The following is an 82412-nucleotide window of genomic DNA, read 5'->3' on the forward strand; positions in this document are numbered from 1 at the left end:
CTGCCGTAACCATTGCCGCCGAACGGCGACTGGTTGTAGCCGCCGATGGATGGCTGACCGAATCCGCCTTGGAAGCCTCCCTGAAATCCGCCCTGGCCGAACCCGCCTTGACCGAAGCCGCCTTGAGAGACGCCGTTCTGACCGAAGCCGCCCTCTTGGACGCCGACGTTGCTCGGCTGCGGATTGAACACCGACGACGGCGCCACTTGCCCGCTGGCGTTCGTCAAAATGCCGACGACTTCGGAGACGTCTGCATAACGCAACCGAATCATCTTTGTGACTTGCACGTTCGAACTCGGCGCCGGTGTCGGGCGCGAGTACGATGACTGCGGACTGCCGAACTGCGGCTGCTGGCCCGGCGCCGGCGGCACGTCGACCACGTAGACGCCGCCGGGCGATGTGGAGATCAGCGGATGCACGGGCGACGTGAGCGCGAACGTGATGGTCAACGTGGTGCCGAATTGCTGCAGTGCGACCGTCTGCACGTTCCCTACATTCACCGACTCGAGCGTGGGCACGTTTGGCGACGCGCTGGCGCCCGTTATCTGTAATATGTAGTTCGTGGTGGCCGCCACCGTGCTCGGACGCATGGCGACCTGGCCGTTGAACTGCAAGAGCACCCGCGTGTGCCCGTTCGGCAGTTGCTGCGATTGGATTCCGACCAGCACCGGTGCCGCGGCGAGCGCAGGACCGGCCAAGGCGACGATCAGCACGCTCAACGCGGTGATGATCGATCGCACGCTATTCATGGGTTTGGCTTCGCGGTTGAGAGGCCCGTGCCTGCCCTACGCGCATCGTCGGATGAATGGACGCTGAACAAGCGTAGCAAGCCAATCATCACGATGTTGGCCACCATGCTAGAGCCGCCATATGAGACGAAGGGCAGCGTGATACCGGTGAGCGGCACGAGGCCTACGACACCGCCTACGATAACAAATACCTGAATTCCCAGGATTGCCGCGAATCCCGTCGCTAGCAATCCTGTGAATCGGTCGTCTGCGAAAAACGCGATGCGTAGACCGCGCATGACGAGCGAGAGATATAGCGCTAGGAGCGCGAATCCGCCAAGCAAGCCGAATTCCTCAGCCCAGGCCGCGTATACATAATCGGTGGCCGCGTCCGGAATGAAACCGGGCTGCCCCAAATGATAACCTGTTCCAAGCAGTCCGCCTGCAGCCAACGAAAAGAACCCTTGCTCGGGTTGGTAACCACGTCCGAGCGGATCGCTCCATGGATCGAGCCATCCTTCAACGCGCGCGCCGACATACGAGTAGTGCGCGGCGACGAACCACGCGCCGGCCGCGAAGATCATCGCGAACAGGAAAACGAGATCTGCGCGCCGCGACGCCGCGTAGAGCATGATGAGAAAAATGCCGAGGAAGAGCGCCGCCATCCCCACGTCGCGCTGAAACGCAAGACTGACGATCGAGATGCCCCAACCGAGCACGAGCGGGCCGAGCAGCCGCGCATTCTCTCTGAGATGGGTGAGCGGCGTGGCTGCGATCGCAAGGCCGTTCTCGGCGAGATACGCCGCCATGAAGAACACCATGAACAGCTTCGCGATTTCGACTGGCTGCGCGTTGAACCGTCCGATGCTGAACCACAATCGGGCCCCGTTGACCTCATGGCCGAAAAACCGCAGCAAGACGAACAGCAACAGCGACGCCGCCACCCACGGATAGACGACGGCCGCGAGGCGGCGATAGCGCGCGAAGAGCGGACGGCAGACCAGCACGACCGCGATTCCCAGCAACATCCATTGCGCTTGATGGCCCGCAAGGTCCGCGTCGAGACGCGCGACGACGAGCAATCCGACGCAGCACAACGCCGCCACCAACGGCAGCAGGGCCGGATCGCCGTCCGGTTCAGTCATGCCCCAAATCAAGAAGCCCGCACCGACGAGCGGGATGGGCCACCAAGCGATCGGGCCGTCAAGCGGGAGCAAAACGATGAGAGCAATGGCGCATCCGGCCACCACCACGAAGAGCGGCGCGTCGCTTCGCCTGAACCGAAGTGAGTTTATCGCAGCGAGTGCTCGCGCCACTGATTGACGATGGAATACGCTTCGTCGACGGAGCTCACCGGCAGACCAGCGCCGATCTCGCTGCGTGCCGACGCGCTCAACGTTGAAGCTTGAATGCCGAGATGGCCGCGCTCGACATGGAGCGGCACGCCAAGCACCGATATCGGAAGCCCGCCGTACAGCGTGACCGAGCCGCCTTGATCGACGCCGAGGTAGAGGTGGCTGTCGGATTCGCGCACGGCGACGGCGGCGAGCGTGGCCACCCAAAATAGGCCGAACGCGAGGAACAGCGCGGCGATTTGCATGCGCGAATTGCGCCGCAATCCGACTTTATCTTTTTGCGTGCCGTGCTCGGTGGCGTCGCGCACGAACACGACGGTGGCGTTGTCGGAACTCCCAAGCGCGCGCGCACCGCCGACGATGCGCTCGGCGATCAAATTCGGCCGGTCGTTAGCGCTCACGTAGGTGTGGAGATCGTTTCGCGCGACGCCCCGGCAAGCACCGTCGGTGCAGAGCAGCAAGGCGTCGTGTGGGAAGAGCGTGTAGTGCGTTATTTTTGGCGGCGTGTTCACGGCCGGCTCGAGGCCGAGCGCGCGCGTGAGAAGCGGCGGCGCAATGCTGAGACGATCCGCCCCCTGACCCGTTCCGCTGGGGACAAAGTCGGTGACGATCGATTCGTCAGTGGTGAGCTGCACGAGTTCGCCGCGCCGCATGAGGTAGGCGCGCGAATCTCCGATGTGGGCGACGAACGCTTCGTCGCTGACGATCAACACGAGGCTGCAGGTGCACCCCGAGCCGACATAATCGTCGCTGCCTCCGCTTATGCGAAGCAGGCGATCGTTGGCGTCGGCGAACGCGCCGACGAGAAGCTCGCGCAAGTCGTTGCGAGTGAGGCTGCGCGACGGAACCGTCGCTCGGCGCAGCTCGCGCCTAACATGATCTCGTACGGAGTCGATGACGACCGTGGCCGCGGACATGCCCTGTGGACGTCCGAATCCGTCGGCAACCGCGAGTAACGTGACGTTCTTGTGCAGCTGTTCCGCGCACCAAGCATCATCGTTTAACCGCTGGGCTGTACCGACGTCGGTGGTCACCGCGACTTCCATCCGAGCCGACGACCTTTCGAAAAGGCTAGTGATGCGCGCGCCCCGATCGCGCGATTCCTTGGAACACAATTTGGTTGGTTCCGAGGCCAATCCTGTCGCCGCGCCGGAGCGCAGTAGGTGTTTCGATTCGTTCGCCGTTGACGAAGGTCCCATTTGTGGACGCCAGGTCTTCGATGCTGGCGATGGTGCCATCGCAATGCAGGCGTGCATGCCACTTGCTTACGGCAGCGTCGTCGAAGGGAACAACGCAATCACGAGCTCGACCCAACAGTGCGCCGTTCTCAACATCGACCCGCTGCACGGGTTGACCTGGTCTGCGGACTTCGATGCGGGCGACGAGGCGACCGACGCTTTCTTCAGGATCGCGAGGCGTCCGGCGGCGATGCCGGCCGTCTCCAAACGCCCACAGCGCGACAGCCGCGATCGCCACCGTCACAGCGAGCGACACCCAACGGATGACCAGCGGATCGGTCATGCCGGCCGACGTTCAAGCCGGGCGTAGAAAAATCCGTCGGCGCCGTCAATGCCCGGAACGATCTGCAGATACGGCCCTCGCATCCGAATTTCAGAGCCGGTTCCTTCCGGGGATTCCCGAGCGAGGGTGATCGGGACTGCTTGCCACTCCCGGTTCGAAACGAGAAACGCGTCGACCGTCTCTTCATCTTCTTTCTCATGCGTCGAGCACGTCGCGTAGACCAGCGTGCCTCCTGGTTTCACCTTGGCCGCCGTGCTTGCGAGGATCGCTCGCTGAACAGGCGAGAATCTTGCCGGATCATCCGGCCGCTTTCGCCAGCGAGCATCGGCGCGCCGCCCGAGCACACCCAACCCGGAGCACGGCGCATCCACGAGCGCACGGTCGGCGCCGTCGGGCACCGAATCAGGCAATGCCGTGCGAGCGTCCGCGCGCACCACGGTGTTGCTGGATTGGCGCGCGCCGTCTCGGCGCAAGACGGCAAGCTTCGAATCGTCATCGTCCACCGACACCACGCGTCCGCGGCCGCCGAGGCGTCCGTTGATCATGCCCGTCTTGACGCCCCTTCCTGCGCAGATATCGAGGATCGTTTCGCCCGGCTGCGGGTCGAGAAGGTGCACCGCCAACTGACTCTCTTCGCTCTGGACCGTATATGCGCGAGCGGCGTCGGTGAGGGAATCGACGATCGCGGTTTCCGGCACGCCGTATTGGCCGGGTTTCGCGCCGGGCGGCGGGCTCTGACCCGCGCTCATCCGCACCGCGCGCCGCGGCGCACCGTTGAGTCCTTCGGCGGCACGCAGCGCGTCGTCGAATCCGAAGCGGGCGATGAAGTGAGCGGCGATCCAATCGGGAAGCGATGCGTAGATGCCGAGCGCGCTCGCGGGATCGTCAGCGGATGGCCGCGGCGGCTTGAGCCGCTCGATCGCGATCTTTCGCAACGCAGCATTGGCGAGCCCGGCCGTACCCGCGTGGCCGTGCGATCTCGCGAGCTTCACGCTCTCGTCCACCGCGCCGTGCGCGGGCACGCGGTCGAGATACAGCAATTGATACGCGCCGAGCAGCAGAACCCAGCGCAGCGGCGGGTCCAGGCTTTCGAGCGGCCGGCGAAGCGCGGTCTGCACCGACCACGCGAGTGCACGCTGCATCTTGAGGGTGCCGTAAGCGAGTTCGGTGGCGAACGCGGCGTCGCGCGGAGCGAGCTTTGCGACTTTTAGTTCGGCGTCGAGGTCGCCGGTTGAATCGCCGCCCCGCAAGAGCGAACGCAATGCGGCGTCACGTGCGGTCACACGCGAAGCCCGCGCGCGAACTCTCGGCCGCTCATCTGGCGTTTGCCTTCGGGAATGACGGTTGTCAACCGCAGCGCGCCGTCTACCGTGGCGACGATCGGCTCACCGTCCGCGGTCATGCTCAAAGTGCCGGGCGGTCCTGTGGGCGGGCGGCTTTCGGAACATGCGGCAAGGATTTTCAGCCGCCTCCCTTCGTGCGAGATCCACGCGCCTGGTTTGGGAGAAAACGCCCGCACGCGATCGGCGAGCTCTTGCGACCGCTCCGTGAATCGAAGCTCGAGGTCCGGCTTTGAGATCGGCCGCGTGTACGTCGCTTGTGATTCATCTTGCGGCATGCGCACAAGTTCGCCGCGATGAAGTAGATCGAGTGCGGCGAGCAGCGCTCGCGCGCCGATCTCCGACAGACGGTCGTGCAGCGCCCCGTAATTCTCGTCGGGCTCGATGTCCGTCGCGGCTTGCAGCGCGATGTCGCCGGCGTCCATGCGCGCCGCCATCCACATGATCGTGACCGCGGTGGTCGCGTCGCCTGCGAGCAATGCCGCCTGGATCGGCGTCGCACCCCGGTACTTCGGCAGCGCGCTTGGATGCACGTTGAGCGCCGGCATCGCTGGATTCGTGACGAGCGCGGCGGGAAGGATCTTCCCGTACGACGCGCACACGAGCGCGTCTGCCTGAAGTGCGATCACGCGTCTCACGAAGTCACCGTCCAGTTTCACCGGCGTTTCAACCGCGAGCCCGATTTCGCACGCTGCATCTTTGACCGGCGATGGCGACATGGACAATCCGCGACCCGATGGTTTGTCGGGTTGCGTGACCGCAAGGACGACGTCGTGCTCATCTGCGAGTGCGCGCAGAATCGGCACGCCAAAGGCCGACGTGCCGAAGAAAATGACGCGAAGTGCCTTTGCCACTTTAGGCCTGTAGTTCGTGACTGGCCTCGGCCTCCGCCTGAATTTCGACTGGAACGGCCTCGCGGATGTCGGTGGCTTTGTCGATGATCAAGATCCCGTCGAGGTGATCGACTTCGTGCTGAAAACATCGGGCGAGCATGCCCTCAGTCTCGAGACGCATTTTCTTGCCGTGACGATCGAGGCCGGTCACCGTGCATTTCTCCGCTCGCGTGACGTCGCCGATCTTTCCCGGTATGGATAAGCAGCCTTCGGTGGCCACGGATTCGCCTTCGAAATCGGAAAGCACGGGGTTGATGATCGCGAACGGCCCCTCGTCTTCGCCGACATGGACGACGATGATGCGTTTGGCGATGCCGACTTGCGGTGCGGCAAGACCGATTCCGGGCGCCTCGTACATGGTTTCGAACATGTCATCGATCAGTTGCTGGGTGAGCGGCATCTTCAATTCGAGCTCGCTGACCTTCTTCGACACTTTGCGAAGGATCGGATCGGGCTCGATGACGATGCGGCGTTTGTAGGCCATTGCTCTCCGTTGTGCCGGGATTACAGTATATACTGCGACAAATCGTGGTCTTTGACGATGTCCGCGAGACGCTCCTCCACGTATGCGCGGTCGACGACCACATCGCCGGCGCGCTCGGGCGCCTCGAACGATACGCCTTCCAGCACCCGCTCCAACATCGTGTGGAGGCGGCGCGCGCCGATGTTCTCGGTGCGCTCGTTGACGAGCGTCGCGAGTTCGGCGATGGCGTCGATGCCGTCATCCGGAAATGACAGCGTCACGCCGTCGGTGGCCAAGAGCTGGCGGTATTGCTCGATCAGCGCGTTCTTGGGCTGCGTGAGAATGGTTTTGAAGTCGTCCTTGGTGAGGCTGTCCAACTCGACGCGGATTGGGAAACGACCCTGCAGTTCTGGGATGAGGTCGCTCGGCTTACTGACGTGAAACGCCCCGGCTCCGATGAACAACACGTGATCCGTCTTCACCGGACCGTGTTTGGTGATGACGGTCGATCCCTCCACTATAGGAAGTATATCGCGCTGGACGCCCTCCCGGGAGACGTCGGGTCCTCGCGAACCATCGCCGCCACCAGCGATCTTGTCCATCTCGTCTACGAAGATGATGCCGTTCTCTTCCGCGCGCCGCACGGCTTCTCGCTTGAGCACCTCGGTATCGACGAGTTTCGCCGCTTCTTCTTGGGTGAAAACGCGGCGCGCGTCGGCGACGGTGACCCGCCGCTTGGTCCGCTTCTTCGGCAAGATCGATCCGAGAATATCGCCCATGTTGCTTCCCATCTCGTCCATCTGCGCGCCGCCGAACGCACCGACGATCTGAGGCGTTTCTTCCGTTTCGATTTCAATCATCCGGACGTCGTAAAATCCCGAACGAAGTTCGTCTTTGGTCTGGCGGCGTTTAGCTTCGATGTCCTCCGAGCGCGGCGGGGCCGGCGCGTCCGCGGCCGCGCTCTGCTGCGGGCCGCCGAGCATAGCGTACAGACCCGTCAAGGGATTAGCCGCGGCGGAATGTGCCTTCGTGGAGGGCTCGAGGATGTCCACAAGACGCTCGAGCGCTAGTTCTTCTGCTGCATCGCCGGTTTCAGCGATGCGTTCGGCTCGCACCATGCGGATGGCGGCCTCGACCAGATCGCGGACCATCGATTCCACATCGCGCCCGACGTAGCCGACCTCTGTATACTTCGTAGCCTCGACTTTTACGAACGGTGCACTGACGAGCACCGCAAGCCGGCGCGCGATCTCGGTCTTGCCGACGCCGGTGGGACCGATCATCAATATGTTCTTCGGAATGACTTCGTCGCGCATCTCGCCCTGCAGGCGTTCGCGGCGGTACCGGTTGCGCAACGCGACTGCCACTGCGCGCTTGGCTTGAGCCTGGCCCACGATGTAACGGTCGAGTTCGGCGACAATGCGCGCTGGTGTGAGGTCTTGCGGATGCATGTCTATTACTGCGCGAGAGGCATGACGACTTCCGTCCGGTACTCGTGCGGACCGGCGACTTCCGTCGGATCGTTCAGATAGATCTCCCAATTCGGCCCGGCTTGGCGCTTGCCGTTCTTGGCGGCCCAATCGGCGAGCGCCGCGCCAGCGTCGGGCAAGCGTTCGTACGGTCCGATGTGCACGGTCGAAGCTACCGGCCCCGCAGGGAGTTCTCCGGCGATGACTCGCTCGCTGCCATCCGCCGCGTTTGCGATTGGCATCCCGGCTTCGAGGTCGATATTCGCACCGTCGATCTTATGATACCGCGTATATGGCATGCCGGCCGGCTGGATGCCGTGCTCGCGCAGATGGCCGCCGACGGCCGAGAGAAATTCGCCGATCGATTGCGCGATTTGTGGAATGGTCGTCGCGCCGCGAACAAAGAGCGTAGGTTGTGCGGCGACAGTCTTCGTTGCGATTTCGTAGGCCATGGCCCAGCTATTCTGGGCGTCGGTTGCCTCACCCCGCCACGTGGGGGCTGTACTAGGGCAAGCCTCGCATGCCCAGTTCTGCAGGAGGGTGAGCAACGCTCACCCATGGGCAAGCGATGATTGCCCTCCTACATAATCGGAATTGGGTTTACTCTTGGTCCGAGCCCGGCATGTCGACGCGCCACATCTTGGCCGGGTCGGTCTCGAACGGATAGATGTGAACCATCCAGTTGAACAATACCGGTTGGAACCGTCCGTTCGCGGCGTCGCACGCGGTCAGCGTGTTGATCGATCCGAGCAATCCGAATTGCGCGCCCGCGCCCAGATATTGCGATTTGCTTGTTCCGGGCGGTCCCCAGCAGATATTGACGTGCTGATGCCAACGCGCGATGCTCAGCGGTAAGCGCGCGTCGAGTTGATCCGGCGTTGCCGATCTCGGCGCGGTGTACATCGCGCCCATGAGCTTGTATCCGTCGCCGTCCTTTTCGTAGAGAAGCGATGTCGGGCGGGTAGCGTCGAAACCGCGCTCGGCCGCCATGGCGTTGCTTCTGTTCGTGAAATGGTAGCGAGGCTGTTTGACCTTCGCCAAGAATTGCACGTAGCCGTCGGCTTCGGCGACGCGGTAGTCCTGGTACTTGGCAAGCGTCGTGCGAAGTGTGGCCACCACCGCGTTTGCGCGCGCCTGATCGCCGGACTGCATAGGCCGCGTCGGCGACAGTTTCATATGCGGTCCCATCGACATGTCGGATGATTCGGCGGCCGTTTGCGGCATCGTCATCGAACCGCTCATCGCGACCTGATGCTTCGACATATCGCACGAATCGCCGCAGCTGACGGGCGTGACTGCCGCATGCGAAGACGCCTTGACGGCCCCGAACAGGCACAGCGCGGCAGCGAGCACCGCGATGGAGACGACGACTCGTTTCATGACTTTCTCCGTTTCCTACCTTATCTTTATATTATACGGCCTTAAGTGCGCGCGCAATGAAAGGCCGATGACAATCGGATGAGAGGGATGAGAACTCTCTGAAGAAGATTTCTTGCCAATCGGCAGAATACGACGCCCGTCCGACACTAGAGGAGGGCGCTCATTGAACGTTGCCGTGCCGAAGGAATCCGCCCCTGGGGAATGTCGCGTAGCGGTGACCCCGGATATAGCGGGCCGGCTTGTGAAGTCCGGGCTGCAGGTCAGCGTCGAATCGGGAGCCGGCGCCGCGGCCGGTTTTCTAGATGACGCCTACCGGAATGAGGGCGCGACCATCGCTCCCGATGCGGCCACGCTATATGGCGGCGGCGATTTTGTCTTAAAGGTGCAGCGACCCAACGCTTCAGAGATCGCAGGTCTTCGCAAAGGCAGCGCGCTCATCGCGTTTCTTCAGCCGCTGATGTATCCAGCCGACGCATCCGCGCTGGCAAAACAGGGCGTGACTTCGTTCAGCATGGATGCCATACCGAGAATCAGCCGCGCACAGAGCATGGACGCGCTCTCGTCGCAATCCACCGTCGCCGGATATAAGTCGGTGCTTTTGGCGGCCAACGCACTGCCGAAGTTTTTCCCGATGCTCATGACCGCGGCAGGCATGATCCGGCCCGCGCGCGTGCTCGTGCTCGGCGCCGGCGTCGCCGGCCTTCAAGCAATCGCGACCGCACACCGGCTTGGAGCAGTCGTCACCGGATTCGATCTGCGCGCGGCCACGAAAGAACAAGTTGAAAGCCTAGGCGCATCTTTCATCTCGCCGCCGATCACCGGGGAAGGATCCGGCGGATACGCGCGCGAGCTTACGGCTGACGAACAAGCCGCCAATCGCGAAGCGTTAGGAAAGGCCGTTGCGGACTCGGACGTCGTCATCACCACAGCGCTCGTGCCAGGGCGCAAGGCGCCGCTCCTCATCACCGACGCGATGGTGAAAGCCATGCGCCCGGGTTCGGTGGTGGTGGATCTCGCCGCTGAGGCTGGCGGAAATTGCGAATGCACCAAGCCCGGTGAGAATATCGACGCGCACGATGTCCACATCCTCGGGCCGTTCAACGTACCATCGTCCATGCCGCAGCACGCAAGCCAGCTCTATGCGAAAAACGTCAATGCGCTCTTCACGCATCTGGTGAAGGACGGCGCGCTCAATGTGGACATGAGCGATGAAATCACAAAAGGCGTGTGCATCACACGCGACGGCGCGATCGTGAACGAGGCCGTGGCAAAACTCGCGACCGGAGGAGCGGCATGACCGAAACGCTACTGTTCGAACTCACCGTTCTCGTTCTCGCGGTCTTCGTCGGCTTCGAGGTCATCTCGAAAGTGCCGTCGATGCTGCACACGCCGCTCATGTCGGCCACGAACGCTGTTCACGGCATCGTCGTCGTCGGTGCGATGCTGGTGGCCGGCGCCGCAATCGGAGGGACGACAGGCACCGTCATCGGCGCGGCCGCGATGGTGCTGGCGGCTATTAACGTGGTGGGCGGATTCACCGTCACCGGCCGGATGCTGCAGATGTTCAAAGCGAAACCGGGGCCGAAGCAATGAGCGCGCTGGACACGTCGCTCGCGCTGGCTTACCTCGTCACCGGCATTCTCTTCATCATTGGTCTGAAGTTCTTAAGCTCGCCTGCCAATGCAAAGCGCGGCAACACGCTTGCCGCGATCGGCATGGTCATCGCGGTGGCGGCCACCTGCCTCGATCAGCATATCGTCACGTGGCCCATCCTCATCGCCGGCGGCGTTGTCGGCGCGGCCATCGGCTACTTCACGGCGCGCGCGGTCAAGATGACGGCCATGCCGCAGATGGTCGCGCTGTTCAACGGCGCGGGCGGCGGGGCGGCGGCGCTCGTCGCCGGCGGCGAGTTCCTCAAGTTATCAGAGTACGGAAGCGCATCGGCCGCCGACATGGTGCCGGTCGTGCTGAGCCTCATCATCGGCTCCATCTCGTTCGCTGGCAGCCTGATCGCGTTTGCAAAACTACAAGAACTGATGCCGGGACGCCCCATTACCTATCCGGGGCAGCAGATCGTCAACGCGCTCATCGCGCTGTCGGTGGTCGGTCTTGCGGTTTGGCTCTCGATGGGCAACCTCGATCCGGCGTTCTTCATCGGATTGGTGGTCGCGGCCGCGCTGCTCGGCATACTCGTGGTGCTGCCCATCGGCGGCGCCGACATGCCGGTCGTCATCTCGTTGCTCAACTCGTTCACCGGCGTTGCCGTCGCCATCACCGGCTTCGTTCTGTCGAACACCGTCCTGATCATCAGCGGTACCCTGGTCGGCGCATCCGGAACGCTGCTCACCATGCTCATGGCCAAAGCCATGAACCGCTCCATCGGGAACGTACTTTTCGGCGCGTTCGGCAGCGTTGCAGCGGTCGACGCAGGAGCGCCTGGCACCGCGGCAAGCGCGTCCAACGTCCGGTCCGCGTCGGTCGAAGACGTCGCCACCCTTCTCGCGTATGCGCGGAGCGTCATCATCGTGCCGGGCTACGGAATGGCGGTTGCGCAGGCGCAGCACGCCGTGCGCGAACTCTCGGCCAACCTTGAAAAGCGCGGCGTGGACGTGAAGTTCGCCATCCATCCGGTCGCGGGGCGCATGCCCGGCCACATGAATGTTTTGCTCGCCGAGGCGAACGTGCCGTACTCGCAGTTGCACGAGATGGATGAGATCAATCCGCAGTTCGAACACGCCGACGTCGCGCTGATCATCGGCGCCAACGACGTCACCAATCCGGCGGCGCGCAACGTGACGACGAGCCCAATCTATGGCATGCCGATCCTCGACGTCGACAAGGCGCAAAACATCGTGGTTCTCAAGCGGTCCATGAACCCCGGCTTCGCGGGCATCGACAATCCGCTGTACGAGAATCCGAAGTGCATGATGCTGTTCGGCGATGCGAAGGCCACCGTGAGCGCGCTAGCGGCGGCGGTGCCGACCGCGTAGCCCGATGTAGGAGCCGACCTTTATGGTCGGCTCTGCTTGCCCTAGTACGGATACCCGTCTACGAGACTATCACGCTCGGGCGCGGATTCACGATTCAAACCACGCGCCGCGCGAATCTTCGCCGGCCTTCTTCAAACCGAGCTTTTTTGCAAGCGCGATCGATGCGGCGTTAGCTGGTTCGATCGTGGCGCGAATCGTTCGTGCGGCGTAATGTTCTTTGATGTGACTGACGACTGCGCGACACGCTTCCACCGCGTAGCCATGTCGCTGGTGCTCCGGGAACACCAGATACGCAAGGTCGGCGCGTCCGTCAGCGTGCACGGTCGCCTGGAACCATCCTACATAGTCGGCGCCGCGCAGTTTTGCGACCCAATTCAGCCACGCTTGGGCCCCGTCAGGCGATCTGCGCGGCTCCCATCGCCGGTACTGCTCTTCGAGAATGTCGACCGATTTGGGCGGCTCCGAGTCGAGAAATTCGTACAACGTCGCATCGCGCAAGCGGGGAAATAATTCCGGCGCGTGCGCCGGGACCAGCGGTTCGAGATCGAGCCGCTCGGTTTGAAGCGCGATCAATCCGCTACAGTGTCTCGACCGAGATGTCGGAGTTCGTGTAGATGCAGATGCGCGCTGCGATCTCAAGCGCCTCCCGAGCGATCTGTTCCGCAGAGAGCGCGCTATTGCGCACGAGGGCCTGTGCGGCCGCTTGCGCATACGGTCCACCGCTGCCGATAGCCGCGACGTCGTCGTCCGGCTCGACCACATCGCCCGTACCCGACAAGACGTACAAGTGCGCTGTGTCGCCGACGATGAGCAATGCCTCGAGCCGGCGCAAGAATCGGTCGGTGCGCCAATCCTTCGCGAGTTCAACCGCCGCGCGTGAGACGTTGCCGTGGAATTCGGAGAGCTTGGCCTCGAACTTCTCGAGGAGCGTGATGCCGTCGGCCGCCGATCCGGCAAACCCGGCGAGCACCTTGCCGTCGCCAAGGCGGCGGATCTTGCGCGCCTTATGCTTCATGATGGTGTTGCCGAACGTGACCTGACCGTCGCCGGCGATCGCAAGCTTGCCATCGCGTCTGACGGCGCATATCGTTGTTGATCGATTCATGCGGTGCACATTACGGGGCAAGCGTTGCTTGCCCTAGTACAAACGGAGAAAAAAACGGGGCAAGCGATGCTTGCCCTAGTACGGGCTTGCCCTCCTACACAGGTACGGCGGCGAGGCGTTCGGCGGCGAGCGCGGCAGCCATCGCGTCGATGATGGTCAGCGCGCGCTCCGCCATCGCATGACGGCGTGCGCGCTTGTCGCGCACTGGCGTGTCCAGCGCCGCGACGTATGCGAACGTCACGTTCTGCGGCTGAAAGTCGTGCGAGGTGCCGTCGGACAGATACGCCAGCAACGCGCCGTGCGCGGTTTCCGGCGGCGGCGCGAACGTTTCCGCCGATCCGCGCAGCCGCCTTACCGCGTTCACCGCGGCCATGATACCTGTGGCCCCCGCTTCGACGTAGCCTTCGCAACCACTCACTTGCCCTGCCAAGAAGAGATTCGGCGCGCGCCGCAGCGACAGATCGGGCGCGAGCACACGCGGCGCGTCGACAAATGTGTTGCGGTGCATCACGCCAAGGCGCATCCACTCCGCCTGCGCCAACCCCGGCAACTTCCCGAACGCCGCCTTTTGCGCCGGCCACGAGAGCCGGGTTTGAAATCCCACGAGGTTGTATGCGGTGCCGGCAGCGTTCTCGCGGCGCAATTGCACCACGGCATACGGGCGCCGGCCGGTGCGAGGATCGATCAGGCCGACGGGCTTGAGCGGACCGAACCGCAAGGTGTCTTCACCGCGGCGCGCCATCTCTTCGACCGGAAGGCACGCTTCGAAGAACGGCACTTTGCCCGACGCGGCGTCGGTCTCGAATCCGTGCGGCTCGTGCTTCTCCGCAGCGACGAGATCGTTCACGAGCGTGACGTATTGATCGCGGTCGAGCGGGATGTTGAGATAGTCGGCGCCGCCCCCTTTATCGTAGCGGGAAGCTTCATAGACTTGGGTCATGTCGATGGTATCGGCCGCGACGATCGGCGACGCGGCGTCATAGTAGTGCAACTGTTCCGCGCCGCATACATCGGCCAACGATTTTGCAAGCGCCTCGGACGCGAGCGGTCCGCACGCCACGAGCGTCAACTCGTCAGGATCGAGCGACGTCACCTCTTCGCGTCGAACCTCGATGCGCGATTGACCGGCAATCCGCGCTTCCACGTGCGCGGAGAATGCGTCGCGGTCCACGGCCAGCGCGCCGCCCGCCGGCACGGCCGACGCGCGAGCCGCTTCGACGACAAGCGAGCCGAACCGAGACATCTCTTCTTTTAGTAGTCCGACGGCATTCTCGACGGCCGATGCTCGAAGGCTGTTGGAGCAGACGAGTTCGGCAAGCGCCGCCGTCTTGTGCGCGCCGGTCTGTTTGACCGGCCGCATCTCGTACAGCGTCACGGGCACACCGAGCGCCGCTGCCTGCCATGCGGCTTCGCTGCCGGCAAGTCCGCCGCCGACGATCTTGAGGCGGCGCACCGCCTAGGCCGACTGCTGTTCCGGCGGCTCGGTCCAACCCGTCTCGTGATCGGCGGCGGCGCTGCATACCACGCGGCTGCCTTTGCGATTGGTCTTGCGCACCAGCACCGCATTGCATTGCGCGCACGCCGATTCCGGAATGGGCGGGTCCCATAAGACGAAGTCGCACTTCGCCGGCGTGTTGAAATTCTCACAGCCGAAGAATAGTTTACCACTCTTGCGGCCGCGCTTTTCGACGATGCGGCCACCGTCGCGAGGACAACGCGCGCCCGTGTCCTTTATGATCTGTTTGGTGGTCTGGCAATCGGGATAGCCCGAACACCCTAAGAACTTGCCGAACCGGCTCATCTTGTATTTCATCGGGCGCCCGCACGTCGGACAGATCTCGTCGGTGAACTCTTCCTCAAGTTCGACGCGCTCGGCTTCCTCAGCCTTGACCAATTGCGCGGCGAACGGTTGCCAGAACTCTTTTAGCACCTCCACCCAATCCACGTGCGCGTCCTCAACTCGGTCGAGCTTGGCTTCCATCTCCGATGTGAACGTCTCGTTGACGATCAGCGGGAACCACTTCTGGATGAAATCGACAACGGTGTAACCGATCTCTTCGGGGTGAAAGCGCCGTTCGTGCAAGCGCGCATAGCCGCGGGCTTGTATCGTTTCGACGATCGTGGCGTACGTGCTCGGCCGGCCGATGCCTTTCTCTTCAAGCGTTTTGACGAGGCTGGCTTCCGTGAAGCGCGGCGGCGGCTGGGTCTCGTGCTCGACCGGCTCGACCTCGCGCAGGTCGAGGGTGCGTCCTTCTTCGACCGCCGGCAGATGCTTGCGGCGATCGTCGTCTTCTTCCGCATCCTCATCGCGCGATTCTTCGTACAGTTTCGTGTAGCCCGCGAACTTGAGCACGCTGCCGCTTGCCCGCAATTGGCAACCGTCTGCTTCGATTTCGATCGTGGTCTGGTCGTAGACAGCGGGCGACATCTGGCTCGCGACGAACCGCTCCCAGATCATGCGATAGACCTTGAGTTGCGGAGCATCGAGAAACGGTTTTAGCGCATCGGGCGTGCGGCGGACGTCGGTCGGGCGGATGGCTTCGTGCGCATCCTGTGCGTCCTCGGACACTTTGTATTGCTTGCCGCTGTGAAAGGCGTCGCCGTAGGCGCCGATGATGAATTCGCGCGCCATGGCCTGCGCATCGTCGGAAAGGCGCGTTGAGTCGGTGCGCATGTACGTGATGAGGCCGGTCGTGCCTTCTTCGCCGATGTCGACCCCTTCGTACAGGCCTTGGGCGATCTGCATGGCCTTTCGCACGCGCATCTTCAGCCGGCGTGACGCTTCTTGCTGCATCGTGCTCGTGGTGAACGGCGCGCGCGGAAAATCGCGGCGCTCGGCCTGCTTGACCGAAGCAACCTTGAATGCGGCGGTGCGTAAGCGCGCCTGTAAAACTTTCGCGCCCGCTTCGTCGGTGACGTATGTGCTCTTGCCGCCGACAGCCGCGGCTGCATCGCCGACCAGCCCCGTTCGCGCGCCATCGACGGAGACGAGTTCGGCAGGCAAGATGTGCTCCGCGTTGTGATGGCCGTGCGGCCAGAGCTTGACGCCGATGGTCCAGTACTTGTGACGGGTGAACGCGTCGATCTCGCGCTCGCGCTCGACGATCATCTTCATCGCGACCGACTGCACGCGCCCCGCCGAAAGTCCGCCGCGGATCTTCACCCACAGCAATGGCGATATCTTATATCCCACGAGACGATCGAGGATGCGCCTCGCCTGCTGCGCGTCCACGCGATCCTTATCGATGGCGCGCGGATGCTTGAGCGCCTTTTCGACTTCCTTTTTGGTGATCTCGTGGAGTTCGATGCGCAACGGATCGGGCAGCTTGAGCAGCTCCGCGAGGTGCCAAGCGATGGCTTCGCCCTCTCGATCCGGGTCGGGAGCCAAATAGACGTGCGATGCCTTCTTAACCGCCGACCGCAGCTCTTTGATGACGGGGCCCTTGCCCTTGATCGTGATGTAGGACGGCGCAAAGCTGTTGTCCACGTCGACTCCGAGCCGGCTCTTGGGGAGATCGCGCACGTGGCCAACTGATGGAAGCACTTGGTAGCGTGAGCCCAAAAACTTCTTGAGCGTTCTTGCTTTAGCGGGCGATTCCACGATGATGAGTGATTTGGTCAATGAGGCCTTTCCGGGAGGGCCGCAATGGGACAACTGCGGCCGCCGTTCAAACGCCCCCTACTATACACTAGGCCGTCAAGGGTGTCAAAAGCGGGACAAATGGACGAGGGCGGGGCGGACGCAGCTCCGGCTCGGCTTACCTGAGCGAAAGCGCCGCGTTCACAAGCGCCGGAACGTCGATAAGGTCCAGGCTGGACAGCTTTACGTTCACGCCTGAAGCCGCCCAAGTCAGGTGCCCTTCTTGCCGGAAGTACGGTCCGGTGCGCGTGTACGTGGCCGGGAACCCGTTCACGAAAAGCGCGTCCGGACCGAACGATTGCACCGAAGGCCCGTTGTCGGCTTGCGCGGACTCTTCGATGTTCAGCGTCTCCTCGCTCATCCTGTAGACGAGCCGCAAATCGGTGGGGTTTCCTTGCGCGTCTTTGGCCAGCACAGTGACTTGCTGCAGTTTCGCCGAGTCCGGCATGACGTAGATATGGAAGGCCGCGGCGTTCTGCAACGCGGCGAGCTGGGTGTCGGGCGACCCCGACGCGAGAAGTGCGGCTGCAATGAGGGCGAAAATCATAGCGTCCCTACGCGACCGGCGCGATGCGCGCCAACGTGGTTGGCCGAATCTGCGGCTGATCGCCCTTGAGCTCTTCGACTTTGTGGCAAGCCACCCAATGGCCGCCGTAATCGGTGAACTGCGGGATTTCGGTGACGCAGCGGTCGAACGCGATCGGGCATCGCGTGTGGAAGCGGCAACCGCTCGGCGGATTGACCGGCGAGGGGATATCGCCTTCCAGAATGATGCGCTCGCGCCGCGCCTCGATGCGCGGATCCGGAATGGGAATCGCCGAGAGTAGCGATTGCGTGTACGGATGAAGCGGCCGCTCGTACAGTTCGTCGCGATCGGCAAGCTCCATGAGCTTGCCCACATACATGACGGCGACACGATCGGAGATGTGGCGCACCACCGAAAGGTCGTGCGCTATGAACAAGTAGGTGAGCCCGAGGCGATCCTGCAGATCTTGGAGCAGGTTCACGACTTGCGCTTGGATCGATACGTCGAGCGCGGACACCGGTTCGTCGGCCACGATGAACTTCGGGTTGACCGCAAGCGCCCTGGCGACGCCGATGCGCTGGCGTTGTCCGCCGGAAAATTCGTGCGGGTAACGGTTGGCGTGATACGGTGCGAGGCCCACCGTGCGCAGCAATTCGTTCACGCGATTGTCGACATCTTTGCCAAACGCGAGCTTGTGGATCTGGAGTGGTTCGGCGACGATGTCACCCACGGTCATCCGCGGATTGAGGCTTGCGTACGGATCTTGAAAGATGATCTGCATCTCGCGGCGCAATTCGCGCATGGCCGAGCGCTTGAGCGATGTGACGTCGATGCTGCCGCCTTCGAAGTAGACTTGGCCTTTGGTGGGCTCGACCAGCCGCAAGATGCATCGTCCGACGGTGGTCTTGCCGGAGCCGGACTCGCCTACCAGGCCAAGCGTCTCGCCGCGTTTGATGTCGAACGTGACGCCGTCCACCGCTTTGACGTCCGCGACGTGGCGCGAGAACACGCCCGCCATGATGGGGAAATATTTCTCGAGGCCGCGCACGGCGACGAGCGTGTCGGGCGACACGCCGACTGCGGTCGGGGCGACGATGGTTTCAGGCGCCATGACTTGCAGTCCGTTCGCGCGCGACCGCGGCTGCGGCCTCCGTGGTGGCGCGCAATTCGCGGAGGTCGACGTTCTTGTCGTCTTCATACAAGACGCAACGCGCGAGGTGGCCGTCGCCGAAATCGATGACCGGCGGCGGCTTGGTTGCGCAATCGGGCCTTGCGTACCGGCAACGAGCGGCGAACGCGCAGCCAGGCGGGAGCCGGAGCAAATTCGGCGGTTGGCCATCGATGGGGACGAGCCGCGTGCGCTCTTTCTCGTTCAACCGCGGCAGCGACTCAAGCAGCCCCCAAGTATATGGATGCTTCGGGTCTTGGAATATCTGGTCGGCCGTGCCGTACTCGACCATATTGCCGCCATACATGACGAGCACTTTTTCGCAGACTTCGGCGACGACGCCGAGGTCGTGCGTGATGAGGATGATCGCGGAGTTCAGGCGTTGTTGCAAGCCGCGCATCAAGTCGAGGATCTGCGCCTGGATGGTGACGTCGAGGGCGGTGGTGGGCTCGTCGGCGATGAGCAGTTCCGGATCGCACGAAAGCGCCATCGCGATCATCACGCGCTGGCGCATGCCGCCGGAGAACTGGTGTGGATAGTCGTTGACGCGATCGGCGGCCTCGGGGATGCGGACGAGTTTGAGCATGTCGATGGCATGCTTCATGGCCTCGCGATTGCTCTTCTTCTGGTGAACCACGATGGTCTCGGCGATTTGATCGCCTACCGTGAGCACCGGATTGAGGCTCGTCATCGGATCTTGGAAGATCATCGAGATCTTGTTGCCGCGGATGGCGCGCATCTGCGGTTCGCTGAATTTCAAAAGATCCTGGCCGTTGAATTCGATGACGCCGCTTTCAATGCGTCCCGGCGGCATGGCGATCAACCGCATGATCGCCAAGGACGACACGCTCTTGCCGGAGCCGGATTCGCCCACGATGCCGAGCGTTTTCCCGGCGTCCACCGAAAATGACAAACCATTGACCGCCCGGACAATGCCGTCGTCCGTCCGGAACGTCACTTCTAGATTTTGTACCGATAATAATGCCATCAGACTAGGACGATGCTCCTAAGAACGGACAGGTCGCGCTCGAGCGCGACCCTGCGCACCAATTTTTCACGCGGCACGCGCGTATTTCCTATCCACCGCGGCCTCGCGTCTTCGGATCGAGCGCGTCGCGGAGACCTTCGCCGACGAAGTTGAACGCCACGACGGTCAACACGATGAGCAAGCCCGGGATGACGATGAGCCACGGAGCGGCGAGGGTTTCCGGATCCAGCGCCTTCTGAAGACTGTTGCCCCAACTCGGAGTGGGAATCTGCACGCCCAGCCCGAGGTAAGAGAGACCCGCTTCGGTCAGGATATTGTCGCCGATCGCGAGCGTGGCCGCAACGATGACCGGCGCGAGCGCGTTGGGCAGCAGATGACGCCATATGATGCGGCCGTCCTCGGCGCCCATAGCGCGAGCGGCCGCGACGAATTCGCGTTCGCGCAAGCTGAGGATCTGCCCGCGCACTAAACGTGAGACTCCCATCCACGAGAGCATGCCGATCACGAGCATGATGATGACGATGCTGAAGTTGTTCGTGACGGCTTCCACGGTTAAGATGAGGAAAAATGTGGGGAACGAAAGCATCATGTCGACGAAGCGCATCATCGACGCGTCGACCCAGCCGCCGTAAAACGCCGAGATCGCGCCGTAGATCGTGCCGAATGTGATCGCCACCAGCATTGCGGAGAACCCGACTTCGAGCGAGACGCGAGCGCCGAACAACATGCGGGTGAAGTAGTCGCGGCCGTCCACATCGGTGCCGAAGAGATGGAGCCACGAGGGCTGTTGCGGAGTGCCCACTATGGTCATGTCCAAAGCGTTCGGATCGTAGCTGCTCAGGTGGTTGGCAAACACTGCGCACACGACGATGAGGCTAACCATCGCAAGGCCGACCAACGCCAACTTATTGCGAGCAAAACGACGCCATACGTCTGCGGTCATAGAGACGTGAGGCGGCATCTCCTGGTCGAGCGCTTCGAGCGAGCGAACCGGTTGCGTCGTCGCCATCGATCAGTCGTACCGGATGCGTGGATCGGCGGCTGCGTAGCCGATATCCGCGAGCAGATTGCCGAGCACGACGAGCGACGCCGAGAACAGCGTGATCCCCATGACCGTCGGATAATCGCGCTCGAAGATCGCGTTGAGGCCGAGATATCCCATGCCCGGTATCGAGAAGACGATCTCGGTGAAATACGCGCCGGTCAACAGCGCGGGCAGATAAAGCCCCACAAGCGTGATCACCGGCAACAATGCATTGCGCAGCGCGTGCTTATAGATGACCGTTCTTGGCGATAGCCCTTTCGCAGCCGCGGTCCGGATGTAATCTTCATCGAGCACGTCCAGCATCGAGGCGCGCTGGTAGCGCATCCATGAAGCGAGGCTCACGAACGTAAGCGTGGCGACGGGCAACACGAGATGGTGTATGCGATCGGCGAGATTGAAGCCGCTGGAGTCGATCTCGCTTAGACCCGATGATGGGAACCAGTGCAGCCGCACGGCGAATATCTCAAGGAGCACAATGCCCAACCAAAACGTGGGCATGCCGTAGCCGATGAACGAGATCGCCGTCGTGAGATAATCCATGAACGAGTTCTTGTGCGTCGCCGCATAGATCGCCGCCGGAATCGCGATCAAGAGCGTGCACACGAACGAGAGGCTGATGAGCTGCAGCGTGGTGGGGAGTTTTTCCAAGATCTTGGTCATCACGGGCCGGCCGTCGATGAACGAAAAGCCGAGGCTTTGATTGAACACGAGATTATGCAGCCAGTAGAAATACTGCACGAACCAAGGTTTGTCCAGACCGAGCTGCTGCTTGATGAGCGCGACATCCACCGGCGACATCGGCCGCGCTGAGTGCAGAAAAATGGAGCCTGTGCCGCCCGGCGCCAGCGCCATTATCGCGTACGAAATAATCGAGATTCCGAGCATCAGCGGAATCAGGCCGAGAAGGCGCCGGCCGAGGTAGTTGCTCACGACGCTGCTGCTACTGGGCCACCCACCACTTCGGAAGACTTAGCATCGTGTACTGGAATCCAGGCCCCGCTTGCGCCGGATCGACGCCCTTGATGCGCGCATTCACCACGTTGCGATAGTATGGCGAGATCGACCACAGATACGGAACATCCTCGATCGCAAGATCCTGTACCTTGAAGTAGATGTCGCGCCGCTTGTTTTGGTTTGGCTCGATCTTTGCCGCGTCGAGCAGAGCATCCATCTTCGGGTTGCAGTAATGGGCGTAGTTGAGGCCGCCCGGCGGGAAGAACTTGCATCCCAAGATCTGAGACGGCTCCGGATCGGTGCTCAAACTTTCACCGCCCACGCCGACTTGGAACTTTCCTGACGCTTCATTTTGATAGAAGACGTTGACCTCGGATTGCTTCGCAGTAGCGTTGATGCCGACCGACTTCAGATTGGCCTGGACGAACTCGAAATCTTTGGCGCCGACGGCGTTGCCGGAGATGATGTCGACGGTGAGCGCGAGCTCCGTACCGTTCTTACTACGGTAGCCGTCCGGGCCCATCTTCCATCCGGCCGCGTCCAGAATCTGGCGGGCTTTTACCGGGTCGTACGGATACGCGGTTCTCGCGGCGGGGCTTACCGCCCACTGCGCAAGCGAGAACGGGCTGAACACCGGGATGTCTTCGTTATGGAAGAGCTTTTCGGCCTCGGTCTTGCGATCCCAAGCGTACATCATGGCCTTGCGCACGTTTATGTCGCCCATTATCGGATCGGTGAGGTTCGGTATCCACCAATCGAAGTTGTTGGAGAACGTGTGGATGTGCGTGAACCGGTTATCATCTTTCAGGGAGAGCCACTGCACGGAAGTGAGCTGATACGGCATGTCCACTTCGCCGTTTTGCAGCGCGATCAGCTGCGCCTGTTCGTCTTGATACTCCTTGATGTACACTTCGTCGATGTACGGACGCCCATGCCACCACGTCTTGTTGCTTTCGAGCGTCATGTGGTCGTCGGATTTCCATTCGGAGACGATGTACGGACCCGAGCCCACGAACGACTTCGAGATGTCCAGATGGCGCATGGATGCGTGCGACATCTTCCCGTATATGTGCACCGGGAGCGGCGCGTGGGGCACGCTTGCGAGGACATTTGCCAAAAACGCGGCGTCCGGCGCCTTCAACGTATAGACAACGGTCCACTTGTCAGGCGCTGTGAGGCTTGCGATCTCATCGTAGTCGGATTTGTATGGCGCTTGGGTTGCGGGATCCGACTCCAATTGATATTCGTACATGACGTCGGCGCTTGTGAGCGGCTGGCCGTCGCTCCACGTGGCGTTGTGGCGCAGGTGAAACGTGTAGGTCTTGCCGTCGTTCGAAAGCTCGTATTTTTCAGCAAGCCACGGCACGACTTCCATCTGAGGATTCACGTTGACCAAGGTATCGTAGGCCAAAACGAGATCGTTTTGCGATCCTTCCACGTTTGCGTAGATGGAAAGCAGCGTATCGGCCGCCGCGTCCGACCCGATCTTCAGCGTGCCGCCATAGTGCGGCGTGCCGGCCGCGGCGCCGCCGCTCGATTCGGGCGCGACGGCGGTGGACGTGTTTGTGCCGCCCGAACACCCTGCAAGAAGACATGCGCTCACCATTAGCGCGGTGAAGTGCGGAAGATGGCGCATGGCGTCCCCCGTAAAGTCTAAAGCTATCTGGTGATAAAGAAGAATGCGATGGCGAGTATGACAAATGCCCCGGCGAACGTGTTGGTGACGCGGCCGAGCTGTTGTTCGAGCCCGAGTCTGCCGTGATACGCCGATTCCATGCGCCCACCGATGCTGCCCGACAGTCCTTCGGTTTTCGTGGTCTGTGTGGACATGAGACCTATCAACCCGACAGCCGCGACGATGAACAGCGACTGCACGAGCCAAAGGACCAGCGGATGCTGCATGCCCCACGTCTGCGGCGGGCCGAACAGGTTTGCCGGCGTCGCAAACGGCGCCGGGGTGGCGATGAGTGGCTTAGCTGTGGCGACGGCGGCCGCGGCAAGCGCGAAAAGTAAGGAGAACAAGGGCAATCGACTCCGTGACTGACGGTCGGCTTGGTGTATGTGCGAACGGCCGATTTGATTCGGGCGAATCGCCCCGAAACCCTACGCCAGAGCGGTCTCCAGCCGGCGGAGAAAGCCGATGATATGGTCTTGGAATTGCAGCAAACGCTCGCCGACCGTTATCAGATGGTCGGAGCCCTCGAGCACTTCTATATGCGAATCCGTCGAACCGACGTGATCGCGGATAAAGACGGCGTTTCCGAACGGGGCGGTGGGATCGCCCTTCGAATGGATGATCAAGAGCGGCGCGCGAACCTGTTCGAGTTCATTTTTCACCGTCTGCAGCACTTCGAGCACTGCCGGTGCGGCGTTGAACGGCACGGTCTTGTAGCCGACGACGTTGCCCTGCCATGCCGCGAAATTCGCCGGCACGTGCATGTCGGGCATCCACTGACTGAGCATCGGGAGAGCGCCCGCAACGAGAGGATCCAAGAACACCGGCGTTGATAGGCAGACGATGCCGCTGACATCGTGTTTTGTGTTGAGATGCAAGCTCAGCAGGCCACCCAACGAGAGTCCGGCCAGATAGACGCGCGAAAACCGGCTGCGCGCCTCGGCAAACGAACTCTCCGCCATCTCGAAGTAGTCAGCGGCGGTCGTCCGCGCGAGATCTGAAGCGGTGGTCGCGTGGCCGGGCAAAACAGGACCGAGCGAGGGGAAGCCGTTCTCGTAGAGCATCTTGCCGAGATTGCGCACTTCGTACGGGCTACCAGTGAAGCCGTGCAACAACAGCACGCCCGGTCCACCGGCGTCGCCGAATGAAAATGGTTCGCCGCCTGCGAGGTATTTCACGAATGCAGGGCGCTCACGATGCCCGCGCCAATGGATGATTGATGCGAGAGCCAACGTCCGCGCACGAAGGCGCTACTTCGCCGTCCAACATCCTGCTCATTCGAGAGCATCGTGCGGCGATGGAATTTGCGAAAGCGCTTTCCACCATTTTCAATCCGTTCTTGTCCGCGACCGCGCTGTTCGTCATCGTTGCGCACGCCTTCTCGCGATCCACGGTGGAGTTCTGGAAGCTGTCCGCAGAAGGCCTCTTCTTCTTCACCATCGCCCCGCTCGCGTGCTTGCTCTACCTCTACGTCACCGGTCGCATCTCCGACTTCGACATGTCCGACAGGCCGGAGCGCGAGCGCGTGTTCGCCACGTTCGTCGTCATCTATTTCGTGGCGGCGATGACGCTGACCATCAATCACGCGCCGGTCCAATTCATCGCGATCACGTGGGGATACTGGGGCACCGCCGTGTTGACCATGATCATCACGCGCTGGTGGAAGATCAGCACGCACGCATTTGGGATCGCGGGTCCATTCGCCGTGATGTTCTTGCTTTTCCAATGGCAACCGCTGCCGTACGCCATCGTCGTGCCGCTCGTCTGCTGGGCGCGGGTCTACCTTCGCAGCCATACGCTTGCCCAAGTCATCACCGGCGCCGCCGTCGCGGTGCTTTCTACGGTGATTTTCTTCAAACTGTTTCATCTAGCCTGAGCGCCACGTGTTTCAGGAAATCGATGCGGATGCCGCTGAGACTTTGTGCGTGGGCGGCGAATTCGTCCTTGTCGCCGCTCACCTCGAACGATATCGTTCCCGGACTTGCGTCGAGTCCGATTATCATCTGAGCGACCGCCGACGCGCACGCCGCTCCCGGGTCGACGAGTGCGACTCGCTCGCCCAAGGCGGACATAAACCAGGCTAACAGGTGCGGAAAATGCGTGCAACCGAGGATGACGGTATCGCAGGCCGCTCTGACGATAGGACCCGAGACCGAGGCGACCGCGTCGCGCGCGCGCGCGCTGGCCCAGCCGCCCGATTCGACGATGGGCACGAGCGATGGGGCGGCGACCGACGTCACCTGCGCATCGGATCGAAACTTCAGAATCTCGCGCTCGAAGATTCCGCTTTTCACCGTGCCGTGCGTTGCGACGACGCCGATGCTGCCGTTCGACGAGGCTTCGACCGCCGCAGCAGCGCCGTAGCCGACCACGCCGACGATTGGCACGGGTGATGCCGGCCAGCCTTCGGCGTCGAATGCAGCGCACGTCGTACCGGATGCGACGATGATCACCGATGGGTCGTGCACGAGCAACCGGTCGACGCAAGCACTACCAAGGCGTGCGACGTCGGCCAATTCCCGTCCGCCGTACGGCACGTGCGCGGTGTCAGCGAAGTAGACGATATCGGTGTCGGACGTCAGCGCGCGAAGCGCCGAAAGCACGGTAAGCCCGCCGAGCCCGGAATCCAGCATTGCGACTCGGCGACGCGGGGAACCCATGCAATCGTCCTGTCAGGGTGAAGGGCCGGGTGTTGGCGGTGACGCCTTTGGGCCCCCTGTGAAATCCATTATACCTTTGACTATTCCTGCCGCGATGCGGTCGAGGAACGCGGGTTGCTGCAGCATCGCACCGTCGTGCGAGTTGCTCAAGTACGCCGTTTCGACGAGCACCGCCGGCATCTGCGTATGCTTGATCACATAGAAGTCTTCTCGTTTGACGCCCGCGTCTAGGATGCCGTCAGCCGTCACGGTCTCATTCTCAACCGCCTGCGCGAAGAGTTTATCCGCGGGCCTCCAGTAGTATGTGGTTGTTCCGTTTGGCGCAGTAGATACCGACGAGTTGATATGAATGCTGACGAAAGCGGTGGCGCCCGCCGCATTCGCGACGTCGCAGCGGGCTTGCAGTTCTTGGCGGTCGATGCCGTTGGGATCGCCGACTTCGTAGTCGCCGTCGCGCGTCATGACGACTCGCCAGCCTAGCGCCTTCAATCGGCTTTGCACGATCTTGGAAATCGTAAGGGTGAGATTTTTTTCGGTCAACCCGAGATCTGGATTGAGCGCGCCTGGATCGTTGCCGCCGTGGCCGGGATCGATGACGATCAAGTCTCCGTGAGTTGGCGCGGCGGGCTGCGGTGTCATGGAAGTCCCCGGAGACGGTTGAACCGCGACGGCGGCCGTGAGAAAACCGGTTCCGGCCATCGCTGCGTCGGGCGGCGGAGGCGCCGTCTCGATCTCGATACCGAGCTGATTCGTCGTGCCGGCGATCTGGCCCACGCGGATGTCTGTGCTGCGCGAGGGCGTTATCGATACGCGCACGACTTTATCCGGTGTGATAAAGTGTTGACTGACTTTCACCGAGTTGATGAAGTCGAGCTTCGAATCTATATCTTGTGCGGGGCCGACGAGGACTGCGTGATCGATGTCGAGCCAAAAGCGGTTGTCGGGATCGCCCAGCCGGTGCCATTCGAAGCTCACCGGACCGTCGAAGGTCAATGTTATGCGAGTTCCGGTGGGCACCTGAGCGACCGAGACGTCGGTGATTTTTTGATCGACGAATGGCCCGGCTGAAACCGATGGCGATGGTTCCGGCATCGGCTGCGCGGTGGCGACCGCGGCGCCTGACGACGTGTCCACAGGTTCCGGCAACGCGACCGGAGACGTCAGCGGTGACGGAGATATCGTTGACAACGGTTGAGCATGATCGGCTGCTGGTATCGTCGTCGCCGTCACGCCGATATTGCCCACCATCGTCACGGCGTTGGGCGTGGCGGCCGGCGCGTTCGTGCGCAACGCCGCCTCGCCTCGCGCAACGACCAGGTCCATGCTCACGCTATCAGCGGAGCGATGCGCGGCGAACTTCGCTTTGCCGTCGAACGCGAGCGATAAAGTGGTCGTCGGGTAGCCGGGCGGTCCGCTTTCTGAAATCGTGGCGCCTAAGACAACCGCATCGTGTACGCCGAGGTTACGCGAAAGATCGGTGCCAAAGCCTGGGAACGACAATGTAAGCGTGCGTGCCGCTGTTTGCGCCGCGTACGCGCTCCTCCAGGCGATATGCGCCGAGCCTTGGACGTGAACGATGGTGCGCGCGCCGTCGCGATGGGCGGTCACAGACTGGATCTGTGGCACGAACACATAGCCGCCGTGGAAACCGCGCACGCCGAGGCCAAGCGCTCGCGCGAGCGGCAGCAACGGCAAAAACAGATCGCCGTTGCTCGTGAACGGTGCGAACGGAATTGCGGTCGCCGAGCCGTTGACGGACACTGCGTTGCTGCCGACCGTGAAGGTGATCAGTTGGCCGTCTGCGCGCGTGATCGCGACAAATCGCGTGCCCGGCTGCCAGGCCATGCGCGCAGATACCGCGTCGAGCATGGCGCGCAGACCGGAGTCGTGCGGGGTGACGACCGGATCGCCAAACGCAATGCTCAAGTGATCGAACGCGATCTGGCGGCCGGCGACCCACACTTGCGCCTGGCTTGCGCTCACCGTCGCAGCCGTCGCCGGCGCTGCCAACATCGCAAGTACGAGCGCGATCTGTAGTAGGGCAGTGCGAATTAGGGCAGTGCGAATTAGGGCAGTGCGAATTAGGGCAGTCTGTACTAGGGCAAGCATCGCTTGCCCCGTCGTTCTTTGTACTAGGGCAAGCATCGCTTGCCCCTTCGTTTGTAGGAGGGCAAGCATCGCTTGCCCACGCCACTGAGTTGCCCTCACTGAGCAAATGTCTCCCGCGTGAGTGGCTCGTCAAGCTCCAGATGCCCGCCGGGCAGCGCCGCCTCGATGTGACCGTTTAAGCTGACTTGCACCGCGTTAACGCCCGGCAATTCGGTGAGCGTGTACGTCAGCGACTTGAAAAGGCCGGCCTCATCGCCCGCGCCGCCGGCGTAATGCTTGGCGATCGTCCCCGTCAGATCAACATCAATCGTGGCCTCGTGCTGAATCGCGACGGCCCGGGTATCCGCCGGAAAAACGAGCAGTGCGGTTGTGGGCTCAGGCGGTCCGGATATCAGCTGCGAGACGACATACTGCGCGAGCGCTGTGCCGGCGAGACCGCTCGCGGCTGTATAGTGCATCGCGACGAGCGAGTCGCTGCCTGCCTTACAATAGTATACTGTTATCTGGTGTTGCGCCGGCTGCGACTGGCCGCTGCCGGTCGATTGCCCCCGGTGACCGCAACCTGAGAGCATGGAAAGCGCGGTGCATATCGCCATCGCGCGCAATAGACGACCCGACATCATGTCGATGAGATGACCCTCCTTGCCAAACAAACGTTTGTTTTCGCGTTGGCATTTCAAGTCCTGTCCCGGACTAGGGTGGCATGCGATGAAGCGCAGACCAATCCGCGGTGCACTTTCGAGTTTCTATCGTGCGGCGGAATTTCAACGGCCGCGCGCCCGTCCACTCCGCGCGAGCATCAGACTTTTGCCAAGATATGATGGCTAGACTTGCCCTCCGCGCGACCTCGCTTCGCGTAATTCTGGTTCGATCGGCCACTCCGAAAACGCGAAATAGCACACGACGAAAAGATTCGCCAGCGGAATCAGCATGAGCAGACTTCCTGCTCCCGGGAATCCCGCTTTTTCCGCGATCCTCCAATTAATGACAAGACTCAAGATGAGCAGCACGATGCAAAATACTATCCAGAACAATCCGAATGCGGCGAAGGCGCCGGCCATTGCGCGTGCTTGCGCATCGTCACTGGCATTGGCGAACATCAGGACAGGTAGTGGGCTTGAAAACATGCCGTACCTCTTTCGGGAGATTCTGCCGGAAATACCGTCTTCTTGCTTATCGGCGCATTACTTCAGAAGCTTTGACACCCGCCAAGTAATGGTTTAAACCGCGTTGAAGGTGATGCGCATGCGGAAGATCATCGAGTCCACCTTAGTATCGCTCGACGGCGTCATTGAAGACCCGGCGATCTGGGCCGGGGATTACTTAGACGACGCTTTCCAAAAGGGTGCTCTGGAGCGGCTGATAGATACCGACGCGATGTTGATGGGGCGACGGACTTACCAGCTGCTCGCTAGGGATTGGGCCGCTCAAAGCGGCGATTTTGCCGACAGGATCAACGGAATCCGAAAATATGTCTTCTCGTCGACGATGGGAAAAGCAGATTGGAATAATTCGATCATCATAAAGAGCGACGCGGTGGATGAGGTGCGCAAGCTCAAGCAGCAGGCCGGGCCAGACCTCGCCGTATATGGCCATGGTCGTTTCGCACAGGCGCTACTGGAATGCGGCTTGCTCGACGAAATGCGGCTGTCGGTCTTTCCGCTCATTGTGGGCAACGGACAGTTGCTCTTCTGCGAAGGCAAAAGGACACCGCTTCAGTTGATTGACGCGCAGAGCTTACCGACCGGTGTCGTCGTCGTGCGCTATAAGCCCGAAACAAATTAAGCAATGGCAGCCCGCTCCGCAGCGGGGCTCCTGCGGTTCGCTTATCCGAATATCGACTTGACGCGCGTGATTGACGACAATCCGCGCACTAGGGGAATCCGTAGATCACTTCATGCGAACGATGACTCATCGCGGCTATTCGCAAGATGAGATATTGAGCGTGCTGGTCACACCGCCGAAGTTAAAGTTCGTTCGGACCTCAGGCAACTTATTGAGTTGCTAGGTAGGCCTTCGATGCGAGCGAGTTCGCGTCGGTAACCGTTACGATTACGCTGGCGCACGGGCCGGCCGTTCTGGTCACGGTGAATTGACTCGTCGAACTTCCGACCGGCGAGACACTTATGCACTGCGTGCCCTGGGTTACTGTCGCCGAGAAACCGCCCGAATAGCGCAACTCGGATGCGGTCAGCGTCGTCGTCGGATCGGAGAGGGTCAATACTATCGGAGACTGTGGCGACGACCCGGGGGTCAGGACGAGGAGATGTTTTGCGGGCCCAATGATCGGTGGGCCATAGAAGGCGGGCGCGCAACCACAAAGCAAGGTGGCGATTCCCACTGACAGCGCAATAGTCTTGACGTACTCCGTCTTTCGATCCACCGCAATCGTTCCTTCCTTTGTCTTGCGACGGTACGACTAAGCCTCAAGTAGGTTCTAGAGCGATTCGTCGATCAATTAGTCCAAGCCTATTCAGAAGTCCAGCTCACCTTCCTTAGCATTCGATTTGCGCGCAAAGGTTCACCGCCTGAGCGTCAAAGTGAGGCTGATGATCCGAGCGAGCGCACTATCGATGTTCGCTATTGTCTGAGCCGGTGCCGCGCTTGCAGCCTGCGGGGCGTCTGGTCTCGGGCCGGGCATTCCATCGCCGAAGGTCGTGACACTCTACGCTCTTGGCGCAGATACCGGACCCACCGGCATTGTCGATGGACCTGACGGCGCGATTTGGTTCACCGATTTTGATGCGAATTCGATAGGCCGCATCACGAGCGGAGGCACGATCACCAATTATGCGCTCTCGACAGGCGCCGCGCCATCGGCCCTCGTCAGCGACGGCAACGACGCACTGTGGTTCACCGAATATGGCGCCGGTAAGATCGGGCGCATCGCGACGAACGGAACGCTAACGGAGCATCCGTTACCAAGTTCCTCGAGCCAACCCAACGCGATCGTGGCGGGACCGGATGGGGCGTTTTGGTTCACCGAGCAGCGCGGCCAGGCGATCGGGCGAATGACGACAGGCGGCGCACTGACGGAATATCCGCTCAATCCCAACAGTAATGCCGGCCCGATCACCGTAGGACCTGACGGCGCGCTGTGGTTCTGCGAAATAGGCTCAAACCAAATCGGACGCATCACGATGACCGGCACGATAACGAAATTTGCGGTTCCGACGGCGTCCAGTTTTCCGTGGGGTATCGCATCCGGATCGGACGGCGTGCTCTGGTTCGCCGAGCACAATTTCTCGAAAATCGGACGCATCACGGTCGATGGAAGCGTAACGGAATTTCCGCTGCCATCGGGCATCACGCTTCCGGAGGCGATGATGGCCCGAGGAGGATTGATTTGGTTTCTCTATGATGGCGGAATCGGGCGCATTCAGCCCGACGGACATGTTACTTCTTCCGCCGTCGCTTCCGTCGACACGAATTCGCTGAACGCCATCGCTCAAGGTCCCGGTGGTGCGACGTGGTTCACCGAACGCCTGAGCAACGCCATCGGGCGCATCTCGCTTCCGTAGCCGAGTATCGGGATAAACTTCACCAAGAAAAGCCGTTGAGTCGACGTCTATAAGACGTATTGCCGTCCCACACATTGTAAGGGGCGGCAAGACGCCTTCGCACGCTGGGGGCACGCCAGGGTCGTAAGATAGCCCTAACCGCCGGCGGGTCCTGCGGCAAGGAGCAAACAAATGCAGAATCTTACGAGCAGCCGTGCGATCGTTGTGGTTACCATCGCATCTCTCGGAGCCGGAATCTTCTTTATCCAGCCCGTGCGCGCCGCCATCGATGCAGCGATGAGCTGCTCATTGACGACTGCGTGTCTGCAGTGGACGAACAGCTCGAACGGCAACGCGATACGCGGCACCTCCGACGGCGGAAATGCGTTCAGCCTTAGCTGAGTACGCGCCGCGCGAAACCGTGCCGACGATGGAGGACCTCGGAGAAGGGCAATTGACAAGGGGCCGCGCTGTCGTCACGCTCGAGACGAGATTCGCAAGCGCAATCGACCAGCATGCTAACTACCTGGTTTTCCTCACGCCCGAGGGCGATTGTCGCGGCCTGTACGTCGCACAAAAAACTGGGTCCGCCTTCACCGTGCAAGAGTTGCAAGGTGGACAATCGACGCTCCAATTCGATTATCGGATCGTCGCGAAGCCATACCGCGATGACGCGTCTCGCCTGCCGATGACTGACGTGCGTCCGTCGACACTCCCGCGGCATCGACGCACCGGGGATGGTAAGATTTAGTGACGCTTATGGAATGCTGGGTTCATGGTGGAGGCGACCGGAGTTGAACCGGTGTCCGAGAAGACCCCCACGAAGGCATCTACAAGCTTAGCTCAGGCTTTGATCTCGCGGCTCCGTACGCTCCCGAGCGAGCTTACCGAAACCGCCAACCCCGATTTGAGTTCCCGCGCTCGTCGTGGTCCCCGAGCGAAGTAGCCGTCTTGTTTGACATCCGCGGGCCCGTGCCGGCGCCGTTGCCCCCCGGACGTAGTAGCCTAAGTTAGGCTGCTAGTGCGTATTCGCTGTTCGCGTTTATACGTTTTCCGATCGTTTAAGGAGGGCTCGGAACTCCGCTTGCTTCCTTCGCCTGGGCACAGCCCGTCGAGACCGTGACGCCCCCATGCAAGGCCATTATACCATGACTTCACTGCCAAATGAAGCCGTGCCATAGGCCCCCGCCGGTTTCGGTGAAGCTCCCAACGATTCGGCCAAGGTGATCAATTCCTGCTGGGGTGGTCGACTGGGCGCCCGGAACCGAAATGCTCGTCAGGCCACCGTGTGGACCACGCAGAAATCCAAGCGCGGGCGCAAAGAGTCCGCTATTCCCGCTCCATCCGGTTACTTGACCCCGGTCGTTGATCTTCGCCGGGAAAGTATAGGCGGCATTCGGGATGGTGAAAATCTTGAGACGCCCGTCTGAGCTTCGCACAAAGCCATCCGTGCCCGCCGGAGTTGCCTCTAAGCCAAAGAACCCGGTGATCAGGCCACTGGAATTGATGGATATCGGATCGATAGCACCACTATCGGCCCATGTCATCGGTATATCGAATGCTTTTATGGTACCGTCAGAAAAGCGCTCATAGCCATGCTGCCCGCTTGCGTCGAAGAAGCTCCCCGTCACGTCGCCGTGACTATTGATGCCATACGCGTCAGTGCCGGAATTCGGCTGCGTGCCGGCACCCGGGGCATCAAAAACTGCTATAGAACCGTCGCGAAGTCGAACAAAGCCGTGATAGACCGCATTCGAGTCGGCAAAGTAACCAGCAACATCGCCGCCGTCATTGATGTCGAAGACTCGGGTGTACGAGGCGCCTGGTGGGCTGAAAATCGTATACGCGCCGTCCGGTGCCCGCACAAACCCTTGATCGCCTGAATATCCGGCGATTTCGCCGGCGCTGTTCATTGCCGTGACGAATGTTTGAGACAGTCCCGGTGGGTTGATAACTGTAACGTCGCCGTTTTGTGCGCGTAAAAAGCCCTGGTTGCCGCCGGGATTGCCGGCGAAGGTGCCCGCCACGTCGCCCGCGTCGTCAATAGCGTATGGGAAAGTCCCCAGGGTGGCACCTGGAACATCGAATGCCGTGTAGGAATGTCCATCGCGCCAAACGATCGTTTCCTTCGCGATGAGTGAGGATCGCTGACCATGCGGCATCGCAGGAACAAAGCCACCGCTATCGGTGGCTCGCGGCACGGCCGAGCAAGACACGCTCAAAAGAGCGACACAGACACCGGCTGATGTCAGTCGTATGAAGTCGTGCAAAGTATGCCGTCCCTACTTCTGCGCCGAGCGTACTCGCGCTCGACGATCAGAACGGAACTACTTCGCCCGACGGTCCTCCTTGTCATCGTGGAATATCAGCGACACGACCCACGAGATGATCGACACGACGATGGCGCCCCAAAACGCCGGCCAGAATCCCGGCACGTTGAAGCCCGGAACGAAATTCAACACCCAATAGAAGATCGCGCCATTGATGATCAGCGTGAACAGCCCGAGCGTGAGGATGACGAGCGGACAACTGAGCACGACGAGGATCGGTTTTATGATCGCGTTCGCGATGCCCAGCACGAGCCCGCCGACAAGGAGCGCAACCCAACCGTCGGCGTGGATGCCTTGGAAGTGGAAATACGATATCACGCCGAGCGCGATCGCATTCACCACAACGCGTACGATGAAGTTCATTCGACGTTCAACGCCTCCTTGATCCTGGTGGCGAGCGCGGGGGTGACGCCGCGGACTGCGGCGAGCTGCGCTTCCGTCGCGCGCCGCACGCCCGATGCGGAACCGAATTCCCGCAGCAATGCCTTCTTGCGCGCCGCGCCGACGCCGGGCACGGCGTCGAGCGGCGATGCGGTCTGCCGCTTGCCGCGCAGGGTACGATGATACGTCACCGCAAAGCGATGGGCCTCGTCGCGTATGCGTTGCACCAAGTGCATCGCGGGGGAATTGCGGGCGAGCAGCACCGGCTCCGCCTCGCCGGGCACATACAGCTCTTCGAATTGTTTGGCTAGCGCAGCCGCCGGCAGCGCGACGAGATCGAGATCGCGCAGCGAATCGAGCGCCGCGCCCAGCTGCCCACGGCCGCCGTCGATCAACAGCAGATCGGGCCGTTTGCCGAACTTCTTCTCTTTGCTGGATACCTTCCCCAACCCGGTGCCGGCGCTCAGATAGCGAAGCCGACGGCGCAGCATCTGCCCCATGTTGGCGAAATCGTCATTGCGTTCGGCCCCCTGGATCTTGAAGCGGCGATAATCGGCCTTGCGCGGGCGGCCGTCCTCGAACACGACCATCGAGCCGACCACGTCCGTGCCCTGGACGTGCGAGATATCATAGCACTCTATGCGCCGCGGCGGCCCCGGAAGGTCGAGCGCGGACGCGAGCTCTGCCAGCGCCGCGACGGCGCGTTCATCGGCGACGGCGGTCTTCGTGAGGTAGTCGGCGAGATGCTGTTCGGCGTTTCGTCGAACCTTGCGTAGATATTCGGCGCGCGGGCCGCGCTCCGGCGCGAGGATGCGCACGCGATTTCCGCGCTTGCCCGATAGGGCCCGCTCGATCACCTGGACTCCCGGGATGCGCGCCTCGAGCATGATCTCTTTGGGGACCCTCGGCGCTCGCGCGTAGAACTGCTGCACGAACTCGGCAAGAACTTCCTCAGGGGCGCGCCCCTCCGTGCCTTCGACGATGAATCGCTCTTGGCCCACGAGCAGCCCCGCGCGAACGAAAAACACCTCCATGCACGAAACGCCTTGCCCGTGCGCGCCGCCCACGATATCCATGTCGATGCGGCTGCGCCAGACCACTTCTTGGCGCGTCATGACGCGCTTGATCAAGGCGATCCGATCGCGAAGCCGCGCTGCCTGCTCGTACTGAAGATCCTCGGCGGCCTGTTCCATCTCGCGTTCGAGCCGCCCGACCAGAACCTCGTAGCGTCCTTCCAAGAAGAGCGCGACGTCTGCGACGAGCGCATCGTATTCTTCTTTGCTCTGCAAAAACGCGCACGGCGCCATGCAGCGCTTGATGTGATATTGGAGGCACGGACGACGGTAGGTGACGCCGATCTCGCCGGTGCAGGTCCGAAGCGGAAACGCGCGCCGGATGATCTCGATGAGCTCGCGAAGCGCGGCGGCATCGGTGTACGGTCCGAAGTACCGGCCGCCGTCTTCGATGAGCTTGCGCGTGAAGATGACGCGCGGGAAGGTCTCGCCGAGCGTCAACTTGAGGAACGGATACGATTTGTCGTCCTTGAGCCGGACGTTGAATGGCGGCCGGTGCTGCTTGATAAGATTGCACTCCAGCAGCAGCGCCTCGGTTTCGTTGGCGACGATGATCGTGCGGATGTCCGCGACCTGTTCGACCATCGCGTCGATGCGCGCATGCCGCACTCGGCCCGGCTGGAAATACGACCGCACGCGCGATCGTAGTTCCACCGCCTTGCCGACATACAACACAGCGCCGGCGGCGTCGAGCATCTGATAGACGCCCGGCTCGGCCGGCAGCCGGTCGAGCGCGTCGCGCACAAGTTGAGGCAATCGTTCTGAAGTCATGGCGTCAGGTATTATTTCGCGGCTGCGCGGCGGCGCCCTCGGGGGAACCTTAGCCCTTCGCCGCCGCTGCGCGCTGGGCGCGTCCGCGCAAGTGGGACCAAATCCACACGCCGATCCCGATCACGACGAGCACCAGCAGCAGGATCGCGAAGCGGCCGAAGATTCTATCGAGCGAATCCCAGTTGCGGCCCAGCGCAAGCCCGGCATAGGCGAAGCCCGTGCACCAGATCGTCGATGCGAGGAGCGTGAACGCGAGAAATCTTCCGAACGGCATGCGCACGACCCCGGCCGGCAAAGACGCAACGGCACGAACGCCCGGCAGCAGCTTGCACGCGAACACGGCGCGCGCACCGAATCGTACGATCCAATCGTGAGCGTGGGCCAACTCGCGCTCGCGCACGAAGACCAGCTTGCCGAACCGCTCGACGAGCGGTCGTCCACCGTAGTAGCCGATGATATACGCAATCACCGCTCCGATCGTGTCGCCGGCCGTGCCGCACACGATGACGGGGACGAACTCGAGCTCATGCGTATAGGCGAGGTAACCGCCGAACGACATCATCACTTCGCTTGGCAACGGCACGCCGATGGCCTGCAGCGTCATGCCGAGCGTGATCCCGTAGTAACCGGAGTGACGGATGAGGTCGAGCACCCATTGCGTGGCCGCGTGGAAGATGTGCATCTAACCTACGCTCTCCGGCCTACGCAGGGCCGCGAGCACTCTCGCCGCGACGCCGCCGCCGTCCGCCACGATGGCATCGATGATGTCGCTCGGCTGCACGTCTTCCGGTCGCCCCGCCTTCGAACAGGCTGCGTCGAGAACTCGCCGGACGCGCGGCGTGATGAGGATTCCATCCCAAGGGTGATCGGCCGTCTCATCCATTGCGTCGCGCAGCGCGCGTTTCACGTCGTATGCGTCGAAGTGGGCCTCTCGGAAATATCGCGCGACGTCTGCGGGCGGATCGATGGCCATGGCGAGCAGCAGATGCTCGGTGCCCAAAAAATAATGATTCGCGTTTCGGCACTCTTGTTCGGCGAGTTTGATCACGGCGCGTGCCGAAGAACCGTATTGGGAAAACATCGAAGCCCTTTTGAGCTATTCGGCATCGGGGCGACAGGATTTGAACCTGCGGACCTCTCGATCCCGAACCGAGCGCTCTACCAAGCTGAGCTACGCCCCGACCGGTGCCGACCGGCTTTCGTTCGAGTGCTATCCGGCGGCTTCCTTGCATTGCACCGCGATGGCCGGGGGATTCGCGCGCATGTCCCCGAACATCGGCTCTGATGTTTCGCGCGAAGTCAATTCGAAATGCTCAGGACCGATAGTCCATGCGTTACCTCATAGTCGGGTGCGGCCGCGTCGGCTCGACGCTGGCAAAGCGTCTCGCGCGCGCCGGTCATGCCGTCTCGGTCGTCGACGAAAATTCCACGGCGTTCCGCCGTCTCGGCCGTGATTTCCCCGGCAGCCTCGTGCTGGGTACGGGTATCGACGTCGACGTCCTCAAACGTGCCGGCGCAGATAGGGCGGACGGATTCGCCGCGGTGACGCAAGGCGATAATCGCAATATCATGGCGGCCCTCATCGCACAGCAGCATTTCAAGATCAATCACGTCGTGGCGCGCATCTACGATCCGGAACGGTCGTCGATGTACCGCGACTTCGGGATTTCCACGATTTGTCCGACCACGGTGGGCGCGCGCCTTATGGCCGACGCTCTCGAAGAGCACGCGTTCCGCGTGCTGCCGTACGAACGGCCCGATGTCGAGATCATCGAATTCGTCGTGGGCGACGCGGCGCACGGGAAACTCGTCTCCGATCTCGCCGTCAGCGGCAAGACCCAGGTGTGCATCGTCATCCGGCGAGATGGGGCGTCGCGGATTCCCACTCCGGAAATGCGGCTCGAAGCCGGCGACCGCGTGGTCGCTTCGGTGCAGCCGGACTATTTGGACGAGTACCGCAAGATGATCGAAGCCACATTGGCCAAGGCAGGCTAAGTGTTCATCATCGTGGTCGGAGGCGGCAAGCTCGGAACCTATCTGGCAAAAGCGCTGCTCGAACAACAGCACGAAGTGATCGTCATCGAAAAGGACGAGCGCAAGGCCCAGCGCCTCTCGCAGTTCTTGGAGCGCGAGATCGCGCATTTCGGCGATGGCTGCGATCCGCTTGTGCTCGAAGAAGCCGGCGTGAACCGCGCCGACGTCGTCATCGCCGATACGGGCGACGATGAGGACAATCTCGTCATCTGTCTCGTGACCAAGAGAAAATTCCATAAGCCGCGCACCATCGCGCGCGTCAACAATCCGAAGAACAAACAGATATTTGAAGAGCTCGGTATCGACTCGGTCATTTCCGGTACCGAAGTCGTCATGAAGATCGTCCAGCAGGAAGTCAACGTGCGCGACGTATCGCCCTTGATGACGTTCAAGGGCGGCAATTTGGAGCTCGTGCGTTTGTCGATCCCCGCCACGTCGCCGGCCGGCGACAAGCGGCTCTCGCAACTGCAATTGCCAAAGCATGCGGTCATCGTGGCGGTCGAGCGCGCCGGCGATGTCCTCGTTCCCGACGGCGACACCGAAGTGCGATCGGGCGACACGATGCTTATCGTCACGCAGCCCGGCGCCGCGCAGGAGCTCAAGGCGCAGCTCGTCGGTTGATAAATTCCTTTTATGTAGGAGGGCAAGCATCGCTTGCCCCGTCTCTTTTGTAGGAGGGTGAGCAACGCTCGCCCTTTTTGTTTTGGGCAAGCGATGCTTGCCCTAGTACGCGCGTAGAAAAAAGGGGGCAAGCGATGCTTGCCCTAGTACACTCGCCCTCCTACATTTTGGTCAGTTTCAGGTGTTTATTTCGCTGGGACGGTCACCTGCGCGTTGAGCGCTTGATTCACGCGAGTGAGCAGCAGCGCAAGATGCGCCCGGCTCTCCTCATCCATCGAAGATGAGGATCGCACGCCGCGCAATGTGGACCCGAGGTCGACAAGCTTTGCGCGCGCGAGCGCCTGCGCGCCCGCAGGCGTTCCCGCGGTTGGCGCGATCGCCATGTGAATCAGCATGCCTGTGTACGACGCTTGGAGATTGCGCCGGACCGGCGGCAATGCTCCAACACCCTTAGCGCTAAGATCGCCGAACACAGAGCGCTGGGCCCAGTCGAACAGATCCGCGGTGTCCATCGTCTGACCGGGAGCCGCTTTCGACGGCAGTGCCTCGAGACGTTGCAGCATCGCGGGTTGGAACAACTGCGCCAGAATCCGATTCTGCAAGCCGCCGGCGACTTGGATGACGGCGATGTCGTGACGTGGCGTGGGATCGTAGGCCCACTGCGCGCCCGAGAACGGCGACCACTCGGCGTACGTCAAGCTGTTCAACGTGCGCGCCGAGAAGTTCCATGCTGCGTCCGAGAATGCGTAGCGGTCGAGCTGCGCCCATGCGCGGCGCTCCTGCGCGATCGGCACCGGCGACAGCGGCGTGCCCGCGCCGGGATCGCCCGCGTGCGCGCGAGACAGGTATTCCCCGCCTATGAAGTGCGTCGCGATCGTCGCGTCGTAGTCGTATAAGCCGAGCACGTCGCCGAACGAATCGCGCGCGGCTTGGTACGGCTGACCCGAGCGCGGGAAGCGCCGGTCGATCGATGTCATCAACAAATGCGCGAGCGACAGTTGACCATCGGTCCAACCCAACGTGTCGTTCGTGAGGTCGAAGTGGCTGACGCGCGGGTCGACCGCATGCGCGTCGCCGTACGAGACGTCTTCATCGGATGCAAAGCGGTAGAGCGGATTGGACCACGCACTTGCCCAGCTGTGCAGTGTCGGCAACTCGGCTTCGGGCGTGGTCGCCGCGATTTGGCCGTAGCCGTAGTGGATGGCGTAGTAGTCGTACGAGCCGAGCACCTTTTGGTAATATTCTCCTTGCGGCGTTCCGTTAGGCCATAAGTTGAGCGGTGCATACTCCATGACGGAGGTCGCAACGCCGTTGCGCGCGGTGAATGCTTCGTCTTGCAGTTGTTTGGCGGTGTACGCTTCCGATCCGATGAAGTTGTGCTGCAGCCCCATGTCGTGGCCCGACTCGTGCAGCGCGATCGACTTCAAGAAATCGTAGTCGAACTGGTTCTGTCCGTAGCGGGCCGTCCGGCCGAGCATGGCGAGAGCGACGCGACCGTAAGCCGCCTCCATGCTCATGCCCGCGCCGTATTCAGCCTCCTCGCGCGTGAATGCGCTGCCGGAACCGTTGGGATGCGTCGGGTCGGTGAAATCACGCCAAAACTGGTGATTGGCGAGCATGAGGTCGGCATCGAACAGGACGCCCGAGTGGAATTCTTCGCCCGTGCGCGGATCGATCATCAATTGCGCTTCGGCAAAGCCGCCGCCGTTGGACTCGGTGAGCCAGCGCAACACGTTGTAGCGCACGTCGTCGGGATCCCATGACGGGTCGTTCGGCTGGTCCAAGACCTGAATCGCATCGAGGATGCCGACTTTGGCAAACGCTTTGTTCCATTCCATAACGCCATCGCGCAGCGCCGAGCGATATTCCAACGGAACGGTGTTGCTTATATAGAACACCATCGGATTGGTGGCCTTCGATGGATGCGCCGGGTCTTGCGGCTTGAAATTCCAGCGGACGATGTAGTGCGTTTGGCGTGTGTCAACGCGATCGCCGGCGAAGTTCAAGAACGGCGCGTCGAAATATCCGACCCGATCGTCTGCAAGCCGCGGCATGTAGCCGTCGTTCGGCAATGCGACTAAGTTATAGTCGACCTTAATGGCCAAGCTGCGCGGATCGGGCACGTTGTCCACCACGTCGGGCGTGTCGGTGACCCAGTTCTGGATGACCTCGATGAGCACGTTATTAGGAAATGCCTTCGTCGGGCCGAACGCCGAGCTGTCGCCGTCCAGGCGGTACGAATCTTCCGGGGTTGTGCCGAGCGTGGCCTTGAGCGTGTCGTTCAAATCGATCACATCGCCGAGAAACGCGCTTGCGTCGATCACGATGTCACCGCTCACATCGTCTTGCGCGACAACTTTCGCCACGCCGACGTTGGACGCGGCAACTGTCGCTTGGATTGCGTTCTCCGCCGGACTTCCGGGCTGCGCCAAAAAATTCGTGTTCGGCCACGTGATGAAGACCTTGTCGTCGACGCGGCTGAATCGGATCAGTCGGGCCGGAGCGTAATCGAACGAGCCCGGGTAGAGGCCGAATCCACCGAGGCCGTTGACCGGCACGGCGCTTTGGATGAAGTCGGTGTCCAATTGGCTCTTGTGGAGTTGGAGATAGATTTTTCCGGACTTGCGCAACACCGTGAACAATCCGGTTTGGGATTGCGCGCCGTCCACGAATTTCGCCAACGGCGCCGGGGCCGAATCATCGCCGTCAGCGCGCGCGATCGCCGGCGAAGAAGCACACGCGAAAAATACCGCGCACAATAAAAAGATATAACGCCGCATGAACTCTTTCAAACCTCCGAAGTCCGCGCGGGAGACCGACGTCCGCCGCGTTGATGAGTAGAATGGCTCGGCGCAAACGTTTCTTTGCGACGCCGTACGTATTCCTATCCGAATCCGCGCGTGAAGTTACCGACACGCACGTTTGGGAATTCAGACGCGAGTCGCGTGAGCCACGCAGCCATACCGAGTGTAGGCTGCGCGGGCCTGCCGACCGCCGCGAAATACTCTGCCGGATCCACGTTTAGCGTCCGTGTCTGAACCATGCTTATAGAATAGGCATCCAGCAGTCGCTCGAAACTTTTCATTTCCTCTGCTTCGTCGGTGACGCCGGGATGTGTGAGCAGATTGAGCGACACCGAAATGCCGGCCTCGCTTGCGACCTGAAGGCTTTTGCAGACCTCGTCAAAGCCGTAGCCGCGCGGACGGTAGTATGCCGAATACGCCGCCGGACGCGCAGAATTCAGACTTACGCGCACCGATTGCAGGCCCGCCTCGATGAGCGAAGCGAGCGCTCGGGGCGAGCTTGCGTTCGTATTGCAGTGTACGATGCCGGCGCTTGTCCGCGCGCGGATCTCGCGAATGGCGCTAGCGATGCGCGGCGCAGCGAGAAGCGGTTCGCCTTCGCAGCCTTGGCCGAACGACACGATGTCGCCGCCCCCGTCGAGATGCGCGACGGCAAGCGCCACGATCTCGTCGCTCGACGGCGCGATGCGCACGCGTTCCTGCGCGGCGGCGAACCCCGATTCGGGATCTTGCGCCGAGATGCACCCGATGCAGCGCGCGTTGCATGCGGGCGACACCGGGATGGCAGCCTCGCCCGAACGTAAGAACGAGTTCTGTGCTGTGAAGCAACCGTACTCGGTGGCGCAGCGGACGAGCTGGCGCACGAGCGCCGTTTCGCCGAACTCCGCGACGCGAGCCGCGATGCCGGCTCGGACGTGTTCTTCGCCGTGCTTCGCGGCGCTCCAAGATTCGAGCGAGTCGGTCGGCAGGGCCGCCGCGACGATGCCGGTTCCGTCCCACGCAGCCGCGGTGTATCCATATAAAGGCAACGCCGGCGCGCCGGGCCGGCTCTCGTACGCGGGCAGCGACGCGCGCGTGTATCCGAGCGGCAAGGCGACCGCCATCGCATCGACCGGAACGCCGTCGAGATCGTCGAGCGTCGTTCGACGATCACCGTCGAAGACCACCGCGCTGCGGCCGGGCAGCGTGAGCAAGAGCGCGCCCTCGGGCAGAGGTATGAAATCGGCCGGTTTCGCGCGGCGCACCCAGCCGTCGTCGACGGCGGCCGAATAGCCGGGCACGTCGAGCAGCGCTCCGTCCGGGCGCGCAACCAACGGTGAGGGAACCTTCACTATGCGTTTGCCGGAGCGTGCGCGCCGGTGAGAATTTCGTCCGGCACGCTTATCTCCGCGAAAAACACGATTTCTGCCGGTCCGGCCATCTCCACGCTCGCGCCGGGACCAGGCCACTCGATGCTCACCGACCCTCCCGGCATGTGCACGTCGAGCGGCGACGTCGCTCGGCCGGTAAGTATCGCCGAGACGCCGACGGCGCATGCCCCGGAACCGCAAGCTTGTGTTTCGCCGACACCGCGCTCGAGCACGCGCATGTTCAAGCTGCCGCCCGAGACGTGCGCGATCTCGAAGTTCGCGCCGTTGGGAAAGAGATCGAGCGCCGCGAGCGACGCCGCATGCGCCGCAATATCCGCGCGTTCGACCGGCGTGTCTAAGAATGTGACGCAATGCGGGTTGCCCATCGAGACCGCGCATATGCGCACCGGGGCCCACCCCGGCACCTCGACCAACTCATCAATAGCGCGGGCATCGGGATCTCCGCGCATGGGGATTTCAGCTTTGGCAAAGCGCGGCACGCCCATATCGACGGCTACGACGTCGGCGCCGTCGCGCACGGCGCGTCGCACGCGGACCAGTCCGCTTGCCGTTTGCACGGTGATCGCGCTCGGCGAACCCGCGCGCGTGTGTTCGAGGTAGCGCGCGATGCATCGGATGCCGTTGCCGCACATCTCCGCTTCGGTTCCGTCCGCGTTGAAGATGCGCATGCCGATGCCGGCTTCGCCGCTGGTGGGCGCCTCGAGAACGAGCAGCCCGTCTGCGCCTATGCCGAATCGGCGCTCGCACCAAAGCCGCGCGAGCGCGGCGAACGGCAAGTGCTCGCCCGCGCTATTGTCGAGCAGCACGAAATCGTTGCCCGTGCCTTGCACCTTGGCGACGGAAAACTTGCGCATGACGTGGGCGCGCGGACTAGTTTTGCGCGGCGCTAGCCGACGTTTCAGGTTGCGAGCGGCTTTGGTCGGCCGATGGCGGGCGCGCCCCGTCGGCCGGCGACGCATCTGCCAGCCGCGGCTGGTGCGCGGCTAGCTCCGAACCGGTGAATTGAACCGGCGATTGCGGCGAAACGGTGGAGACGGCGTGCTTATAGACCAAATGCGGCTTGTTATCATATTCGAGGATGATCGTGAAGTTGTCAAAACCGCGGACATGACCGCGCAATTGGAATCCGTTGCGCAAGTAGATCGTCACGAGCGCGTTTTCTCTTTTTATCGCAAGCAAGTACGCATCTTGCAATGGCAGATTCGGTTTCACGGCCGTCTCCATGAACGAGAAATCCCTCAGGGAGTGAGGTATGGTCATTTTTTTAGTTCACGTCCTGGCAGCGATTTCCCTTGCCGCAGCCGTAACCGCGCGCGAGGCGGCCGTGCGGTCGCCGGCTTCGATGATGCGCGCGGTCCGCAATCTGCGAAACCACGTGTCCTGGCGCGCAGCATATTGCGACGTGCGAAGCGTGCAGCGCGAGATCGCCTCCCCGCGCGTCGCCGTTCCGTCGGCGATCGCGAGCGCTTCCGCATAACCGATGCCCGTCAAGGCAGGCGCTGCCGGCCAGCGCGCGCGTATGGATTGCGCTTCGTCTTCAAGCCCTGCGGCGAACATCGCGCCGACGCGCGCCGCGATGCGAAGGCGAAGTTCTGCGCGCGCCACGTTCATCACAAATACCCTTAAGTGAATTTCCGGAGCGGGAACGCGCGGCTCGCTCGGCGCTGACGCACATTCGATCCCTTCTTCCCTTTTCGCAAGCGCAGCCTCAAGCGCGCGTATGGTGCGATAGCGGTCGCCGGCGGGCACCCGCTGTGCCGCAATCGGGTCCAGCGCGCCCAGCCACTCTCGCAGCGCCTCATGAGAATGAAGTTGAACTTCGCGGCGAACTCGTGTGCGAAGCTCATCGCTGCCCGCCGGACGATCGATCGGCATCGTGCCGGCGAGCGCCTCGATGTAGAGCCCGGTGCCACCGACAAGGACCGCAAGGCGTCCGCGCGCCGCGATCTCTGCAATCGCGATGCGAGCGTCGGTGACGAATCGCGCGGCGCTGTACCGGACTGCCGGTGAGACGATGCCGTATAAATGATGCGGCACGCGCGCCATTGCGCCGGCAGACGGCCAACCGGTACCGATCGGCATGCCTTCGTAGATCTGGCGCGAATCCGCGTTGACGATCTCACCGCCGACGTCTTCGGCGGCCGCAAGCGCCGCATCCGATTTTCCTGACGACGTGGGACCGCAGACGCACAGCGCTTCGATGGTCGATTTAGCGCTCACGCGCGCCTGAAGGCCTTTGCAAGCGTCGCTGCGTCGAGGCGAAGCATCGTCGGCCGTCCGTGCGGACAAGTGTGTGGGTCGCTGCACAAACGCAGCCGTTCCACGAGCGCGACCTGCTCTTGCAGCGCCAGCGGTTCGTGAGCGCGCACCACCGAGTGGCACGCGATCGTCGCAAGCAGCCGCGTTCGATGAGCCGGACCTTCACGTGGCGCATTGTCGGCGGCAAGATCGTCGAGCACGCCCGCCAGATCGAAGCGCCGCTTCTCGTATCCCGCCGGCAGCGACCTGATGCGAAATGCGTTGTCGCCGAATTGCTCGACGTCGACGCCGGCCGCCATCAACTCGTCTTGATGTTCGTGCAACGCCGCAGCCCGATCCGGATCGAGTTCGACGACCGTTGCGAAAAGGAGCGGGACGCCGGCATCGGCGGTGCCGGCACCGGCGAGCAGCGCTTCGTATGCAATGCGCTCGTGTGCGGCGTGCTGGTCGACGAGCATGAGGTTCGCGCCGTCGCTGCAGGCGATGTACGTCTGATCGATCTGGCCGAACACGCGAAGACGTCCCGGCGGCGATTCGAGCGCCGGACTCGCGTCAAATCGCGACGCTTCGACTGTTGTCGGCAAGAGAAAGCCGTCGCTCGATTCGTCCGCGGCACCCGCTTCCTCGAGCCCGAGTGCGGAAAGGATCGGCGACGGCGCCGCGCGTGACGGCTCGATGATGCGCAGCGATCGTGCGACCGCGGCGCGAACGGCATCGAAAACGGCGGCGCTGAAGCGAAAACGGACTTCTGCTTTTGTCGGGTGGACATTGACGTCGACATCTTCGGGTGGCAAGTCGACGCGGATGACGCCGTATGGGTACCGGCCGGTCATGCCAAATGACCCGTTCGCGGCAAGCCACGCAGCACCAAGCGCGCTCGATCGAACGAGCCGGCCGTTTACGAAAAAGATCTGATGGTTGCGGTGCGGCCGGTCGCGGCCTGGCGCGCTGATATAGCCGGTGATTTTTTCGCGCGCATGCCCCGAGTCGCCATCGATCGCGACGAGTGCGCCGCGTGCATCGCGGCCGAACACCGATTCCAACCGGTCGACCGGATCGGCGACAGCGGGAAGCGCCCAGACGTCTCGGTCGTCGTGGCGCAAATGAAACCCCACGGCCGGCCATCCCAGCGACAACTGACTCAAGTATGCGGCCACGCGTGCGAATTCAGCGCGCGGGCTCTTGAGAAATTCGCGTCGAGCCGGCGTGAGCGCGAAGAGATCCCGCACGGTGACTTTGGTTCCGAGGGGCGCCGCGACCGCTGACGGTGCGGTCGTCGTCGTTCCGGTCGCTTCGACGCGCGCTCCCACCTCATCGCCGCGCCGTCTCGATACGATCTCCAGCCGGCCGGCGGCGGCGATGCTCGCGAGGCCTTCGCCGCGGAAACCGAGCGTGCGGACCGCGAAGAGATCGTCTGCTATAGTTAGTTTGCTGGTCGCGTGGCGCATGAGCGCGAGCACGAGCTCGTCGGCTCCCATGCCGCGGCCGTCATCGCTGACTGAGATCGCGGTGCGGCCTCCGTCGATCAATTCCACGCTTACGACGCTCGCGCCGGCGTCAAGGCTGTTCTCCACGAGCTCCTTGACGACTGAAACCGGCCGTTCGATGACTTCGCCGGCGGCGATTTGCGCAATCGTTGCTTCGTCGAGCAGCCGAATCGGGTCGAAAACTTGCATCGGTCGTCGATTTGGCGCGAAACGCCCGAAAATCCCCTCCTACGGGACAATTCTCTCTTGACGGGCGAAACAGTTATGCTATTATACTAATACCACAGTACGACAGCACATTAGTGCGTCGGTTCGAAGGAGAAAAGAAAATGATCCGCGTGTTCACACAAAATCCCCAAGATCGCGAAAACCAGGTCACCTCGCTCATCGGTTTGCCGACAACCATTGCTGGCAGCATGTTCGCCGGCTGGGGCCCGAAGCTGTAACCTGACATGAGCGCGATCTTCACAGTCGATCCCCATTCGGGGGTCCCCATCTACCTCCAGCTCATCGCCGTCGTAAAGCGGTCGGTGGCGCTCGGGGTGCTGGTGCCCGGCGAGCAGTTGCCGACCGTGAAGCAACTCGCCACAACCTTGACGGTCAACGCGAATACCGTCGCCCGTTCGTACCGGGAACTCGAGCGCGATGGCGTGATCGAGACGAGCCCGGGCCGCGGATCGTTCGTGCGCGGAAACGGCTCACAAGTCGCTTCCACCAAAGCCGCCACCGACAGTGCGGCTGCGGCGATCGACGGCGCCGTGCGCGAGGCGAAATCCATGGGGCTCGATCGCGCGGGCGTCACACAACTAGTCGAACAAGTCCTCGAGCGCTGGTATCCGGCGATCGACGGGCGGGAGGCATCATGACGGAACCAATAGCGATTGCCGTCGACGGGCTGAGCAAGCGTTTCGGCGACGTCACCGCACTCGATAATTTCTCGATAGCAGTCCCGAAGGGATCCATCTTCGGCGTGCTCGGCACCAACGGCGCCGGCAAGACCACGGCGTTCAAATGTATGTTGGGACTGGCGCGAGCCGACGCGGGTACCACGCTTTTCGAAGGCTCGCCGCTCACCCCGGCATTGTTCGAACGCATGACGTACGTGCACGAACGGCCGGCGCTCTACAGCGACCCGCGCGTCTCCGATCATCTCGAATGGACGCGACGCACGTATGCTCGATACGATGCCCCGCGCGCCGCAAAGCTGCTCGACCTCTTCGGTCTCACGCCCAAGAAGCGCGTGAAGACCCTTTCGAAAGGCCAGCAGTCGGCCCTCGCTTTGACCCTCGCGTTTGTCACGCGGCCCGACATCTTGATCCTCGACGAACCTGCAAGCGGGCTCGATCCCGTGAACCAACGTAATGTGCTCGATTTGCTGATCGGCGAGGCCGCCGGCGGCGCAACCATCGTTTTCTCCTCGCACGCAATCGGGCAGGTGGAACGGGCGGCAGACCGCGTCGCAATCCTGCACCGCGGCAAGAAGATGCTCGACGGCGAAGTCGATCTTCTCAAGGCCGATGAGAAAGTGGTCGAGGCGACCTTTGAAAACGACGCTCCTTCCGTAAACGGCCTGGCGAGGGATCCGTCGGTGCGCCGCATCGTGCGCGCCGGCCGGCTGCTGCGCGCGTTCGTACGCGGGAACAGCGACGAGGTCGCAAGACACATCGCGGCGCTCGAGCCCAAGAGCTTGCGTGTGCTCGACCAAAATTTGGAAGATATCTTCTTGAACGCCGTCGCTGCGAGCGACGGCGAAACCGCCGCCGCCGCGGCCGACTTGGAGAGCTAAGATGTACTACATGGAGTTTCTATTAGTTCGCAAGATTTTATATTGGCTGTGTGGATTGCTGGCGGTTGCGATAGCGATCGTGTCGTGGGCCGTAGCGAGCAACGCCCACAGTATCTCGTCTCATCCCCACGGCGTCGTGCCGTTTGCCGCACTCTTGGCGGGCGCCACATTTGTCTCGGCGATCATCGCGATGATCTTCGGCTGTGCGCTCGCGCGGCAAAACGCAGGACATCTGCCGCTCGTGTGGACTAGACCGGTCTCGCGCGACAGATTCGCCCTTTCACTCACCATCGTGCACTTAGCCGGCATCGCGGCTGCATTCGTGCTTACGTTAGCAGCCACACTCGGCGTGTTCGCTATGTTCGGTGCGCTCGATTTGATCACGATGGCCGGCGAGCTACCGGTCACTCCTGAAGGCGTGGCGCGCATGCTGCTCTTTCCGCTCGCATGGTACGGACTCGTTCTGGCGCTCACCTCAAGCTTGAGAGCCGGCGCGGGCTTCATCCCATTCGGTGCATGGATCTTAGGCTCGCTGCTCGTCGCCCTGGACGCGAGCCACCTATTCAGCGGCGCTTCCGCGGTCGTCATCAACGTCATAGACCATGTGAATCCGCTCTATTACTTCAGCATGCACTTCGACCAATCCGGAAGCAATGAATCTATGGTATCAAACGTAGGCGTTGCGATCGTCGGCCTCGCCGCCATCGCCGTCGCCGGCTACGTCGCCGCTCTCGCCCAGTGGCGCCGACTGGAGGCATGATCATGGAGCAGCTGGGACTTCATTTCGTCATCACGATCGGGCCGTATCGCGTGCGCTGGGGAATCAGCGTCGACGAAGGCAACACGCCGTCGTCCTGATCCTGTAGGAGGGCAAGCCGTACTAGGGCAAGCATCGCTTGCCCTTTTGGGTTGTAGGGGCCGGCTCTTGTGGTCGGCCCCGCTTTCCCATCGCAAAAAAAATGGGCAAGCGATGCTTGCCCTAGTACGATGAATGATTTTATCGAATATTAGTCTTGGCGGCCGTAGAGTTCGGCGCCGAATGTAGGCTGGGCCGGTTGGGCGCGACCCGCAAGCTTGACATTGTTGCGGCCATCCTGTTTTGCTGCGTACAACGCGACATCGGCTGCCTTGACGAGAGCCGTCTTCTCGGTCACATCTTGCGGATAGCCGGCGACTCCGATAGAAACGGTGATATTGACCAGCTTCTGCTCGAGCGCGAACATCTTCTCTTCGACCGCTTGGCGGATCCGGCCGGCCACCATCGCCGCCTCGGCTTTGATGGTCTCCGGCATCACGATCGTGAACTCGTCCCCGCCGTAGCGGCAGCAGATGTCCACGCGGCGCGCGTGCTGGCGCAGCACTTCGCCAAGTTGGCGGAGCAGCTCGTCGCCCTGCGGATGTCCGTACGTATCGTTGATGCGCTTGAAAAAATCGACGTCGATGATGAGCAGCGACAGCGACTGACGTGCGGTCTGCGCCTTGCGGAACTCTCCCTCGAGCCGTTCTTGATACGCGCGGTTGGTCAGCAATCCCGTCATCGAGTCGGTCTCTGCAAGCTCAACGGTCTTGCTATGCAAGAGCGCGTTTTGGATGCCGACCGAAGCCAGCCGGATGAGCCGGTCCACGAGGCGCTGCTGTTCGAACGTGAACGCGTTGGGGCGGTTGTCGGTGAAGACGACGCAGCCGATGGTCTGCGTCTCGCTCAAGATCGGGACCACCATGCAGCCGTGGGCGGCTTTCGGTTTGGGCAGACCGCTTTCGCGCGGCTCCCGTTGGAGATCGGCCACGAGCAGCGGCCGTTGTTCCATCGCTGAATATCCGACGATGCCCTCGCCGAACCGTAATTTCGACCCGCGATAGAAATCGGCGTGCGGTCCCGCGAGTGCCTCCGCGCGTAAGATGTCTTCCTTCGTCTCGGCATCGAAAGACGCGATATACACCACGACGTTTTGCCACGGCACCGATTCTTGGAACTGCTTGAGCATGTTGACGAGCTGCGCGAGCACTTCTGGCAGCGCGAGCTTCGTGCCGAGATCGGAGCCGGCCTCAAGCACGCGGTTGATGGCGCGGATCTGACGTTCGGAGCGGCGTCTTGCGACAAGGCCGTACGCGGCGGCTCCATAGGCGACGGCGCCGAAGGTGAGCGCCAGACCGATCTGTGAAGCGAGCTCGGCGGCTGGGTGCGAGAGGCCATCCGCCAACCCATACGCGACGGCGGATGCGATGAGCGCCGCAATCGCATTGATCATCGGTGCTGCCGCTGCGTCGAGCGCGGCGATCAAAACGAGGGCGCTGAAGCCGGAATACCAGCCTACCGCGGAAGCGGCGCCGATGTCGAGCAGGATGACCGCCGCGAAACGGATGCGCGAGAGAACTCCCGCAGTGTCGGCGATCTCGCTGCCGGCGGGCAACGAAAGCAGCGTTGCCGCAATGCCATAGACGAGCAAAAACACCCACGCGAGGTCGGGCAGCGGCGTCGAGATCGGCAACAGGAGCGCTTGGACGATTGCAAGCCAGCGCACTCCCGCAAGCGCGAGCGGATAGGTGATGAATCGCTGGAATTTTTGCTTCTCGTCCGCCACGGTCTCAAATCCGAATCAGGTGATGTCCAAACGGAGCTGCGCCCTCCCCGAGTCCACCGCTCGCGTGACGCGCGGGGAAGCCGCCGGAGGCGCAGGCCTACTCTCTAAGGCATCGGCTAGTTCGCGTGCGCGTCGCACGACCTCCTCAGGCAGCCCTGCCATGTTCGCCACAGCGATTCCATAGGACCGGCTGCTGGCGCCGTGAAGGACCCTGTGGGAGAAGACTGGCCCGCCGCGGCCCTCGGCCACTAAAACGTGGAGATTCTCCACAAGCGGATACGCGGCGGCTAGACCAACCAGTTCGTGGAAGTGTGTTGCGAATAACACCATTGGCATCGCGTCGCCCAAACCCAGCAAATACTCACCGATCGACTGGGCAATGGCAAGTCCGTCGGTGGTGCCGGTGCCGCGCCCGACCTCATCGATCAGCAGCAGACTCCGTGGCGTGCACCGTCGCAGGATCACCGCCATTTCTGCCATCTCGACGTAGAACGTCGATCTTCCTGAGGCGATGTCATCGCCGGCGCCGATGCGCGTGAACAGCCGGTCGACGATGCCGAGCCGGGCCACCGTCGCCGGCACGAACGATCCGGCTTGAGCCAATATCGAGAGCAGCGCGGTCTGACGGAGGTAGGTCGATTTTCCACCCATGTTCGGTCCGGTTATGAAGAGGAAACGCTTGTTCTCGTCCATGCGGCAATCGTTCGGCACGAAATCAACGCCGCCGACGGCCTCGACGATGGGGTGGCGGCCGCCCTCGACTTCATAGACGCGCTCGTCCATCATTTCCGGCCGCACGTAGCGGCGCTCTCCGGCGACTTGAGCGAGCGAACAGTGGACATCGAGTTGCGCGATCGCCCGGGCGGCCTCCAAGAGCGCGCCGGCACACGAGTCGATGCGCGCGAGCACCGCGTCGAATTCCTCGCGCTCGAGCGCGACCTGGCGTGATTTGGCGCCGAGGATGTCGGCTTCCAGCGCTTTGAGCTCAGGGTCGGTGAAACGCTCCGCATTGACGAGACTTTGCCGCCGTTGGAAATGCGCGGGAATGCGCTCCGAGTGCAGGCGTGACACTTCGTAGTAGTAGCCGAACGCTTGCGTGTATTTGATCTTAAGCGACTTGATGCCGGCCTGCACTCGCGCCCGTTCCTCAAGCGCGAGGATGTGATCGCGGCTCCGCGTTCGCAGTTCCACGGTCTCACGCAGACTAGCGTTGTGATCCGGCCGGATCACGCCGCCGTCAACGATCGTCGGCGGCACATCCTCGACGAGCGCGACGCTTAGAAATTCTGCAAGCGTCGCCGGTGCGCCACCGGCTGAGATCAGTTCCGAGAAGGCCCGAATGCGATCGTCTCGCTCGGACGCCAAGACTTCGATCAAACCGCCCATCGCGACGACCGAAGCCCGCAACGCGCTCGCGTCGCGCGGCCCGGCACGTCGCGCGCGCACTTTCTGTACTATCCGCTCGACATCGCCGATGCTCGCGAGCTTGTGCTGCAGCTCCAGCCGCGTGGAGACGCGAGCGGCGAGCGCTTCCACCCGATCGTGACGGGCGCGGATCTCTGCGATATCCACCGACGGTGCGCACAACCGGCGGGAGAGAAGACGCGAGCCCATCGCGGTCTTGGTGCGCGCGAGCACACCGAGCAACGACGCCTTTGCGTTATCGCCCGATGCTGCGACGATATCGAGATGGCGCCGCGTCGACGGGTCGAGCACGAGTGTTCCAATGGCCGAAGATGCGCGCGCTCCGACGCTTTCGGCGATGGCGTCGCCGTCGAGGTGCAGCCTGTTCAGGTAACGGCGCAAGAGGTCGAGCGCTGCCGCCGCGGCGGGCCGCTCGTCGAGTGAAAATGCCTTAATCGACTGCGCGTGTCTGTCTGCGAGAGACTGCGCTGCCTGCGATTCTGCAGCTTCGCCGAATGCGGCGACCCTGCAATTCGGCCCGACGAGAGGCGTCACGTTCAGCGCCTCGCGATCGTCGGCGACGACGACTTCGCTCGGCGCGATGCGGCCAAGTTCGGCTGCGAGTCCGTCGTCGTCGTCCACGACGGTCAGCGCCGCCGTCGCGGTGGACACGTCCGCGTAGGCGATCGCGGTCATCCCGCCGGCGCGCGAGACCGCGCACAGATAGTTCTCCTGTTCGGCGGCGAGGAATTGATCTTCCAGCACGGTGCCGGGCGTCAAGACGCGGACGATCTCGCGGCGCACGAGCGTCTTGCCGTCCGGCGCTTCCATCTGTTCGGCGATCGCGACGACGCGTCGTTGCCGCATGAGACGGGCTAGGTAGGAGTCGACGCTGTGATACGGCACGCCGGCCATCGCGACGCGCCCGGCCTTGCCCGCTTCTTTGGACGTGCAGATGATGTGCAGCGATCGCGCGAGGTCTTCGGCGTCGTCGCCGTACGCTTCGTAGAAATCGCCGACACGAGCTAAGAGCAGCGCCTCGGGATATTGATCTTTGAGCGCGAGGTACTGCGCGATGAGCGGCGAGGCCGCGAACTCGCGCAACGACGAGGTCACACCGCCGTACCCGCTAGACCCCACTGGAACGCTTGATCGACGGCGACGTCGACGAACGCGCGGCCCTCGGTTCTCGCGTCGCGCGGCCAGATCACCGTCGCATTGTGGCCGCTCTTGCCGGCCATGCGAGTCGGATCTTTCTTCGACGGCCCTTGCGTCAGCACGCGCACCGTTTCGCCGAGAAACGATTCGTTGAACTTGCGCATCATCTCGTTTTGCGCCGTGTTGACCCTCTGCAGACGACGGATCTTCTCATCCGCGGGGACTTGCGGCGTCATGGTCGCGGCCGGCGTGCCCGCGCGCGGCGAGTACGCGAAGATGAACGCATATTCGAAAGTTCCACGATTCACGAGGTCGAGCGTGCACTGGAAATCTTCTTCAGTCTCGGTTGGGTAGCCGACGATGAGATCGGTGGTCAGCGCCCAGCGCGGCAGCTTCTCGCGGAAGTATGCGATCTTTTCGAGATACTCTTCGATCGTGTAAAGTCTTGCCATCGCCTTGAGCACGCTGTTGCTCGCGCTTTGCACCGGAAGATGCAATCGTGGTGCGACGTTCGGCAGTTGCGCGAGCGCGTCGACGACGTCCGGCCCGAAATCTTTGGGATGCGAGGTGAGAAAGGTGAGCCGCTCCAGCCCTTCGATGCGGCCGATGCGCATGAGGAGGCGAGAAAAATCCAGACCGCTCGCTTCATGGTAGTACGAATTCACGTTTTGGCCGAGCAAGGTGATCTCTTTGGCGCCGCAGCGGATCTCGCGCCGCACCTGGCTCTCGATCTCATCGGGATCGAGACTTTCGAGCGGACCGCGGGTGTACGGCACGATGCAATACGTGCAGAACTTCTCGCAGCCGCGTGTGATATTGACGAGCGCTCGGAAATGCGCGTACTGGGCCGGCCCATCCAGACCCGGATCGTCTTCGGCGGACGGCATGGTGAAAGTTGTGTCGGGCGGAGGCGAGTCGCTCGGGACGCCCCACTCGGTGAGCAACTGTTTGAAGCGATTGTATTCGCGCGGACCGAGGAGCGCGTCGATCCACGGCGCCTTGGTGCGCATGATTGCGCGGTCTTTTTCTGCTAAACAGCCGGCCACGAGCACTTTTGTGTCGGGGTGTTCGTCCTTGAACGGCTTCAGTTGCCCGAGGCGGCCGTAGACCCGCGTTTCCGCCTTTTCGCGGATCGCGCACGTATTGAGGATGATGATATCAGCCTGCGCCGGGTCGTTGGTGAACGTGCAGCCCATCGTCCAAGCCTGGTGCGCGAGGCCGTTCGAGTCGGCCGCGTTCATCTGACAACCGAACGTCTGAAGGTATATTGAAGCCATGGCGAAGCGTGTTCCCGATGTCGCGGACCGTTTCCGGCATAGCCGATATACCTAAGGATGAAGGACCGGCTTGTTTACGTCGACGGACTACGGGCAATTGCGGTGCTCGGCGTCGTCTTGAGCCACGCCGCGAAATACTCCATGTCGTTCATAAACGGAGGCGCCCCATATCATGCGATGTACGAAGGTGCACATGGTGTCGACCTCTTCTTCGTCATTTCGGGATTCTGCCTGAGCTTCCCGACGCTTGCCGCGATCCGAAAGGGTGTCGGACGACCTTTTGACGTTGCCGGATTCTTCGCCCGTCGGATCGTGCGCATCGTGCCGCCCTACTGGATCGCGTTTGTCATTGTCCTCGCTGGATCCATCGGATTCGTCGCCGCTGGCTACGCGCTTCCGTGGCCGACCGTCATCATGCCGCCAACGGTGGCGAACGGTTTGATGCAACTCGCGTTCCTCACGCCCGGGAACAACCTCGTCGGATCATTTTGGACCCTCGCGGTTGAGTTCCGTTGGTATTTGGCCTTCCCGCTAATATTGTGGATTTGGATCCGATCGCCGGCAGTGTTCGCAGCCGTTGGGGCCGCCGCGTTGGTGCTCTATGCGACCCATGAGACAAGGATCGTCGATCTTGCGACGCTGCCGGCATTCATGCTGGGCATCGTCGCCGCCGACATGACCATCCGGCGTCATCGGATTTGCGCGTGGGCCGTCGTCCTTTGCGTCCCCGCGCTTCTCGCTGCGCTTTGGCTCGAACCGAAGGGGCACTTGAATTTCGCCTATCAAGATCAAATCTGGTGGCAAGCGCCGTTCTTTTTTCTGATTCTCGCGGCCGGCGCGAATAAGCCGCTGCAGGCCATCCTCGAATTCAAACCGCTTGTTTTCATAGGCGTCGCCTCGTACAGCATCTACCTGCTGCACGATCCATTAATGGCACTTTACGGGGAATACGGTGGCACGAACCCGTTTGCATGCGCGCTTATCGGCGTACTTTCCGGCGTGCTATTTTGGTGGTATTGCGAGCGACCGTTCGTCTCTGCGCCGCTTAAGGGTACTCTCGTTTCGCAAATCACGGACATATTCCATGCCGTACGGCGTCTGCTTCGAATTCCCGGCACGATTCCGTCTCCCGCTCCTGCGGCAGCGCCGCTTTCGTCCAAGCTCTAGTGGGCGGGCGCGAGGCGCTGAAGCAACGATAGGGGGAGATAGACCTTTCCGCCGACCATCGCCGGTGCGATGGTGAACGTCGCCGCTTTGCCGTTGAGGGTGTAATCGCGCGACCCCACCGCACACTGCAGTTCGATGCCGCGGCCGTGGATCGCGATCACGTCGCCGGAGATCGCCACGTTCGCTCCTGGCAGATATGACGCGAGTGACGCGAGGACGTCATCGGTCGCGCCTGAGTTGCCCGATCCGCTTAGGGCCGCCGCGACCGAGATCACGCTCAACGTGTCGGGAAAGACATCGACGACGCGGGTGATGCGTCCTGGCGACTTGCCGGTGACGGTCACGATATGAAAGCCGCCTTGCACCGACTTCGCTTCGAGCGGCAGCGAGCCGGCTCGTGCACCGTCGATGAACACGTTGTCGCCTGCGGTCCCTCGCACGCTCAAAAAACCCGGCGACTTCGATGCGTCGGATTGGCCGGGACTCGGGCCGATTCGCTGCAGCACGAGGCTTATAGGCGTGGTCTGGCCCACGTTCACATCGACTCCGGCGGTCTGGACGTTCCATCCCGCGCGTGAGACGGTGAGCGAGTGATGCCCCGGCAGCAAGTCGTCGACAAATGCAGGCGTCCGCCCTAGATAGTTGCCGTCCATCCATACTTCCGCACCCGAGGGCAGCGACGTGACGTACGCACCCCCATGCGGCGCCAACGTGGCGGCCGGCGTCGGACGCGGATCGGCTCGGCCGATGGCGGAACCGGTCAAGACCGTACAGGCGCAGACCAACGCGCAAGCTATTTGTCGCACGTGCGTTTTTTCGCAACGCCGTGGCTATCGCCCTGGGCAAACACACGCTGCAACCGAGGCCGAGCGCGGTCGCGCGGCGAAGCATGACCGCCCTTGAGTACCTCGCCGATCGTCGCCCTCGTTGGGCGCCCCAACGTGGGTAAATCCGCGTTGTTCAATCGATTGCTCGGTCGCCGCCTCGCCATCGTCGAGGAAACCCCCGGCGTGACCCGCGATCGCCTCTACGCGCCCGTGGAGTGGCTTGGGCGGCGATTCACGGTCGTCGATACCGGCGGGATCGATACCGGCGACGTCGACGACATCATGGAGCAGACGCGGGCGCAAGCAGAGCTGGCCATCCGCGAAGCCGATGTCGTGATCTTCGTGGTGGACGCGCAAACCGGCGTGGTCAGCGGCGACGACGACGTCGCCGGCTTGCTCCGGCCGCAGCGCGAAAAGGTGCTCCTCGTCGCGAACAAGGTTGAATCCCCTAATTCGAGCGCCAATATCTACGAGTTTTGTTCGCTAGGCTTCGATGTGCCGATGGCCGTATCGGCGGTCCACGGCTTGCAAAGCGGCGATCTGCTCGACGCCATCGTGGCAATGCTGCCCCAAGACAAGACGGGCGACGACGAAGACGACGGCGCCGTTCGTCTCGCGATCATCGGTCAGCCCAATGTCGGCAAGTCATCGCTGGTCAACGCGCTCGTCGGCCACAAGCGGGCCATCGTCTCCGCGACGCCCGGCACGACCCGTGACGCCACCGACACCGAGACGGAACGCGACGGCCGACGGTTCGTGATCATCGATACGGCCGGCATTCGCCGCCACGTCAATCAGGGGCCGGCACTCGACTATTACAGCAGCCTGCGGTCCGTGACGGCTATCGGCCGCTGCGACGTCGCTCTCCTGATGATCGACGCGCAAGTGGGCGCCACGGCGCAGGACCGCCGGATAGCCGGCCTCGCCACCGAAGAGGGCAAGGCGCTCGCGATCATGGTCAACAAGTGGGACTTGGTCGACGCGGCTGCCTTTGACCGCGCTGAAGTGGAAGGAGCGCTGCGGGCGGATTTCTCGTTCGCGCCGTATGCTGCGCTGCTCTTCGGCTCTGCGCTCACGAAAAAGGGCGTCCACAAGATTTGGGAGACCGTCGCGGCCTGCGCAGACGAGCGCCGCAAACGGGTGCCGACCTCTCGCCTCAATCACGTCATCCGCGATGCTTTCCGGACGCATCCGCCGGCGTTGTTCAAAGGCAACGCCATGAAGTGCTACTACGTCACGCAAGCGGGTACCGCACCGCCCGAGTTCGTCTTCTTCGTCAACGATCCGCGGTTGCTGCACTTCTCCTATCAGCGCTACCTCGAGAATACCATTCGTGAAGCTTTCGGATTCATGGGAACGCCGATCAAGATGGAGTTCCGGCCGCGAGTCCAACAGGATGCCGCGACTCACGAAGATATGATTCTTTCCACCGGCGCAGGTGCGGCGGAGGAAAAGGTATGACCGCAACGGCGGTTGCGCTGCTTTTGGGTGCCTATTTGGTCGGCTCGATCCCGTTTGGCATCTTGGTGGGGCGCGGGCTATTCGGCGTCGATCCGCGAGAAGTCGGCAGCGGCAACATCGGCACCGTTAATTCTATGCGCGCCCTCGGGAAGTTTGGCGGAGCCCTCGTCCTCATCGGGGACGTCATAAAAGGAATCGCGCCGACGCTCGTGGCCGGCGCGATCCTTCACCTCGATGCGTGGCTTGTCGCCGCCACCGGTCTTGCGACCATCGCCGGTCACAATTGGTCGGTTTTTCTGCGGTTCGGTGGCGGAAAAGGCGTGGCGACGGGCTTGGGCGTAGTCGGGGTGCTGGCCTGGCAGGCGGCGCTTGCTTTTGCGGTGGTGTGGCTCGCCACCGTCCTGATCACCCGCTATGCTTCTCTCGCGTCGATCCTCGGCAGCGCCGCAGTCCCGCTGGCATTCGTCGCGGTAAAGTCCCCTGTCGCGTATGTCGTGTTCGGCGTTGTGGCGCTCGTCTTCGTGATGTGGCGGCACGCCACCAATATACAGCGATTGTTCGCCGGTACTGAGTTGAAGCTCGGACAAAGATCTTAGACCCTGTACGAGGGCGAGCAATGCTTGCCCAAAAGGAGCACAATGATCTCGACCAACGATTTTCGCACCGGCGTCACGATTTTATTCGACAATAATCTGTGGACCGTCGTCGATTTCCAACACGTCAAGCCTGGAAAAGGTTCGGCGTTCGTGCGCACACGGCTCAAGAACGTGTTGCGCGGCAACGTTCTCGAGAAGACGTTTCGAGCGGGCGAGATGCTGGAACGCGCCATCATCGAGACGCGCGACATGCAATATCTCTATGGCGCCGGCGACGACTATCATTTCATGGATCAGTCGAACTACGAACAGATCTCGTTGACCCACGACGTGCTCGGCGAAAACACCGACCTGCTCAAAGAGGGCATGGTCATCACGGTGCAGTTTCACGACGGCCGCGTGATCACGGGCGCTCTGCCCAATCATATCGAACTGCTCGTCGCTGAAACCGATCCGGGATTCCGAGGCGATACGGCGACAAACGTGGGGAAGCCGGCCAAGCTCGAGACCGGTGCGTCGATCCAAGTGCCGCTCTTCATCAATCCGGGCGATAAAATCCGCATCGACACCCGCGACCGCAAATACATCGCGCGCATCCAATAACCACGTTGGTTCTATCGTACGAGGGCAATCCGTACTAGGGCAAGCATCGCTTGCCCCGTTCTTTGGTAGGAGGGCAAGCATCGCTTGCCCATCGCAAAAAATGGGTGAGCGATGCTCACCCTCCTACATTTCGCAATCCCCTATTACAGGTTCACTTCCGTGCCGCCGCCGCGAGACTTCACACGTTCGTACACGAACTCGGCGCAGGCGAGATCTTCGATTGCGACGCCAAGCGATTCGAAAAGCGTGATCTCACCGGCGCTGCTTCTGCCCGCCACTTTGCCGGCTAGGATGTCGCCGAGAAGGGCGATGTCCGGCCGCGGATCAAGCGCGCCATCGCGGATCGCCAGCACGATGTCGCCGGCTTCCGTCATCGCCCCCTCGAGAGAATCGCAGACGATGCGCGACCGGCCGACGAGCGCAGACGTGAGTTCCCGCGCGCGCGGAGTACATGCGCCGACGGCGTTGATATGTATTCCCGGCGCCACGTGCTGCACGTCGAGGATTGGGTCGGCTGAGGCTGTCACCGTGCAGACCACGTCCACGCCGCGGCATGCGTCTTCGACCGACGCGACGGCCTTAATGGTGATTCCGCCGCCGGAATCATGCGCCGCAAGTTCAGATGCCTTGCTCTCATCACGGCCCCACACACGTATGGACTCGACCGACTTGAGCGTGCACATCGCTTCGATGTGCGCTCGCGCCTGCACACCCGTGCCCAAGATCGCGACCGCGGAAAATCCGGAACGCGCAAGCGCGTGGGACGCGATCGCCGACGCGGCGGCGGTGCGGATTTCAGTTATGTAACGGCCGTCCAACAAAGCCAGCGGCTCGCCCGTCTCACTCGAGAAGAGTGCGATCACGGCATTGTGCGTGTGCTTGCCTAACGCCGAGTTCTTGGGAAATACCGTGACCAGTTTCGCGCCCAACGCCGGCTTTTCGCCGCGCACCGATCCGGGCATTGCGCCGAGCAGCCCCTCGTCGCCCCACGCAACCGAACGCAACGGGAACGCTGCCCGTCCATTTGCATGCTCGACGAACGCGCTCTGCACGACTTCAATCGCGTCGCGCATAGAGAGCGTTGCGGCGACGTCGAATTCCGAAAGTATCAGCACGCAGACCTAACACCCGGGAAGACTTGCCAGCGCGACCCGCGCGCCGAGCCGTTAAGAATCGGTCCGCTTTTGGTCGCGCTTTGCTAGGGTTTCAACGACCGTGGCGACGGTCTGAAGGGCCAATGCGCCTACGATCGTCGCTCCGATGATCAACGCGATTACAAGATCCATTGCGTCACCCCTTTGTCGAACGGTTCACGTTACATAACTACCGGACCGTGGGCGAAAAGGTTTCGGCCGGCTGGACGGCCGGCCGTTCGTAGGCCGACTACTGATTGAAGAGATTCTTCAGGACCTGGCCGGCCACCGCACCGCCGACCGCCCCGCCTGCGACGGTGTTTCCCGTCATCTCGTGCCCGAGATACGGGGCGATCGCATGTGCGAGCCCGCTGATCGTGAGCGACTGCAGCCAGATCTTCCCTGGGCCGGTGAGTTTCGCCAAGAACAATCCCTGATTGCCGAACAAGACGTTCGCGATGCCGGGCACCATTTGGATGTCGAAGTTCACGTTTTCTTCGAACATGCCCACGTGGCCGGGATGCACGAGCAGGCCTTGCCCGGCGGCCAAGTCGTACGTCACGACCTCGCCGTCGAGCTCTACCCACGCCTGAGCGGTGCCGCCGATCTTCTGCAAGACGAGCCCACTGCCGCCGAAGACTCCCGCGCCGAGCGACCGCTGGAACCCGATGGTAAGTTCGACGCCGGGCGTGCCGCACAAAAATCCGTGCCGGTGGATCATGTAGCCTTTGCCGGGCGTCACGTCGACCGCCATGATCTGGCCCGGAAGCTTGGTGGCGAACGCGACCATGCCGGGCGAATCCTGAGCGGTGTATTCCGTCATGAACAGCCCGCCGCCGCTCGCGGCGCGCATGATGGCTCCGAAAAGGCCTTTGGCGCCAGCGCCGGCGGTGGAGGTCTTCAATTGGACGTTGCCTGAGATCCACGACAGTTCGCCGGGTTCGGCTATGATCGTCTCGCCGGGCTGCAGCATCATCTCGAGCACGGGCATGGTTGTGCCGAGGATCTTGTGGTCCATTTCTTCTCCTAATGCCGGGTTTTCAGGCTTCGATGAGACGCCTGCCATCGCCGTGCTAGCGTTCGCTTGTAGGCGTGGGTCCGCCCCTTTAGCGCACATTCATACTTCAACGCCGCGCTCTTGGTTGCAAAGCGTCTGACGTAGGCGAGCACGACCGGGAGTTTGCCTCGCAATATTTTAGCACCGCGGCCGGCGTTGTGGACGGCTAATCGCGCCGCGGGGTCCGCGGCATACCCGCAATAATATGCGCCGTCGCGGGTCAGTGCCAGATATACATGGTGCCGGCCCATCGCAAAGCTGAAGCGGCGCCCTAAAGCCGGCCGGTCCAGCGGGCGAACGCATCGTTGGGCACGCCAAGCGCGTCCAGCGCCTTGCCAACCGAATGATTGACGATATCGTCGACGGATTGCGGACGGCTGTAGAAGCCTGGAATTGGGGGAACGATCGACGCCCCGATGGATGCCAGCCGCGCGAGCGTGCGCAAGTGGCCGAGGTGAAGCGGCGTTTCGCGCACCATCAGCACGAGCGGCCGGCGCTCTTTCAACATGACGTCCGCCGCGCGAACCAGCAAGTTGTCGTTAAGCGAATACGCGATGGCCGCGGCGGTCTTCACCGAACACGGCGCCACGATCATCCCGTCGGTCCGAAACGATCCGCTTGAGATGGCTGCTGCGAGGTTCGCCGGGTCGTGCACGACGTTTGCGAGCTTCTCGACTTGCGCCGGCTTGAAATCCGTCTCAAGTTCCATGGTGCGCGCCGCCGAGCGCGACATCACGAGATGAATCTCCGCGCCGGGCAGGGTGGCCAAGATCTCAAGCGCGCGAACGCCGTACACGGATCCGCTCGCGCCGGTGATGCCGACGACGTAGCGTTTCACGTCGTCAGGCCTCACGGATCCGCATTCGGAAGCGGTGATCGTAGCGGGCCGGCGCACAACGGGCACACGATACCGGCACGGCCGGACGCCGCCGCCGCACGAACTCCACGCCGCACGACGGACACGCGAGCACGTAGCGGCGGCTGCTCCGGCGGATCGGAATCGGCATGCTATGGTAGATGCTGCTGAGCCCGACGTCGCGCATCTTGCGCTTGAAGTGCGCCCCGTGGCCGCTCGGCAATCCGCGCTTATGCAGCCACGCGTGCACCATTTCGTGCAGCATGGTGTTCTCGAGGTGATCGGGATAGGCCGACAACAATGGCTCCGACAACTCGATGACCGCCGGTTTGTAGACGATGCGTCCGGCGACGGACGTCATGCGCGGATTATAGCGGATGTGATAGGCCGGCAACTCCGCGCAGAAGTGTGACGCATTGAGCCGGGCGAAAAGCAACTGCAACTCAGGCAAAGCGGGCAACGCCGCCTCGGCGGCCAGCGCGATGTTCCTCACGTATGCGCGCTTTTCGCATGACGACGCACGTTCCCTCGCGCCGTGCAAGGTGCGAGGACACGAACGCACAAGTTACAGAGCATGAAGCTTTACATCAGCGCAGACATGGAAGGTGTCGCTGGAATCACCGCCGAGGAACAGACAAATCCGGTCGGACAACCCGAGTACGCATACTCGTGCACGCTTATGACGGGCGAAGTGCGAGCCGCGTGCGAAGGCGCGGCCGCCGCGGGCGCCACAGCCATCATCGTCAACGATTCACACTGGAACATGCGGAACATCATCCACGAGGAACTGCCGCCCGACGTCATCCTCATCCGCGGCGCGATGAAGCCGTTGTCGATGAATCAAGGCCTCGACCCCACATTTGACGCCGCCGCGTTTGTCGGCTATCATGCCCCGGGCGGCACTCAGGATGCCGTGCTCGATCATACGTACACCGATGCCACGTTGTACGAAGTGCGAGTCAACGGACTCAAGTGCAGCGAGGCTCGCCTTAACGCCGCGGTCGCCGGGGCGTTTGGCGTGCCCGTCGTTTTTCTGTCCGGCGATCAGCATGCGTGCGCGGACGCACGTGAATTTCTCCCGTGGGCGGAGACGGTCGAGGTGAAGCGGGCCATCGGGCGCTACGCCGCTGCATCGCTTTCGCCGGCGCAATCGCGCGAAGCCATCAAAGCGGGGATCGCGCGCGGCATTCGCGATGCTGGCGCGCGCGGCGCGAAGGCGTACGCATTCGAGCCTCCGATAGCGCTCGAGGTCACATTTACGTACACTTCGAAATGCGACATCGCGGCCCTCATGCCGGGCTGTGACCGGATCGGTCCTCGCACCCTACGCTTCGTCCATAGCGACTACATGACCGTATTCCGGGCCTTCCGCGCGCTGATGTGCTTGGGCGGCTCGGTGTCCTAGCGCACATCGCGGGCCAGGCGCTGAAAGCGTGTAACGACTGGGCCGTCAAACCCGTCTATCATTGTGAACCGGACGGCGTAGGTGACCCTCATCGCCGTGACGTCCGGCGGGTCTGACCCCTGGAAAAGAAAAACGCGATCCGCATGCTCACGCGGGTCGCGTTTTTCGCTTTTATTGAGAGCGGCCGCTAGCTCGCCGCCGGCTCTTGCGAGACCGGTGCGGCTTCCTCAGGCGGCGAGGCGTCCGGTGGAGCTTCGTCTGCGGCCGGCACGTCCATGGCAGCGGTTTCCACGGCCGGCGCGTCGACGCCCGATTCTGACGCATTGCCGTCGGCCGCAACCGATACTTGCGCCGGCTCTCCAGACTCCGGCTCGTCCTTGTGAGGCTGCCAATCGAAATCGGCGCCGGCGAGCGAGTACTTGGAAAGGTCAGCGTTCAATCCGTGCAGCCAATCCAGCGCGATGTGATAGTGGCGCTTCGTCCGGTACGCCATCCAACGCCGGCGCATCGCGTCGTCTTCGTCCACCGTCTCCCGGAATCTCTTGAACGCGCCTTTGCCGGAAATCGCCGTGCGTAGACGGCCCGCGAAATTGATATCCTCAACGGAGCCGATGAAGTCCGACATTATGGAATATCGCACGTCCGTCGTGACCGGCGCGATCTTCACAAGGTCGGGATTGGCGTCGGCCTCTGCGATGCGAGCATTTTCCTGGTCGCCGAGATTGTGCATGAAATGCTCGACCGCCCCGGTCGTGATGTTGAAGTACGAAACGCCATCGACATCGCCGCCGGTGAGCGCCGTGCCCAATTCGTCGAGAAGCGCGCTGCGCTTGACCGGCCCTGGTTTGACCGCGCGTCCTTGATGCGGCCGGATCTGACGATGGTGATGCGTGCCTGCCGGCGACGCCACTGCTTCAAGACCCAGCGCTCTACGGATGTCCACGGGATTCACCGATGGCAATCCGAGATTGCTCAGGCGCACGTAGTGTCCGGCTAGCTCCACGAGCAAGTCGTCGAGCTTCTTGCGGCCTTCGCTGTTGGCGGCGGCGTCGGTCGGCGAAAGTCCGCCTAGGTCGTCGAGTGGGCGGCGGATCCATTCCGCGGTGATGTGGGTGTGGTTCGTCGTCATGTCGCTCATGCTAGATCCTATCGTTTTTCAGTGTCGTCGTCTTAAGTGGTAGCGGTCGACCTTGGCCGGCCGGGGGCCCCAATACCTTCGGCAATGCGGAGCACGTCATCCTCGGTCAGGCCGAGGCTATTCATATTCGAGTAATATTGGTCGACCAGCTCCGCCGCCTGGTTCGACCGCGCCTTCTCTTCGCGGACGCGCTTGACTTCATCCAGCACGCGTGCGACGAGGCCTGCGTCCACGGCGACGCCGCGGGCCTTCAACGCGGCTTCATTTTTGCGCAATGCGGCCTCCACGACCGCTAGTCCGCTGTGCTTTCCGTATATGAATCGAATCTCCGCGCCGACAAGCTCGGCGGGAACGGCTTCGTACATCCGGCGGTCGATGAGCATCGCATGGGTGTGGATGCCCGATTCGTGCGAGAACACGTTTGCGCCGATGATGGGCTCATGCGCTTGAATGGGGTAGCCGGATACGTGCTCCATGAATCGCGCAAGCTCTTGCAGCTTTTCATACTTGAAGCCGGGTATCTCCACGCCGTAGAGCACGCGCAAAGCGGTGACGACCTGATGGAGCGGAACGTTGCCGGCGCGTTCGCCGTATCCGTTCGCCGTCACCGTGAACGCTTTGAAACCGCATGCGAGCGACGTGATGCAGTTGATCGTGCCCAACCCGTAGTCGTTGTGAAAATGATTGAGCAGCGTGATGCCGGGAGGCATGGCGTCGACGATGCGAGTGGAAAACCACCGCGTGGCTTCAGGGGTCAGGCAACCGACGGTGTCGGGCCACGACGGCCGAGTCGCGCCCGCTTCGATTCCGGCCCGGAACAGTTCGATGAAGTAATCGACGTCGCCGCGGCTGCCGTCTTCGCCGCCGAACTCCACCCGTTCCACGCCTTTGGATCTTGCGTAGCGGATCGCGTCGCATTGCATCCGGATGTTGGCCTGCCGATAGAACGAAAGCGGTTGATCCAGCCACTCCGATTCCGGTCTGCCCTCGCGCGCCAGCAATGCTTTGCCGATCTTATATTTCATGTGCAGATCGCTGCCTGACGTGAACACGAAAAACGTGACCTCGCGCGGCGCGACGTCGATCTCCGCCAAGGCGCTCAGCGTCGCATCGATGTCCTTGTTGGTCGAACGGCACATGACCACGATGTCGAGATCCGCCCGGATCTCGCCCGCGCGTTTGCCCTGCATGATCAATTGCAGGGAACGGCGTTCGTCGGCGGAGACGGCCGGAAAACCCACATCCATGATGTGCACGCCGATATCGGACAGGCGCTTGCAGATCTCGTACTTCGTTTCAGGCGTGTATGCGATGCCGCACATCTGCTCGCCGTCGCGCAAGCTCGTGTCGTAGATGCGCAAGTCGCGCGCATCGGGAAACGGCACATCTTTGGTGAATTCGCGCGGATCGCGGATCAGTTGGGCGATGGGTTCGCGAAACTCCACGGCGGTCTCTCCACGATTTTAGTCAGGGGTCGACGACGATCTCGCCGCGCATGCCGGCGCTATAGTCGATAAAGCAGCCGTACAAGTACTTGCCGGCTTTTTTCACTTGGATCGGCTTGGAAGAGGCGCCCGGTTTGAGTTCACCGGTCGACCACATCGCATCCCCGATATAGCCCGTCTGACGGAGCACGTCGTCGGTCCAATGCGGGTCGTCGGGAAATGCGCCGCTATCCGGAAGCGCCACCACCGTGTGGGCCTTGACATCTTCGTTGTTGAAGATGATCGCGTCGCCCACATGCACGTGGAGCACGCCGGGCGATACGCCGACGAAGTCTCCGGCCGGGCTGTGCTTTACGACGTCGTACTTAGCAAGACTCAACGAAATGGTCAGGGTCTGGGCGCTCGCCGGTGCGCCGTGAGCTAACAGCACGCACGCGATGGCGCCGAGAGCCACACGAAGGGGTCCGTGGCGTCCCTTAAGATAAAACATAACTATGCTTTCCGCGTCGAAAATTGGTTCCCTTGCGGCGGGGACGACCGGGCTCACACTCTTGTAACGAGATGTAACATCGCCGTCGTTTCAGGGGTCAGACGTTCGAGGGGCAGACCATGAATAGAGATCGCGAGACACCATCAGATCGGGGTCCCGGAAAGCGAAAGCTTAGCCGTAACGGACCTCTTCACGATGTCTTGTCGGTACTGCCGCTCCGTCCCGGCCCTGCGCTCAACCACGGCGGCTCTCTAAAATCGGTACAGGTTGTGCCGGCTTTGTTGGTCGCGAGCGCCGCAGGCGCGTTCGCCTGGTCGGTCACTCAACTCGGTCACAGCCCTCTCGGCCTCGCCGCACTTATCGCTGCAGCGTTGTTCCTCGATGTATTGGCGGCGGACGTCGTTCGTGCCGGCCGGCGCGTCGTCGGACCCGCACTCGTCATTTGCGTCGCCGCGTTCGTGCTGTACGGCGCACCCGCCGCGGTGATGATCGGCGCCGTCCGCGGGCTATACCGCGCGTTCGCTCCAGGCGCTCTCACCCGCACCGAAGCTTCCTGCGTCGGCGCGATGGCCGTGATCGGGCCGATGATCGCCGGCGCAGCCGCCACCGCGCTCACACTTGTCGTGCATCTGCCGTGGATCGGCGTCGCCGCTTTCGTTCTCTGCGCCTTTGTGATCGAAGTTTGCGGCGAATCGTTCGTGCTCGGTCGCATATCGAGGCCGTCCATCATGCGCGCGCTCGAGCGCAACCTCGGTTGGTCGCTCGTCCACTACCTGATATTGGGCGTTCTCGGCGCATGGCTCGGCGCGGATCTCGCCGCCGGTCATTGGTTCAACATCTTCTACTTCGCCATACCGCTTGCGATCGTCCGTCACGGATTCGACGCTTTCGGTGGGGAAGAGCATTACGTCGGCACTATCGAGCACGAAAACTCCGTGCTCTTCGACCGCATCGGTCAATTGGATCGCATGAACGGCGATCTCATCGAAGCGCTGTCGATGGCGATCGATGCGCGCCATCCGTCGCAGGCCGGCCACAGCAATCGCGTTGCGCAGATCGCGACCGCGATCGGCACGACGCTCGGCATCAGCGGCGTTCAACTCGAGAATTTGCGCCGCGCCTCGCTGCTGCACGACGTCGGATCGCTTGCGATTTCCAACCACGTCACCGACAAAGCCGGGCCGCTCACGCCGCAAGAGCGCCGCTACGTGCAGATGCACAGCGAACTTGGTGCGCGATTCGTCTCGAAATGGCGCGATTGCAAAGACATGGCCGTCATCATCGAGCAGCATCACGAGCGTCTGGACGGCAGCGGCTATCCGCGCGGGCTGTCCGGCGACGACATCGGTCTGGAGGCGCGTATCGTCGCCGTCGCCGAAACCTACGTCGCGCTCACTTCGAACCGTGCGCATCGTGAGGCGCTCTCGCACGCCGAAGCGATGGAAGAGATCAACGCGGGAGCGGGCGTGCAGTTCGACGTGCAAGTCACGGATGCGCTGGCCAGAGTGGCTGAGTCGCACACCGCCGATGTCTTGCCGATATCGCGGCTGAACGAGCGCCGCCGTCGCGACGACACCGCCTGACGCTTCGGATCAGCTGAGCGCCATTTCGCGCGCCGAACCTTCGCGAGCGATCCTGCCCCCTTCAAGCACGTACACATAATCGGCGAGCGCGAGCGCGAATGGCGCCGGCCGTTCTGCGAGCAGCACGGGCATGTCTTCGGCGCACACTTGCTTGATGATGCGCAGCACGCGCGCGATATCGTCCGGGTCGAGTTCCGCGGACGGTTCGTCGAGCAGCAGCAACTGCGGTTTGCTCATCAACCCGCGGGCGATCGCGAGCAATTGTCCTTCGCCGGGTCCGAGCGTCGCCGCAGGCCGGTCGGCCGCGCGGCCGAGCTCCGGAAAGCGCTCTAAAAAGGCGGCGACCTCCGGCACGACGGACCAGCGATCGCGGCGCGTCCATCCCCCGAGTTCCAAGTTCTCTCGAACCGTAAGGCCGGAGAAAATCGCCCGCCCCTGGGGCACGAGGACGATGCCGCGGCGCACTGCTTCATCGGTCGGAATGCGGCGCGCGGTTCGATCGGCGAAGGTGATCGTGCCCTGGCGCGGGCGCAATGCGCCGGCGAGCGCCAGCAGGATCGCAGACTTTCCAGAGTCTGCTGGACCCATGATCGTGACGACCGTGCCCGCGTACACGCGAAGACTGATGTCGGCGACGACGTCGGTCCGTCCGTAGCCCGCACATAGCTCACGCACTTCGAGCACGGGCGTGAGACGGTCAGGCAGTGCCATCGGCCAACCTCCCCGGTGAACGCGAAACCGCACGCCATAGCGAGATGAGCCGGGGCCACACGCCGTCCGGCAGATACACGAGCACGACGATCAGCGCGACCCCATCCACGATGAGCGCTTGATCCGTGAGGGGAGCGGCTAATCTCGCGAGAGCCGCCAAGAGCACGGCGCCGAGAACGGCGGCCAGTGGGCTGCCCGCGCCGCCGACCACGGCGACCGCTACCATCACACCCACCCTGTCCAATCCGAACGCGCTCGGATTGAGGGCGCCGCCGAACGTCCAATAAAGCGCGCCGGCAAGCCCGGCCGCCGCCGCGCCCGCGGCAAACCGCCAGCGATCTCGCGCAAAGGCGAGCGCGGGCAATCCGGCTGCAAGGCACACGATCGCGGAGAACGCGTTGCCGAGCGGATGGACCGGCCCGCGCACGACATGCGCGGCCGTCGCAATCGCGGGCACGACGAGCGTGAACGACAAAGTGGCGATCGTGTACGGCGCGTTGGACAGGTTGCTGACGCACAGGTCGACCACAGCTCCAAGCAAGGTCGAGGCGGCGGCGCCTGCGACGATGCAGAGCCACATGGAAGCGTGCATGTGTTGTCCGATGAGAAATGCGACGTACGCGCCGAACGCCATGAAGCCGGGACCGGCAAGCGTGAGGCGGCCGGTTCCGAGCGTGCACCAGACGGATAGAGCCAGAAGCGAGTCGATGGCGATCGACTGGAGTGTCACGTTACGATTCGGCGATGGCTGCGGGCGCGGGCGGGCGCGTGCGTCGCCACGCAAGCCCCGCCGCGACCAACACTGCGAGCGCGCACGGCGTCGAATACGCCGGAAGCCACGGCAACTGGGCCGCGAACAGAGCGCCGGCAAGCGAGAGCGCGAAGGCGATCAGACACGTGATCCCGATCGAACCGACGGGCGCGAGCGCGACGGCCGCGAACGCGCCGAGCAGCGGCACGGCCGGCATACCGCCATTCATACTTCCCGCGTGCGCGGTGTAGAGAGCGCCCGCGGTGGATGCAAGCGCGCTCGTCGCCGCCATCGCCGCAGCCGGCACTCGATCGATGCGCATTCCCATGAGCTGCGCGGCGAGCGGATTCTCGCACGCGGCGCGGACGCCGTTGCCGAAGCGAGTCCTGTGCACGGCGATGTGGAGAAGCGTGCAAGAGATGATGGTGACGATGACCGCGAGGGCGTCTAGTCCGGTGAACTTCAGATGTCCGATCGACGCCATGCGAGAGAGCGCGACCGCGTGCGGCATCGCCGAACTACCTGGGGCGAATGCGGCTCTCGACAATCCGTACACGACCAAAGATGCGCCGATGCTGGCCGGGAGCATCGCTGCGTCGCGCCCACGCCGGCGCAACGGATCGAGAGCCAATCGATCGATCGCTACGCCCCCGACGAGACCGACGAGCGCGCCCGCCGCGATCCACTGCCATTCCGGCGCGGCGGCCGACGCGAACGCGAACGCGCCCGCCGAACCGAGCACAAATGAAGCCGGCACGGCGACATTCACGAATCCGAAAAGGTCCAAGACCACGGTGGTTGCAGTTGCGACAAGCGCGATGACGCTGCCGTTGAACAGCGCCTCGGCGGCTCTTGCATCCATTGGCCGCCATCTTGGCCTCGCTCGCGCGCGCGCCCTCCCCTTCGGCGTCGAAGTTGAAAGGACGGCATTTCGCTCGACGCGGTCGAACTGCGACCGCGCATGATTGAATTCAACCGCCTGACGATCGGCGCAGTTCTCAACCGCCAAGACGAGCGGTTTGGCGAACGCGACGCGGTTGTCTATGCCGATCGCGACATCCGCTGGACCTATCATGCGTTCCGCCGCAAAGTGGATCAGATCGCCAACGGCTTGATGACGCTCGGCATTCGCAAGGGCGAGCACGTGGCGGTGTGGGCCCCGAACGTTCCCGAGTGGCTGCTCTTGCAATATGCCACCGCGAAGATCGGTTCTGTGCTCGTCACCGTGAACACGTCGAACAAGGCACAGGAGCTGGGTCGGCTTCTACGCCACAGTGAAGCCACCACGCTCTTCATGACGCCCGGTTTTCGCGGTCTCGATTACGTCGCGACCTTGCGCGAGCTCGTGCCGGATCTGGATTCGGCGCCGGTCGGGCACGCGACGTTTGAGAACTATCCGCGGCTTCGCCGTCTGTTGGTCATCGGAAAGCAGCGACTGCCCGGCATGCTGCGCTTCGACGACCTCTACGATCTATCGGCGCAGGCGCAGGACGGCGACCTGCGGCGGCGCGAGTCGGCGCTCGACAATTTCGATGTCATCAACGTGCAATACACGAGCGGTTCCACGGGCCAGCCGAAGGGAGTCATGCTGACGCACCGCAGCATGCTGCAAAACGCGTTCGCGCTCACGCTGTGTCAGAACCTCACGCACGCCGACCGGTTATGCTTTCCCGTGCCGCTGTTCCACTGCTTCGGCTGCAGCGCGGCCAGTCTTGGCGCCGTGGTGCGCGGTGCGTGCATGGTACCGGTGGAGTCCTTCGAACCGGGCGCGGTGCTTGCGGCGGTGATGAACGAGAAGTGCACGGCTCTGTACGGCACACCCACGATGTTCGCAGCCCTGTTCGCTCATCCGCAATTCGCCGATTTCAATATCGCCACGCTGCGCACGGGCATCATGGCAGGAGCGCCTTGTCCGCTCGACTTGATCGATGCGGTCTTCGACCGGCTCGGCGCGGTCGATTTCACGGTCGCGTATGGATTGACCGAATCATCTCCGGGCGTCACGCAGACGCGTCTCGACGATCCACCCGACAAACGCCGCACAACGGTCGGGCGGGCGTTGCCGGGCATGCAAGTGCAGATCCGCGATCCGATCACGCGATCCGAGAGCGCGCGCGGTGATACGGGTGAATTGCTCTCGCGCGGTCACAGCACTATGAAAGGCTACTTGAAGGATCCCGCGGCCACCGCCGAAGCGATCGATGAGGAAAGCTGGCTTCACACCGGCGACCTCGCGACCATTGATGCCGAAGGTTACGTCAAGATCGTAGGGCGGATAAAGGATACGATCATCCGCGGCGGCGAGAACGTCTACCCCGCCGAAGTCGAGATGTGCTTGCGCGCGCACGCGGCGCTCGCCGATGTCGCGGTTTTCGGTGTGCCGAGCATGATGTATGGAGAAGAAGTCTGTGCGGCAGTGGTGCTAAAGCCCGGCGCAAGTCTGGCCGCAGACGAGCTGGCGGCGTATTGCGGTGGCCGCATCGCGCGGGAAAAGGCACCGTCGCTGGTCATGCCCGTGGAAGCGCTGCCGGTCGGCGCGACGGGCAAGGTGGATAAATCCGCGTTACGCGCACTTGCGATCGCATGTTTCAACCGTCAGGCCGACGCGGATATCAGCACCGCGTGACACGCGGCCTTTGTAGGAGGGCAAGCTCGTACTAGGGTGAGCATCGCGCACCCATTTTTTAGGGCAAACGTTGCTTGCCCTAGTACTATATTGAGCTTAAGACTTCGCGCATCGCGCGCACGGTGTGATCGATGTCGTCGGCGGTATGCGCGGCGGTCACGAACATCACTTCCATTTGCGAAGGCGCGAGATGGATGCCGCGTTCGAGCATCGCCCAATAGTAGCGCCGGTAAGCCGCGCCGTCGGCCTGCGAAGCATCTGCGAAGTTGCGGGCCGGCTTGCCACCGCGGAACATGAAATCGACGATCGACCCGATCTGAACGACCGGATACTCCAACCCCGCATCTGCGATCGCTGCGCGCGCACCGTCGGCGAGATGTTGCCCAAGCGCATCCAACCTCGAGTAGACGAGCGGATCGGCTTCCAGGGCGTCGAGGAGCGCATGAGCTCCAGCAACGCAGAGCGGATTGCCGGAAAACGTGCCGCCTTGGAAGACATGCCCGTCGGGCGCAAGCTCGGCCATGATATCGGCGCGGCCGCCAAACGCGGCGATGGGCAAACCGCCGCCCAACACCTTGCCGACGCATGTGAGATCGGGGTGCACTCCATACACGCTCTGCGCACCGCCCACGCCCAGCCGTAGACCGGTTATGACTTCATCGAAGATCAACACCGCCCCGAATCGCGTCGTGAGGTCGCGCAAGGCTTCCAAGTATCCGGTTTCGGGAAGAACGAGTCCCATATTCCCCACGACCGGCTCGAGCATGACCGCTGCGATCTGCTCGTGCTCCCGCGCAAACGCATCGGCTACCGCGGCGCGATCGTTGTACGGCAGAACGATCACATCATCGAGAACGCCTTGCGTCACGCCGCTCGTCAAGTCCGAGGTCGCGTTCGCCGACGCACCCGCGGAGAATATCATCTCGTTTGTATGGCCGTGGTAGTTGCCCGAAAAGCGGATGAATTTGGGCCTGCGCGCGTAGGCGCGGGCGACGCGAAGCGCGCTTGCGCACGCTTCGGTGCCGGTCGAGACGAAGCGCAGGCGCTCCATCGACGGCATCGCGTAGCAAAGACGTTCCGCGAGCCGCACTTCTTCCAGATGCGTCGACCCGAAGACCGTGCCCGACGAAGCCGCTCGCGTCACCGCCGACGTGACCGCGGGAAGCGCGTGCCCCAACAGAACGGGTCCGTACGCGCACTGATAGTCGACGTACTCGCGACCGGCGCTGTCGATCACGCGTGCCCCTGCCGCCGACGCGATCATCGGCGGCGCACCGCCCATCGGCGCGCCGGCCCGCACAGGCGAGCTGACGCCGCCGGCGATGGCACGCCGCGCACGATCGTAGCGTGCGTCATCTTCCCCGCGCGGCGTGATCAAAGTGTGTGCCACATGCATCTCCAAACGGGCCATGCTTACCGGGGTCAATCGCCCAATCCTGGCGGTGGCGTCTGACCGCGACATAGAGAAAGCCGCGCTCTTTCGAGCGCGGCTTGATTCTCACGGGGATGCGTTTGCTGTTATTTGTACTGCAGCGCGATGACTTGGTACTTGTTGGTCGTCGGACTAAAGGGCGGGGGTTTAGAACCCAGCCGCTGATCGTACGTCATCTGGCGGCAGAATCCGGTGGCGCAGGTCGTCTGTCCGACGACTGCGGTGCCAAGTTTGCCGCGGATGTTCTCGACCAAACTGCCCATTATGTTCAAGGTTCTGCCGGCAACGCCGCCGCAGGAATTGACGGTGCACGATTTGTTGTAGAGCGTACCGTCGTTGCACGCAGAGACCGTGCATTCGCCGTAATATCCGGTCAACATCAACGCGTCGATTTCCACGACCGAATCGGTGGAGTTCGAGATCCTGATGTCGTTGGCCCAAAGCGCGAGCACGTCGTTCGACGTCGAACTGGGGTCGAGGTCGGTGATCGATTTGTTGAGGGTTATCCAATCGCCGTGGTTCGTGATGTAGTCGGGCACGCCGATCGTGTACGAACCGTGGATAGTGGCGCCAAGCGTGCTCTTCGGCACGAGGCCGGTGGCATCGGTGCCGCCGGCGATGGTCACGTTACCGTTGATGAAGATCGAACCGTTGCCGCCGGTGCCGCCCACGGGCTGGCCCGACGCCACGCCGGTGTACAGCGTGCTCACACCGCCAGGACCGATCACGGTCGTGGTGCCAATTCCGCCGTTCGCGTTGAAATCGATGGCGACGTCGTACGTGGATCCGCCGACTTGGAGGATGTAGAACTGTTTACTGATCGCCCCGGAGTTCTCGCCTTGGGCGTAGATCGTGACATCGCCCTGGATGTAGAGCCCGGTGAGCAGCGGACCGCCATTGGTGCCGTTGGGCAGCGCTTGGTTGATGTACAAGCCGTTCGTGGCCGGGCTCGGCGGGGTCTGACTGTTATGCGTCGAGTCGCCGTAGTACGACTCGCTCGCGACGAGCAAATTGTCGAGGAATGTGGGCAGCGCTTTTGCAGACCCGCCGACGTTGACCTGACTGCATCCGGTCGTACCGTCGACGGGGGTGCAGTCGCCCGGTTGGCCTGACTTGAAGTTCGGGTCCACATAGTTCGGAGCCACGGCCGTGTCCACGCCCGCGCCGAAGATGGCTTTATCGCCGGGGGTGTACATCACGTTCATCGGACCGCCCGAATAGACGGCGCCGTCGAAGTGTTGCGCGTTCGTGTAGTACACCGTGCCGCCGAAATTGTTGACTTCGCTGATGCTGTACATCTCATACGATGAGAACGGCTGCGTGCGAACGAGCGCGTCGACTTTGCGGACGGGGTTGAGCGGGCTGCCGAGCGGGAGTCCTGCCGTACCCTTGGCTTCGATCAGGAAATATTGGAAGTTGGCGCTTGGCGCCCACTGCTTGATGACACTCACGGAGTATTGTGACGCGTACACGCCGTCGCCGCTCATGGTCGTGGTGAACGGCTGCGGCACGCCGATGTTCGTGCCCGACGTGTTCTCCTCCAGCTTCAACACCATGTCGTCGAGGCCGGCGTAGGCCGCGTTCAATGCCTGATTGCTGATCCCGTTAGCGCCGATGCCTTGCATCTCGCTGATCGTCGAACTCAAAAGCGCGCCCGACAAAATGAGAAGCACGACCACCATCAAGATGACCGTGATGAGCGCGACGCCGCGTTTGCTGCGGCCTTTTTCGATTGACGTCTTCATGATTATTGAAACCCCGCGTAGGTCGAGAAATAAACGGTGTTGCTTGTGTTAGCGACCGACGCCGGCCGTCCGCCCTGTGCCGGCCCCGACGTTTGGATGTTCACTTGGAGACCGGAGGCAAAACCTTTGATCGGATCCCAGTTCAATGGAGTAATGTTGAAGTTTTCGACATTGCGCGCGAGCACCGAGGTGCTCGACGGCGCGCCGCCGGTGATGTACGCGGAGTAGGTGGAGCGCGACTCCATGATCGCTTGCTTGATGGCGTCGTAACTCAGCTCGACGACTTGGTAGTCGGGCCGCGGCACCTGGCCGACCGTGTTCATGGTGGACGAGAGTTGTCCGTTCGGATCGCCGGGATCGGTGGTGGTGACAATGATGGCGACGTCGTTGCTATTCCCCAATGTCTTGAACGCCAAGGGGTTCACAATGATTTGACACTTCGCCGAGCAGCCGGGCGTGTCGGCCGGATTATGGTCGGACGAAGCGAGTTGCAGCACATCGTTGACTTTGGACATGGCCACTCGTCCGGCCATTTCGGCATCCATATGCGTCTGCGCGAAGCTGAAGTGACCGAACGCCGTGATGAACTCGGCGAGGGTGAGCGAGAGGACCAAGCCGAGGATGCCCATCGCGAACATCATCTCGATGAGTGAGAATCCCCGGCTGCCGATTCTTGTTCTAAATCTAGGCATCGTTTGTCACTGTCCGATCGTCGGCTGTGGCGTTGGTGTGGGCTTCGCCGTAGGCGTGGGAGACGGCTTAGGAGTCGCCGACGGTTTGGGTGTGGGCTTCGCCGTAGCAGTGGGAGACGGCTTGGGAGTCGGCGGCGGAGTGGGTGTCGTAGGCGCTGACGGCGCGGGAGTCGGCGTGATCGTGGGCTTCGGTGTCGGCAACAGCGGAGGGCTGGCCGCCACGAGCGGTTGCGGATCGTCTTTCTTCATGCCGTGCACTTCGTAGACGCCCTCGCCGCTGTTCACCCATACGGTGATGTCGGCCGCGTGCGTGTCGCTGCCCCGGATGCTGGCGGACCACATGTATGCAAGGCTGTTCGTGGAGCCATGGCACTGGATCTCGTTGCCTGGTACGTGCCAGGCGTTTCCGTCGGTGGCGCCCGGCGCCGGCTTGGTGTAGCTGTCGTTATATGAGGGCACCGGTGTGCCGCAATCGTTGAAGCCGCTGCCCGGGGTCATGCTCGGCGCCGGATTGACTTCACTCCAAAAATTTGAATCGTTTTGCATCTGCGACAGCAGATAGTTGCCTTCGCCGACAGCAACAGTGCTCGATGCGGCATCGCTCTGCGCGGCGCTCGTCGCGATCATGTCTTGCGACACCAGCAAGAATACTAGTGTCAAGAGCGTGATGGCTACCAGGACTTCTAAGAGCGTCGTGCCGCGCTGGCGCATTAAGGCTACCTCGTCGAGATATAGTAACTTACGGACCTTCTATATCCGTGTGACCTGGCTAACAGCCCGTCTGTTACACCACGTGCCTATTATATCGTCGCCCGACCTTCGCGAATAGTCTTCCACCCGTAGTGTGCCAGTGGTCACGTCAAATGCGGCAAAACCACAACAAAGGTCCCACGCAACGGCCCGGAAGGTCCCGCTCAGCCACAAATTCTACATCTGTACCGATCGTGCGCCGATGTATTCGATATGAGACTTTGCGCTAAATCACTGATGGATGTTTGGATTTCGCACACCATATGATCGCACAGAGCGGAGCGGCGATGTATCCTACTAGTCTCGGCGAGCTCATGACGAAGATGTACGAAGAGCGGGCTTCCGACTTGCACATCGTTGTCGGATGCGCTCCGTCCGTCCGCCGCAACGGGCACTTGGAGCCGCTGGTCGATCAAGTGCTCACGGCTGACGACGCCCGTCAGCTCGTCACATCCATTCTCACCGACGACCAATTGGAAGCGCTTGAATCCAGGCGGCAGCTCGACTTCGCATATTCGATGACCGGTCTCGCACGGTTTCGCGTCAATATTTGCTACGAACGCGAATGTCTTTCCGGCGTGTTCCGGCTGATCCCGACCGACCCGCCCCACCTCGAAGAGACCAACTTCCCGGATATTTTGGCGGAGGTGACGTCGCGCCCGCGCGGCCTCGTGCTCGTCACCGGTCCGACTGGTTCGGGCAAATCGACCACGCTTGCAGCCATGCTCGACTTCATCAACCGCCACCGCCGGTCCAAGATCGTCACGATCGAAGATCCGATCGAGTTCATGCATAAGAGCAAAAAGGCCATCATCACGCAGCGTGAGATCGGCCGCGACGCGCTCTCGACCGCGGATGCGTTACGCGCGATGCTGCGTCAGGATCCCGACGTCGTGCTGATCGGCGAGATGCGCGATCTCGAGACGATCGCACTCGCGCTCACCGCCGCCGAGACCGGTCACCTCGTGTTCGCGACCTTGCACACGACAAGCGCCCCCGAAGCCGTCACCCGCATCATCGACGTCTTCCCGCCGGAACAGCAAGAGCAGATCCGCGTCATGCTGTCCACCGTCATCGAAGCGGTGTTCAGCCAAACGCTGGTGCCCCGCGCCGACGGCAACGGCCGCATCGCCGCGCTCGAGATCCTCATCGGCACGCCCGGCGTGCGCAACCTCATCCGCGAGAACAAGATCCCGCAGATGATGAGCGCGATGCAGACCGGTCAAAACCTCGGCATGCAGACGATGGAAAAAGATCTCGCCAATCTCGTGAAAAATGGCCTTGTGACGCTCGAAGCGGCAATGGCGAAAGCATCGCACCCCGATGAAGTGAAGCGCGCGGTCGAGGCCGGGGGACGCTAGGACTACCTACATCGAACCCGCTTGTTCGACGCGCGCGACGTGGCGCGCGAGATCCTCGCGCCGCACGATGCCGGCATACGTGCCGTTCTCGTCGACGATCACCGCTTCGGGGCGGTTTGCGGCGAGCGCCGGCAGCAATTGCAGCGCATCGTCATCGGGTGCGAGTGACTCGAGGTCGGCCACTCGCGTCATCACCGATCCGACGCTGATGCCCGCCGCCTGATCGTTGGGCACCGACGCGACGTCGGCCTCACCTATGCAGCCTGCAGCGCGCTCCCCGAACAACACCGGAAGCGATTTCGCAGGCGACGCGGCGCCGAACGTCGCGGCCGCCTGCTCGATCGTCGTCGACGTCTGCAGCGTTGGAACATTCTGAGCGTACAGATCGCGCACGCGGAGACCGTCAAGGGCGACCCGGACGATCGTGGTCTTGTACTGCCCGTCGGCCATGCCCGCGAGAAACCACGCCGTCGCTCCCGCCCAAATGCCAATGGTGGCGTCGTATTGCACGGCCACCCAGCAGCCGATGCCACCGAGCAGGATGGCGATGACTTTTCCGGCGCCCGCCGCGATGCGGGTGGCTTTGACGGGATTGCCGGACATCCGCCACAAGACGCCACGGACAACTCTACCGCCGTCCATCGGAAAACCGGGCAGCCAGTTGAACGCGGCGAGCAATGCGTTGCCGTAGGCCAATATCCATACGATCGATGCGGCGGAATCGCTGCTGCGTTCGAGCGCGATCGCGATGCCGGCGAAGAGAAGCGCCAATGCTGTGCTGACCAACGGACCGGCGACGCCGACCGCGATTTCGTCACTCGCGCGCTCGCGATCGTGCACGACGTGCGCGGTCGCGCTTAAGAGGTACACGGTGACGCCCGCGACGATTTTGCCGCGATGACGCGCGACGAGCGCATGCCCGAACTCATGCGCGAGGACGGATGAGAACAATAGCAGCGCGAAGAGCGCGCCGACCGCGATGCGCTGCTCCGGTGGAGCAGCCGGCGTGACCGTGGGCAGATGCCCGAACGCGACCACGTACGCGATCGCCCCGAACACGAACAGCGCTGTGTAGTGCGCGCGCGTCTCTATGCCGAATATCGAGCCCAGCCGGAAGGTGTGGTCGTTCACGGCGCGACCTCTTGCACCGCGAATCCGCCTGCGTGCGTGGTAGCTTCATCGACCGCCGCCTTGGCGGCGCCGAATAGCGCGCTCACGGTCAATTCGTGACAATCTTTCGCGTGGCTGAGTCCGACGTGCGCGTCGACGCCAAGCTCGCCGGCTTGCGTGCGAAGGTCGGCCGCGATCGTCGACGCTATGTGCCGCGCGCGATCCGCCGGACAGCCGTCGAGCGAGGCCGCATATGCGTACGGCGCGTACGCCGCCGCCGCATCCGAGCGCCGCAGGTGCGCCCGGACGACGCCAGCGATCGAGTTTGAAACCTCTCGGGCCCGTTGCGTGGAAAGCGATCCGACCGGCGGCGCAGTGGCCACGAGCAGCAGCGAGATCGGGCCGTCGCTCTTGCGCGCGCGCGCGACTGCGCCGGCCAAGACGACGTCGAAGTCGATGACCGGCGCGGAACGCCGGGCTGCGAGCGCGTCGACGCGCGCACGCAGATCCGCGATATCGAAGGGCTTGCGTAGGAACTCGACATCGGCGCCGGTCACCGCGAGCCGGTTGTCGGCCGCGTCGTTCGCCGACACGAATATCACCGGGGTGCTTGCGGTTTCGCTGCGTTCTTGAAGCCGCTGCACGAGCGCGTATCCATCCATACCGGCCATGCGCACGTCGGAGACGATGACGTCGACGGGCCGGTCTTCGCGCAAGTAGGCGAGCGCCGCAGCCGAATCGGAAAACCCGACGACTGCGCGGCCGGGCTTGGCGAGGGCGAGTTCCATGAGCGTGCGGATCTCATCCTCATCGTCGATGATCACGACGGTCTGCACTTTTCCGCTATTCATGGCATCCGAGTCATTCATGACGCGATGTGGGAACGACCTTTTTTAGCACGTCGCGTCGTAACAACCATCCAGTGCGCTGCGTCATACTCACGTGGAGGAAGAGGCTCACTCTTCGTCCGCACCCGGGATCCGGCGCGCTCCTAGCATCCCAAGCCGCGATCCGGGCGACGGCTCTTCGCCCGAGCCGTTACGGTCGGCCGTTCCAGTGACGGCCGGCCGCCTATTCCATGGACCACTCCCATGAGTTCCAATATGCAGACGTGGCCGGCGACGCCCTGAATCCTTTGAAGTTGACCGTGTGCACGTCGGCCCTGCGTTCGGAGAACAGAATGATGGTGGGCACTTGCGTGGCCAACTCGGTCTGGATGATCGCGTAGTCGGCCTTGCGGCGCGCGATGTCAAACGTGCTCAGCGCATCTTTTTCCGCAGCGTCGACTTTCGGGTCGCACCAATGCAAGTTGTTCTGGCCCGCGGGCGGGAATTGGTCGCACGCGTAGAGCGACGAGTCGTCGGGATCGACGCCGCTCACCCAACCGAAATACGCCAGTTGATACTTGTACGAGTTGATGATGCCGCCGTTTTGCTGCGCGCCGAAGAACAGCGGTGCCGGATACGTCTTTTGGATCAGATCGATGCCGACGGCTTTGAGTTCCTGTTGGATGATGTTGCCGACCGCGGCGCCGATCACATTGCCGGCGATGTACGAGAATTGAATTTCAAACCGCTTACCGTCCTTGGTGAGAACGCCGTCGGCGCCCGGCGTCCAGCCGGCTTCCGCCAAGAGCTTTTTTGCCTGCGCTGTATCGAATCCGATGTGCGGCACGTTTGGATCGTACGCCCAGTTGAACTTCGCTTGGTCGCTGTCGGACGTCATCCAGACGTCGTGGGTCGCGTCGTGGACGATTTTCTTGCGGTCCATCGCGTATTCGATGGCCTGGCGCACGCGCACATCTTGCCAGGGCGTGCCGGCCTCGTTCAGATTGAAATCAAGATGCCCGAAGAGGTTTTGTTCCGAGAGCGTCACCGTCACGCCCGGGATGTTCGAGTAGGACGGATACAGCGACGGATCGGCGCGGAACCACGCGTCGGTCTCGCCGGTCTTCAACTGCGTGACGATCGTGTTGTTGTCGGACACGATCTTGAACACGATTTTATTCAACTTCGGGGCGCCGCGCCAATAGAGCGGATTGGCCACCATCGTGATATGGTCGCCGTGTACCCACTCCGTCACCTTGAACGGGCCGGATCCCACAGGCAGGTTGTTGTAGGGGATATGATTGACGTCGGGATATTTGGCGAGCAAATGCGCCGGCATGATGGGATAGCCGCCTTGGATGCACATGAAGTAGGCCACGATGGGCGCGAAAAACTTCTTCATGTGGACGACGACGGTGCGGGGATCGGGCGCAGTGACGCTGCCGATATGATCGTAGCCCGTGACCACCTGGACGTTGTTATTCTTGTTCATGATGGCGTGGAACGTGAAGACGACGTCCGCTGCAGTGAGCGGTGCGCCGTCTTGCCACTTGAGACCTGGCCGCATGTGATAGGTGAGGGTCATGCCGTCGCGCGAGATGCCGCCGTTGGCCAGCGTGGGTATATCCGTCGACACCTCCGGGACGAGTTGATCGTGGTCGTCGACGTTGTAGAAGAACTGGAAAACGAAATAGGCGATGTCGATGGTGGTGGCCTGCGTCGATACCAGCGGATTCAAGCTGTCCGGCTCTTGGATGTCGGCGTATCGCAGCACGCCGGGTTGCGAGGGCGGCCGGCCTG

At 62.4% G+C, this 82412-nt stretch carries 77 protein-coding genes, 1 tRNA gene, 1 other RNA gene and 1 pseudogene; 20 read left to right on the plus strand and 60 right to left on the minus strand.

The annotated features are described in order from the left end of the window. The 10 genes from VII69_02625 to VII69_02670 form a co-directional block, all read right to left on the minus strand. Window positions 1–749, minus strand: a 749-nt coding sequence (locus VII69_02625) for an AMIN domain-containing protein (protein HEY5093993.1), incomplete at its 3' end; no start/stop codon positions are given. After that, window positions 746–2044: an FtsW/RodA/SpoVE family cell cycle protein gene (locus VII69_02630; GenBank protein ID HEY5093994.1), complete on the minus strand. Its 1299-nt coding sequence runs from the start codon at window positions 2042–2044 to the stop codon at window positions 746–748. The genes VII69_02625 and VII69_02630, both read right to left, overlap by 4 nt. Further along, complete coding sequence (locus tag VII69_02635; protein ID HEY5093995.1) at window positions 2020–3117, minus strand: protein phosphatase 2C domain-containing protein; 1098 nt, start codon at window positions 3115–3117, stop codon at window positions 2020–2022. The genes VII69_02630 and VII69_02635 overlap by 25 nt, the downstream gene beginning before the upstream one ends. A gap of 37 nt (window positions 3118–3154) precedes the next feature. Continuing rightward, window positions 3155–3604: an FHA domain-containing protein gene (locus VII69_02640; GenBank protein ID HEY5093996.1), complete on the minus strand. Its 450-nt coding sequence runs from the start codon at window positions 3602–3604 to the stop codon at window positions 3155–3157. Beyond that, window positions 3601–4887: a transcription antitermination factor NusB gene (locus tag VII69_02645; GenBank protein ID HEY5093997.1), complete on the minus strand. Its 1287-nt coding sequence runs from the start codon at window positions 4885–4887 to the stop codon at window positions 3601–3603. Before VII69_02645 ends, VII69_02640 begins: the two co-directional genes overlap by 4 nt. Beyond that, complete coding sequence (gene fmt, locus VII69_02650; GenBank protein HEY5093998.1) at window positions 4884–5798, minus strand: methionyl-tRNA formyltransferase; 915 nt, start codon at window positions 5796–5798, stop codon at window positions 4884–4886. Before fmt ends, VII69_02645 begins: the two co-directional genes overlap by 4 nt. 1 nt (window position 5799) lies before the next feature. Beyond that, entirely contained in the window at window positions 5800–6321 is a 522-nt protein-coding gene (gene def, locus VII69_02655; protein ID HEY5093999.1) for a peptide deformylase, read from the minus strand. A gap of 20 nt (window positions 6322–6341) precedes the next feature. Then, window positions 6342–7751, minus strand: coding sequence for an ATP-dependent protease ATPase subunit HslU (hslU, locus tag VII69_02660; GenBank protein HEY5094000.1), 1410 nt, complete (start codon window positions 7749–7751; stop codon window positions 6342–6344). A gap of 5 nt (window positions 7752–7756) precedes the next feature. Beyond that, window positions 7757–8221, minus strand: coding sequence for a GyrI-like domain-containing protein (locus VII69_02665; protein ID HEY5094001.1), 465 nt, complete (start codon window positions 8219–8221; stop codon window positions 7757–7759). 148 nt (window positions 8222–8369) lie between these two features. Continuing rightward, entirely contained in the window at window positions 8370–9149 is a 780-nt protein-coding gene (locus tag VII69_02670) for a hypothetical protein (protein ID HEY5094002.1), read from the minus strand. A 175-nt stretch (window positions 9150–9324) separates the two neighbouring features. Here VII69_02670 and VII69_02675 point away from each other — a divergent pair, with 175 nt between their 5' ends. The 3 genes from VII69_02675 to VII69_02685 are packed head-to-tail and all read left to right on the plus strand — an operon-like array spanning window position 9325 to window position 12139. Next, window positions 9325–10446, plus strand: coding sequence for a Re/Si-specific NAD(P)(+) transhydrogenase subunit alpha (locus VII69_02675; GenBank protein ID HEY5094003.1), 1122 nt, complete (start codon window positions 9325–9327; stop codon window positions 10444–10446). Next, entirely contained in the window at window positions 10443–10742 is a 300-nt protein-coding gene (locus VII69_02680) for an NAD(P) transhydrogenase subunit alpha (GenBank protein ID HEY5094004.1), read from the plus strand. Before VII69_02675 ends, VII69_02680 begins: the two co-directional genes overlap by 4 nt. Further along, window positions 10739–12139 carry an NAD(P)(+) transhydrogenase (Re/Si-specific) subunit beta gene (locus VII69_02685; protein HEY5094005.1) on the plus strand — a complete coding sequence of 467 codons (1401 nt, stop codon included), beginning with the start codon at window positions 10739–10741 and terminating at the stop codon, window positions 12137–12139. The genes VII69_02680 and VII69_02685 overlap by 4 nt, the downstream gene beginning before the upstream one ends. 87 nt (window positions 12140–12226) lie before the next feature. Here the strand turns inward: VII69_02685 and VII69_02690 are convergent, their stop codons facing one another. The 12 genes from VII69_02690 to VII69_02745 all read right to left on the minus strand — a co-directional run bounded on the left by VII69_02690 (window position 12227) and on the right by VII69_02745 (window position 24418). Continuing rightward, entirely contained in the window at window positions 12227–12712 is a 486-nt protein-coding gene (locus VII69_02690; GenBank protein ID HEY5094006.1) for a GNAT family N-acetyltransferase, read from the minus strand. 4 nt (window positions 12713–12716) lie between these two features. Then, window positions 12717–13244 carry an ATP-dependent protease subunit HslV gene (hslV, locus tag VII69_02695; protein HEY5094007.1) on the minus strand — a complete coding sequence of 176 codons (528 nt, stop codon included), beginning with the start codon at window positions 13242–13244 and terminating at the stop codon, window positions 12717–12719. A gap of 94 nt (window positions 13245–13338) precedes the next feature. Then, window positions 13339–14697 carry a methylenetetrahydrofolate--tRNA-(uracil(54)-C(5))-methyltransferase (FADH(2)-oxidizing) TrmFO gene (trmFO, locus tag VII69_02700; GenBank protein HEY5094008.1) on the minus strand — a complete coding sequence of 453 codons (1359 nt, stop codon included), beginning with the start codon at window positions 14695–14697 and terminating at the stop codon, window positions 13339–13341. Window positions 14698–14700: 3 nt separating this feature from the next. Next, window positions 14701–16866 carry a type I DNA topoisomerase gene (gene topA / locus VII69_02705; GenBank protein HEY5094009.1) on the minus strand — a complete coding sequence of 722 codons (2166 nt, stop codon included), beginning with the start codon at window positions 16864–16866 and terminating at the stop codon, window positions 14701–14703. Window positions 16867–17002: 136 nt separating this feature from the next. Further along, entirely contained in the window at window positions 17003–17431 is a 429-nt protein-coding gene (locus VII69_02710; protein ID HEY5094010.1) for a hypothetical protein, read from the minus strand. A gap of 7 nt (window positions 17432–17438) precedes the next feature. Further along, complete coding sequence (locus tag VII69_02715) at window positions 17439–18521, minus strand: dipeptide ABC transporter ATP-binding protein (protein HEY5094011.1); 1083 nt, start codon at window positions 18519–18521, stop codon at window positions 17439–17441. After that, complete coding sequence (locus VII69_02720; GenBank protein HEY5094012.1) at window positions 18511–19536, minus strand: ABC transporter ATP-binding protein; 1026 nt, start codon at window positions 19534–19536, stop codon at window positions 18511–18513. The genes VII69_02715 and VII69_02720 overlap by 11 nt, the downstream gene beginning before the upstream one ends. Before the next feature lie 118 nt (window positions 19537–19654). After that, complete coding sequence (opp4C, locus tag VII69_02725; protein HEY5094013.1) at window positions 19655–20575, minus strand: oligopeptide ABC transporter permease; 921 nt, start codon at window positions 20573–20575, stop codon at window positions 19655–19657. Between the two features lie 3 nt (window positions 20576–20578). Continuing rightward, entirely contained in the window at window positions 20579–21541 is a 963-nt protein-coding gene (locus VII69_02730) for an ABC transporter permease (protein HEY5094014.1), read from the minus strand. 10 nt (window positions 21542–21551) lie between these two features. After that, on the minus strand, window positions 21552–23201 hold the full coding sequence (locus VII69_02735; GenBank protein ID HEY5094015.1) for an ABC transporter substrate-binding protein: 1650 nt from the start codon (window positions 23199–23201) through the stop codon (window positions 21552–21554). Between the two features lie 23 nt (window positions 23202–23224). Further along, window positions 23225–23587: a preprotein translocase subunit SecG gene (secG, locus tag VII69_02740; GenBank protein HEY5094016.1), complete on the minus strand. Its 363-nt coding sequence runs from the start codon at window positions 23585–23587 to the stop codon at window positions 23225–23227. 81 nt (window positions 23588–23668) lie between these two features. Next, a complete protein-coding gene (locus VII69_02745; protein HEY5094017.1) occupies window positions 23669–24418 on the minus strand; it encodes an alpha/beta fold hydrolase in 750 nt (249 codons plus the stop codon). A 41-nt stretch (window positions 24419–24459) separates the two neighbouring features. Between VII69_02745 and VII69_02750 the strand changes: the two genes are divergently transcribed. Then, window positions 24460–25116 (plus strand): hypothetical protein, encoded by a 657-nt coding sequence (locus VII69_02750; protein HEY5094018.1) that lies wholly within the window; start codon window positions 24460–24462, stop codon window positions 25114–25116. On the opposite strand, the gene murI is transcribed toward VII69_02750, so the two are convergent. From murI to VII69_02770, 4 genes are all read right to left on the minus strand, one after another. Beyond that, a complete protein-coding gene (gene murI, locus VII69_02755) occupies window positions 25094–25873 on the minus strand; it encodes a glutamate racemase (protein HEY5094019.1) in 780 nt (259 codons plus the stop codon). The genes VII69_02750 and murI overlap by 23 nt on opposite strands. Window positions 25874–25912: 39 nt before the next feature. After that, complete coding sequence (locus VII69_02760; protein ID HEY5094020.1) at window positions 25913–27913, minus strand: N-acetylmuramoyl-L-alanine amidase; 2001 nt, start codon at window positions 27911–27913, stop codon at window positions 25913–25915. Between the two features lie 191 nt (window positions 27914–28104). Continuing rightward, complete coding sequence (locus VII69_02765; GenBank protein HEY5094021.1) at window positions 28105–28662, minus strand: GerMN domain-containing protein; 558 nt, start codon at window positions 28660–28662, stop codon at window positions 28105–28107. 171 nt (window positions 28663–28833) lie between these two features. Next, window positions 28834–29070, minus strand: a complete 237-nt coding sequence (locus tag VII69_02770; protein HEY5094022.1) for a hypothetical protein — start codon at window positions 29068–29070, stop codon at window positions 28834–28836. Window positions 29071–29254: 184 nt separating this feature from the next. Here VII69_02770 and VII69_02775 point away from each other — a divergent pair, with 184 nt between their 5' ends. The 3 genes from VII69_02775 to VII69_02785 all read left to right on the plus strand — a co-directional run bounded on the left by VII69_02775 (window position 29255) and on the right by VII69_02785 (window position 31911). After that, a complete protein-coding gene (locus tag VII69_02775) occupies window positions 29255–29794 on the plus strand; it encodes a dihydrofolate reductase family protein (GenBank protein ID HEY5094023.1) in 540 nt (179 codons plus the stop codon). 872 nt (window positions 29795–30666) lie between these two features. Beyond that, the gene (locus tag VII69_02780; GenBank protein ID HEY5094024.1) at window positions 30667–31530 is read left to right on the plus strand and encodes a hypothetical protein; all 864 of its coding nucleotides are present in this window, start codon (window positions 30667–30669) and stop codon (window positions 31528–31530) included. A gap of 171 nt (window positions 31531–31701) precedes the next feature. After that, the gene (locus VII69_02785) at window positions 31702–31911 is read left to right on the plus strand and encodes a hypothetical protein (GenBank protein HEY5094025.1); all 210 of its coding nucleotides are present in this window, start codon (window positions 31702–31704) and stop codon (window positions 31909–31911) included. 374 nt (window positions 31912–32285) lie between these two features. Here the strand turns inward: VII69_02785 and ssrA are convergent. From ssrA to VII69_02820, 7 genes are all read right to left on the minus strand, one after another. After that, window positions 32286–32639: a transfer-messenger RNA gene (gene ssrA, locus VII69_02790) on the minus strand. A 24-nt stretch (window positions 32640–32663) separates the two neighbouring features. After that, on the minus strand, window positions 32664–33779 hold the full coding sequence (locus VII69_02795) for a hypothetical protein (GenBank protein ID HEY5094026.1): 1116 nt from the start codon (window positions 33777–33779) through the stop codon (window positions 32664–32666). A gap of 57 nt (window positions 33780–33836) precedes the next feature. Next, window positions 33837–34202: a phage holin family protein gene (locus tag VII69_02800; GenBank protein ID HEY5094027.1), complete on the minus strand. Its 366-nt coding sequence runs from the start codon at window positions 34200–34202 to the stop codon at window positions 33837–33839. Then, window positions 34199–36064, minus strand: coding sequence for an excinuclease ABC subunit UvrC (gene uvrC, locus VII69_02805; protein ID HEY5094028.1), 1866 nt, complete (start codon window positions 36062–36064; stop codon window positions 34199–34201). Before uvrC ends, VII69_02800 begins: the two co-directional genes overlap by 4 nt. 49 nt (window positions 36065–36113) lie before the next feature. Beyond that, complete coding sequence (locus VII69_02810; protein HEY5094029.1) at window positions 36114–36746, minus strand: DedA family protein; 633 nt, start codon at window positions 36744–36746, stop codon at window positions 36114–36116. Then, entirely contained in the window at window positions 36747–37145 is a 399-nt protein-coding gene (locus VII69_02815; GenBank protein HEY5094030.1) for a Clp protease N-terminal domain-containing protein, read from the minus strand. A gap of 25 nt (window positions 37146–37170) precedes the next feature. Then, a tRNA-Pro gene (locus tag VII69_02820) sits at window positions 37171–37245 on the minus strand. A gap of 148 nt (window positions 37246–37393) precedes the next feature. On the opposite strand from VII69_02820, the gene VII69_02825 reads away from it, so the two are divergent. Continuing rightward, the gene (locus VII69_02825; GenBank protein ID HEY5094031.1) at window positions 37394–38059 is read left to right on the plus strand and encodes a TrkA family potassium uptake protein; all 666 of its coding nucleotides are present in this window, start codon (window positions 37394–37396) and stop codon (window positions 38057–38059) included. After that, window positions 38060–38719 carry a TrkA family potassium uptake protein gene (locus tag VII69_02830; protein HEY5094032.1) on the plus strand — a complete coding sequence of 220 codons (660 nt, stop codon included), beginning with the start codon at window positions 38060–38062 and terminating at the stop codon, window positions 38717–38719. It abuts the gene before it with no gap. A 185-nt stretch (window positions 38720–38904) separates the two neighbouring features. Here the strand turns inward: VII69_02830 and VII69_02835 are convergent, their stop codons facing one another. The 6 genes and pseudogenes from VII69_02835 to mutL all read right to left on the minus strand — a co-directional run bounded on the left by VII69_02835 (window position 38905) and on the right by mutL (window position 46828). Further along, the gene (locus VII69_02835) at window positions 38905–41499 is read right to left on the minus strand and encodes a zinc-dependent metalloprotease (GenBank protein HEY5094033.1); all 2595 of its coding nucleotides are present in this window, start codon (window positions 41497–41499) and stop codon (window positions 38905–38907) included. 104 nt (window positions 41500–41603) lie between these two features. After that, the gene (locus VII69_02840) at window positions 41604–42854 is read right to left on the minus strand and encodes a radical SAM protein (protein ID HEY5094034.1); all 1251 of its coding nucleotides are present in this window, start codon (window positions 42852–42854) and stop codon (window positions 41604–41606) included. Then, the gene (gene dapF, locus VII69_02845; GenBank protein ID HEY5094035.1) at window positions 42854–43747 is read right to left on the minus strand and encodes a diaminopimelate epimerase; all 894 of its coding nucleotides are present in this window, start codon (window positions 43745–43747) and stop codon (window positions 42854–42856) included. The genes VII69_02840 and dapF overlap by 1 nt, the downstream gene beginning before the upstream one ends. A gap of 160 nt (window positions 43748–43907) precedes the next feature. Next, window positions 43908–44105, minus strand: a pseudogene (hfq, locus tag VII69_02850) (RNA chaperone Hfq). 57 nt (window positions 44106–44162) lie between these two features. Then, window positions 44163–45113: a tRNA (adenosine(37)-N6)-dimethylallyltransferase MiaA gene (gene miaA / locus VII69_02855; GenBank protein HEY5094036.1), complete on the minus strand. Its 951-nt coding sequence runs from the start codon at window positions 45111–45113 to the stop codon at window positions 44163–44165. Continuing rightward, window positions 45110–46828 carry a DNA mismatch repair endonuclease MutL gene (gene mutL, locus VII69_02860; GenBank protein ID HEY5094037.1) on the minus strand — a complete coding sequence of 573 codons (1719 nt, stop codon included), beginning with the start codon at window positions 46826–46828 and terminating at the stop codon, window positions 45110–45112. Before mutL ends, miaA begins: the two co-directional genes overlap by 4 nt. A 263-nt stretch (window positions 46829–47091) precedes the next feature. Between mutL and VII69_02865 the strand changes: the two genes are divergently transcribed. From VII69_02865 to VII69_02875, 3 genes are read left to right on the plus strand one after another with little or no spacing between them, the layout of a single operon-like run. Continuing rightward, window positions 47092–47505, plus strand: coding sequence for a GntR family transcriptional regulator (locus tag VII69_02865; GenBank protein HEY5094038.1), 414 nt, complete (start codon window positions 47092–47094; stop codon window positions 47503–47505). Continuing rightward, window positions 47502–48425, plus strand: a complete 924-nt coding sequence (locus VII69_02870) for an ABC transporter ATP-binding protein (GenBank protein HEY5094039.1) — start codon at window positions 47502–47504, stop codon at window positions 48423–48425. Before VII69_02865 ends, VII69_02870 begins: the two co-directional genes overlap by 4 nt. A 10-nt stretch (window positions 48426–48435) precedes the next feature. Further along, on the plus strand, window positions 48436–49185 hold the full coding sequence (locus VII69_02875) for a hypothetical protein (GenBank protein ID HEY5094040.1): 750 nt from the start codon (window positions 48436–48438) through the stop codon (window positions 49183–49185). 247 nt (window positions 49186–49432) lie between these two features. Here the strand turns inward: VII69_02875 and VII69_02880 are convergent, their stop codons facing one another. Genes VII69_02880 through miaB form a run of 3 tightly spaced genes read right to left on the minus strand, consistent with a single transcriptional unit; the run spans window position 49433 to window position 54846 of the window. Next, window positions 49433–51007: a sensor domain-containing diguanylate cyclase gene (locus VII69_02880; protein HEY5094041.1), complete on the minus strand. Its 1575-nt coding sequence runs from the start codon at window positions 51005–51007 to the stop codon at window positions 49433–49435. 15 nt (window positions 51008–51022) lie between these two features. Further along, window positions 51023–53551 carry a DNA mismatch repair protein MutS gene (mutS, locus tag VII69_02885; protein ID HEY5094042.1) on the minus strand — a complete coding sequence of 843 codons (2529 nt, stop codon included), beginning with the start codon at window positions 53549–53551 and terminating at the stop codon, window positions 51023–51025. Then, on the minus strand, window positions 53524–54846 hold the full coding sequence (gene miaB / locus VII69_02890; GenBank protein ID HEY5094043.1) for a tRNA (N6-isopentenyl adenosine(37)-C2)-methylthiotransferase MiaB: 1323 nt from the start codon (window positions 54844–54846) through the stop codon (window positions 53524–53526). Before miaB ends, mutS begins: the two co-directional genes overlap by 28 nt. A gap of 57 nt (window positions 54847–54903) precedes the next feature. Here miaB and VII69_02895 point away from each other — a divergent pair, with 57 nt between their 5' ends. Then, window positions 54904–56013, plus strand: a complete 1110-nt coding sequence (locus VII69_02895) for an acyltransferase (GenBank protein HEY5094044.1) — start codon at window positions 54904–54906, stop codon at window positions 56011–56013. On the opposite strand, the gene VII69_02900 is transcribed toward VII69_02895, so the two are convergent. Continuing rightward, window positions 56010–56819: a PEGA domain-containing protein gene (locus VII69_02900; GenBank protein ID HEY5094045.1), complete on the minus strand. Its 810-nt coding sequence runs from the start codon at window positions 56817–56819 to the stop codon at window positions 56010–56012. The genes VII69_02895 and VII69_02900 overlap by 4 nt on opposite strands. A gap of 93 nt (window positions 56820–56912) precedes the next feature. Here VII69_02900 and der point away from each other — a divergent pair, with 93 nt between their 5' ends. The 3 genes from der to efp are packed head-to-tail and all read left to right on the plus strand — an operon-like array spanning window position 56913 to window position 59500. Further along, complete coding sequence (der, locus tag VII69_02905) at window positions 56913–58301, plus strand: ribosome biogenesis GTPase Der (protein ID HEY5094046.1); 1389 nt, start codon at window positions 56913–56915, stop codon at window positions 58299–58301. Further along, window positions 58298–58897, plus strand: coding sequence for a glycerol-3-phosphate 1-O-acyltransferase PlsY (plsY, locus tag VII69_02910; protein HEY5094047.1), 600 nt, complete (start codon window positions 58298–58300; stop codon window positions 58895–58897). Before der ends, plsY begins: the two co-directional genes overlap by 4 nt. A 42-nt stretch (window positions 58898–58939) precedes the next feature. Then, entirely contained in the window at window positions 58940–59500 is a 561-nt protein-coding gene (efp, locus tag VII69_02915) for an elongation factor P (GenBank protein HEY5094048.1), read from the plus strand. Between the two features lie 143 nt (window positions 59501–59643). On the opposite strand, the gene VII69_02920 is transcribed toward efp, so the two are convergent. The 4 genes from VII69_02920 to VII69_02935 all read right to left on the minus strand — a co-directional run bounded on the left by VII69_02920 (window position 59644) and on the right by VII69_02935 (window position 63039). Beyond that, window positions 59644–60615: an ornithine cyclodeaminase family protein gene (locus VII69_02920; GenBank protein HEY5094049.1), complete on the minus strand. Its 972-nt coding sequence runs from the start codon at window positions 60613–60615 to the stop codon at window positions 59644–59646. A 268-nt stretch (window positions 60616–60883) separates the two neighbouring features. Further along, window positions 60884–61651, minus strand: a complete 768-nt coding sequence (locus VII69_02925; GenBank protein ID HEY5094050.1) for a TIGR00266 family protein — start codon at window positions 61649–61651, stop codon at window positions 60884–60886. 310 nt (window positions 61652–61961) lie between these two features. Further along, window positions 61962–62543, minus strand: coding sequence for a UbiX family flavin prenyltransferase (locus VII69_02930; GenBank protein ID HEY5094051.1), 582 nt, complete (start codon window positions 62541–62543; stop codon window positions 61962–61964). Continuing rightward, the gene (locus VII69_02935; protein ID HEY5094052.1) at window positions 62533–63039 is read right to left on the minus strand and encodes a SprT-like domain-containing protein; all 507 of its coding nucleotides are present in this window, start codon (window positions 63037–63039) and stop codon (window positions 62533–62535) included. The genes VII69_02930 and VII69_02935 overlap by 11 nt, the downstream gene beginning before the upstream one ends. 81 nt (window positions 63040–63120) lie before the next feature. On the opposite strand from VII69_02935, the gene VII69_02940 reads away from it, so the two are divergent. Next, a complete protein-coding gene (locus VII69_02940) occupies window positions 63121–63951 on the plus strand; it encodes a M55 family metallopeptidase (protein HEY5094053.1) in 831 nt (276 codons plus the stop codon). 187 nt (window positions 63952–64138) lie between these two features. Here VII69_02940 and VII69_02945 read toward each other — a convergent pair whose 3' ends face one another. The 3 genes from VII69_02945 to VII69_02955 are packed head-to-tail and all read right to left on the minus strand — an operon-like array spanning window position 64139 to window position 67024. Further along, window positions 64139–65089, minus strand: a complete 951-nt coding sequence (locus VII69_02945; protein HEY5094054.1) for a UPF0158 family protein — start codon at window positions 65087–65089, stop codon at window positions 64139–64141. A 32-nt stretch (window positions 65090–65121) separates the two neighbouring features. Next, window positions 65122–66534, minus strand: coding sequence for a hypothetical protein (locus VII69_02950; protein ID HEY5094055.1), 1413 nt, complete (start codon window positions 66532–66534; stop codon window positions 65122–65124). Between the two features lie 22 nt (window positions 66535–66556). Further along, complete coding sequence (locus tag VII69_02955) at window positions 66557–67024, minus strand: hypothetical protein (GenBank protein HEY5094056.1); 468 nt, start codon at window positions 67022–67024, stop codon at window positions 66557–66559. Between the two features lie 269 nt (window positions 67025–67293). On the opposite strand from VII69_02955, the gene VII69_02960 reads away from it, so the two are divergent. Next, the gene (locus VII69_02960) at window positions 67294–68607 is read left to right on the plus strand and encodes an HD-GYP domain-containing protein (GenBank protein HEY5094057.1); all 1314 of its coding nucleotides are present in this window, start codon (window positions 67294–67296) and stop codon (window positions 68605–68607) included. Between the two features lie 9 nt (window positions 68608–68616). Here the strand turns inward: VII69_02960 and VII69_02965 are convergent, their stop codons facing one another. The 3 genes from VII69_02965 to VII69_02975 are packed head-to-tail and all read right to left on the minus strand — an operon-like array spanning window position 68617 to window position 70931. Then, the gene (locus tag VII69_02965; GenBank protein HEY5094058.1) at window positions 68617–69318 is read right to left on the minus strand and encodes an ATP-binding cassette domain-containing protein; all 702 of its coding nucleotides are present in this window, start codon (window positions 69316–69318) and stop codon (window positions 68617–68619) included. Beyond that, on the minus strand, window positions 69305–70048 hold the full coding sequence (locus VII69_02970; protein HEY5094059.1) for a hypothetical protein: 744 nt from the start codon (window positions 70046–70048) through the stop codon (window positions 69305–69307). Before VII69_02970 ends, VII69_02965 begins: the two co-directional genes overlap by 14 nt. A 1-nt stretch (window position 70049) precedes the next feature. Continuing rightward, window positions 70050–70931, minus strand: coding sequence for a hypothetical protein (locus VII69_02975; GenBank protein ID HEY5094060.1), 882 nt, complete (start codon window positions 70929–70931; stop codon window positions 70050–70052). A gap of 99 nt (window positions 70932–71030) precedes the next feature. Here VII69_02975 and VII69_02980 point away from each other — a divergent pair, with 99 nt between their 5' ends. Beyond that, complete coding sequence (locus VII69_02980; protein HEY5094061.1) at window positions 71031–72695, plus strand: AMP-binding protein; 1665 nt, start codon at window positions 71031–71033, stop codon at window positions 72693–72695. A gap of 85 nt (window positions 72696–72780) precedes the next feature. Here the strand turns inward: VII69_02980 and VII69_02985 are convergent, their stop codons facing one another. The 4 genes from VII69_02985 to VII69_03000 all read right to left on the minus strand — a co-directional run bounded on the left by VII69_02985 (window position 72781) and on the right by VII69_03000 (window position 77275). Next, on the minus strand, window positions 72781–74085 hold the full coding sequence (locus VII69_02985; GenBank protein ID HEY5094062.1) for a glutamate-1-semialdehyde 2,1-aminomutase: 1305 nt from the start codon (window positions 74083–74085) through the stop codon (window positions 72781–72783). 128 nt (window positions 74086–74213) lie between these two features. Further along, window positions 74214–75872, minus strand: a complete 1659-nt coding sequence (locus tag VII69_02990; protein ID HEY5094063.1) for a pilus assembly PilX N-terminal domain-containing protein — start codon at window positions 75870–75872, stop codon at window positions 74214–74216. Between the two features lie 2 nt (window positions 75873–75874). Beyond that, entirely contained in the window at window positions 75875–76564 is a 690-nt protein-coding gene (locus VII69_02995) for a prepilin-type N-terminal cleavage/methylation domain-containing protein (protein HEY5094064.1), read from the minus strand. A gap of 6 nt (window positions 76565–76570) precedes the next feature. Continuing rightward, the gene (locus VII69_03000) at window positions 76571–77275 is read right to left on the minus strand and encodes a prepilin-type N-terminal cleavage/methylation domain-containing protein (GenBank protein HEY5094065.1); all 705 of its coding nucleotides are present in this window, start codon (window positions 77273–77275) and stop codon (window positions 76571–76573) included. 302 nt (window positions 77276–77577) lie between these two features. On the opposite strand from VII69_03000, the gene VII69_03005 reads away from it, so the two are divergent. Beyond that, window positions 77578–78675 carry a type IV pilus twitching motility protein PilT gene (locus VII69_03005; protein ID HEY5094066.1) on the plus strand — a complete coding sequence of 366 codons (1098 nt, stop codon included), beginning with the start codon at window positions 77578–77580 and terminating at the stop codon, window positions 78673–78675. A gap of 6 nt (window positions 78676–78681) precedes the next feature. On the opposite strand, the gene VII69_03010 is transcribed toward VII69_03005, so the two are convergent. The 3 genes from VII69_03010 to VII69_03020 form a co-directional block, all read right to left on the minus strand. Continuing rightward, window positions 78682–79806, minus strand: coding sequence for a site-2 protease family protein (locus VII69_03010; GenBank protein HEY5094067.1), 1125 nt, complete (start codon window positions 79804–79806; stop codon window positions 78682–78684). Beyond that, window positions 79803–80636, minus strand: coding sequence for a response regulator (locus VII69_03015; protein HEY5094068.1), 834 nt, complete (start codon window positions 80634–80636; stop codon window positions 79803–79805). The genes VII69_03010 and VII69_03015 overlap by 4 nt, the downstream gene beginning before the upstream one ends. Window positions 80637–80856: 220 nt before the next feature. Next, window positions 80857–82412 (minus strand): peptide ABC transporter substrate-binding protein (locus tag VII69_03020; GenBank protein HEY5094069.1); only part of this gene is annotated, 1556 nt, incomplete at its 5' end.

This window comes from Candidatus Eremiobacteraceae bacterium, from assembly GCA_036511855.1.
GTDB lineage: Bacteria > Vulcanimicrobiota > Vulcanimicrobiia > Eremiobacterales > Eremiobacteraceae > JABCYQ01.

Coding starts and splice junctions, on each gene's coding strand:
- VII69_02640 (HEY5093996.1), bottom strand. CDS start 3,604: ATGACCGATCCGCTGGTCATCCGTTGGGTGTCGCTCGCTGTGACGGTG.
- def (HEY5093999.1), bottom strand. CDS start 6,321: ATGGCCTACAAACGCCGCATCGTCATCGAGCCCGATCCGATCCTTCGC.
- hslU (HEY5094000.1), bottom strand. CDS start 7,751: ATGCATCCGCAAGACCTCACACCAGCGCGCATTGTCGCCGAACTCGAC.
- VII69_02665 (HEY5094001.1), bottom strand. CDS start 8,221: ATGGCCTACGAAATCGCAACGAAGACTGTCGCCGCACAACCTACGCTC.
- VII69_02670 (HEY5094002.1), bottom strand. CDS start 9,149: ATGAAACGAGTCGTCGTCTCCATCGCGGTGCTCGCTGCCGCGCTGTGC.
- VII69_02680 (HEY5094004.1), top strand. CDS start 10,443: ATGACCGAAACGCTACTGTTCGAACTCACCGTTCTCGTTCTCGCGGTC.
- VII69_02685 (HEY5094005.1), top strand. CDS start 10,739: ATGAGCGCGCTGGACACGTCGCTCGCGCTGGCTTACCTCGTCACCGGC.
- hslV (HEY5094007.1), bottom strand. CDS start 13,244: ATGAATCGATCAACAACGATATGCGCCGTCAGACGCGATGGCAAGCTT.
- VII69_02710 (HEY5094010.1), bottom strand. CDS start 17,431: ATGATTTTCGCCCTCATTGCAGCCGCACTTCTCGCGTCGGGGTCGCCC.
- VII69_02715 (HEY5094011.1), bottom strand. CDS start 18,521: ATGGCGCCTGAAACCATCGTCGCCCCGACCGCAGTCGGCGTGTCGCCC.
- opp4C (HEY5094013.1), bottom strand. CDS start 20,575: ATGGCGACGACGCAACCGGTTCGCTCGCTCGAAGCGCTCGACCAGGAG.
- VII69_02735 (HEY5094015.1), bottom strand. CDS start 23,201: ATGCGCCATCTTCCGCACTTCACCGCGCTAATGGTGAGCGCATGTCTT.
- VII69_02750 (HEY5094018.1), top strand. CDS start 24,460: ATGCGAGAGCCAACGTCCGCGCACGAAGGCGCTACTTCGCCGTCCAAC.
- murI (HEY5094019.1), bottom strand. CDS start 25,873: ATGCTGGATTCCGGGCTCGGCGGGCTTACCGTGCTTTCGGCGCTTCGC.
- VII69_02760 (HEY5094020.1), bottom strand. CDS start 27,913: ATGTTGGCAGCGCCGGCGACGGCTGCGACGGTGAGCGCAAGCCAGGCG.
- VII69_02770 (HEY5094022.1), bottom strand. CDS start 29,070: ATGGCCGGCGCCTTCGCCGCATTCGGATTGTTCTGGATAGTATTTTGC.
- VII69_02775 (HEY5094023.1), top strand. CDS start 29,255: ATGCGGAAGATCATCGAGTCCACCTTAGTATCGCTCGACGGCGTCATT.
- VII69_02785 (HEY5094025.1), top strand. CDS start 31,702: ATGCAGAATCTTACGAGCAGCCGTGCGATCGTTGTGGTTACCATCGCA.
- VII69_02800 (HEY5094027.1), bottom strand. CDS start 34,202: ATGAACTTCATCGTACGCGTTGTGGTGAATGCGATCGCGCTCGGCGTG.
- uvrC (HEY5094028.1), bottom strand. CDS start 36,064: ATGACTTCAGAACGATTGCCTCAACTTGTGCGCGACGCGCTCGACCGG.
- VII69_02810 (HEY5094029.1), bottom strand. CDS start 36,746: ATGCACATCTTCCACGCGGCCACGCAATGGGTGCTCGACCTCATCCGT.
- VII69_02815 (HEY5094030.1), bottom strand. CDS start 37,145: ATGTTTTCCCAATACGGTTCTTCGGCACGCGCCGTGATCAAACTCGCC.
- VII69_02825 (HEY5094031.1), top strand. CDS start 37,394: ATGCGTTACCTCATAGTCGGGTGCGGCCGCGTCGGCTCGACGCTGGCA.
- VII69_02835 (HEY5094033.1), bottom strand. CDS start 41,499: ATGCGGCGTTATATCTTTTTATTGTGCGCGGTATTTTTCGCGTGTGCT.
- dapF (HEY5094035.1), bottom strand. CDS start 43,747: ATGCGCAAGTTTTCCGTCGCCAAGGTGCAAGGCACGGGCAACGATTTC.
- mutL (HEY5094037.1), bottom strand. CDS start 46,828: ATGCAAGTTTTCGACCCGATTCGGCTGCTCGACGAAGCAACGATTGCG.
- VII69_02865 (HEY5094038.1), top strand. CDS start 47,092: ATGAGCGCGATCTTCACAGTCGATCCCCATTCGGGGGTCCCCATCTAC.
- VII69_02870 (HEY5094039.1), top strand. CDS start 47,502: ATGACGGAACCAATAGCGATTGCCGTCGACGGGCTGAGCAAGCGTTTC.
- VII69_02875 (HEY5094040.1), top strand. CDS start 48,436: ATGGAGTTTCTATTAGTTCGCAAGATTTTATATTGGCTGTGTGGATTG.
- miaB (HEY5094043.1), bottom strand. CDS start 54,846: ATGGCTTCAATATACCTTCAGACGTTCGGTTGTCAGATGAACGCGGCC.
- VII69_02895 (HEY5094044.1), top strand. CDS start 54,904: ATGAAGGACCGGCTTGTTTACGTCGACGGACTACGGGCAATTGCGGTG.
- plsY (HEY5094047.1), top strand. CDS start 58,298: ATGACCGCAACGGCGGTTGCGCTGCTTTTGGGTGCCTATTTGGTCGGC.
- efp (HEY5094048.1), top strand. CDS start 58,940: ATGATCTCGACCAACGATTTTCGCACCGGCGTCACGATTTTATTCGAC.
- VII69_02925 (HEY5094050.1), bottom strand. CDS start 61,651: ATGGACCACAAGATCCTCGGCACAACCATGCCCGTGCTCGAGATGATG.
- VII69_02940 (HEY5094053.1), top strand. CDS start 63,121: ATGAAGCTTTACATCAGCGCAGACATGGAAGGTGTCGCTGGAATCACC.
- VII69_02945 (HEY5094054.1), bottom strand. CDS start 65,089: ATGAGCGACATGACGACGAACCACACCCACATCACCGCGGAATGGATC.
- VII69_02955 (HEY5094056.1), bottom strand. CDS start 67,024: ATGTTTTATCTTAAGGGACGCCACGGACCCCTTCGTGTGGCTCTCGGC.
- VII69_02965 (HEY5094058.1), bottom strand. CDS start 69,318: ATGGCACTGCCTGACCGTCTCACGCCCGTGCTCGAAGTGCGTGAGCTA.
- VII69_02975 (HEY5094060.1), bottom strand. CDS start 70,931: ATGGATGCAAGAGCCGCCGAGGCGCTGTTCAACGGCAGCGTCATCGCG.
- VII69_02980 (HEY5094061.1), top strand. CDS start 71,031: ATGATTGAATTCAACCGCCTGACGATCGGCGCAGTTCTCAACCGCCAA.
- VII69_02990 (HEY5094063.1), bottom strand. CDS start 75,872: ATGAAGACGTCAATCGAAAAAGGCCGCAGCAAACGCGGCGTCGCGCTC.
- VII69_02995 (HEY5094064.1), bottom strand. CDS start 76,564: ATGCCTAGATTTAGAACAAGAATCGGCAGCCGGGGATTCTCACTCATC.
- VII69_03000 (HEY5094065.1), bottom strand. CDS start 77,275: ATGCGCCAGCGCGGCACGACGCTCTTAGAAGTCCTGGTAGCCATCACG.
- VII69_03005 (HEY5094066.1), top strand. CDS start 77,578: ATGATCGCACAGAGCGGAGCGGCGATGTATCCTACTAGTCTCGGCGAG.
- VII69_03015 (HEY5094068.1), bottom strand. CDS start 80,636: ATGAATAGCGGAAAAGTGCAGACCGTCGTGATCATCGACGATGAGGAT.